Below are 115,343 nucleotides of genomic sequence, written 5' to 3' on the forward strand. Positions count from 1 at the left end.
TACAGGCCGATGCCGGTTTGGTGGATCTGTTGCAGACAGATGGCCCTTTTACCGTGTTTGCACCTACAGACGCCGCCTTTGCCGCCCTCTTGGAAACCTTGGGTGACGATTACAACAGTTTGGCCGATTTTGATACTACCGAGGAAAAGGCCCTTTTGGCACAGATCTTAAAATACCATGTGGTTGCCGGAACAGCTGCCTATTCTACGGATCTGTCCAATGAACAGATGATAGAGACCGCCCAGGGCGAATCCGTTACGGTAAGCCTTAGCGGTGGAGTTTTTATACAGGATAAAACGGATGTGGACGCAGCTGTTGCGCCTGCCGATATTGCAGCCAGTAATGGGGTTGTACACGTGATCGATAAAGTATTGTTGCCACAGGAAGCATTGGATGCCCTGATGCCTCCAACACCCAATATTGTAGAGCTGGCAGTGGATACCGCATTTCTATCTTTATTGGTAGGGGCCTTGGAACAGGCCGATGCCGGTTTGGTGGATCTGTTGCAGACAGATGGCCCTTTTACCGTGTTTGCACCTACAGACGCCGCCTTTGCCGCCCTCTTGGAAACCTTGGGTGACGATTACAACAGTTTGGCCGATTTTGATACTACCGAGGAAAAGGCCCTTTTGGCACAGATCTTAAAATACCATGTGGTTGCCGGAACAGCTGCCTATTCTACGGATCTGTCCAATGAACAGATGATAGAGACCGCCCAGGGCGAATCCGTTACGGTAAGCCTTAGCGGTGGAGTTTTTATACAGGATAAAACGGATGTGGACGCAGCTGTTGCGCCTGCCGATATCGCTGCAGGCAATGGAGTGGTACATGTGATCGATAAAGTATTGTTGCCACAGGAAGCATTGGATGCCCTATTGCATTAAGGTTAGGTTTAGTATGCTTTAGTTTGGTTACCGAAACTGACGACCATTCCATGGTCGTCGGTTTCTTTTGATAATTCACCTAATTTGTATTATATAAAATTAAAAATCAGATATTTTGAAAGCGCTCTTCGATTCTTCCAGTTTAAAGTGTAGTAAATTGGTTACCCATACCTATAGCACTTCCTTTTCCTTGGGCATTAGATTGTTCGCACCAAAAATAAGGCCGTCGATCTATGCTATATACGGTTTTGTTCGGTATGCCGATGAGATCGTTGATTCTTTTGACGACTATGAACAAGAGGAATTGCTGACCGAATTCATCCGAGAATATAAACTGTCCTTGAAAAGAAAAATTAGCTTAAACCCTATTATCAATTCTTTTCAGGCTGTGGTACATAAATTTAAACTATATGAGTATGTCGATATTTTTCTGGAGAGGATGCAATATGACCTGGACGTATGTGAATACACTACAAAGGAAGCTTACGAAAACTATATATACGGATCGGCCGATGTGGTTGGCCTTATGTGCTTAAGGGTGTTTGTGGATAATGACAATGACAAGTTCAATTCCCTACAATCGTCAGCAAGGTATTTGGGGTCCGCATTTCAAAAGGTTAATTTTTTGAGGGATATCAAACAGGACCTGGAAAGTTTGGGCAGGTCCTATTTTCCCAATGTACATCAAAGGGAATTGACCGAAGAAGTAAAAAAGGAAATCATTAGGGATATTGAGGATGATTTTGAAAAAGCTTATCAAGGATTGATTAAATTGCCCATAGAGAGTAGACTTGGGGTTTATATAGCCTATAAATACTATTCTCAACTTTTAAAAAAACTTAAACATACCAAATCCGAAAAATTACTGACAAATAGAATCCATATTTCCAATCCTATGAAAATGGTAATATTGGCCAAAGGTTATGTGAGGTATAAGTTAAATGTTATATAACTTGGACTCGATGTAAAGTAAAATTCAAATTATGGATTGTCCAATGATTAAAGTGGATGTCCCGGTCTCCTCGAGCGCAGTCGAGAGGTTTTAGGCATTTATATCTTTGAGTTGAGGTCTCGTGCCCTATACCGGACAACCTTACCTCAAAACAACTCATCAACAATTTAAAATCAATCGTTCCCACCTCATTGAAGTAATGTGTTTCTGGAGATAAGATGTGTAACTATGAAGTATAAGGTCTTTCCCCTGGATCTCCGATTGGAACATATCCCTTAAATATAATGAATGATATTAAAAGAAAGTAAATGGACATAGTATTGTACCCTGTCATAACACTGTTGACTTTTATGGTGATGGAAGTAGTTACATGGTGTACCCACAAATTCATAATGCATGGATTTTTATGGATTTTACATGCCGATCACCACGAGCCCAAATATCCACATGTGTTTGAAAAAAACGATGCTTTTTTCGTGATTTTTGCCATTCCAAGTATTGCGCTTTTTTATTTTGGAGTAGCCCCAACCCTTAACTTTTTATTCTTTATAGGTTTGGGAATCCTATTTTATGGAATAGCCTATTTTTTGGTCCATGATGTGCTTATTCACCAAAGGTTTAAGTGGTTTAGCAATGTCGGCAGTAGCTATTTACTGGCCCTGAGGAAAGCTCATAAAATTCATCATAAGAACATGGGAAAGGAAGATGGGGAATGTTTTGGAATGTTATTGGTGCCCAAAAAATACTTTAGGCCCAATTAATTTAAAAAATCAGTTTTCTTCAATAGGTTGCTTTGGCAAATTTTGAAGACAAGCCATCGCAATCGGGTCCGGTTAAAAATCCTGGGCCTAAGTGAGGCAGTTGAAAAAAGTAGTAAGACTCCCGTAATTTTATGAAATGTTCCAAAATAACTTTGTTCTTATGTCTCAATGCCAATTTTATAAGTTGTAAGGGCCCTTTCCCTGGCAAATTTATGTTCCACAATTGGGTCGGGGTATTCAAAGGAGTCGAATTCAGGAATCCACTTTCTTACGTATAGGTAATCCTTGTCAAATTTTTTTTGTTGGGATAAGGGGTTAAAAATTCTAAAATAGGGTGCTGCATCGCAACCAGTCCCGGCAGCCCATTGCCAGTTGCCATTGTTGGACGACAATTCGTAATCCAATAATTTTTGGGCGAAATAACTTTCTCCCCATCTCCAGTCGATCAATAGATGCTTACATAAAAAGCCTGCTGTAATCATCCTTACCCGGTTGTGCATAAACCCCGTACCATTAAGCTGCCTCATTCCCGCGTCTACCATTGGATAACCCGTTTTACCTTGGCACCAGAGTCTAAATTCTTCCTGGTTGTTCCTCCACTTGATGCCATCGTATTTGGATCTGAAATTTTGTGTAACAACATGAGGGAAATGAAATAGAATCTGCATAAAGAATTCCCTCCAAATGAGTTCGCTCATAAAAACAGCATGCTTCTTACCAATTTTGGAAATAACCTGTCTGACGCCTATAGTTCCAAATCTTAAATGGGGACTAAGATAGCTGGTGATGTCCGCATAAGGAAAATCCCTTTGGTCGGCATATAGTGGTAGTTGGGTAAAATCAAATTCCGGCACCTGAATATCCGATTTTTTAAACCCAATATCCTCCAAGCTTATCGCGGAGAATTCAGCTTTGAAAAGGTTGTTCAGTTTAGGGTTCTTAAGTTGAATGGAACTTGCTTCCTGAAATTTTGCAAGCCATTTGTTCTTGTAGGGCGTAAAAACGGTATAGGGTTTTTCATCGCCTTTAACAATTTCGTTTTCCTCGAATATAACTTGATCCTTAAAGCTTGAAAAGGATATATTTTGTTTGGCGAGCAATTCTGCAACTGCTTTGTCCCTGGTTATGGCATAAGGCTCGTAGTCTCGGTTCACGTAAACGGCGGCAATATTAAATTTGGATATTAAGTTTCTCCAGATCACTGTTGGCTCTCCATGCAGGCATAAAATGTCCGAGCCATGGTTTTTTAAGGATTCCTTAATGTTATGAATTGTTTGGTGGATGAAGCTGACCCGGGCATCTTCTTTGGTCAATTCATTTAATATAAGTTGATCATAGATGAATATGGGGAGCACGGGAATATCCATGTCCAAGGCTTCTGCCAGAGCTGTGTTATCTTCTATTCTAAGGTCCCGTCTAAACCAAAAAATAGCAATTGGGGCCTTGTCCTTGGATAAGGTGGATAAGTATTCATTACTCATAATTGGCACCATTGAATTGATTGGAAAATATTACTTTGATTTCTGGTATCAAGCCTTAAAACGAAACGATTTAGAGTATTGGATAAACCAGCTTTTTTTGTCCTAATTGGTAATTTTGGAGGAATCCAACTTTAAGGACAATTTAAGGATAAATTAAATGGAAATCAATGTTTTTAACCTATATGGCCTACTTCACCTCTAAACTAACAACATATCCTTCACTTCCCCTGACGTTAAAGACAGTGCTGTCTTCAAAGATTAGATATTGCCCTTTAATACCTTTTAAGGTCCCTGAATAGATTGGTGTTTTGTCTAGATTAAGGCTCTTAACTTTTTTGGGATATTGCAACACAGGAAACTGTAGATGCGTTTCTGTATTGTTTTCTATATAATATGCAGCGGCCTCTTCTGGAATATATTCTTTTAATCTATTTCTATATTTCACCAAATCCTCATCGTCAAATTCATTGGTCAACATTTTACGCCAGTTGGTCTTGTCGCCAATGTGCTCTTTTAAGGCAACCTCGGTAATCCCTGCCAAATAACGATTGGGTACTTCAACGATCTCTATGGCCTCATGGGCGCCTTGGTCAATCCATCTGGTGGGTACCTGTGATTTGCGGGTAACACCTACTTTGATATTGCTGGAATTGGCAAGGTAAACGATGTGCGGTTGTAATTGTGCTTTTTTTTCATATTCCAGATCACGGTCTTCCTTGCCCAAATGTGCCGTACTCAATTCGGGCCGCATGATCCAATCCCCGGCCGTGGGAATTTCATAAAAACAGGTCCTGCAGAAACCTTGTCTGAAAATTGGCCGGTCTTCCCCGCAATTGAGGCATTGATGATTTAAAAAGGTAAAGGTTAGTTCCTTGTTCAATACTTGGTTCATGTTTAAAAAGTCACCATCAAATATTAGGTAATATTGTATGGGATCTGCCAATTCGGTTTGCATTTTTCTTAAAACACCTTGATACTGCATATTTTTTCTGCTTAACGTAAAATCTATTTGAATATGAATTCAATTAAAGCTATTTTTAGCCGATGTAATTTAGAGCTTGTTTAGGAATTTATGTATGTAATTATTATTTGATGCTTTAAATGATGTTTAGTGCAAATTTATAATCATAGCTATGGCATGTTTAAAAAAATATTACCAGAAATTGTGTAAAAAATATGCATACAAAAGCATTAAATGAACTCTTTAACGGGCACTTTGCTCAAAACCCCCTGCTTTAAACGGCAATAAAGATACCTAAAAATGCCAATAACATTATTCAATTCCATCGCTTCTTGGCTGTTGAAAAAACGATATCATCAGATAGAGCTTTTTTTAAAGTATCCTGAGGAGGTGCAGGATGAGGTATTGCACCAATTATTATCCTTTGCAGAGGACACGGAAATAGGAAGAAAGTACGATTTTGAATCCATTGCAAGCTATGAAACCTTTGCGGAACGGATTCCCATAGTTTCCTATGAGGAGGTAGAGCCGATGATAGAGCGATCAAGGAGGGGGGAGCAGAATATCTTTTGGCCAACGACCATAAAGTGGTTCGCCAAGAGCAGTGGTACCACAAATGCCAAAAGCAAATTTATTCCTGTTAGTTCCGAGGCTTTGGAGGATTGCCATTACAAATCCAGCAAGGATTTGCTCTGTCTGTATTTAAACAACAATGAAAACTCCCAGTTGTTTACGGGCAAAAGTTTACGATTGGGCGGGAGTAAGGAGCTATATCAGGATAATGGTACCGTCTTTGGTGATCTCTCCGCCATTCTTATAGATAACATGCCCTTTTGGGCAGAACTTAGCAGTACCCCCAGTAACAAGGTATCCCTGATGAGCGAATGGGAGACTAAGTTACAGGCCATTATTAGGGAAAGTGTTCAGGAAAACGTAACCAGCTTGGCCGGAGTGCCGTCTTGGATGTTGGTCCTTTTAATTAATGTCTTGGAAGAAACTGGGAAGGACCATCTTTTTAAGGTTTGGGAAAATTTGGAGGTTTACTTTCATGGAGGGGTTAGTTTTAACCCATATAAGGACCAATATGCCAAATTATTGCCGAGGAAGAATTTCAACTATTATGAAATCTACAATGCTTCTGAAGGTTTTTTTGCCATTCAGGATAGAAATAATGCGGACGATCTATTATTGATGTTGGATTATGGGATTTTCTATGAATTCATACCCATGGAAACCTACGGTACAAGTGAGCAGGTTACCCTTCCCTTATGGAATGTTAAGGTTGATAGGAACTATGCGGTGATAATAACGACCAATGCGGGTCTTTGGCGGTATAAAATAGGGGATACGGTGAGGTTTACCTCTACCAATCCCTATAGGATCAAGATTACCGGGAGAACAAAACACCATATAAATGTATTCGGGGAGGAATTGATTATAGAAAACGCGGAAGAAGCCTTAAAGGCCATTTGTAAAAAAACCGGCTCCGAGATAAAGGACTATACAGTGGCCCCGATATTTATGGAAGGCAAGGAAAAAGGTGCCCATGAATGGATCATAGAGTTTAGAAAGGTTCCTGAGGAACTGGCTTATTTTACCGAAATTCTGGACAATGCATTAAAATCCTTGAACTCCGATTATGAGGCCAAGCGTTATAACAACATTACCTTAAAACTACCCAAAGTACATATTGCCAGGGAAAACCTTTTCTATGATTGGCTAAAATCTAAAGATAAGTTGGGAGGGCAGCACAAAATTCCAAGATTGTCCAATAAAAGGGATTATATCGAGGAATTGCTTCAGATGAACAAATAAATGTGATTAAAACGATCAATATGTTCAATTTAGAGGTATCAAATGTTTCCCTTTAACTTTTTATACTTTTTATTATGGCGAATAGATTAGTGATATTGTCCGATATGTGGGGTTCTAAAAAAGGGCTATGGATAACCTCTTATTTGGGTTACCTGCAACAGTATTATGATATTACATATTACGATTGTCAGCAATTGGCCAATATAAGTTTGGAGGTAAATTCTCCAGAGAATATCCACAGGGAATTTATTGGAGGGGGTGTGGAAACAGCCGTAGCCCATTTGTTGAAAAAAGAACAGGAGCCCAGTCATTATTTGGCCTTTGGTATAGGTGGTAGCATAGCATGGAAAGCTGCACTTAAAGGATTGCCATTAAAATCGTTATATGCCATTTCCAGTACAAGGTTGCGCTTGGAAAATGATGCGCCAACTGGGGGTATTAAACTGCTTTATGGGCAAAATGATGAATTTAGGCCATCAACCTTATGGTCCGATCAAATTGGTGTAGATGTTGAAGTGGTGAAGGGTTTTGGGCATGAACTCTATAGCGATGAGAAAATAATAAGTAAGGTATGCCAAGAATTATTGGCCAAGGTTATGCAAAAACAGTTTGTGGCTTAACATGAGGATTTCCATCTTAAATTATGGAAATCGTTAATAGTTTTATAAAAGTTAAAAGCAGTCCTAAGAGACTGCTTTTAACTTTTTAATGGTTTCAAAGGATAATTTCTCTTCGGCATAAGGTTTTGTGACCTTAAACTCCTTTTCGTTCGTACTTGGGAATTCGAACATGGCATCCGTGAAAATGGCTTCGCATAGGGAGCGTAATCCCCTTGCCCCCAATTTATATTCTATGGCCTTGTCCACAATATAATCCAACGCCTGTTCTGTAATCTTGAAGGAAATTCCATCCATCTTAAACAATTTTTCATATTGCTTTATTATAGCGTTCTTGGGCTCCGTTAATATGGCCCTTAAGGTTTCCTTGTCCAATGGATTCATGTGGGTAAGCACCGGGAGCCTACCAATAATCTCCGGGATTAATCCAAAATCCTTTAAATCTTTAGGTACAATGTACTGTAAAATATTTTCGTTGTCTACCTTTTCTTCAGCTTTGGAAGCACTATAGCCCACGGCCTGCATATTCAACCTTTTGGTAATATGCCTTTCAATTCCGTCAAAGGCCCCTCCGGCAATAAACAAAATATTCTCTGTGTTTACTTCTATAAACTTTTGATCTGGATGCTTTCTGCCTCCTTTGGGCGGTACGTTGACCACTGTTCCTTCCAATAGTTTCAGTAGCCCTTGTTGAACGCCTTCCCCGGATACGTCGCGAGTAATTGAAGGATTATCGCTTTTACGTGCAATTTTATCAATTTCATCTATAAAGACGATACCGCGTTCTGCCTTTTCCAGATTGTAATCTGCCGCCTGTAGTAAGCGGGTAAGTATGCTTTCCACATCCTCCCCAACATAACCGGCTTCCGTTAGTACGGTAGCGTCTACAATGGCCAAAGGAACATTGAGCATCTTGGCTATGGTTTTGGCCATAAGGGTCTTACCGGTCCCGGTTTGGCCCACCATGACAATATTGCTCTTTTGTATTTCTATATCGTCTTCTTTGCTTTTTGGTTGTAAAAGTCTTTTGTAATGGTTGTAAACAGCAACGGACATTACTTTTTTGGTGCGATCCTGTCCAATGATAAACGTGTCCAAAAACTCCTTTATCTCCAAAGGTTTTTTCAAGGTTAATTCGGAGGAAAGATCATTATTTTTGGTCTGCTTGGATTCTTCGGCCACTATACCGTGTGCCTGCTCTATACAACGATCACATATATGCGCATCAAGACCTGCAATCAACAAATTGGTTTCTGGTTTCTTCCTACCACAAAAAGAGCATTCTAAATTTTCTTTTGCCATATCATTTTATCACTTTCAATAATAGTAACGAAAAAGTCCATGCTTTGGTGCATCCCCATAGAATGTAACCTGGAATTTTCGATTTTTTAGTCGTCTCTAGTCTTTATCCCTGACCAAGATCTCATCGATCATGCCGTAATCCTTGGCTTCGTTTGCTTTCATCCAGTAATCCCTGTCACTGTCGTCGCTTACTTTTTCTAGGGGCTGTCCGGAATGATGTGCAATAATTTGGTACAATTCATCCTTAAGTTTTAGAATCTCCCTAGCCGTGATTTCAATATCACTGGCCTGTCCTTGTGCTCCGCCAAGAGGTTGATGGATCATTACCCTGGAATGGGTCAATCCGCTGCGCTTGCCTTTTTCACCGGCACATAGGAGAACCGCTCCCATAGAGGCGGCCATTCCTGTACATATGGTGGCTACATCTGGTTTTATGAACTGCATGGTATCATAGATTCCCAAACCGGCATAAACACTTCCGCCAGGGGAATTAATATATATCTGTATGTCCTTGGAGGCATCCGTGCTTTCCAAGAACAATAACTGTGCCTGCACAATGTTGGCAACTTGGTCATTGATCCCTGTTCCAAGAAAAATGATACGGTCCATCATTAATCTGGAAAAAACATCCATAGCTACCGCATTTAGCTGTCTTTCTTCAATAATGTTTGGAGTAAGGTTGGTGGGGTACATACTACTTAAGATAGTATCGTAATACATGCTATTTATTCCCTGATGTTTAATAGCATAATTTTTGAATTCTTTCCCGTAATCCATATTTTATATCAATAGTTTTATAAGATAAAAAAAGTGTCGAAAATAAACTCTTCGACACTGTAAATATACTTATTTTTAGTGAAACTTAATTTTATTGGCTCCTATCGTAGCGTATTTAAAATATAAGGTTCAACTAATAGGAATTACCCGTATACTTCCTTAACAAAGTCTTCGTAAGTAACTTCTTTCGTTTTTAAATTTGCTTTTTCCTTATATAGGGTCAAAAGCTTTTGGCTCATCAATTGTTCTGAAAGACGTTTTACTTCATCTTGGTTGGAAAGTACCCTTGCGGCAATATTATCCAACTCCTCCTCTTTGGGATCCAACTGACCAAATTGTGCCATTTGCTGCTTAATAAAGCCTTTTGCGAATTCTTTCAGCTCATCAAACTGAATCTGAATACCGTTTTCCTGAATAATCTTGCCTTCTATAAGCTGATAGCGCAGGCCTTTTTCCGATTTTTCAAATTCTTCGTTCGCTTCTTCTTCGGTCAATTGTTTTTCCCCGGTCATCTGAATCCACTTGGTCAAAAATTCGGTAGGAAGGTCAAATTTGATACTGTCTATAAAGTGTTCGGTTACATCATTTAACAGTTTCTGATCGGACTGTTGCTCAAATTGTTTTTCTGAATCTTCCTTGATGCGTTCTTTCAATTCCTTTACAGAGGTTACAACATCTTTCCCGAACAGCTTGTCAAAAAGCTCCTGATCTAATTTTGCAGGTTCCTTTTCGTTGATTTCCTCTATGGTGAAAGTAACTTCTATATCCAATTTTTCGGATTTTTCAGCGTCTATCCCCAAAGAACTGCCCAATAAATAATCTTCTTTGAAAAGCCCTTTTGTCTTTAAGGTAACAACATCGCCCACTTTCTTGCCCAAAAGGCTGTCTAGCGCTTTTTTACTCTTTATTTTTTCGATCTCGATAACAGTCTTGTTGTCTATTTCCTCTGCTTCGTTCTTGAAAACCCCGTTCACGTCATCTTTTTTGCCAACTTCCGTTTTGCTGATCAATTTACCGTATTGCTTTTGGATACGCTCCACCTGATCGTCGATCGTTTTTTTATCTGCAATGATTTTATAGTGGGTGATGGCTTTTTTCGACTTAAGGTCTACATTGAAATTTGGGGCAAGTCCCAATTCAAATTCAAAGGCAAATTCTTCAGAATCCCAGTTGAAGTTGTCCTGTTGTTTTGGAAGTGGATTTCCAAGCACATCCAATTTTTCTTCTGTAAGATATTTGTTGAGATTGTCTTGCAACAGCTTGTTTACCTCATCTACCAAAACGGCTTTTCCGTATTGTTTCTTGATCAATCCCATAGGCACCTGACCTTTTCTGAAACCTGGTATGTTTGCTTGTTTTCTGTAGTCCTTTAAGATTGTCTCTACCTTGTCGAAGTAATCGTCCTTGGTTACCGCAACTTTTACTACCGCATTTAATTCGTCAATCTGCTCTTTAGTGATGTTCATTTCTATATCTAATTTTACTAAAATAAAATGGGATGCAAAAGTAGTACATTTTCTAATCTCCAACAAGTTTTTAAATTACTGAATGTCAAAAAGGTACCCTATATTTTTTTGTCATCATTTAGAAATGAATAAAATATAGATTGTAGAAAGGAAAGCAAAAGGCTGAAAAGTAATGCCCACCAAATATTATTTACGGTGAAGCCTCCGATAAAGTAGTCGGCCAAAAGAATAATTATAGCGTTGATTATAAGTAGGAACAATCCTAAGGTGAGGATGGTTACCGGCAAGGTCAGGATGACCAGGATAGGTTTTACAATAAAGTTGAGCAAACTTAGAACAATGGCAACAATAATGGCGGTGGTATATGAGTCCACACCTACTCCGGGTAGTATTTTTGCCAAAATAACAACAGCTATGGCACTCAGGAGAATTCTTAAAATTAGGTTCATGATTAACTTTTTTTAGGTTGAAGGATGTTTTGTCAAAGATATTATTCCTTTAAAAGTAAACATTTATTTTGTTTGTTAAGGGGGATTTTTCTGGTTTCCAAGTAGGGGCCTAGAGTTGTCCTTAATTTTTGAACTGTAGGGAGGTAATACCTATTTGATAAATTGAATGGTTTTTTCAAAGAACTGGGAGGGATTCTCTGCGTGAAGCCAATGTCCTGCCTTGTCTATGGTTTCTACTGTGGCCAATGGAAAATGCCTTTTTATAACCGATAGGTCATCTGGGACGATATACTCCGATCTGTCTCCCCTTAAAAAAAGTGTTGGTCCTTTGTAGGTGTCTGTAGATCCTATGTTCTCCCCAATTTCCTCCATTTTTTCACTTAATACGTTAAGATTGAATCGAAATCCCAATACCCCCTTTTCCTTCCAATACAGATTTTTTAACAAAAACTGGCGTATACCCATATTTTTTATGGATTTGGACAGTTGTTCGTCTGCCTCATTTCTTGAGTTGATATTTTTGATGTCCAAGGCATTGAGGCCATTTATAATGTCTTGATGATGGGGTGGGTAAAACTTGGGGGCAATATCCGCTACAAGTAATTTTTTTGTCAATTGTGGATATTGACAGGCAAAAAGCATCGCTGTTTTTCCACCCATGGAATGGCCGAGTATAATGGCTTCTTCCAAACGATGGTGTTCCATGTATTGTTTAACATCCTCCGCCAATAAATCATAATTGAACTCTTGGGAATGAAAACTTTTTCCATGGTTTCGCAAATCCAATAGGTGTACCTGGAAGCCTTCTTCGGCATATTTTGTACCCATGGATTTCCAATTGTCGGACATGCCCAAAAAACCATGCAATATAATAATGGGTTGTCCTTCTCCTAAAATATTGGAATGCAGTACCGGCATTATTTTAATTTGTTTATGTACATATTAATTACATTTTCCAGGCCAAGGTACAAGGACTCACATATAAGGGCATGACCAATGGAAACTTCCAGCAAGTGGGGTATGTTTTCCTTGAAATACTTTATGTTTTCCAAACTTAGATCGTGCCCGGCATTTATGCCCAGCCCTAAATGGTGGGCTGTTTTTGCGGCCTCGCTAAAGGCTAAGATCCCCTTCTTGTTTCCTTTTGCATATTCATGGGCATAGCTTTCGGTATAAAGTTCAATACGGTCGGCTCCTGTTAGTGCGGCACCCTGTACCATTTCAATATTGGCGTCCACAAAAATAGAAGTTCTTATACCGTTGTCCTTGAATGTGGATATTACTTCCTTTAAGAAATCCCTGTGCTTAATGGTATCCCACCCGGCATTGGACGTTATGGCATCTACGGCATCGGGGACCAGGGTAACTTGTGTTGGTTTTACCTCCAAAACCAGATCCATAAAAGATTGTATGGGGTTTCCCTCTATGTTGAATTCGGTGCGGACCATCTTCTTTAAGTCCCTCGCATCCTGGTACCTGATATGTCTTTCGTCTGGTCGTGGGTGTATGGTTATGCCTTGTGCCCCAAAATCTTCAATGTCTTTGGCTACTTTTAGCAGGTCTGGCACGTTTCCTCCTCGTGAATTTCTTAATGTTGCAATTTTATTTACATTAACGCTAAGTTTTGTCATAGGGTTTTGGTATGTTTAAAAGCAAAAATACAAATTAGGCATACCTTTTGCTGTTTTTATTGTGAAAGAATTTGTTTTTCAAGATCGGTTGTAATCATTGCGGAGAATTCCAAGCCATTGGGTTTTGCAGTTTTTTCAGGACTTTTGTACAGGATTGATTTTGGATGCTTGTAATTTTCAGGATTGTTTTCTAAACAGCTCGCAAAAGCTGGCTCTTTTTGTAAATAATACTTTGGAAGATTCGGGTTCTTAGAAATTTTTATTAGTATTTTGCGTTATAATATGAAGTTATGAACATTCAAAACAACATAATTGCCACATTGCCGATTTTTAAAGTGGGTGATACTTTGAAAAAAGTGATCAAATTCTTTAATGAATCTACCTATTCCCATGTTGCAGTGATGGAAGGGAATGTCTTTATTGGGGTTTTGGATGAAAATGACCTTGATAATTATGAAAAGGATAAGAAGATAGAGGATTATCGATATAACCTGGAAACCTTTTTTGTCCGAAAGGAAACTTCTTGGTTGGATGTATTGGAAATATTTTCAAAGAATGAAGCCAACCTTTTGCCCGTCTTGGATGATAATGGTTTGGTGGTAGGATATTACGATCTCATAGATATTGTGGATGAATTTATTGATACGCCCTTTTTTACAGAGCCTGGGGGAATCCTTGTCTTGGCAAAGGGATTAAAGGATTATTCTTTTAGTGAGATAGCCCAGATAGTGGAAAGCAATAATGTTAGGTTGATTGGCGGGTTTATTACGGATATTCGAAATGATGTTATTCAGATCACCATTAAAATTGGTACTACACATTTAAATGAGATTATACAGTCTTTTCGAAGGTATAACTACACTATACTCTACGGCAACAATGACGATCAGTTTATCGAGGATTTAAAGCAGAGGTCTGATTATTTGGATAAATATCTAAATGTTTAATTCCTATGAAAGTTGCCATTTACGGACTTACTTGCCAGAATAACGTTTTGGATTGCATTGTGGAGTTGTTGGACGAACTTCATAAAGAGAATGCCGATATTTACTTTGAAAAAGAGTTTTACAACTTGATCGTGGCCAAGCGTAATGTAGGCGAATTCCCTGTATTCACTGATTCCAATGGTCTTGATGTCCATTTTGATATGTTTGTGAGTTTTGGTGGCGATGGTACCATTTTAAGGGCTACAACCTATGTCCGGGACTTGGGGATACCTATAGTAGGTGTTAATACAGGTAGGCTGGGATTTTTGTCCACATTTAGAAAAGAAGATGTACGCAAGGTGGTTAAGGAATTCGTTTCGGGAGCATATACCATTGTAGAGCGCAGTTTGGTGGAGGTAAGTGCCCAATCCGATATTCCCGAATTTAAAACATTAAACTTTGCTTTGAATGAGATTACCGTGAGCAGGAAAGATACTACTTCCATGATTACGGTAGAAACCCATCTGAACGATGAATACCTTACATCCTATTGGGCGGATGGATTGATCGTGGCGACGCCCACTGGATCCACAGGGTATTCGCTTAGCTGTGGAGGACCTGTGATTGCCCCCACGGCAAAATCATTGATACTTACACCTATAGCACCCCATAACCTAAATGCAAGACCTTTGGTTATTTCTGATGATACCGTTATAAGGCTCAAGGTTTCCGGGAGGGAAGAAAGTCATTTGGTATCCTTGGACTCTAGGATTGCAACCGTAGCCAGTGGCAAGGAGATTTTTATTAGAAAAGCTCCCTTTACCATAAAAATGATTGAATATACCTCCGAAAGTTTCCTAAAAACACTGCGGAATAAATTATTGTGGGGAGAGGACAAACGAAACTGATCGTTTTGGGGGCGACAATAAAAAGGGACAAAATCTGTTTATCAAGTGAGAACATGAATGTAATAATTTACTAGTGTAAACTACTGAAATTGTTATATTTGCAAACTTTTATAAATAATGAGGTTATTTTTTGCGGCAATTCTTCTTTTCATTTTTAATGAAATAAAGGGACAGACATACGAGATTGGCCTATTTGCGGGTGGTACCAATAATATTGGAGATGTTGGGAGGTCTAATTTTATTTTGCCTTCGGGTCCTGCTTTTGGAGGTTTGTTTAAATGGAACAAAAGTAAACGCTATGCTTGGAGGGCCAGTATTATTTATGGGGAGTTTACAGCGGATGATTCCAAATCGGATATTCCGTCGCGCCAACAACGGAATTTTATTATGGACAATAGTGTTCTGGAGGCATCCGCAGGTTTGGAGTTTAATTTTGTGGAATATAATTTGCACCAATTGGGGCCGGCGTTTACGCCTTATCTGTATACCGGGGTAACCTATTTTAGATATGGATACCATTATTTTGATGCGGCGCAATTACAGGATGTTGGGCAAAGGGATGGCTCTTTTGCCGTACCTATGACGGTTGGAGCTAAATTAAGGATTGGTCAGTTTTTTATTTTGGGAGCGGAAATTGGGGCCAGATACACCTTTACGGATAATTTGGATGCCAGTAATCCTGAAGGTTCCAATTATGAAGAATTTAGATTTGGTAATATTTTTAGTGATGACTGGTATGTTTTCTCCGGGATTACACTAACGTATACTTTTGGAAGAAAACCTTGTCAGGATTGCTTTCAGTAGTTTTTTAAAAAATATATAGTTTGGAAGAATTAAAGATCAAATCGTTGCCGAGACATTTAGCCATAATCATGGATGGTAACGGGCGCTGGGCAAAAGAAAGGGGTAAATTAAGGGTTTTTGGACATGAGCAAGGGGTGAAGACCGTTAGGAGAACTGTTGAGGACTGCGCTAGAATTGGGGTGGAGTTTCTTACCTTATATACTTTTTCCACCGAAAATTGGAACAGACCCAAGTTGGAAGTGGAAACTTTAATGCGGTTGTTGGTCTCTTCCCTTAAAAGGGAGTTGAAAACCTTGAATAATAATAACATTAAGTTAAATACCATTGGCAATATAGCTTCCTTGCCAAACAGTGCCCATAGGGAATTGGTGGATGTAATGGAGAAAACTAGTGCCAATACGGGTATGACATTGACCCTTGCCCTTAGTTATGGGTCTCGCGAAGAGATAAAAACTGCCGTACAACAGATATGTGTCAAAGTTAAAAATAATATAATTTCTCCTGAAAATATTGACGAAACCATTATTAATAACCATCTTTACACGCATAATTTACCAGATGTGGACTTGTTGATCCGTACAAGTGGAGAGCATAGGATCAGTAATTTCTTACTATGGCAAATTGCATATGCGGAATTATATTTTATTGATGTATTTTGGCCGGATTTTTCGGAACAGCATTTATTGGAAGCCATTAAAAATTACCAGAACAGAGAACGAAGATTTGGAAAAACTAGCGAACAACTCACCTAGCGGCATGAAAAGGTTTATGTCCCTTGAACTTTTTATTACACTTTCATTCTTAATTTTTACCAAAGTTATCTCGGCACAGGATACTTCCTATGAAGATGGTAAGAGGTATATTCTAGGAGGATTGGAAGTTACTGGATTACAAAGTTACAATGAACAGACGGTAAAGACCTATACCGGTTTGAGGATAGGGCAGGCCATTACGGTTCCAGGGGATGAAATAAGTGCCGTAATCAATAAATTATGGGGATTGGAACTCTTTACGGATATAAGTTTCTATATAACCAATATTGAAGGGGAAAATGTTTTTCTTGAATTAAATATACTTGAAAGGCCAACTCTTTCCAATGTAACCGTTTACGGGGTTAAGAAAAGAAAGATAGAGGAAATTTTAAAGGATACCGACCTAAAAAAAGGTAAAAAGATAACCGAAAGTTTAATCGCCAATTCCAAGAACTATATCCAGAACAAATACAAAAAGAAAGGATATCTTAATGCCAAGGTTTCCATTGCCACTGCAAAGGATACTGTAGATGGCAATACTCAGGCGATGGTCATCAATGTTAAAAAAGGCGATAAGGTTAAGATCAACGATATTATTTTTGAAGGAAACGAGCAGTTGTCCAGTAAAAAGCTTGCCAAGGCTTTGAAAAAGACCAAGAAAAGAAAATTCTACCGTTTCTGGAAGAAGTCGAAATATATACAGGAGGATTACAAAAATGATTTGGTTTCCCTAGTGGACAAGTATGCCGAAAAGGGTTTTAGGGATGCCCGTATTATTTCGGATACCTTTGTAAAAGTCTCCGATGATCTCATCGATTTGAAGATCAAGGTTGAGGAGGGGAACAAGTATTACTTTGGCGATATAGATTTCGTTGGAAATACCATTTATACAGACCGGCAACTAGCACAGGTCCTGGGAGTTAAAAAGGGGGATACCTATAATGGGGTATTATTGCGCAAGCGTATCGCGGACGACTCCAAGCCAGATGCGGAAGACCTTACCAATTTGTATCAAAATAACGGTTACTTATTCTCCAGTATCAACCCTGTGGAGATATCTGCAGAGAATGATACCATCAACTTTGAAATTAGAATAATTGAAGGTAAGGAGACGTTTCTGGACCATGTTACCGTAGTTGGGAATGACAAGACCAATGACCACGTTATTTTTAGGGAGTTACGTACAAGACCAGGGCAGCGCTATAATAAATCGGACATCATTAGAAGTATCAGGGAATTGGGACAATTGGGGTTCTTTGATGCGGAACAGATAAAGCCGGATATCCAAAACCCAGATCCCAATGCGGGAACTGTTGATATTGCCTATAACCTGGTGGAAGCTGGCTCTAGCCAGATCGAACTCCAAGGTGGATATGGCGGAGGTGGTTTCATTGGTACACTGGGACTGTCTTTTAGCAATTTCTCCATGAAGAATTTATTTAAAGGGGAAGCCTATAAACCGGTTCCAATGGGAGATGGGCAAACCTTTGCCCTGCGTTTGCAGGCCAGTAGAACCTACAGGGTGTATAGTTTAAATTTCTCCGAGCCGTGGTTGGGAGGTAAAAAACCGGTAAGGTTCAATATGTCCCTTTCCAGGACCCAGCAGTTTTATTATAACCCTTATGTTAGTAACAAACCTGATAAAAGCAAGCAGTTTTCCATCACCGGAATTTCGGCAGGCTTGGCTAAAAGGGTACAATGGCCAGATGATTTCTTTACCATATCCCACTCTTTGGGATATCAGTTGTACAATTTTCAGGATTACAATTTAGGGCTTTTCAATTTCGGGAATGGTAAGTCCAACTCCATTGCATATACCCTGGGGATTTCAAGGGATGCTACAGGTGGTGGACGTATTTATCCAAGATCGGGCTCTAATTTTGCCATTACGGCCAAATTTACCCCTCCTTTTTCTTTGTTCAATAATATAGACTATAAGCAGCTCAATGAAGATCAGGAGGTTGCCATTGAAGAGTTGGACAATGAAGAAATAGAGCGCATAGATCAGGAACGCTTTAGGTGGTTGGAATTCTACAAGGTCAACTTTAAAGGGGATTGGTATACTACCTTGGTAGATAAATTGGTTTTGAGGACCAATGCCGAATTTGGATTTTTGGGAAGTTATAACGAAGATGTAGGAAAGGTTCCTTTCGAAAGATTTTATGTTGGGGGAGACGGTATGGGTTCCTATACATTGGATGGTAGGGACGTTATTTCCTTGAGGGGTTATGAGAATCAATCCTTAACACCTTATAGTACAAGTCCATTAAGCGGTGGTCAAGTACAGGATGGTGGAGTTGTGTACAATAAATATTCCTTGGAGCTTAGATATCCCTTAACACTGAAACCGTCTGCTTCCATTTATGGGCAGGTATTTTTAGAGGCAGGGAACGCCTTCAACAATTTTCAAGACTTTAATCCGTTTGAGTTAAAAAGATCTGCCGGAGTGGGTCTGCGTATTTTTATGCCAGCTTTTGGACTATTGGGAATTGATTTTGGATATGGATTTGATCAGGATTATAACCCTAATTCAACTGGACCTAGCGGTTGGCAAACCCACTTCATCATTGGACAACAGTTTTAATATATAGAAATTTGCAATTGTTTTATATGTTAAATGGTTCATTCTAAAATATTTAGTTATTTTGGCACGATATTTTCTATAGTATAAAAAGAAGATAGCATGGGAATTAAATCAAAAGTACTTTTGTTTCTAACGGCAACTATGTTTGTTGCTACAATTTCGGCGCAAAGGTCAATTAGGATAGGTTACGTGGATATGGAATATATCCTGGAGAATGTAGAGGAATACAGGGAGGCCAACGAACAATTGGCGGCCAAAGTGCAGAAGTGGAAATTGGAGCTGGATAAGGAAAAGGGGATAATTGACCAGATGAAGAAGGATTTAATGGCAGAGAAAGTGCTATTAACAGAGGAATTGATTTCCGAGAGACAGGAAGAGATCCAAATCTTGGAAAAGGAGATGTTTGATTATCAGCAGGATAGGTTTGGTCCGGAAGGAGATCTGGTGCTTCAGAAAAGAAGATTGATACAACCAATTCAAGATCAGGTTTTTAATGAAGTGCAGAAAATCGGAGCAAATAAAAAATATGATTTTATTTTTGATAAATCGGCAGATGTTGTAATGTTGTATTCCGAGAAAAGACACGATATTAGCGATCTTGTTTTAAGGGGAATATCAAGGACTAGAAAGATAAGTGCTCCCAACAAAAAACAAGGGGCAAGAAGTAGTTTTGAGGAATTTGAAGGGGAGGAAACCGAAGAAAACATAAGTGATGCTATTTTAGAGCGTCAGGAAAGGGCAAAACAGGCGGAAGAGGCGAGGACCAAAACAGCGGAGGAAAATAGGGCAGAACAGCTTAGGATTCGCGAAGAACGTAAAAAGGCATACGAAGAAAGAAGGAAAAAGTTATTGGAAGAAAGAGAAGCCAAAAGAAAAAAGGAATTAGAGGAAAGAAGTGGAAAAAAGGACTCGGAAGATGCGGATAGCTCAAAGGACAATAAATAATATAAAATTAAGCTTAAACCAAAATTACATTTATATAACTAAATCTTTAAATTAACACTCAAACATTAATTAGAATCATGAAACAAATTAAGAAAATAGCAGTAGCCATCGTTTTGTTAGTAGCAGCTACAAGTTTTGTTAACGCACAGGCGAAAATTGCACATATAGATGTACAAAAATTGTTGTCTGAAATGCCGGAGATGAAAGCAGCTGATGCGGAACTAAAGAAATTACAGGAAACCTATAGGGCGGATATTGAAAGTTCAATGACCGAACTAAAGAATAAATATACCCAATATTCAAATGAGTCATCTTCAAAGTCTGAAGAGGAGAATCAGAAAAGAGCTTTGGAACTTCAAGGTTTTGAAAAGAACATTGGTGAGGCACAACAGACTGCCCAGCAAGAATTACAAAAGAAACAAGCTGAGCTTTTAGGCCCTATCACTGAAAAGGCCAAGAAAGCTATAGAAACTGTTGCAGCCGCCCAAGGAATTGATTACGTAATGGATGCTACACAAGGTGGTGGACTTATCGTAGCCAAAGGGAAGGATATTTTGCCAGATGTTAAGAAGCAATTAGGTTTCTAATCCAACAATAAACTGTTTAAAAAGCCATGCAAACGCATGGCTTTTTTCATTTATACAAGTGGTTGCCCTTATGTGTTAAGTGGGTTTATGTGCCAAAAAATGGTGGGGATGCGTTAAGCTATACCATAAGCGGTATTCTTACGGCCATCTACTGGCCATGATGAGGTATGGAAAGAGATCTATTGTCCTTCCCCCGCTACCTTTAGGGTCTCTAAATATGCCACCAGATCTACCAAGTCCTCCTCTGGCATTATATTGGCCAAGCCTTGTGTCATCAAGGATTGTTCCAAGGCCTGCTGTTCGGTGATATCCTGTAATTCCAAGGTTTTTTGGGTGCCTCCCATCATCTTTATGGTTATTTCATCCTCTGTCCTGCTTAAGATGTATCCCGTATAGGTCTTGCCTTCTTTCATCTTGAACGAGTAGCCCTCAAATCCAAAATTGATTCCGGCACTGGGATATATAATATTGGAGTATAAGAATTGTTTCGAAAGTTTATTGCCTATATCCGATAATTCCGGTCCAAATTCAATACCCGAACCTGCAGCCAAATGACAGGAACTGCAATAGGTGGCGTAAACTTCCTTGCCGTGGGTGGCATTGCCACTACGTTCTACCAATTTGGCAATGTCCAATGCTCCATCGCCTTCTGTGGACAGAAATTTAGGGGCGTTGGTTCTAATCTCATCGTTCCAACTGCCCATAAGTTTTAGTACAGCGGTAGTTTTGTACTCTTCTGCCAATGTATCGTCCTCCAGCATTTGGTACAGTTCTTCCTGCCCGGATCCGGTATTCCCCAGGGTCTCAATCATTTTCCTGGTCAGGGCATGACCTAATTTATGGGAGATAACATTTTCCTTTAGCAGTCTAATTACAGTTGAATCGGATATTCCACTTAGCCTTTCCAATACGGCAATCTTGGATGATTCCGGTTCTTGGGAAAATAGGAAGGTGTTGATCAAAGTGGCCCCGTTGTTATTGAGCAAAATGTTGGCGGCCTCCTTGCCTATATCTGTGTTGGTGCCTTTGGCCAATACCCGAAACAGGGCGTCATTCTGGTTCGTTAACCCCAGGTTCTTGATTGCCATGATCCATTCTGGTGTTCCTTCAATCTTGGGAAGTACTTCTTTGACCATTTTAATATGTTTTGGGGAGCTATTTACAAACTTGGCATCCATTTGCCCTATAGCGTATGCTTGAATTTGGTTTTTGAGGGGGTGGTTCCAAGTAAGCATCTCCATTAGGTAATGGTTTTTGCTGGGGTGATCTTTAAAATCGAGCGCCCTAAAATAGGAAGCCAATTGGTTAGGTGGCATAGCCTGGTCCTTGATAAGGGACACCAACATGGGAGCCGATTCCTTGGCCCGAACACGCCAGACTATTTCTTTTCCTGCTTCACTTAGCCAGTTTTTTCCAACCTTGTTCTTCCAGGCCTTAAAATAAGGCTCGGGGAATTTATCTGCCCCGATTCCCAAGGCTTCCAAATACCATCGATCACCTGCGGTATGTTGAACCGCCAAATTGGCCCATTGTGCGGCAGCAGCCTCAGTACCTATAAACCTCAGTGCAATGGCCATTTCCCTTCTAACTTGGGGCGATTTGTCATTTGTTAAAAGGGATAGGTATTTCTCCAGACTTTCCTTGCCTTTAAACCTGGCCATCCGGATGCCCTGCATTCTAATTTTGGGATCTTCATCTTTCAGGGCCTTTGTTATATAGTCGTTGCTTTTGGACGGAATATGCAACCCAATCCATAATGCCCGTGCCTTGGCTATATCTCCCTGGGCCATTAACTTCGCTAATAGGGGTTGGGCGGCCTCGCCCAAGGAATGCAACTTTTGCCAAGATTGATAAAAAAGGTCCATGTTTCCGGAGAGGACCCCTTTAAGAGCTCCATCTTCAGTCTTGGGGTCTATGGCAACGGTGTTATATTCCGGTGTAGTGGAAAGTCTGTAAATTCTTCCCCGTGCAATGTCCTCCGCCTTATGTCCACCTACACCACCATCATACCAGTCGGAAATAAAAAGGGAGCCATCCGGGGCAATGCTAAGGTCGTCCGGTCTAAACCAATTGTCTTTGCTTTTTACCAAATTTTCAATTTTTGCGGTATAACCTGCCTCCGATTCGTTAATAATGTAGGCCCGGACTACATTGTGGCCGGGCTCGGCATGTATGGGTCGATTTTGGAATTTTTGCGGTAACATTTTGTCTTCATAAACAAGCATGCCGCATGGAGATCCCGATCCGGTCTGTAGCAAATTGGGGACGGTTCCCGGATCGTTCAAATGCCAATGCCTTTTGGGAATATCGTTATCCCATCCAGTTCTTCTTTCCCGCCAGCTTGCACCGGTTAATAAATCCTTATATCCATAATTGCCATATTCCATAACATAGTTTATCCGTGTTCCCCGATTCCCGTCATCGTCATTATCGGATTGCCATAAACCTCCGTAAGAGTCTATAGCAATTTCATAAGGGTTTCTGAAATTATGGCCAAGGACTTCCAGGTTGGTTCCGTCCATGTTCATTCTAAATGCCATCCCTTCCCGGTATGGCTTGCCATCGGCCACTATTTTTTGGCCGTGCATGTCCATAATGGCCTCTCCGTTTCTGTCCAATAATTGTTTTCCATTGTTGCCGAAGTTGAAATAGAGTCTACCATCAGGTCCAAAAACAAAAGCATGTACCCCATGGTCATGGTCTACACCTTCAATACCTTGGAATAGGATTTCTTTGGAATCAGGGAGATCGTCACCATTGGTGTCGGTAAAAACAAAAACCTTGGGACTTACGGAGATTATGATCTTGTTTCCCAGCACGGCTATGCCCAGGGCGGCATTGATGTCCTCGCCTTGGTAGAAAACTTTGGAAGTGTCCGCTATACCATCTCCATTGGTGTCTTCTAGAATTAAGATTCGATCTCCCTTATCGTCATAGTTGTTGTCCGGGTTGGCGAACAACCTATAATTCCGAGCTTCGCACACCCATATCCTACCTTTGGCATCTATAGCCATATTGGTTGGGTTTGTGACCATGGGTTCCGAAGCAAATAACCCAAGGTTTAACCCCTCCGCTATCTCCATGGAGGCCAAGGCGTTCTCTGGATTTCTTTTTTCCTGTTCTGAAAGTGTTGGATAATTAATATTGTTTTTAAGTTTTTCCCTGCAAGAGGTAAGAGAGCCCAAGGTTATAATAATAATTAAGGTTTTGGTGGCAATTTGGTTTTTAAACATTGGAAGGTTTTTGGTTGTTGTTCCACAATTTACCAAAAAAAAAGTTTCAACAATATAAAAATACAGGAATAGGCCATAGTGGAAATAATTATATACATGGGTGGGCTAAAAATTCTTCCCCTTAACCTAGGGACATATAGAAGTTGGGGATGGCTTTAATTGAACTTGATACAAAATAGTGAAAACAATGGCGGAAAAACAGTATTTTAGTTATCGGGATAGATTGGGAAATATCCTTAACAAGAGCTTTTTTTGGTGACACGATAGGATCGGAACTCTTTCTGATAGATTGTCGGAGTGTATATAACCAATAGCAGGAACTATTAACTTTTGAAATAAATGAAAAAAATATTCAGTTTTATTGTAATTACCTTTTTTGGTTCAATGGTTTATGGTCAGGACAGTATGTTGTGTGTAGGGAAATATTGGTCCGAGGATGAGGCAAATATTGTAATGAAAAGATTTGCCTCGGAGTGGAGCGATGTGGAATCATGGGAACAAAGGGCGTTGATAATTAAGAAGGGTATAATAGAGGGGATGCAACTGGACAAAATGCCAAAAATAAAGTGCAATTTCAATCCCATTATTGGAAATAGTAGGATTATGGACGGTTATATTGTAGAAAATATTGCCATTGAGAGTTTTCCAGGTTTCTTTGTTACGGGCAACTTGTATAGGCCTTTGGAAGAAAAGGGTAGGCATGCGGCAATTCTGAGTCCGCATGGCCATATGAAGGACAAGAGATATACAGATTACATACAGTGGCGTTGTGCAACATTGGCAAGAATGGGAGCCGTGGTGTTTGCCTATGATATGGTGGGATATGCGGAAAGTACCCAGGTAAACCACAAGATGCCAATTGCCCTGTTATGGCAGACTTGGAATAGTAAACGGGTCTTGGAATATTTACTGTCAAGGCCCGATGTGGATTCGGAACGTGTAGGAATGACAGGTGCCTCTGGAGGCGGTACCCAGACATTTGTGCTAACGGCCATAGATGATCGAATAAAAGTAGCAGCCCCAGTGGTACAAGTTTCTGCCCACTTTTTTGGGGGATGCGTATGTGAGAGCGGAATGCCAATTCACAAAAGTGACGACCATCAAACCAATAATGTGGAGATCGCTGCACTTTGTGCCCCAAGACCATTATTATTGGTGTCCGATGGGGCCGACTGGACTAGAAATACACCAAGAGTTGAGTACCCTTACATACAAAAAGTATATGCGTTATATAATGCCGAACACAAAGTGGAAAATGTTCATTTGCCGTCCGAAAGGCACGATTACGGTTATAATAAAAGAACGGCCCTCTACAATTTCTTTGACCATCACCTAGATCTAAACGCTGGTAATATTCCTTATAAGGAAGGGTATAAGGAAGATTTTGTCACCATTTTACCTGCAGAGGAATTAATGGTTTTTACTAAGGAAAATCCAAGGCCGAAAAATGCGCTTCAAGGGGATGGGGCCGTTATGGCATATTTGAAAATAACGGGAGATTAAAATATATGGAAAAGAATGGAAGACTAGTATCTGCAACTTGGTTGTACCAACATTTGGAAATGCCGGAAATTATAATTTTGGATGCCCGTTTGCGCTATGACCCTACATCTGCAGAAAAAGAGATAAGGATAGCCGGTGCTCGTATTTTTGATCTTGAAAACGATTTTAGCGATAAAAATAGCCCTTTTCCCAATATGCTTCCAAGTCCGGAAGATTTTGAAAAGTCCTGTAAGAAATTGGGGATCAATAATTCTAGTAAGATAGTGGTTTACGACCATCGTGGAATTTATTTAAGCCCTAGGGTATGGTGGATGTTCAAAATTATGGGGCATAACAATATTAGTGTTTTGGACGGTGGTTTTCCGGAGTGGAGGAATATGGGCTATGGTTTTGAAGAGGTAGTTCCAATGCCTTATGATACAGGCAATTTTAAATCGGATTTTAATCCGGATATGGTAGTGAACTATGATGGTATTAGGCATAACCTGAAAAATAAAACGGCCTTGGTCATTGACGTCCGATCTTCTGATCGGTATCACAGTCTTGTTCCGGAACCGAGGAAGGAGCTGAGAAGGGGGAATATTCCTAACTCGATCAATATCCCCTACGTATCCGTTCTTGAGGACGGAAAGTATAAATCCCTGAACGAGTTGAAAGAAGTTTTTGTTGACTTGCAAATGGAGGGACGTCCACTGGTGTTTAGTTGTGGTTCCGGTGTAACGGCCTGTATCGTATTGTTGGCAAGTGAAATCTGCTTAAAAAACGAAAATAAGGTTTATGACGGCTCGTGGACAGAGTACGCCCAAATAGCGGATTGAATCGCCCTTATTTGACCTTTATGGCATAAATGGGATCTATTGCATTTATTACCGCCTTGTAGCAGCCAGTAGTATACTATAATTTTTGTATTTTGCTCCAAAATAATTCTAATGTACCAACTTTCTTATTCTTCAAGAGCAACCCAAGAAATTTGCGAAGAAGTTATTAGTGGTATACTGGAAACTTCCCGTGAGCGTAATAAAGCCATAGGTGTTACCGGTTGCCTAGTTTTTCATAAATTTTCCTTTGTTCAAATAATTGAAGGTGAAAAAAGCCATATACAGTCCTTGTTCCGGGATATAAGACGGGACAAAAGACACCGCGATGTAACATTATTGTGGGAGGGCAAGAATAGCGGTAGAAATTTTGGTGACTGGAATATGGCCTATTTTACGGATACCAAGGAAAATTCTGTGAGCGGGGAAATGAAAAATTTTGAAAGAAATTTATTGTTGTTATCAGAGCTGTCCGCGGACTCCACTGCTGCACTGGACATGTTTTGGATAGGTGTGCGTAAACTTATTTCAAGGGAGGTAAACTAGATTAATATTGACCCCTTCCAACTTTGGCAATTAAAATTTATCCAACAAAAAATGTGCAACGGCAAAAGAACAATTAAAGGTTTCATTTGTCCTTGGCTGGGGTTAATGCTGTTGGCCATCATATTTGGTGGATGTCAGGAAAATCACGCCAGGAAAATTGTAATAGCCGTTGCGGCCAATATGGAAGCTGCTATGGAGGCTTTAACAAAGGCCTATACCCTTAAAGCTGGAGTGGAATTCGAATTAATTGTTGGGTCATCGGGCAAGTTGACCGCACAGATTATGGAAGGTGCTCCTTATGATATTTTTGTTGCCGCCAATATGAAATATCCAGAAGCTGTTTATGCAGGGGGAAAAGCAAAAAACAACCCAAGAGTCTATGCCAAGGGAAAATTGGTGCTATGGTCAATGGCAGGGAATGTCCCCGTTTCAATTGACGCGCTAACCGATCCCCTCATAGAGCATATTGCTTTGGCAAATCCCAAAACTGCCCCATATGGCGTTGCCGCCAAAGAAGTGTTGCAGTATTATGGGTTAAGTGAAATCTTAGGACCTAAATTGGTTTATGGGGAAAGTATTGGGCAGACCGATCAATTCATTATTTCCCAAGCTGCACAGATTGGCTTTACAGCTATATCAACAGTGCTATCGCCAGAAATGAAAGGAAAAGGGAATTGGATTCCAATAAATCCATCGCTCTACTCCAATATTGATCAAGGAGCAGTGCTTGTAAACAGGAAGGAAGACCATAAACAAGATAGCCAGGGCTTTTATGACTTTCTTTTTTCGGATGAGGCCAAGGAGATATTAAAAGAATTTGGATATTTGGTGGATGAATAGTTTTTCGGGCCATATAACAGACGTTAAAACCAATGGAACCATGTCCGTTGTTAGTGTTCAGGTTGATGGAAATGTGGAATTTATTTCCGTGTTACTTGACACTCCTGAATCTGCCCCTTATTTGAAAAAGGACCGTAGCGTCAAGGTCCTGTTTAAGGAAATGGAGGTTGCAGTGACCACCCAAAAGGATTTGGACATAAGCATAGAAAATAGGATTGCAGGGAAAATTGTAGATGTGGAAAAGGGTGTTTTGTTGAGTAGATTGACCATCGAGACCAAAATAGGCCAAATCATCGCTATATTGAGCACTTTAAGTGCAGGTCAGATGGGATTGGCTGAAAAAATGAACGTCATGATCATGGTTAAGATGAACGAGATAATACTGGCTCCATAATGGATTGGCAACCTTTAATGCTCACTTTTAAACTTGCGGTGGTTACCACGGTAATATTATTTGTGATCTCTATTCCAATAGCCAGTTGGCTGTCGAGTACCAAATCCAAAATAAGACCCGTTTTGGAAACCTTGGTAAGTATGCCATTGGTGCTGCCTCCTACCGTATTGGGGTTCTATATGCTGTTGGCCTTTAGCCCGGAAAATGCCTTTGGTAGTTGGCTTGATGAATGGTTGGGGATCAGACTGATATTTTCCTTTGGGGGGCTGGTAGTGGCTTCGGTCATTTATAGCTTGCCGTTTATGGTCCAGCCAATTCAAGCCGGGCTTTCCTCACTGCCATCTACCTTAAAGGAGGCTTCCTTTACAATGGGAAAATCATATACAACTACACTGCTAAAAATTTTGTTGCCTAATATTAAACCATCCCTACTAACAGGTATTGTACTTTCCTTTGCCCATACGGTTGGTGAGTTTGGGGTAGTGCTGATGATTGGCGGGAACATGCCGGGAAAGACCAAAGTGGCTTCTATTGCAATATATGATGAAGTGGAAGCGCTTAATTATGCTGCTGCCAATAGCTATTCGTTGATTTTGTTTTCCGTAACTTTTATAATTCTGCTACTGGTTTATCTAACCAACGGGGGATTTTTTAAACGCTATGGCCAATGATAAATTTAAACCTTAAAAAAACGTTGGGGTCTGCTGGGGGCAAAATGGACCTGGATTTGCAATTGATAGTTGAAAAGGGACAATTTGTTACCTTATTTGGAGAATCCGGGGCTGGGAAAACCTCTACTTTAAGAATGCTAAGTGGTTTGCTAAAGCCGGATAGTGGGACTATAGAAGTGGGTGGAACAACATGGTTTGACAGTTGTAAAAATATTGACCTTAAACCCCAACAGCGTAAGGTGGGGTACGTGTTTCAGGATTATGCGCTCTTTCCCAATATGAACGTTCGTCAAAATTTGGAATATGCCCTTCGGAAAGGTCAGGATAAAACCATCATAGGGGAGTTGTTGCAATTTGCCGAACTCGGCCCATTGGAACAGCGAAAACCAGAAACCCTATCTGGAGGTCAAAAACAGCGAGTGGCTCTGGCTAGAGCTTTGGTACAACGACCTGAAATTTTAATTCTGGACGAGCCTTTGTCGGCATTGGATTTAAAAATGCGGATAAAGTTGCAGGAATATCTTTTGCAGGTTCACAAGAAATTTAAGTTGACCACTATATTGGTCAGCCATGATATAGGGGAAATAGTAAAACTATCGGATAAGGTCTTTGAACTTCAAAATGGTCGCGTAATCAAAAAAGGGGCTGCTGCCGATTTTTTTGGACTAAACAAGACCAGTGCTAAATTCAGGTTCTCAGGGGAAATATTAAAAATACACAGGGAAGATGTATTATATGTAATTTCTGTACTGATCGGAAATGATATTATTAAGGTGGTTGCAGATCGTACGGAGGCCGATGAATTTAAGATAGGGGATCAGGTCTTGGTAGCATCAAAGGCCTTTAATCCTATTATTCAAAAAATATAGGTCAAAATTGCAGGCTTATAAAGTATTTTATTTATAGGGTCAATTCACTGAACAGGCTCTCCAGGTTCTTGTTCTTTCTGCTTAATTGCAAGGTTTTTAATTGGTTGTCATGTGCGAAGTCGAACACCACAGGGCGCATATCCTTGGAGGTGTTAAAGGTGATCTCGTAAACAAAACCACCAATATTTTTAACCAAAATTACATGCGGCAATTTATTCAGAAATGCTTCTTCTACCCTAAAGTCGAATTCGACCACCAAGACTTGGTCCTGCCCGTCGCGTAATTCCGAAAGTTTTTTATCTGCCACAAGGGTGCCTTTGTTTATGATCAAGACCCTGTCACAGACAGCCTCTACCTCTTTCATAATATGGGTGGACAGTAAGATGGTCTTTTCTTTTCCAATTTCCCGGATCAATTTCCTTATTTCCAATAATTGATTGGGATCTAGCCCCGTAGTGGGCTCGTCAAGGATCAAAACCTCCGGATCGTGAAGAAGTGCGGCGGCCAGTCCAACCCTTTGTCTATAGCCTTTGGAAAGTTGCCCTATCTTTTTGTTCGCCTCGGGGGTTAGGCCCGTTTGTTCTATTACCGTATGGACCCTGTTTTTGTTTACTTTGTAGACATCCGCGTTAAACGCCAGATATTCCTTTATATACATATCCAAATACAGTGGATTGTGTTCTGGTAGGTAACCAATGCTCTTTTGGACATTTTTCTTCTCACTTTGTACATCAAATGAATTAACCATAGCTTGGCCGTCATCCGCAGTGTGGTAGGTGGTCAATATTTTCATCATAGTGGATTTCCCTGCACCGTTGGGACCTAAAAAGCCTACTATTTCCCCTTTGTCAATGGTAAAGGAAACCTTGTTCAATGCTTTTTGCTTTCCAAAAAACTTGGTAATGTTATTTGCTATGATGGACATGCGTTTACTTTTTTATCAAAAATAATGCAAATTAGTGAAACCTAATTTTAATTGTTATTAGGAAAAGGTGTCCAATTTTCAGTGTTACTAAATTGGTTTGTTAGGCATCTTATTCTTAATTCTCAAAAAATACCACTACTTAGGGGTTTAATCCGTATTATTTGTTACTTTAAACTGAATTAAATAAAAAAATGTAAGCTTAAATGCCGATTTGTAAATTTAATTATTAATTTAGCCGGAGTTTTACAAGAAAAATGACAAAGCAATATTTCTGGAATGGTTTTTATTTTTACTTCTTTTTTAAAGGAGGCAAAGGACTATTCTAGCATATTATGAAATATATATATAGATAAAAGTCCTGTGAAAACCAGGACTTTTTTTTTGGGTATAACTCTCGAAAAGGTGTAGGAGTTACAATAAAGTTTAACTGTAAATCTTTGCCGGACCCGAAGATAATTTAATAAGGGGTGAAATTAAAAATTGCAATACAAGGCATTAAAGGTTCTAACCATCATCAAGTGGCAAAGGATTATTTTGGCGATGATGTTACATTAGTGGAATGTTCATCCTTCGATATCTTGGTAGATCATTTGATCAATAAAACGGCTGATCAAGGGGTAATGGCCATAGAGAATTCCATTGCGGGATCCATCATTCCAAATTACGCTCTGGTATTCAATAAGAACCTTCATATTATAGGGGAACAATATTTGAACATACATCATAACCTGATGGCTTTAAGGGGGCAGACCATAGGTGATATTCAGGAGGTCCGCTCGCATCCGATGGCATTATTGCAGTGTAATGAATTTTTTAAGAATTACGGTCACATAAAATTGGTAGAGGATATAGATACTGCCGAAACGGCAAAGAGGATCCAGGAAAATCAGCTAAAGGGTATAGCCGCAATTGCGCCAAAAGTGGCTGCCGAATTGTACGATCTGGAAATTATACACTCGGAAATTCAGACTATAAAGGATAATTCCACCAGGTTTATAATAGTTAAGACCCAAAACACTGTCCTGCCGGAAAATGAAATAAACAAGGCCTCTGTCCGTTTTATAACAGACCATAAACGCGGAAGTCTTGCTGCTATACTAAACGTGATGAGCGATTGCAACTTGAACCTTACCAAGATCCAGTCTTTACCTGTAATAGAGATGCCTTGGAAGTATTCATTCTTTGTGGATGTAACCTTTGAAAAGTACAAACATTTTGAAAAAGCAAAGGCTCTATTGGAAATTATGGCCGAAGAATTTAAAGTTTTGGGAGAATATAAAAATGCCAGAATATTATGAAAGTTGCAAATAGATTGAATACAGTTGAAGAATACTACTTTTCTAAAAAGCTTAGGGAAGTTAGGGGGTTAATGGCTGAAGGAAGGCCTATTATAAATATGGGGATTGGAAGTCCTGATTTGCAGCCATCCACTGGGGTGCAGGATGCCATTAAAGATGCTTTGAGCCATGATGGTGCACATCAGTATCAAAGTTATCAGGGCCTGCCCGAACTAAGGGGGGCATTTGCATCTTTTTATAAGGATAAATTTGGTGTAATTGTAGACCCACAAACCGAAATACTTCCATTAATGGGGTCTAAAGAGGGGATAATGCATGTTAGTCTTGCCTTTTTGAATCCCGGGGATGAGGTGTTGATTCCCAATCCAGGGTACCCTACCTACACATCGGTAACCAATTTGGTCGGGGCAGTGCCACGCTATTATGATCTGATAGGTGAAAATGGTTGGTTTCCGGATTTGGAAGGATTGAAGAAGCAAGACCTTACAAAAGTAAAGTTAATGTGGACCAGCTATCCGCATATGCCAACAGGGGCTACAGCAAGCAGGGAACAATTGACAGCGTTGGTGGCTTTTGCCAAGGAGCACGACATTTTATTGGTTAATGATAACCCCTATAGTTTTGTGTTGAACCATGATCCGATAAGTATTTTGGGGATAAAGGGAGCCATGGAGGTGGCTTTGGAATTAAATTCGTTAAGCAAGACTTTTAATATGGCAGGTTGGCGCGTGGGAATGGTGTTGGGGAACAGTGAGCATATCAATGCCGTTTTAAAGGTAAAGAGCAATATGGATTCCGGGATGTTCTACGGTATTCAAAAGGGGGCCATCGCTGCTCTAAACAGTAGTGGATCATGGTTCAGTGAGTTAAATAAGGTGTATCATGAGCGGCGCCAACTAATGTTCGCTTTGGCCGATAAGCTGGATTGCACCTATGATAAAAATGCGGTAGGGATGTTTGTATGGGCCAAATTACCTAAGGGGGTCACGTCTTCTGAAAAGTTTATTGACGGGGTGCTTTACGATAAGAATATTTTTATCACTCCCGGAACCATTTTCGGTTCAAATGGAGAGGGGTATATTCGTTTTTCCCTGTGTGTTGAGGCAGATAAGATAAAAGAAGCCATCAATAGGTTTTGAGAAATAGTGTAAATGAAGACCAACTTATTTCCAAATATTGGTTGGGGGTCGAGGTCTTTTTATAGTTAATCGATAATAATTGAAATTCCCAGTTTTAAGTTGGAACATTGTAGATATTTCCTGTCCAGTTTGGAACTAATGATAAGATAGTATGAATGTATTTGTAATTGGTATTGGATTAATCGGTGGATCTCTGGCCAGGGATATTAAGCGCCATAGGCCGGATTCCAAAATTTATGGCATTGATGCCAATGAGGGGCATTTGGATGAAGCTTTGTCGTTGTCTATAATAGATGAAAAGGCTCATTATGGTCAATTGCACGAGGCCGATTTTGTTATAGTGGGGATCCCTGTGGATGTTATGGTGCAGGAACTGCCCAAAATCCTGGATGCCATTGATGATGATGCCGTAGTTATTGATGCGGGATCTACAAAGGCACTTATTTGTAAAGTTGTGGAAAATCATCCCAAGAGAAGAAATTTCTTGGCTTGCCATCCAATTGCCGGAACCGAGTTTTCAGGACCCTCTGCGGCCATTGAGGGTTTGTTTATGGGAAAGACCAATATTATTTGCGAAATAGAGAAAACAGCCTTTAAATTACAGGAAAGAGCGCTGGAACTTTTTCAGCAACTGGGGATGAGAATACGATATATGAATCCAGAGGCACATGATAAACACATCGCATACGTTTCACATTTGTCACATATAAGTTCCTTTATGCTGGGAAAAACAGTTATCGAAAAAGAGAGGAATGAACGTGATATCTTTGATATGGCGGGCAGTGGTTTTGAAAGTACTGTGCGATTGGCAAAGAGTTCACCGGCCATGTGGACTCCCATTTTTAAGCAGAACAAGGAAAATGTAGTTGAGACTTTGGGAGAATATATACAAAATTTGAAGGAGTTTAAGGCAATGTTGATAGCCGACGATTATGAAGGCATTTATGAGGAAATGAATAGTACCAATAAAATAAAGGAAATATTAAACGGAATACCACTTAACAAAAAATAGAGTATAGAAATGGAAAATTTAAAAGAAATGAGAACATGGTTGGACGATATGAAATTGGACCATCCGTTAGTAATTGCCGGGCCTTGTAGTGCGGAAACAGAGGAGCAAGTGCTTCGAATTGCCAATGATTTAAAAGATACCGATGTAAATTACTACCGTGCCGGAATCTGGAAACCAAGAACACGTCCTGGAATGTTTGAAGGGGTTGGAGCTTTAGGTTTAAAGTGGTTACAAAAAGTTAAGGCGGAAACAGGGATGAAAACTTGTACCGAAGTAGCTAATGCTGCCCATGTAAAGTTGGCATTGGAACATGACATTGATTTATTGTGGATTGGTGCCAGATCAACCGTGAGCCCATTTATAATGCAAGAAATTGCGGATGCCCTAGCGGGAACCGATAAAATTGTATTGGTAAAAAATCCGGTTAATCCAGATTTGGCTTTATGGCTTGGAGGAATAGAAAGATTGTATACTGCCGGAATTAAAAATTTAGGAGCTATACATAGAGGTTTCTCTACTTATGAAAAGACAAAATACAGGAACATTCCTGAATGGCAATTGGCGATTGAGTTCCAAAATAAATTTCCGGATTTGCCTTTAATCAATGATCCTTCACATATCACAGGAAATAGGGAAATGATCTTTGACGTTTCACAAACTGCCCTTGATCTTAATTTTGACGGTCTCATGATCGAAACCCATTTTGATCCGGATAACGCATGGAGCGATGCCGCACAGCAAGTAACTCCGGATAAATTGATCCAGATTATGAGGGATTTGAAAATTAGAAAAGAAACCGATTCGGAGGCCGAATACAATAGTAAACTTAGCAACTTAAGGGCGCAAATAGATGTCTTGGATAGTCAGTTGATAGAAATGCTAGGTAAAAGAATGAAGATCTCCGATGGGATAGGATTGTTGAAGAAACAAAAAAATGTGGCTGTTTTGCAATCCAATAGATGGAATCAGATTTTGGGTGCCATGATCTTGGAAGGGGAAGCAAAGGGATTAAGCGAGGAATTTGTTTTAAAGATGTTTAAGGCAATACACCAGGAATCCATAAATCACCAAGAGAAGATCATTAATACATAAACTATTTTATTGGTATACCGTTAAAACCACGCCCTTGGGCGTGGTTTTTTTATACTCAATGTTTTCCTCCCGTTTTAAGGGATAAATTGTAGCATCTTCTCTCCATGAAATTCTGGATGAGGTTGGAATTGGATGATGGATATTTTATAAAGTTAATTGTTTGTACCTTTTAGTGTAACAAATCTACTTTTGTACCATCTTTACCAAGTGTATGGAACTAATAGTTCAAAGTTTCCCAAATATTAAGGTATAAGTTTAATAAAAAATTAAGGGTAATGAAAAATGTTTTGGTAATTGGTTTTCTATTTCTATCGCTTGTAGGCGTCTCACAGCGAATAGTTGATAAATCCGTGGGTGATTTTAACGAGGTGAAGGTCTATGATCTAATAGAGGTTAACCTTATAAAATCCGATGAAAATAAGGTCTTGGTAAAAGGGGATAATGTTGATGACATCCAAATAATAAATAAGAATGGAGTCCTTAAAATAAAAATGGAACTGGACAAAAAGTTTCACGGTGAAAATACCTTTGTAGAGGTATATTTCAAAAATATAGACTTAATCGACGGAAATGAGGGAGCTAGAATTACGGTCAATGAAACCTTGAGTCAAGAAAAGATAGAACTAAAGACTCAGGAAGGGGCTAAAATAAAAGTCGGACTAGATGTGCACCATTTGGTCGTACGATGTGTTACCGGTGGCATTGTTGAGGCTTCTGGAAAGACTATAAACCAAGAGGTGGTCTTAAATACAGGAGGGGTTTTTGAAGGGAAACCGCTACGGAGTGAGAAAGCCAGCATTAAGATAACGGCTGCTGGGGAGGCGGAAATGTATGTTTCAGAAGCAGTAGATATTAATATTAAAGCTGGCGGGGATGTGTACGTTTATGGAAACCCAAGATCGGTCAATAAGAATACCTTTGCGGGCGGAAGGGTGAAGGTTATGGATTAGACGCCTCTTTACATTGGACTTTAAACACCAAACCCGGCCAAAGCGGCCGGGTTTGGTTTTCTTTGAACAGGAAGATTACTTCTTAAATATGTACCGGGTAATAAAAATTCCCTGTCCATCGTCTTTCCCACTATCACTCTCAACGGCACTGGTAACAAAGGCCAATTCCCATCCTTCCGCTACCATGGCATTTATTTTAGACGATATCAAGGCGTCATTGGCTGCAATGTTCTGGAATCTGATGCCCCCAATATTGTAAAAATTTAAAAGTTTGGTTTCTTCAAAATTTTTCACCCGGATATCACCCCGGTCAGATTTATTCCTTGTATTGTCCTCCTCCGTTTGTTCGCTGGTAAATTCCTTATAATCCCTATCCTCTGTGGCGCTAATGATCCTAGATCTTCCCAGACCACTGGGAATTATGGATTCGACACTGGTGATTACTTTGAATTGTTGTGCATTTACATCCGTAATGCCCATAATTACTAAGCAGGTAAAGAGCATAAAATTTTTCATTTTTTTCATTTTTTTGTGTTTTTTACGATTAATGATTGTTTAACAACGACGAATTTTAAAAGCTAGTATAAAACTAAAGTTGTTTCTTTGTAAACTAATATGTCAGAACATTTTAATGGAAGGAACCGTATATAAATCCACCGGAAGTTGGTACAGTGTTAGAACTGGGGAAGGCGCTTTCTACGAATGCCGGATAAAAGGGAAATTTCGGCTCAAGGGAATAAAAAGTACCAATCCTATCTCTGTTGGGGATGTGGTAGTATTTGAGGTGGATGGAGCCGATGAAAAATTACAGGGCATTATTACCGAAATCAAGGATAGGAAGAATTACATTATTAGAAAGTCGGTAAATCTATCTAAACAAACCCATATTATTGCCGCTAATTTGGATCAGGTTTTCTTAATGGTAACCTTAAATAATCCTCCTACATTCACAAGTTTTATAGATCGATTTTTGGTAACCTCGGAGGCATACCATATTCCCGCTATTTTGTTATTTAATAAAATAGACACTTATAATGAAGAGGAACTGGATGAGATAAAATATCTGGCAAACCTATACAGGGAAATTGGGTATACGTGTATTGGGATTTCGGCCAAGACCGGAAAAAATGTGGATAAGGTAAGGGAACTGATGATTGGTAAGACAAGTATGTTTTCCGGGCATTCCGGGGTAGGGAAATCTACTTTGGTCAATGCCATTGAACCGCAATTGGACCTAAAGACAAAAAAAATATCCTCCCAGCATATGCAGGGGCAACACACTACCACATTTGCGGAAATGTTCGATTTGGAATGTGGGGCCAAGATTATTGATACCCCTGGAATCAAAGGGTTTGGAATAGTGGATATGGAGAAAGAGGAAATAGGGGATTATTTTCCTGAATTCTTTAGGTTAAAGGGGGAGTGCAAGTTTAATAATTGTTTGCATTTGGATGAACCCCACTGTGCAGTAAAGAAGGCACTGGAGAATAACGAAGTGGCCTGGAGCAGGTATAAAAGTTACGTACAGATGTTGAGCGGGGAACAGGAAAATTACAGAACGGATATTTACGGGGAAAAATAATGCGTGCAACAATACAAAGGGTCACTACGGCCAGTGTAACGGTAGAGGGGAAGGAAATCTCAAAAATTTCGAACGGACTTCTTATATTCTTGGGAATAGAGGATGCGGATACAATAGAGGATATTAAGTGGCTTTCCAATAAAATTGTGAACCTCAGGATTTTTAATGATAGTAAGGGGGTCATGAATTTGTCCCTGCATCAGAAGGAAGGGGAGGCCTTGGTAATTAGTCAGTTTACATTACATGCATCCACAAAAAAGGGAAATAGGCCCAGTTATATCAAAGCGGCAAAGCCGGAGCGGGCTATTCCCTTGTATGAAAGTTTTGTGGCACAACTGGAAAAAGATCTTGGAAAAAAGGTTGGAACGGGTATTTTTGGGGCGGATATGAAAGTGGCGCTACTTAATGATGGGCCGGTTACTATTCAAATAGATACAAAGAACAGAGAATAATTAATTTCATCGAATTTTTTTGAAAGTGCTGTACGAAAAGTACTATTTTTCGACGCTATAAATATTTACTTTCATATTATTGATGCGATTTTATCTTTGCCTTTTCCTTAGTTTGACCCTCTTCTATGTAAAGGCTCAAAAAAATGAATTTCAGTCCCTTGTGTTGGATAATTTATTGGTTGACAATGCCAACGCAGTCATTAGATTGGATGCTACCAGAATTGAAATAGCAAATCCCAAAAATTTAAAACATATTCATAAACGGGTTGTAACCATTTTAAATAAGAAGGGATCCAGTCATTCGGATCTACATGTTTATTATGATGATAAGATAAATATCAGAAACCTTGGTGCTATAGTATATGATAAATTTGGAAATGAAATCAAAAAGTTTAAAAATGGTGATTTTAAGGATATTGCCGCTGTTAGTAGCTTTTCTTTGTATGAGGATAGCAGAATAAAATATTTAAATTACATCCCCACAGAGTATCCCTATACTATCGAGTTTAATTATGAAACAACTACCGCCAATTCGGCATGGATTCCTTTCTGGCGACCCTTGAACGGCTATCAAATTAGTACAGAAAAAAGTACCTACGATATTGTTTATGATAGTTCGGTTGGCGTAATTAAAAAGGAGAAATTTTTTAATGGATATAACATTAAGGACCAGAGTAAAGAGGGGAATCTTAGTTATGTAGCCGAAAATTTAAAAGCGGTTGTATCGGAAGAGCTTAGTCCTGATTTCAGGGATTTGAGTCCTGTATTAATGGTTGCCCCCAAGAATTTTTATTACGAAGGTTATACAGGGGAGACAGGGAATTGGGAAAGTTTAGGGAAATGGTTGTATGATAATTTACTGACCGGACGGAACGACCTTTCAGAAGAAACAAAGCGGGAGGTCCGGAATCTTGTCTTGGGAATAGATGACCCCATAGAAAAGGCACGTAAAATATATACATATGTGCAGGAGAATACAAGATATATTAGTGTGCAAGTCGGTATTGGCGGAATTCGGCCTATAGCGGCATCTGAAGTAGATAGGGTTAAATATGGGGATTGTAAGGGCCTGACAAATTATACAAAAGCCTTGCTTGAAGCTGTTGGTGTGCAGTCTAATTACACTGAAGTTTACGCTACATCGAGTAAACAAATCAACATGGATAAGGATTTTGCTTCTTTATTGGGGCAGGCAAATCATGTTATTTTAAATATACCTATTGAAAATAAGGGATCTGTTTGGCTGGAATGTACCAGTCAAACCATGCCATTTGGTTTCTTAGGAGATTTTACCGATAACCGAGATGTTTTTGTTATTACTCCTGAGGGTGGAAAAATCATCAGGACACCAAAATATTCTGCCTTGGAAAATAGCCAGGCAACACAAGCGGAATTGAGCGTTTTTGGGGATAGAAGTATTGAGGTAAGTGCCAAAATAGTATCTAAAGGGATTCAATACAATAATAAATTTCATATAGAAAAAGAGGAGAAGCGCGTACAGGATAAATACTATAAAAATCGTTGGGATTATGTAGGGGACATTGAGATAAAGGATATGAAGTTTGAAAATGACAGGGAAAAGTTGAATTTCACCGAATCAGTAAGTTTCAAAGCCGTTAATTTTTCTTCCCATGCAGGTGATCGAATACTATTAACCCCCAACGTATTAAATAGAAATACCTATACTCCAAATAGGTATCGAAATAGAAAATTGCCCTTACAAATTGAACGGGGATTTATAGATACCGATGAATACGAAATCAATTTACCAAAGGGCTACACAGTTGATTTTATTCCTGAAAATGTTTCCCTTGAAAATATATTTGGAAGGTATACCGTAAAAATTGAGAGGGTAACGAATGTTAAATTAAAGTATATGAGGATGTTTGAGGTTTCTGAGGGTTCGTATCCTAAGGAAGAATATGAAAACTATAGGAATTTTATACGTGAAGTTTCGAAAAATGATAATGCCAAAATTGTATTAATTAAAGAATAACCAACCACATGAAAAAATTATTGCTGATTTGCCTGTTCCTAAATATGCAAGTAATAATGGCCCAAGATTATGATTTTGGGAAGGTGTCCAAAGAAGAACTATTGGAAAAATATAACAAGTCCGATACATCCGCTGTCGCTACCTATCTTTATAAATACAGGAAGTCGTATTTTAATTATAATCAAAATGAGGGATTTCAGTTGGTTACCGAGGTTCATGAAAGGGTTAAAGTATATAACAAGGATGGTTTTGATTATGCCACAAAAAAAATAAATCTGTTCCAGGACGGTGGCGATAACGAAAAACTTACGGAATTAAAGGCCTTTACCTATAATTTGGTAGATGATAAAATTGAGGAAAGCAAACTTAAGGACGATGGTGAGTTCGATTTGGAATTGTCCAAGTTTTACAAACAAAAATCGTTCACCCTTCCCAATGTCAAGGAAGGTTCTGTAATTGAGTATAAATATAAAGTACTATCGCCCTTTATTTCGGTAGTGGATGAATTCAAATTCCAACACGATGTTCCTGTTAAAAAGTTGCTGGCCATATTTGAGGTGCCTGAGTATTTTGATTTTAGGGTCAATACCAAGGGTTTTTTAAGTGTAATACCAGTGATTGAGACCAAGAATGACAAAATTACGATTCAGTCGAAAACTAGGTCCCAAAGCGTAAAGTACTCTCCAATCAATACAAGTTTTGAGCTATCTACAATTGATTTTAAAAAGAAAATATCGGTTTATGATCTTGTAGATATTCCGGCCTTAAAACTAGAACCTTTTGTCAATAATATGGACAATTATCGGTCATCCGTCAAATATGAATTATCATATACAGATTTTCCCAACAGCCCAATTAAATATTATTCAACAACATGGGAGGATGTTGTGAACACAATTTACAAGAGTGCAAATTTTGGTAGTGAACTGAACAAAACAGGATATTTTGAAAAAGATATGGAGGCCATATTGTTGAACATAACCGACCCTTTAGAAAAAATATATAAAATTTTCGAGTTGGTTAAATCAAAAGTAAAATGGAATGGTTACTATGGTAAATATACCGATGACGGTGTTAGACAGGCCTATAAGGAGCATAATGGCAATGTTGCTGAAATCAATTTGATGCTTACCGCTATGCTAAGAAGTATTGGGTTAAATGCCAATCCGGTATTGGTAAGTACACGTGATAACGGCATACCTATATTTCCAACACGGGAGGGTTATAATTATGTGATTACAGGTGTGGAGGTTGATGATGAAATTATGTTGTTGGACGCTACGAGTATTTACGGTACCGTAAATGTGCTACCTTTAAGGGTATTGAATTGGGAAGGTAGGATGATCAAAAAAGATGGCAGCTCGGTAATGGTTAATCTATATCCCAAAGTTACTGCCTTGGAAACAGTATATCTTAATGTGAAATTAGGGGATAATGGCAATTTGGCTGGGGAATTTAGAAGTATTAAGACTGGTCATGACGCTATGAATTACAGAATCGAGTATAATGGAGGCAAAGAAGATGAATTCATTGAAACATCGGAAAATAAGTTTGGAGGTATGGAGATTTTGGATTTTAAAGTTTCAAATAATACGGATTTAACCCAATCGGTAATAGAATCTTATAAATTTAAAAAAGACAATGAGGTTGAAGTAATAGGAGATAGAATGTACTTTTCTCCATTATTTTTTTTAAGAACCAAAGAGAATCCCTTTAAATTGGAAAAGAGAGAATTCCCTGTGGATTTTGGGTATGCATCAGAAAATAAGTTTAGAATAGGAATAATCGTTCCAGAAGGATATGTCATTGAAACATTGCCCGAGTCGGCGTTGTTAATGTTGCCGGATGAATTGGGTAGCTTTGCCTATAATATTACCGCATTAAGCGATCGAATTCAACTAATAGTAAGTATTAAAATTGAGCAACCCATTATTTCTCCATTATATTATGAAACCTTAAGGGAGTATTTTAAATTGATGATAGGAAAAATGGATGAAAAGGTAGTTTTGACAAAAATTTGATAGTATGAATATAGAAAACGCACAGCAAGCCGTAGACGAATGGATCAAGGCCCATGGGGTACGCTATTTTAACGAACTTACCAATATGGCCCAGTTGACGGAAGAAGTAGGGGAGGTGGCCCGTATTATCGCTCGACGTTATGGCGAGCAAAGTGAGAAGGAGTCGGACAAGGATAAGGATTTAGGGGAAGAATTGGCAGACGTACTATTCGTAGTATTGTGTCTTGCCAATCAGACAGGAATAAACCTACAGGAATCTTTTGATAAAAAATTAAACCTAAAAACCAAACGGGATCACAATCGGCACCACAATAATAAAAAGCTGAAATAGTGCTATATTTGTAGCTTGTCTTTGTTTCTTCGTTCAGAAACAAATAATAATGTAAATACGTCTTAAAAATTCCATAAAAATTGAAGCTACATTTATCTGCCCCTCCGCAATCCCTGATAAAATCAAAAGTGAAAATCACGGGATCCAAAAGTGAATCCAATAGGTTGTTATTGCTACAGGCCTTGTTCCCCTCTATAAAAATAGATAACCTTTCCAATTCCGATGATGCGGAGGTTATGCAAAAGGGGTTGCAGATCAGCAATGGAGTAGTGGACATTCATCATGCCGGTACGGCTATGCGTTTTTTAACCGCTTATTTTGCGTCTCAGGAGAATAAGGAAGTAACACTCACCGGATCCAAAAGAATGACCGAAAGGCCTATAAAGGTATTGGTGGAGGCACTCAGGAGTCTGGGTGCGGAAATAAGTTACCTAAACGATGAAGGGTATCCGCCTATTGCCATAAAAGGTAAAAAGCTAACGAAACATAAAGTTAGTCTCCCAGCGGATATCAGTAGCCAATATATTTCGGCCTTATTGCTTATAGCACCAGGTCTCGAAAATGGAATTGAGTTGGAATTGGTAGGTAAAATTACATCGGTGCCATATATAAAAATGACCTTGGGCCTGCTTTCCCAAATTGGGGTAGCGAGTACTTTTCAGGGGAATACCATTAAGGTTTCAGCAAAATCCAACATTGAACCTACCACCCAGGTGGTGGAATCGGATTGGAGTTCCGCCTCCTACTTTTATAGTATAGTGGCACTCTGTGATATAGGTACGGAAATATCCTTATCGGCCTATAATAAGAATAGCCTTCAGGGGGATAGTGTCCTTAAGGAAATCTACCAGGATTTTGGGGTGGAAACCAGTTTTCGCGATCATGAGGTTATTTTGAAAAAAATTGCAGCACCCAACAATAGCACTTTCAATTTGGACTTGGCAAATGCCCCGGATATAGCGCAGACAATTGCTGTAACTTGTTTAGGTTTGGGCGTAGGATGTCATATGACAGGCCTACATACCCTTAAAATTAAGGAAACCGATAGGCTGGAAGCATTAAAGACAGAATTGACCAAGTTGGGAGCATCCATATCCGTCACCGACAAAACATTGACTCTGGAGCCATCCAAGGAAATAAAAAAAGAAATTGCTATAGACACCTATAACGACCACAGAATGGCCATGGCCTTTGCCCCCCTGGCCCTAAAGACTTCAATGTTCGTGAACGATGCGGAAGTGGTATCCAAATCGTATCCGGACTTTTGGGAGGACATGAAAAATCTGAAATTCAAGGTGCAAACTGCTTGATTATTATTTAAATGGGGTTTTACTTGACATCGCCCCTTGCTTCGTCGTATATTTGCAGCCGCTAAACATTAATCTAAATTTAAGGAATATACTAAATGAAATTATCGCACTTCAATTTTGAACTTCCAAACGAATTATTGGCAGAATATCCGGCAGAGAACAGAGATGAGTCCAAATTAATGGTGGTTCACAGGGATACTGGTAAAATTGAACACAAAATGTTCAAGGATCTTATAGATTATTTTGATGAAGGCGATGTTATGGTGCTTAACAACACCAAGGTTTTTCCAGCAAGATTATATGGGAACAAAGAAAAGACCGGCGCTAGAATAGAGGTTTTTTTATTGCGTGAACTAAACGAGGAACAACGTCTTTGGGATGTTTTGGTAGATCCGGCTCGTAAAATAAGAATTGGCAACAAACTTTATTTTGGTGATGATGAAACTTTGGTAGCAGAGGTTATAGATAACACTACTTCTAGAGGTAGAACCTTGAGGTTCCTTTACGATGGTTCCTATACCGATTTCAGAAGAAAATTAAAGGAACTAGGTGAAACTCCTTTGCCCAAATACATTAAACGTAAGGTAGAGGCCGAAGACGAAAAAAGATATCAAACTATCTATGCCAAGCACGAAGGTGCAGTAGCGGCACCAACGGCCGGTTTGCATTTTTCCAAACATTTGTTGAAAAGATTGGAAATAAAGGGAATCGATTTTGCCGAGGTTACCCTACATGTAGGTTTGGGTACTTTTAATCCTGTGGAAGTGGAGGATCTTTCCAAGCACAAGATGGATAGTGAGGAATTGATCATAGATGAAAAGGCAACGGAAATTGTCAATGGCGCTAAAGTTAAGAAGCGCCGTATTTGTGCTGTAGGTACTACCGCTATGCGGGCTTTGGAAAGCGCAGTATCTTCCCAACAGACCTTGAACACTTTTGATGGTTGGACGAACAAATTTGTTTTTCCTCCCTACGATTTTAGTATTGCCAATGCCATGGTGACCAACTTTCACCTGCCAAAATCCACCCTGTTAATGATGGTTTCGGCTTTCATGGGGCACGATTTGATGAAAAAAGCATATAAAGAAGCAATATTGGAAGGGTATAAATTTTATTCTTACGGGGATGCTATGTTGATCATATAAGTATCCAAATAAATACTAGGATCCCGTCAGTATCGCAGATAATTGTGGATTGACGGGATTTTTTTATAGAATCATTTATCTTTAGAAAGTGGAAGTTGCAAAAAATAAAAGGGATATAAGGGCCTTTACCAAAGATCAGCTTAGGTTGTTCTTTGAATCCAAGGGAGACAAGGCTTTTAGGGGCAACCAGGTTTATGAATGGCTGTGGCAAAAATCGGCCCATTCCTTTGAGGATATGACCAATATTTCCAAGGAAACCAGGCAGATGTTGGAGGAAAATTTTGTAATCAACCATATAAAGGTAGATCAAATGCAACGCAGTAGTGACGGAACCATAAAAAATGCGGTACGACTACACGATGATCTTATTGTGGAATCTGTTTTGATCCCCACAAAAACAAGAACCACCGCCTGTGTGTCCAGCCAAGTGGGCTGTAGTTTGGATTGCAAATTTTGCGCTACGTCCCGATTAAAAAGGATGCGAAATCTTAATCCTGACGAGATTTATGACCAAGTGGTGGCCATTGACAACGAGAGTAGGTTGTATTTTGATCGCCCTTTGAGCAATATTGTTTTTATGGGGATGGGGGAGCCTTTAATGAACTATAACAATGTACTTAAGGCCATAGATAAGATTACCTCTCCGGAAGGATTGGGGATGTCTCCCAAACGTATTACCGTATCCACTTCGGGCGTGCCCAAAATGATACGGAAGATGGCAGATGAGGAGGTGAAATTCAAATTGGCGGTTTCCCTGCATTCCGCCATCGATGAAATAAGGACTTCCATAATGCCCTTCAATGCAACCTTTACTTTGGCCGACTTAAGGGCGGCACTTGAATATTGGTTCCAAAAAACAAAAAGTAGGATCACCTATGAATATGTGGTTTGGGATGGTATTAACGATACCCAAAGGGATGTGGACGCCTTGGTGGATTTCTGTAGGTTTGCGCCCTCCAAGGTCAATCTCATTGAATATAACCCCATAGATGATGGGGAATTTCAACAAGCCGATAACGCAGCCATTGAAAAGTATGTGAATACCTTGGAGAAAAATGGTATAACGGTGACCGTAAGGCGTTCTAGAGGTAAGGATATTGATGCTGCCTGCGGACAGTTGGCCAATAAATCATAGAGTATCTTATTAAAGTAAAGCCAACTTCGTCTTTTGTCGATTCCCAATACAAATTCGCTGAAATCTATAAATTAGGGTTACATTACCACGGTTGGCTGATAATTACTATGTTTTTTTACCTAATTTTACGCAACAGAACTAGCAATCCAAAATAGCCTAAACTATCCCTTGAAAATTGTATCCCAAATAAAGGAACCGATTAATCAGGAAATGGAACTTTTTGAAAAAAAGTTTTATGAATCCATGTCTTCCAAGGTTGCCTTGTTAAACAGGATTACTTACTATATCGTTAATCGAAAGGGGAAGCAGATGCGCCCAATGTTCGTCTTTCTTACCGCTAAGTTGTTGAATAAAGGGGAGGTAAATGAACGGACCTATAGGGGGGCATCGGTCATAGAACTGATACATACCGCTACCTTGGTCCACGACGACGTGGTGGACGATAGCAATAAACGTCGCGGTTTTTTCTCTGTAAATGCTTTATGGAAAAATAAAATTGCCGTTTTGGTAGGCGACTATCTTCTCTCAAAAGGACTTCTTTTGTCCATAGATAATGGCGATTTTGATCTTCTTAGGATTATTTCTGTCGCCGTTCGTGAAATGAGTGAGGGAGAATTGTTGCAAATTGAGAAAGCAAGGCGTTTGGATATTACCGAGGAGGTGTATTACGACATTATTAGGCAGAAGACGGCAACCTTGATTGCAGCATGCTGTAGTTTGGGGGCCTGTTCCGTTAAACCGGATTCCGATGATGTGGAGAAGTTCAGAAAGTTTGGGGAGCTTATTGGGATGGCCTTTCAGATAAAGGATGACCTTTTCGATTACGGGGAAGAGAGAATCGGGAAACCTACAGGGATCGATATCAAGGAACAAAAAATGACCCTTCCACTTATATTCGTGTTGAATAAGTGTACCAAAGCCGAAAAAAAATGGTTGATCAATTCCATAAAGAACCATAATAAGGATAAAAAACGGGTCAAGGAAGTCATCGCCTTTGTAAAGGTGAACGGCGGTCTTGAATACGCCGTAAAAAAAATGCTGGCCTATAAGGAAGAAGCGTTGGCCTTATTGGATACTTACCCGGATTCAGAATATAAAAGTTCGCTGGAACTTATGGTAAATTACGTGGTAGATCGAAAGAAGTAAATTTAACCCACTGTAATTCAACACCTTACTTTTTATTTTAAATTTTCTCAGGATCCTGGGCAACTATTCTGTGTAAATAGTCGTCTATCTTTATAACAGACAAATTTTTGGAGTTGAAAATAATATCCTTTTACAATAACGAAAAGTTACTGCTCAAGAAGGCCAAATCCGGGAACGGGGAAGCGCAAAAGTGGTTGTACAACAAATACGCGCCTAGGATGCTGAGTGTTTGTAGACAATATATTAAGGATCTCCAGTTTGCGGAAGATGTAATGGTAGATGGATTTGTTAAGGTGTTCAAAAATTTGGATTCGTTTAGGAATGAAGGGAGTTTTGAGGGGTGGATCAGAAAAATAATGATACGGGAGTCCATTACCTACCTTAGAAAGAATCAACCCGTTGTTTATGATGACGAACTGTATGAGAGGAGTGCAGCTAACCAGATTTCAGCAACCTCCTATTTGGATGTGGAAGAAATTCAATTGTTGATCGACGCCTTGCCGGATGGATATAAAATGGTTTTTATTATGTATGCCGTAGAGGGGTATAGCCATAGGGAAATAGCAGATATTTTACAGGTTACGGAAAGTACGTCCAAGTCACAATTATTTAAGGCACGTAAGGTGTTACGGGATAAGTTAAGTGAGCTAGGGGTGCGAAATAAAACAAAGGGGAGCGGCAATTGAAGTTCCAGGTAAGAAAAAAAGATTAGGTAATATGGCACCATTAAAATTTGAGGAACATATTAAGGAGGAATTGGATAAAAGGGAAATAGCACCTTCGGATAGAGCTTGGGATCAGTTATCTAGCCAATTGTCTTCCAAGGGGAGAGGTAATATGAAAACAAAATTCTTCCGGTTGGGCATAGCTGCCGCCATTATTGGATTATTGATTGTGTCCATGGTTTACATAAACCGTAATAGGGTAATGAAAAAGGAGGATATTAAAACGGTAAGCGCTCCCGCCCCAGTGGTTAAGGGGGCTCCCGCGACCCTTCCCAATAATATAGGTGTTGAAGGGAACAGAGAAGTGGCTACAACCAAAAAACCTTCCGACGTGCTTGTGGAAAAAACCAATAAAACGGCCAATAAAATTGTACCCAGCATAGCCCATACCCCAATTACAGCTCAGGAAAAAAATGAGAAGCTAGTTAGGGGTGTGGAACACAGAGAGACCAAATTGGTTGAAAAAGAATGGAATGGTCAGGATTCCCTTATCAATGCTAAAATTATTGAGGTAGTTGAACAGGTAGATCTCATGGAACGGACTGATATCTCCCTTACCGATGCGGAAGTGGATTCCTTATTAAAACAAGCGCAGAAAGAGCTGTTTGCGGAAAGTAAGTATTTGGAGGGTCACTCCGTGGATGCCATGGCCCTACTTGCCGATGTTGAAGGTGAATTGGATCAAAATTCCCGTGAGCAATTGTTTGAAATCCTGAAGGCGGGATACATAAAAGTAAGGACAGCTGTAGCTACAAGAAATAAATAAAAATTCATCAATCATTAATCAATATCCTTAGCCCCGCTCCTCTAGGAGTGCGGGGCCAGGGATAACCAAATCAAAATTTATTATGAGAACATTGACGTTGTACCTAGTGGTATTGTTAGTTTTATTATGCGCTGAAAATTTACCGGCCCAGGATGTGGATGTAAGGAATTATAAAATAGAAGAACTGGAGAGGAAAAAGGAGGCGATTAAAAACTCGGAAAGGGAGGCACTGAAATTGGAAGTAGAGCAAATCAACAAACGGATGGATAATGGAGGATTAAATAGGGAGGAAGCGGATATACTCAAAAGAAAGGCTGCGGACAATCATGCTAGAAACATAGAAAACAAATTGGTTATTATAGATAACTATATTGATTTGCTGAAGCGAAACGGGGAATTGGATTTAAATATGGATATGGAGAGGATTGTGATAGGTTTTGGTGCCGAAGAAGAGGGGGGCGACAAGATTTTTGGCGTTAAGGTGAATTCTGGAAACCAACATAAGGAAAAATATGATCTCCGTACCTATTCCAGCCTTATAATTGCCGTAGGCCTGAACAATGCATTGATAGATGGTGAATCTTTACAGGACACACCCTATAAGGTTGGAGGGAGTAGGTTCTTTGAATTGGGCTATGCCTGGCGGACTAGGGTGTTTAAAAACACCAATTTAGTAAGGTTTAATTATGGAGTTTCCTTTCAGTTCAATGGGCTTAAGCCAAAGGGGAACAACTACTTCGTGTCCAGCGGCGACCAAACCATGTTGGAGGAATTTGAATATGATTTGGACAAGTCCAAATTCAGAATGGATAATTTGGTTTTTCCCGTTCATCTGGAATTTGGCCCCTCTCGTAAAAAGACGACCGATAAAACCATTCGGTATTCCCTACACAAACAATTTAGGCTTGGTTTGGGGGGGTACGCAGGATTTAATATTGGTAGTCGCCAAAAACTAAAATATAATAGGGATGGGAATCGGGTGAAGGATAAATTTAAAAGGGATTATAATACCAACGATTTTGTCTATGGGTTAAGTGCTTATACTGGGGTTGGTGAGGCATTGATTTATGTGAAGTATGATTTGAACCCTATTTTTAACAATGCCCTTGTAGAACAGCACAACATCTCTTTGGGCTTGCGATTTGATTTGTAAAACAGTGCGATTTTAGTTTTTTGGTCCTATGCTTAAGGTGGTTTGAATACTGTGTTGCATTTCTTCCGTAAATTCATCCTGGAAATAAGTTCTTTTACAATGGGAACAGCTAATGGTAGTATGGGTACCCACTTTAAAAAGGGAAATCCAAAACAGGTGGAAATAAGTTGTACTTGTTACCGCTGTTAAGGTGTCCTTGTTTTCACAATAGGGACAAGCAACGTTTTGAAGCAATGTTGAAGTTGTTTTTCCGGGTTTGGTTCCTAGAAATAATATCATTTCCTATTTGTTTATACTTCTAAATGAAAATCGCAATTTAATTAATATTTATGTTATAAGCATGGCTTTTCCTTTTTTCAACAGCCCCTAAAGTACTATCTTTAGCCTGCTTAAAAATGTAAAGATTGATTTCGAAATCCACCATAGACAAAGTATATGAAACGGCCCGTTTGGAGGAGGTGATCGGGGATTTTGTGCAATTAAAGAAATCGGGCTCCAACTTCAAGGGATTAAGTCCGTTTACGGATGAGCGCAGCCCCAGTTTCATGGTTTCGCCAGTAAAACAGATATGGAAGGATTTTAGTAGCGGCAAGGGAGGGAACGTTGTAGCCTTTCTTATGGAGCACGAACACTTTTCATATCCGGAGGCTATTAAATATTTGGCCAGAAAGTATAATATTGAAATCGAGGAGACCGAGCTGAGCAACGAGCAAAAAGAGCAGACCAATGAACGTGAAAGTATGTATTTGGTTTCCGAATATGCACAAAAATACTTTTCGGAGGTTTTGTGGGAAAGGGAACAGGGCAAGGCTATTGGTTTAAGCTATTTTAAGGAACGTGGATTTACGGATGATACCATAAGGAAGTTTGATCTGGGCTATTGTCTGGATCAATGGGACGGTTTTACCAAAGCCGCCCTTGGTAAGGGATATCAATTGGATTATTTGGAGAAAACAGGCCTTACCATTGTCAAGGAAGATGCTGCCGATAGGGATAACAAAAAGACTTTTGATCGTTTTAAAGGGCGTGTAATGTTTCCTATACACAGTATGAGCGGTAGGGTACTCGGTTTTGGAGGTAGAATATTGACCAATGATAAAAAGGCAGCCAAGTACTTAAACTCTCCTGAAAGCGACATCTACCACAAAAGCAAGGTGTTGTACGGTATCTACTTTGCAAAACAGGCCATTGCCAAGGAAGATAATTGTTACTTGGTAGAAGGATATACGGATGTTATTCAGATGTACCAACGCGGTATTCACAATGTAGTCTCTTCCAGTGGAACGGCCTTGACCTCAGATCAGATCAGATTGATCAATAGGCTCACCAAGAATATAACGGTTTTGTTCGATGGGGATGCAGCAGGGTTACGGGCATCCCTCAGGGGGATAGACCTCATCCTGGAACAGGGAATGAACGTAAAGGTGTGTACTTTTCCTGAAGGGGAAGACCCGGATAGTTTTTCCAAGAACAATGATTATGAGGATGTAGTATTATATCTTCAAGAAAATTCAAAAGACTTTATTCAATTCAAGGCATCCCTGTTGGTAGAGGAAGCGGCTAACGACCCTATTAAAAGGGCCGATACGGTAAGGGATATAGTTAACAGTATCTCTAAGATTCCGGATAGGATACAAAAGGAAATATATATACAGGAGTGTGCGCAGATTATGAATATTTCCGAGGCTGTTCTGTTCAACACCCTAGCTCAGATTGGAAAAAAAGATGTAGCGGACGCCAATAAAAAGGTGAAACAGGAGCAACAGGCTTTTGACGTGGTAAAAAACGAACCTTTACGGCAAAAGGTAGACGTACAATATGAACTGGAACGTAAAATCATAGAGATGTTGCTGCTGTATGGGGATTTGGAGCAACAATTTGAGGACCTGGTTTTAAAGGAAAATGAAAAGGGCGATTTGGAACTGGAGCCCGAGTCCTTGGATGCCAAAGTATACGAAAAGATTTACCTGGATCTCCAAGATGATGAAATTGAGCTGGCAAATGAGCAGTTCAGAAATATCTACTATAGATTGATGGAAGACCTGAATGAGAAGGAAATGTTTTCCATTACCACTTTTATAGCAAATTTGGACCAAGAGCTGGCATCGGAAATTTCCTCTATTTTAATGGAAGAGGAAAAGTACGTTCTGCATCAGTGGGAGCGAAAGGATATATATCCAAAAGATAAAAAAGTAGGCATTTCCCAGTTGGTGAGCGAAACCATTTTAACCCTGCGATGCTATTTGATCAAAAAGAGGATAGGCTCCCTTCAGGAAAATACCTTGAATAATCAGGAAGGAAATATGGAAATCATGGAAGAGATTATGAACTATATACAGCTGAATGTATTGTTGAACAAAAAACTTAACAGGGTTCTTTCTTAAGTATAAGGAATACAATAAAAAAAAGACGGAAGTCCTATAAGGTAGGCAAACCGTCTTTTTTGTTCTTGATTGGTTATATTATATCTAGTACAGTTCCAGAGCTTTGGCCTGCTGTAGTAAATCCACTAAGTTGTCAACATTTAGTTTACGCATTAAACGTGCCTTATAGGTGCTAACGGTTTTTTCATTGAGATCAAGGCCCAATGCTACTTCCTTATTTCGCTTCCCGCTTGCCAAGAGTTTAAGGACTTCAACTTCCCTAGTGGAAAGCTTTCTAAAGAACCTTCTTGGTTTTTGTGTGCCTTCATCAAAGGCAAGACGTTGCGCCAGTTCGTTGGTAATAAACATATTGCCTTCGCTAACTTTTCTTATAGCACTGATAATATAATCTATATCCGATGTTTTGGACAAGTAGCCAAAGGCTCCGGCACGGATGGTACTTAGTGCATAAACATCCTCAGACTGACCGCTGTAGATCAAAACTCGAATATTGGGATACTCCTTTTTTATTCTTCTAAGGGTTGCAATACCATTAATTTCGGGGATGTCCATTTCCAATAGAATTACGTCTGGGGTAAAAAGCTCCAGTTTTTTGAATAATTCCGTGGTTGTAGATGCATCGGCGATTACTTGAATATCGGAAACCGACTCCAAGACTTGTTTTACACCCATCCGAACTATAGGATGATTATCAGCAATTAATATTTTGATCATTTTAGGTTATTTTTCTAGATTTCAACATCAATAATCATGTCTAAAAATACTGACATGCAATGTAGGGTTAAAATATCTAATTGAATAAGCAAAGCTTGATTTTTTTAATGAATATTAAAAATTTTTGCATGTTTTTTCGATTTAATCACTTGGTTCTTAGGTGAGAGGTTCATTTTAGCGAATTTGGTATTTCGCAAACGGGAATAGGAACCATCTTATGTTTGTTTGCGCGGTTAAATCTTTTGTAAATCTGAAAAACTTCTTTTTGCCTATCGGAAAAATCCGTTTCCAGTTTTCCTTTTTCTTCCATTTGCATGGCCCATTCCAATTCTGGATAGCTAGCTCCTATTTGGTCTTCGTCGGTTCTGTCATCGCCCCACAGGCCATCTGTAGGCGCAGCCTTTATAATGTCCTCATTAATACCAAGGAACTTGGCAATTTCGTATACTTCGGTTTTAAGTAGATCGGCGATCGGACTTAAGTCTACACCGCCATCCCCGTATTTGGTGTAGAAGCCAACGCCAAAATCTTCCACTTTATTACCGGTTCCTGCCACCAATAGTTTGTTCAATGCGGCAAAGTAATATAAGGTGGTCATCCTCAACCTGGCCCTGGTATTCGCCAAGGACATAAATCGGTCTTCCTCATTTTCAACGGCAGGCAGTGCCTCCACCAAACTATTAAAAGTGGGCGTAAGGTTTACCTCCAGTCTTTCAACATTGGGATATTGCTTTTTAAGCCATTTAATATGGTTGGATGCACGGGTAACTTGGTTTTCGGCCTGATGAATGGGCATTTCCAGACATAAAAGTTGTAGGCCGGTTCTGGCACATAGGGTTGAAGTTACCGCAGAATCTATACCTCCCGAAATTCCTATTGTAAATCCTTTTATATTTGCATTATTGGCATAATCCCGTAACCAGGTCACAATATAGTCTATAACTTTTTCGGTCTGCATCTGAACAATTTATAAGGTTTAAAAACTTAACTTTGCACGGTAAAAATAAAGCCTAGAATTTAATATTTAAAACATTAACCCAATTACTTTAGCATGCGAAAGGTACTTTTACTCATTTTTCTTCCAATTTTTATTTTTAGCAGTTGTGAGGGTAGCGATAAAGTGGCCGATGAGGTTGCTAAAATAAACGTAGATGTAAAGGTTTTTCGGTTCGATAGGGAATTTGCCCAAGCGGAGCCTGGGGATATTCCGATTTTAAAAGAAAAGTACCCATATCTTTTTCCTGCGATGTATTCGGATAGTGTTTGGGTAGCCAAATTGCAGGATTCCCTGCAATTGGAAGTTATGGAGGAGGTAGGGAAGTCCTTTCCCGACTTTGTAAGTGAAAAGGAAGATGTAGAGTGGTTGTTTAGGTATATAAAATATTATTTCCCGGATTATACGGTACCAAAGGTTGTTACGGTTACCTCGGAAGTGGATTACAACAACAGGATAATTTTAACGGATAGCCTACTTCTTATTGGTCTCGATAATTATTTGGGAAGTTCCCATAAGTTTTATCAGGGTATTTCCAAATATATCGCCAACGATTTGGATAAACAATATATGACCCGGGATATGGCAAGCGCGTTTGCCAAAACAGTGGTAGTGCAACCACGTGACCGCACTTTTTTGTCACAACTTGTTTATTACGGGAAAGAGCTGTATTTAATGCAGCAGCTTATGCCTCGGAAAAATGAAGCGGTCATAATTGGTTATGCCCCGGAGGAATTGGAATGGGCGAATGTCAACGAAGAACAGATTTGGCGTTATTTCATAGAACGCGAATTGTTGTACAGTACCAATAGTAAATTGGGGCCAAAATTTTTGGACCCGGCCCCTTTTTCAAAGTTTGAACTGGAATTGGATAATGAATCTCCAGGTAAAATAGGGCGTTATATTGGCTGGCAAATAGTAAAAGCCTTCATGGGCAATAATAATATTACCTTACAGGAAATGTTGAACTTACCTGAAGAGGAATTGTTTAAAAGATCGGGATATAAGCCCAGAAAACTGTAGAAGATCAAACATATCAAAAAAAGTAATGGCAAAACTACATACATCAGAAATTACATTAAAAGTTGGATTGGATGAGAATAGGGTTCCTGAGGAATTGACATGGTCTGCCCAGGATGGTGGTATAGATAATGAAAAAGCCAAAGCAATGCTCCTGTCCGTATGGGATAGTAAAAACCAGGAATCATTAAAGATTGATCTATGGACAAAGGATATGCCGGTCGATGAAATGAAAGTGTTTTTTCATCAAACATTGGTTTCCCTGTCCGATACTTTCATGAAGGCTACCCAAGATGAAAAAATGACGGCAACGATGAAAGATTTTTGCGATTATTTTGCCGAAAAATTGGAGTTGAAAAAGTAAGTGGCATATGGGTTGTTTACCCTTCCAGGTGTTTTCAACCACTATTCCATTAAGTATTTTAGATGTTGGCCGACTAAGTTGGTAACAACAATTCTTAATTTAAAATGATGGATGGTAATCAAGCGGAGCGACTTGTGTTCGTGTATAATGCCAATTCTGGATATGGCAATGCCCTTTTGGACAGTATCCATAAAACCTTGGATCCCAATTCGTACGATTGTAAGCTGTGCGCCATAACCTATGGCTTTTTTTCCGAAAATAAGAAATGGAAGGAATTTAGGCGGCATGCCGGTGTGGATATGGAATTTCTTCACAGGGACGAGTTTAAAAAACGGTATTCGCAAGAAGAACAGAACAAAGAAGCCTTTCCGCAGGTGTTCTTTTTAAAAGCGGGTAAACTTACAGGGTTTATACGTAAAGCGGAGATCAATGCCATGGAAAGTCAGGAGGATCTTATTCTGACCGTTCAGACCAAGTTGGCACAAATAAAGACATCGGTAAACGCCAAGTAAATCTAGGTTACTGTCTTGAAGAAGTTGGTATTTAATTCATCAATAAAACCGAGCAATTCTTCTTGGCCCATGCCATTGCTGGAGGAGGTAACAAAATAATTGGGGGCCTCTTCCCAAACTCCATCCAATAATTCCTTAATATAGGCATTGACGTGATTTTCTATGGCCTTTGGTTTCAATTTATCCGCCTTGGTGAAAATCATACAAAAAGGAATCTGGTTTTCCCCCATCCATTCCAAAAATTCCATGTCCACTTTTTGGGGTTCATGTCTTATATCGATCAGAACAAATGCACATACCAATTGCTGACGCTCAATAAAGTAATCGGTGATATATTTTTGAAAGGTTTTTTTGTCTTTTTTGGATACACGGGCATAGCCATAGCCGGGTAAATCTACCAAAAACCAATTTTCGTTTATTTTAAAATGGTTTATAAGCTGTGTCTTTCCAGGTCTGCCCGAAGTTTTGGCCAAATTTTTTCTCTGGGTCAGCATGTTGATCAAGGAGGACTTGCCAACATTGGAGCGACCAATAAATGCATATTCCGGCAAATGGTCCTTAGGGCAATTTGCTACGTTGGAATTGCTCATAACAAAGTCGGCCGACTTAATTTTCATTGGTTCGCTTTTATAGGTTATTGGTATTGACTGGTTTAGAAATTTCGTTTCTGCAGCCAGGCGTCCAGGACAGTGTTGAATTCCTCAGGATGTTCCATCATTGGGGCATGCCCGCACTTCTCTATCCAGTACAAATCGGAATCAGGAAGCAGTGAATGGAATTCTTCAGCTACATTGGGAGGCGTTACACTGTCGTTTTTTCCCCATATAATACAGGTAGGGGTCAACATATGTGGCAAATCTTTGGACATGTTGTGCCTAATGGCACTTTTTGCGATGGCCAGCGTTTTTACCAGCTTAATACGATCGTTTACCGTAGCAAATACTTCGTCCACAATTTCCTTGGTAGCTACTTCAGGATCATAAAATACGTCCTGGGCTTTCTTTTTAATAAATTCATAGTCGCCACGCTTGGGATAACCATCTCCCATGGCACTTTCGTATAGTCCGGAACTACCTGTGATGACTAGTGCCTTTACTTTTTTGGGGTACAATTTTGTGTGGAGGAGACCAATATGTCCCCCTAGGGAATTCCCCAGTAGAATTACATCTTTAAGGCCTTTGTGTTCTATAAACCCTTCCAGGAATTTGGCAAAGCTCTTTACATTTGTTTTTAGCAAAGGCATGTCGTAAATAGGAAGCTCGGGCACCAATACCTTATAGCCTTTGGGTGGAAAATAATTCATGACCCCGTGAAAATTACTCAATCCCCCCATAAGACCGTGTAATATTATAATAGGCGTTCCTTCGCCCATTTCAATATATCGGTATTTCCCCTCTTTAATTATCTTTTTTTCCATTAAGGATAGCTTCTGATCTTAGTTGGCAAATATAGGCATTTCATTATTATGCAAGTATAGACAAGTTTTAGGAACGGTGATATTTAATGATAAATTTTTTGTTGAAAGTTTTGTTGCTGTGGTGGCTCGGTGGAATTTTTAAGGCGTAATTGGGTGTCATTGGTCGATAAAGTAGGTATTTTATTAACAAAGTGGTATTTTGTGGTAAATTGTGGTAATAATTTCTATATATTTGAGTTATTAAATTAAAAACCAGCTACTTTAAGTGATTAATTTCATAGGAACATATGATTGTAAGGCCGATTCTAAGGGAAGGGTGATGCTTCCTGTGGCGCTCAAAAATCAGATGTCTCCCGTAATTAATGATGGTTTTGTGGTAAAGCGTTCGGTTTTTCAACCCTGTTTGGAATTGTATCCCATGGCAGAGTGGAATTTACTGATGCAAAAAATGAACAAAAAGAACCGGTTCAAGAAAAAGAACAACGATTTCATAAGAAGGTTTTCTGCCGGGGTAAAGGTGGTGGAGATAGATGCTACCGGTAGGTTGTTGATTCCGAAAAATTTGGTGGATGTTGCTGGAATTACAAAAGAGGTGGTGTTGAGTTCGGCAATTAACATTGTTGAGATTTGGGATAAGGACAATTATGAAAAGGTATTGGAGGAAACAGCCGAGGACTTTGCAAGTTTGGCCGAGGAAGTAATGGGGGACGACGATGATGATCTATCATAATCCAGTATTGCTGACGGAGTCCGTTGAGGGGCTAAATATAAAACAGGATGGAGTTTATGTGGACGTGACCTTTGGTGGAGGCGGACACTCCAAGGAGATATTGAAAAGGCTGGGGGAGAATGGAAGACTGTTGGCATTTGATCAGGATGAGGATGCATTGCCCAATGCAATTGATGATGGGCGATTTCAGTTGATCAATGAAAATTTTAGATATATAAAACAATTTTTGAAGTTCTATGGCATAAGGAAAGTGGATGGGATTTTGGCCGATTTTGGCGTGTCGTCCCATCAATTTGATCAGGCGGAGAGAGGATTTTCTACCCGTTTTGATGCCGATCTGGATATGCGGATGAGCAAAAAGAACCAGATATCGGCCTTTGATGTGGTAAATGTTTATGGGTATGATGAGTTGAGGAGGGTGCTTTTTGAGTATGGAGACCTGCGAAATGCCAATGCAATGGCAAAAACCATTATCGGGCAGCGGGAAAATACACCGATAAGAACTACCGATCAATTGAAAGAAGTGCTTGGGCAGTATTTACCAAAGCATAGGGAGCATAAGATTTTGGCACAGATCTATCAGGCTATAAGGATAGAAGTGAACCAGGAAATACAAGTGATTAAGGAGTTTTTGGAACAGGTGCCGGAATTGTTGAACGAAGGGGGGAGGTTGAGCGTAATAAGTTACCATTCCTTGGAAGATAGACTGGTGAAAAGGTTTATTAGGGCAGGACAGTTTGAAGGGGAGCCGGAAAAGGATTTTTACGGTAACATAGAAGTTCCTTTAAAAAAGGTTGGAGGTTTGGTGGTTCCTTCCAAGGATGAAATAAAGTTGAACAATAGGGCTAGGAGTGCCAAGCTAAGAATTGCGGAGCGGGTTTGAGATCGAAATATGGCATAAATGGATTGTTCGCAATAGCATGAGCAGTAATGCAATAGTATAAGAAGGTATAAAGTTGGATAATTTTTGAGTAATGAAAAACGGGATATTGGATATTTTAAAAGGAAAGTTTTTGGTGAGCGGAGGAGCTCCCAAGAACTGGATGTTTATCATTTATGTTTCCTTTTTGGCAACGGTGATGATTGCCAGTTCCCATAGTGCCGATGGAAAGGTTCATAAAATTGCTGCCCTTGACGAACAGGTTAAGGAATTGAGAAGTGAGTTTGTGGATGTGCGGTCCGATATGCAGGAGTTAAAACTGGAGTCCACTGTATTGAGAATTTTGGAGCAAGATGGCTTATTTCCGTCTGAAACTCCCCCAAAAAAAATAAAAGTTAAAACCGAAACCGAACAATAGTGCCTGTAACGGAAAAAAACATATTGACCAGATTATATATTGTGGCGGGATTCCTTTTCCTGTTCGCAATTGCCGTTTTGGTCAAATTGGTCAGTATACAGATGGTGGAAGGGGAGAAGTATCGAAAACTGGCTATGGACCGTACGGAGAAAATGTTCACCATTGCTCCCAAAAGGGGCAATCTATACTCTGATGATGGTAGTTTGTTGGCAACCTCGGTTTCAAGATATACTATTCGGTTTGATGCGGAAACAGTTGGGAAAAGGGATTTTGAGGAGAATGTTAAGCCCTTGTCCGAGGCCTTGGCCAAATTGTTGGGCAATTCGTCTTCCCATTATCAGCAATTGTTGAGAAAAGCGAAAGCCAATAAGAATAGATACGCCTTGATCGCCAGAAATCTGGATTATTCGGAATATGTCGCCGTAAAACAATTTCCGCTTTTCAATAAAGGTCCGTATAAAGGAGGCCTTATTATAGAGCAGAAAATTGTACGTGAGCATCCCTTGGGGAAGATTGCGGAGCGGAGTGTTGGGTATGAAAGGGTAGATGAGGACGGGTACTATACCAGGGTTGGTCTGGAAGGGGCCTTTGGACAATATCTGAGAGGAGTGGAAGGTAAGAGGTTAAAGCAAAAAATAGCCAAAGGACAATGGAAGCCTATTGGTTGGGATAATATTGTAGAGCCTAAGGATGGTTATGATGTAGTTTCCACCATCGATATTAATATACAGGATATTGCTCATCATGCCCTATTGGGGCAGTTGGAAAAATATAACGCGGAACATGGCTGCGTAATCGTAATGGAAACCAGGACGGGGGAGGTCAAGGCCATTTCCAATTTGGGAAGAACAAGCCAAGGTAAATATTATGAGCGACTGAATTATGCCATTGGGGAGTCCCATGAGCCTGGATCAACTTTTAAGTTAATGTCCATGGTGGTAGCCTTGGAAGATAAGGTTATAGATACCAATACCGTCATTGATACCGAAAAGGGAACCTTTAAGGTCTATAACAGGACCGTTAGGGATTCCAAGCACGGTGGTTATGGTAAAATAACTGCTGCCAAGGCATTTGAGGTGTCTTCCAATACCGCTTTTGCAAAAATCATCAATAACAATTATAAGGACAATCCGGAAAAATTCGTCAACCGTCTAATGAATATGAACCTTCATAGGGAATTGGGATTGCCGATCAATGGGGAGGGGACCCCGGTAATCCGATATCCTGGGGATAAAGGTTGGTCCGGTGTTTCCTTGGCATGGATGTCCCATGGGTATGAAGTTTCGCTTACGCCTTTGCAGACCCTAACTTTTTACAATGCCATTGCCAATGACGGGGAAATGTTGAAGCCCAGGCTTATAAAAGCGGTGAAGGAGTGGGATAAGACTATTTTGAAATTTGAGAAAGAGGTTATCAATCCCTCTATCTGTTCCAAGGAAACAGCGCACAAGGTGCAACAACTGCTGAAAAATGTTGTGGAAAAAAAGCACGGTACCGGGCATGGGCTGTATTCGCCCAATTTTTCCATGGCAGGAAAAACAGGAACCACACAGAAGAATTATGTCTCCAAAGATCCGGAGGTCATGAAATATATTTCCACATTTGCGGGTTACTTTCCTGCGGACGATCCTAAATATTCTTGTATTGTGGTAATTCATGAGCCGGACAAAAGTGTGGGTTATTATGGAGCCGATGTCTCGGGTCCGGTGTTCAAATCGGTTGCCCAAAAGATCTATGCAAGTTCTCCTTTAGTGGATGAGGTAGATGTTAATGATGTGGAAACCGAGCACTCGGAAGAAGACTTTCAACGATACTTTGCAGCTTCCAATAAAAAATATAATGAAGTCCCCAATGTAGAAGGCATGAGTGGAATGGATGCCGTATCGATCCTTGAAAACTTGGGAATAGAGGTGGAGGTGAAGGGGAACGGAAAGGTGAAGAAACAATCAATTGCCAAGGGAACAGATCTGAAAAAGGTTAATAAAATAGTATTGGTGCTATCATGAGGACGCTAAAGGACATATTGTACGGGGTTGGTCTATCTGCGGTAAGCGGATCTACCTCCATCATGGTGAACCATATCTGTTTTGATTCCCGAAAGGTTGGAAAGGACGATGTTTTTGTGGCTATAAAAGGTCTTGTTTCCGATGGTCATCAGTTCATTGAAATGGCCATTGAATCTGGAGCAACATCAATTGTCTGTGAAGAACTGCCCAAGAAGTTGGACGATGGGGTAACCTATATAGAGGTTGATAACGGCAATAAAGCTTTGGCTATTATGGCATCCAATTTTTATGGTAATCCTTCCAAGAACTTAAGATTGGTGGGAGTTACTGGAACCAATGGGAAAACCACTGTTAGTAGCTTGCTTTATCAATTGTTCAAAAAGGCCGGTTTTAAGGTAGGATTGATATCCACCATAAAGATAATGGTAGATAATAAGGAATATGCCACCACCCATACTACTCCCGATGCCCTAGCAATCAATAAGCACCTGCAATTGATGAACGATGCAGGGGTAGAGTATTGCTTTATGGAGGTCAGTTCCCATGGAATACATCAAAAAAGAACGGAAGGCCTGGTATTTGAAGGAGCTATTTTTACCAATCTGTCCCACGATCATTTGGATTATCACAAAACTTTTGCAGAGTATAGGGATACTAAGAAGAAATTGTTCGACCAGTTGCCCAAAAAGGCGTTTGCACTTACCAACATCGATGATAAGAACGGCTTGGTAATGTTGCAGAATACCAGTGCTAAAAAGTATACCTATGCTTTAAAATCCTATGCCAATTATAGGGCCCAAATATTGGAAAATCAGTTCAATGGCCAATTGTTGAAGATCGATGACAATGAGGTTTGGTCCAAACTGATAGGGGATTTTAATGCCTATAATATGTTGGCAATTTACGCCACTGCGGATTTGTTGGGGTTGGAAAAATTGGAAATTCTTCGTCTGCTAAGCGAATTGGAAAATGTAGACGGAAGGTTTCAGCATTATATATCTAAAGAAAAAATTACAGCTATTGTTGATTATGCCCATACACCGGATGCCTTGAAAAATGTACTTGATACAATCAATACATTGAGGACTGGAAATGAAAATGTCATCACCGTCGTGGGGTGTGGTGGTGACAGAGATAAGTCTAAGCGTCCGGTTATGGGTCATATCGCAACAACATTGAGTAACAAGGTCATTTTTACTTCTGACAACCCCAGGTCGGAGTCGCCCACCATTATTATAGAGGAGATGGAAGCTGGTGTGGAAGCGCAAAATGTAAATAAAACACTGTCTATCGTCAACCGTAAGCAGGCAATTAAAACCGCCTGTCAATTGGCTGCCGCCCACGATATTATACTGGTTGCTGGCAAAGGCCACGAGACCTATCAGGAAACAAATGGGGTTAGGGAGGACTTCGATGATTATAAAATAGTGAAGGAGTTGTTGGTCAACTTAAATAAATAGAATGGAAGTCGCCAATATTAAAGAAAACAACAAAAAACAATAAACCCAAGAATGTTATACTATTTGTTCGAATATTTGGAAAAACACTATCAACTGCCAGGGGCAGGGCTTTTCCAATTTATAACGTTTAGGGCAGCAATTGCGGTTATGCTTTCGTTGTTGTTGGCAACAGTCTATGGAAAAAGAATAATTAATTATTTACGATATAAGCAAATTGGCGAAACCGTAAGGGATCTGGGCCTGGAAGGCCAAAAGCAAAAAGCGGGAACCCCTACCATGGGTGGGTTGATCATTATTATGTCCACCTTGATACCGGTACTATTGTTTGCGCGTTTCTTGGACAATATTTATGTCATCCTGTTGATAGTCACTACCATTTGGATGGGGATTATTGGATTTGTGGACGATTACATCAAAATTTTTAAAAAGGATAAGGAAGGATTAAAAGGAAGGTTCAAGGTAATGGGGCAGGTAATTTTGGGCCTTATGGTGGGTGCAACCTTATATTTCCATCCAGAGGTAACCATGAAAGAGCACGCTAGGACCGAAATTAGCCAGGACTATACGGTGCAGCAAGTACCTGGCAAGGAAATTAAATCTACCATGACCACCTTGCCATTTATTAAAAACAACGAGCTGGATTATGCCCGTTTTATTTCCTGGATGGGAGATGGCATGGAAGAATATGCCTGGCTGGTATTTATTCCCATAATCATAATTATTGTAACGGCAGTCTCCAACGGGGCAAATCTAACCGATGGTATAGACGGATTGGCTGCTGGGACTTCGGCTATTATCGTATTTACCCTGGGCATTTTTACCCTAGTTTCAGGTAACATTATCTTTTCGGATTATTTGGATATCATGTTTATTCCCAGAGTAGGGGAATTGGTGGTGTTTATCGCGGCCTTTGTAGGGGCCTTGGTAGGATTTCTTTGGTACAACGCCTATCCTGCGACCGTTTTTATGGGAGATACGGGAAGTTTGACCATTGGTGGGATAATTGCGGTTATCGCTATCATTATCCGAAAGGAATTGCTGATACCCGTTTTGTGCGGAATCTTTTTTGCAGAGTCTATTTCCGTGATGTTACAGGTGGGGTACTTCAAGTATACCAAAAAGAGATTTGGAGAGGGGAAAAGAATTTTTCTAATGGCACCACTGCATCATCATTACCAGAAAAAAGGATACCACGAAAGTAAAATCGTGACCAGGTTTTGGGTTGTTGGAATTCTGTTGGCGGTAATAACGATTGTAACCTTAAAGGTGCGTTAGAATGAAGCGTTTGGTTGTCTTGGGAGGTGGAGAAAGTGGTGTTGGAACGGCTATTTTGGGTAAAAAGGAAGGGTTTCAAGTTTTTGTCTCCGATAAGGGGATCATAAAAGAGGAATATAAAAAAGTTCTTGAACATTTTGAGATTGATTGGGAAGAACAGCAACATACTGAGGTGCAAATTTTGAATGCCGATCTGGTCATGAAAAGTCCCGGCATCCCGGATACGGTTCCCTTGGTGTTAAAGCTCAAGGAATTGGGAATTCCCATTATTTCCGAAATAGAGTTTGCCTCAAGGTATACTGGGTCAACCATTATTGGGATTACCGGTAGTAATGGAAAGACCACCACTACCATGCTGACGAACCACATTTTGAAAGAAGCTGGGTTGGCTGTGGGAATGGCAGGGAATATTGGAGATAGTTATGCAAGAATGGTTGCAGAAAGGGACCTTGATTACTATGTGTTGGAGATAAGTAGTTTTCAATTGGACGGGATAGTGGATTTTAAGCCGCATATCGCCATCCTTACCAATATAACTCCAGATCATCTGGATAGGTATGGGTACAAATTTGAAAATTATATAGCGTCCAAGTTTAGAATAGCTAAAAACCAGACCAAGGAAGATTATTTAATATACGATGCCGATGATGACGTAATAGTTCAGTGGTTGCAAAAGAACCCGATCCAATCAAGATTACTGCCCTTTTCCATTAAAAGGAAATTGGAGGAAGGGGCATATTTAGAGAATGAAAAAATAATTATTAAGATACATAATAACACTATAGAGATGAGTACAGATGCTTTGGCTTTGGAAGGAAAACATAACGTAAAGAATACCATGGCTGCCATTACCGCGGCTAAATTAATTAGCATTAGAAAGGAGACTATACGCAGAAGTATAGAAAATTTTCAAGGAGCGGAACATAGGTTGGAAAAGGTACTTAAAATTCATCATGTTCAGTATATAAACGATTCCAAAGCTACCAATGTAAATGCTACCTATTACGCTTTGGACAGTATGAAAACCCCTACAGTGTGGATTGTAGGAGGGGTGGATAAAGGAAATGAATACAAGGAGTTAATGCCTTTGGTCCGTGAAAAGGTGAAGGCTATTATCTGTTTGGGGATGGATAATTCAAAAATAAAGGATGCTTTTGGAAACGTAGTGGACCTTGTTGTGGAAACATTTGCAATGGACGAGGCTGTGAAGGTAGCCTATAAGATAGCGGAACGGGGAGATACGGTTTTGCTTTCGCCGGCATGTGCCAGTTTCGATTTGTTCCAAAATTATGAAGATAGGGGAAATCAGTTTAAAGCAGCAATTAAAAAATTATAAGAGGTGTTCGGATTCTTAAACAAAATTAATGGAGATAAAGCTATTTGGGCAGTGGTTGCCCTTTTGGCCTTATTTTCGTTTTTGCCTGTTTATAGTGCCAGCAGTAACTTGGTATATGTGGTGGGCAATGGCACTGCCATTGGTTACCTGGTAAAACATGCCATACTTCTCTTAATGGGATTTGGAATTATTTACGGGGTTCACCGTATTCCCACACACTTTTTTAAGGGATTATCCTTGATTGCAATGCCCGTGGTACTGCTTTTATTGCTTTATACGCTTGCGCAAGGACAGGTCATAGGTGGGGCCAATGCCAGTAGGTGGATACGTATTCCCATTGTTGGGTTTACATTTCAAACATCCAACTTGGCAGCGGTAGTCTTAATGATCTACGTGGCAAGGTATTTAACAAAAATAAAGGATAGGACCATAACATTTAAAGAGAGTATTCTGCCTCTTTGGTTGCCGGTTTTTTTAGTGGTAGTGCTAATATTACCTGCAAATTTTTCAACGGCCGGGATTATATTCTCCATGGTGTTATTGCTCTGTTTTATAGGAGGGTATCCCTTTAAATACCTGTTGGGTATCGTTGGGGCCGGGATATTGAGTCTTACGCTGTTTATTTTGACGGCCAAGGCAGTGCCGGATTTATTTCCGAATAGGGTGGATACTTGGATGAGCAGAATAGAAAGCTTTTCCAACCCGGAGGATACGGAGGCCGATTATCAAATAGAGAGGGCCAAAATTGCTATTGCAACGGGCGGAATAGTGGGTAATGGCGCGGGAAAGAGCGTAATGAAGAATTTTTTGCCACAAAGTTCCTCGGATTTTATCTATGCCATTATTGTAGAGGAGTACGGACTTTTGGGAGGTTTTGTGCTGATGTTCTTCTATTTGTTGTTGCTTTTTAGAATTGTGGTTGTGGCCAATGGTAATGGAACCGTATTTGGAAAGCTTTTGGTTTTGGGGGTTGGACTTCCTATAGTGTTTCAGGCGTTGATCAATATGGCAGTGGCTGTGGAACTCTTTCCGGTTACCGGCCAGACCTTGCCTTTAATCAGTAGTGGAGGAACCTCAAGTTGGATGACCTGTTTGGCTATAGGAATTATTCTGAGTGCCAGCAACAAACAGGTGCAATCCGAATCGGAGGAAATTGATGAGACCAACCCTTTAGAAGTGTTAAGTGGGCAGTTATAGGTTTATATTATCGGGAGGAGGAACGGGCGGACATATTTATCCTGCCATTGCCATTGCAAATGAGTTGAAAGTGAGGTATCCCGATGCTGAATTTTTGTTCGTAGGGGCAAAAGATAGAATGGAGATGGAAAAGGTACCCCAGGCTGGGTACAAAATTGAAGGTTTGTGGATAAGTGGGTTGCAAAGGAAGCTCACTTTGAAAAATTTATTGTTTCCTTTTAAAGTGATAAGTAGTTTGATAAAAGCAGCAAACATAGTACGGAATTTTAAACCCCATGCCGTTGTGGGTACCGGTGGTTTTGCCAGTGGTCCCCTCTTGAAGGTGGCATCGGGAAAGGGAATTCCGTGTGTGTTGCAGGAACAGAATTCGTTTGCTGGGATGACCAATAAATTATTGGCGAACAAAGTGGCCAAAATATGTGTTGCCTATGATGGCATGGAGAAATTTTTTCCAAAAGATAAAATCGTAAAGACAGGTAATCCTGTACGGGGCGATTTGGTCTCAATGGTGGAAAATAAAGTTGGGGCCTTGGATTTCTTTGGATTGCAGAAGGGTAAGACCACATTGTTGGTCTTAGGAGGTAGTCTAGGCGCAAGACGTGTAAACGTGCTTATTGAACAGAGTCTGCCTTTTTTTCAGGAACAGGGAATTCAGGTTATTTGGCAAAGCGGTAAGCTCTATTATGAGGAATATAAGAAATATGAAAGTGCGGATGTCAAGGTAGTTGCTTTCCTAAATCGGATGGATTTAGCCTATGGGGCAGCAGATATTATTATATCCAGGGCAGGGGCAGGTTCGGTTTCCGAGCTATGTATCGTGGGCAAGCCCGTGATATTTATCCCTTCCCCAAATGTGGCGGAGGACCATCAAACAAAAAATGCGAATTCCTTGGTAGAAAAGGATGCAGCCATAATGGTCAAAGAGGTAGAGTTGGATGTTGAGTTTGAAAAGGTCTTTACGGATTTGATACACAACAAGACCTTGAGCAATAAGTTGGGGGCCAATATCAAGAATTTGGCTATGCCCAATGCTACCAGGGAGATTGTAAATGAAATAGAAAAATTATTGGTGCAACAATAAGAAAATGGGTATAAAAGAAATACATAACGTCTACTTTATAGGTATTGGAGGTATTGGTATGTCTGCCCTTGCGCGATATTTTAAATTTATAGGTAAGAATGTGGCGGGTTATGACAAGACCGAAACTCCGCTTACACAGGATTTGGTGGATTTGGGTATACATGTGCATTATGTGGATCGTTTGGAATTGGTTTCCAAGGCGTACTTGGATCCCCGCAACACCTTAGTGGTGTATACCCCAGCCGTACCTAATGATCACAGGGAGTATAATTATTTCATGGACCATGGCTTTCAAGTGAAAAAGCGCTCCGAGGTTTTGGGATTGATTACCAGTGATACCTTTTGCTTTGCAGTTGCCGGCACCCATGGCAAGACAACTACTTCTTGTATTCTGGCTCATTTATTGAAAGAGACCGGGACACCCATTACGGCTTTCTTAGGAGGGATTTCGGAAGACTTTAATAGCAATTTTTTGTTGGAAGGTTCGGAATATTCGGTGGTGGAGGCGGATGAATTTGACCGCTCCTTTCTTCGGTTATCGCCAAATGTGGCCTGTATTACTTCAATGGATGCAGATCACTTGGATATATATGGCAACAGTGGGGAGCTTCAAAAGTCGTTTGCAGATTTTGTAAAACGAATAAAGCCAAATGGGAAGCTGTTTGTTCGCAATGGTTTGCCTTTAGAGGGAATCACTTACGGTATTGAGGATGGTTCCGATTATTGTATCAGAAACATTAAAATTGATCAGGGCACCTATATTTTTGATTTGGACTCTCCGGAGGCCAATCTTAAATCGGTCAGGTTTAATAAACCGGGTAGGCATAACCTGCTGAATGGTCTGGTGGCTTATGCCATGGCAATTCAGGCCGGTTCGTCGCCAATAGGTTTGGCCAGGGCGTTGGCTACTTTTAAAGGGGTGCAAAGACGTTTTTCCTACCAGATAAGGAATTCCGATTTTGTGTTCATAGATGATTATGCACATCATCCAACGGAATTGGATGCTGCATTCCAGGCAGTTTCCGAAATGCATCCCGGTAAAAATGTATTGGCCGTTTTTCAGCCGCATTTGTTTTCCCGAACAAGGGATTTTGTGGATGAATTTGCAAGAAGTCTGTCCAATTTTCCGAGTCTGTTGCTGTTGGATATTTATCCGGCCAGGGAAAAACCAATTGAAGGGGTTACCTCGCAATGGCTGTTGGATAAAATTACATGTCCAAAGAAAAAATTAATTGAAAAGTCAGAGTTGATTTCAGAAATAATGGCCCAAGCCCCCGATGTTTTAATAACCTTGGGAGCTGGAGATATTGGATTGGAAGTTCCCAAAATTAAAAGGGAATTAAATCTTGTCCATAACAAACAATAAAAATAATAGAAATGAAAATTAATTGGAATTTCATAAAATTCGGGGCTTTGCTACTTGTGGTTACGGGTCTTTATGCATTTTCCAGTACTAGGAACAAGCATAAAAAAGTAGATAATATTGAAATTGTTTTTGTCGGGGACCAGAATCTTTACATGACCCAGGAAACGGTTAATAAATTGTTAATACAAAATTCTGGAGACCTTAGAAACCTGCCCAAAGAAGATATAGTTTTGAATACTATAGAAAAAGCTATCGAGGCTAATGAAATGGTGAAAAAAGCCCAAGTTTACCTTACGGTAAACGGGGATCTAGTGGCTAAAGTCATACAGCGTAAACCAATCGGAAGAGTTGAGGGAGTTGCAAAATTTTATATAGATGAGGATGGGAAACGTATGCCATTTTCTAAATACCATTCCGCGAGGGTACCAATAATTACAGGAATAATAACCAATAAAAGTACGGAGGGAGTGTACGAGATTTTGACTTATATAAATTCTGATGAATTTTTGAGAAAGAATATAATTGGCGTTCATATTACAGAGGAGGAAAAGTATCAATTGAAGTTTAGAATGGAGGATTTTGTGGTGGATTTGGGACATGTGGAAGAATTGGAGAAAAAGTTCAGCAATTTTAAAGCTTTTTATACGAAGGCGAATAAGGATAAAACGTTGAACGATTATAACAGGGTGAGTTTAGAATTTAATAACCAAGTAGTGTGCACCAAAATTTAAGATATGGAACAAGGTAATTATTCAGTGGGGTTGGATATTGGAACCACCAAAATTGTAGCCATTATTGGTAAGGAAAATGAGTATGGCAAGATTGAAATCTTGGGTATTGGCAGATCTAAAAGTTTGGGTGTACACCGCGGGGTGGTCAATAATATTACACAGACCATTAAGTCGATCCAACAAGCTGTAGAACTGGCGGAAGGCAATTCCGGTCTCAAGATCAGTTCGGTGGTAGTGGGTATTGCAGGACAGCATATAAGAAGTTTACAACATAGCGATTATATAACTAGGGCCAAATCTGAAGAAGTCATCAATGAGGATGATGTGGAAAAGCTTTGTAACCAGGTTTATAAATTGGTGATGCTTCCTGGGGAGGAGATTATACATGTCCTACCACAGGAATTCAAGGTAGATGGACAGGCCGAGATAAAACAGCCTATGGGTATGTATGGGGGAAGGCTTGAAGCTAATTTCCATGTAGTTGTAGGCCAAGTCTCCTCTATCCGTAATGTGGGGAGATGTATAAAGAGTGCGGGACTGGACCTTGGTAATATAACCTTGGAACCATTGGCATCGGCCAATGCAGTTTTAAGTCAGGAAGAAAAAGAGGCAGGTGTAGCGCTGATAGATATAGGCGGGGGTACCACGGATTTGGCCATTTTTAAGGATGGAATTATACGTCATACCGCTGTAATTCCTTTTGGAGGCAATGTAATTACCGAAGATATCAAGGAAGGTTGCTCCATTATTGAAAAGCAGGCAGAGCTTTTAAAGATCAAGTTTGGTTCGGCTTGGCCTGGGGAAAACAAGGACAATGAAATTGTTTCCATCCCTGGATTGAGAGGACGTGAGCCAAAGGAGATTACGTTGAAAAACCTTTCCAAGATTATTCATGCCCGGGTGGTGGAAATCGTAGAACAGGTGTATGTGGAGATCAAAAATTATGGTCACGACGAACAAAAGAAAAAATTGATTGCGGGAATTGTACTTACGGGTGGTGGGAGCCAGTTGAAACATTTGAAGCAATTGGTAGAGTATATAACCGGAATGGACACTAGGATCGGTTACCCAAATGAGCATTTGGCAGGTGATTCGGATGAGGAAATAGCCAGTCCGTTATATGCCACGGCGGTGGGACTGTTGATGAATGCTGTGCAGAACAAGGCCAAAGTAAGTGAGGCGCGTCAAGAAGTCGAGGATAAGGAAGATGATCACGGAGTTTTTACGGGGGAAGAACACACCCAGACCAAAACGGCTCCAAAAAGGGAGCGTAAATCTATTTTCGATAAATGGTCCGAGAAATTGAAGGATTTCTTGGATAATGCGGAATAGATTATAAAATAGAAAAGTATAGTAAACCAGTAAAATAGAAAATATGAGCAAGAACACTGAATTTGAAAGTATTTCCTTTGATTTACCCAAAAATCAGAGTAACGTAATAAAAGTCATAGGTGTTGGCGGTGGCGGTAGCAATGCCATAAATCACATGTTCCAGGCCGGTATCAACGGTGTGGATTTTGTGATTTGTAATACCGATTCACAAGCACTTCAAAATAGTCCCGTCCCCAATAAGATACAATTGGGGGTTTCATTGACGGAAGGATTGGGCGCTGGTGCCAATCCTGAAGTAGGGGAACAGGCCGCTATTGAAAGTATGGAAGAGATCAAGCAAATGCTCGATACTACCACAAAGATGATTTTTATTACTGCCGGTATGGGCGGGGGAACAGGTACTGGTGCTGCCCCTGTCATTGCAAAAATGGCTAAGGAAATGGATGTTCTTACAGTGGGGATCGTTACCATGCCCTTTCAATTTGAAGGTAAAATGCGTTGCCAACAGGCTCAGTTGGGAATAGAAAAATTACGTGCCAATGTAGATTCCTTAATTGTCATCAATAACAATAAATTAAGGGAAGTATATGGTAATTTGGGTTTCAAAGCTGGTTTTTCCAAAGCGGATGAAGTGTTGGCTACGGCCGCTCGTGGTATTGCAGAAGTAATTACACATCACTATACACAGAACATAGATTTACGTGACGCCAAGACTGTATTGAGCAGTAGTGGAACGGCCATAATGGGATCGGCCATTTCTTCTGGTTCTTCAAGGGCGCATGAGGCCATAATGAAGGCTTTGGACTCCCCATTGCTGAACGACAACAAAATTACTGGGGCAAAGAATGTATTGTTGCTGATCGTTTCCGGAGCTCAGGAAATTACGATAGATGAAATAGGAGAGATTAATGACCATATTCAAAATGAGGCTGGTTTTGGGGCCAATATCATTATGGGGGTCGGTGAAGATGAGGGACTGGGCGAGGCAATCGCAGTTACGGTTATTGCCACGGGTTTTAATATAGATCAACAGGATGATATAGTAAATACGGAATCCAAGAAAATCATTCATACGTTAGAAGATGAACAACGTGCGGAGCACAACCTTACTCCAAAGAATGTTGTTCACCAGTTGGTCGAAGAAGAGGAAATTAAAACGACTCCGGTTAATGCCAGCCAGGTACAGGAGGAATCAAAAATGGATTTGATACCAACCACTAATTTTATTAGGAATTTTAATGTGTTCTATGAAGAAGTGGTGGCGGAAAATGTCCAGGACGATTTTATCATTATAAATGCCTCTGATGAGATCAAGGATATGGAAGTGGTGGATCCAAGGGTGGTATCCAACAAGTTGGAGGAGGAAGATCAGTTCGAATTTAGCTTTGATATGCCTTTGGCCAAAAAGCCTGTAGAAGAGGAAGAGGAGGCACAGAACATCATTACATTCGATTTGGATGAAGAGGTAAAGGATTTTGAGGTAAAGGACCACGTAGAGGTAATACCTGTGTTGGAATATAATAAGAACGGGGAGAAGCGCTATAGTTTGGACGATTATATGGAGTTGGAAAAGAAACTTACTGGTGCCCAATCCAAGGCGGAGGAGTTTGAGCCCCGAATTATCGAGGACGAGTTGATATTTGAAAAGCGTACCGTTGCAAGAGAGGAATCGAACCAACAGAGGGTGAATGTGGAGGACGAAGATCCTGTTAATACCCCCATTGAAATATTGTTAAAGGAACGCGCAGACGAACGTAGAAGAAAACTGAAGGACTTTAATTATAAATTCCAGAATAGTCTCAGCAATTTGGATGAAATATCCAAACAGCCGGCATATAAGAGACAAGGGATAAACTTAAATGAGAATCCCAAGGAAAGCAAAGTCTCAAGAACAAGCCTAAGTGAGGATAGTAATGATGATATACAATTGCGTTCCAACAACTCGTATTTGCATGACAATGTAGACTAGTACTGTTTGCAGAACTATAAATACTAAAGTTTAGACCCGAAAATAGCTTTTATTTTCGGGTTTATTTTTATCTTCGCAGGGCTAAAAAAAAGATATGGGTTTACAGCAGAGGGTAATGGAAGATATGAAGGCGGCAATGAGGGCCAAGGACAGTGTGGCATTGGAGTCGTTACGAGCTATAAAATCAGCCTTATTGTTGGCACAGACAGAAACTGGACCAGGTACGGAACTGTCTGAAGAAGAAGAAGTAAAGCTGGTCCAGAAATTGGTAAAGCAGCGCAAGGATAGTGCGGCCATCTATAAAGAGCAGGGACGCGAAGATCTGGCGGAGCCGGAATTGGCACAGGCCCTGATCATCGAAAAATTTCTTCCAGAGCAATTGACCGAGGAAGAGATAGAAAAGGTAGTGGTGCAGACCATTGATGCCATAGGGGCATCAGGGATGAAGGATATGGGCAAGGTAATGGGGATCGTATCCCAGGAATTGGCCGGACAGGCAGATGGGAAGACTATATCTACTATTGTAAAAAAGAATTTAATGTAAATGTAGGCAGTGGAAGCGAACAGTGTTTCTAAATGTAGGACTGTTTACTGTTACTTCCCACCGAGAACTAACCAATGGCCACGTAGCTCAGCTGAATAGAGCACTGGATTTCGGCTCCAGCGGTCGGGGGTTTGAATCCCTCCGTGGTCACGGATAAACCACAAAAAAGTGGTTGTGCAAGCGAGCTTCAAAAATGAAGCTCGCTTCTTTTTTGAAGTATAGCGAAGTGCAACTTTTTGTGGTTTTCAAAGCGGAGCTTTCTAGGACCTCCAGAATACTAAGGCTAATTGCTAGGTTATAGGACACATACTGTAAATTATTCCTTGTTATCCTTTTTAAAAATACTGCCAATGCCCTTGCCGATCTTCTGTATGGTTTCAATTCCTTTGTTGAGGGGATCTGGGTTGATCTGATCATAACGCTTATTCGTAATATTATATACGAACTGTTGTGGGTATATGATAAGCCGACTATTATTCGGGAAATATTTTTCCACTTTGGACGGGAGATTTTCCAATATGGCCATATAAGAGGCAGCTCCCTCACGGGCAGAAACCAAAACAAACAAGTCATTTTCAAGTACGTTGCCGGAGAGGTCCTGAAAATTATCCCAATCGTTAAAGTGACTGGCTGTTATTGCAGCCGATATTTTAGCATCCTTGACCATTTTTTGTATGGATTTTAAAGTTGGTTCATTGCAGTACAGCTGAAGGGGGATACTCAATTCCTGAGCCAATTTTGCCATTTTGCCAAACCAAAGACCAAAACCTTTCTCGTGTTCGGTTAAGGGAGGGGCCGCAATTACCATTCTTTGGTGAGTTGCCAAGGGTTTTTCAAAATGACAAATAATAGTCGTTTTATCGGTGTTGCTTATTATGCTGTCCACCTTTTCCCCAATAAGTTTGTCTATAAATCCAGTCCGTTCTGGCCACCCCAAAACAATAATATCCGCCATTATTTCTTTTGAAATACGGGAAATTCCGCTAGCTGCATTGTGATCTATGGTGGCAATGATACTTACTTTTGTTTCAGTTGCGGATGCCTGTTCCACGAATTCCTCCAGTTTTTTTCTAGCCTTTAGAATATTGTTTTCGGCTTCATTATTATTGGAAACTACTGAGAGGACCGATAAGGGATTGGCCGATTTTTTTCCTTTGATAAAAATGGAAAATTCGAGCAGTTTATCCATATTTCCAATATTGGCAATTGGCAGTAAAATATGCTCGCTATCCAAACCCTTTACCTTCAGGGGTCCTGTAGAATCGTCTTCTGTCCCGACCACGAGTTTCTTGGCGGCTTTTTCCGTGACAAAAGAGGCAACAACACAGGTAATTAAAATAAGTATTATGGTTCCGTTCAGAATGTTTTCATCTAAAATTTTGGCTTTATATCCCACTAAAATAACCGCTAGGGTAGCTGCGGCATGGGAACTGCTCAATCCAAAAATAAGTTGTCGTTGGGTTTTGGAGTACTTAAAGGCTAGTTGAGTGACCAAAGCCGCGAACCATTTGCCAAAAAGGGCAACCACCGAAAGTGTTCCCGCTACAATAAGTGCTGTGTCCCCCTTTAGTATAACACTAATGTCAACCAACATTCCTACACTTATCAGGAAAAAGGGTATAAATAGGGAATTGCCTATAAATTGTATTCTGTTCATCAGGGCCGAAGAATGGGGTATATGTTTATTTAGGGCCAATCCTGCTACAAAGGCACCAATGATGGGTTCTACTCCTGCTATTTCGGCCAGAAATGCGGCAAAAAATACAATGGAAAGGACAAAGATATAATGGGAGTGTTTTTCACTTTCCAATTTGCGAAAAAACCAATTCGCTATCCTTGGAATTATAAGGAACATAATAGCAGAAAAGATAGTTAATGAAATTCCCAATTGAATCCAAAAGGCCATGTTCAGACTCCCCTGACTGTTACCCATAATTACAGCTAGGATAATAAGTACGGCCGTGTCCGTTAAGATGGTGCCGCCCACGGTAACGGCTACGGCCTGGTTTTTTGAAACTCCCAATTTGCTCACTATTGGATATGCCACCAGGGTGTGGGTAGCAAACATGCTGGAAGTAAGAAAACTGGCATTAAAGTCATATTCCAAAAAGAAATAGCAAACGGGGAAACCAATGGCCAATGGAAAAATAAAAGTAAAGAATCCGAATACGAGACTTTTGTTTTTGTTGGATTTAAACTCGTTCATGTCCAATTCCAGACCAGCTATGAACATGATATACAATAGTCCAATAGTTGAAAAAAGGTCAATGGCCGAATTTTTTTCCAGAATATTGAGTCCAAATGGCCCTATTGCCACCCCGGAAATAATTAGACCAATAATGCCGGGGATATTTAATTTTTTCAGCAGAATGGGCGATAACAGAATAATAAACAGAATCAAAGAAAATATGAGCACCGGATTTTCCAAGGGCAATTCAAATTCATGTCTGAAGTGTTCAAAAAAATCTTTCATCGCGTTGATGTACCCTTTTTAGGTAAGCTCTAAATTCAACTATTTTTGGTAAATAATATCTGTTTAGGGCAAGAATTCTTTCAAGAATCGATTCCTTGACATGGCCAATACCCAATCTCATAATCTATCTGTATCCATAGGGACTGGAGCTCATAATGAAATCCAACATAAGGAAAGGCTTCCAAAAAAGGTCTCTACCTATTTAGTTGAATGCCATCATTGGCCCAGAATACGGTGTTCTTTGGAATGGTAAAAATTCATTTTTCAATTTTATATAAGAGCAATTCTTCCTTACCATTAGGAAGCGTTGTTGTTCCCGCCAATGCCAAACCAAGTTTTTCCAGCAATCTTTGGGAGGCCACATTGTGTTTGGAGGTTATGGCACTAAGGGAATGGAGCCCGAATTCATCAAAGGCTATATTTTTTAATTTGTCGGCGGCTTCAAAGGCAAAACCTTGACCTTCATATTGGGGTAAAAAGGCAAAACCAATATCGATGCCTTCCAATCCTTCCCTGTCATATAATCCACAACATCCAATTTTTACCTTGTCCGTTTTTCTTATGAGGGTATAATTGGAATATCCAAGTCTTTCAAGTTGAGGCTTCATCTTGCTTAGGATGTACTCTTTTGCCATTTCGGGCGAGTTGATATTTCTGTCACCTATGTTTTTAAGCCATTTGGGGGTGTTGAACAGTTCATAGATAAAAGCTGCGTCCTCTGCGGAGGTGGGTTTTAGGGTTAACCTTTCGGTCACAAAAGTCTTATAGGGTCCCATATTAAAATTAACTACATTTGTTTGTCCTTGATAGATGCTTGTCCAAGTGTCTGAAACTAAGGCTCGCGCCCGAGAGTGAATTTAATGGTTTTTCAGGTACGCGGTGTGGCATAGGCAAAATAATAAAAAAAGACATGCTTATAATCTATCCTAAAATGTCTAAAAAATAAGCTTAGTTTAGTTAATGGATGGATTAAAAGTAGAGCTGCTTTTTTAGAACACTAATGATACTAATAGATACTGCAAATGAAGATTACCGTAATTTCCGATATTCACGACCATATCTGGAACCTACAAAAGGCCTTGTCCATGCCGGAATTACAGGCTACGGAAGCGATGTTGTTCTGTGGTGACCTTTGTTCGCCCTTTGTCATACATTTATTGGGGCGTGCGTATTCCAATCCCATCCATTTGGTATTGGGCAATAACGATGGGGATGTTGAGGCTATCATTGCGAATTCAAAGAAATATCCGAATATTCATATTCACGGAGAATATTTTAGAGGCGACTTGGGTGGTAAATCCTTGGCCATGAACCACTACCCTGAAAAAGCAAGGGCAATGGCGGAGAATGGAGGGTATAACATAGTGTGCTATGGACATAATCATACCGTAGTGAACGGTGAAATGGTTGGCGACACCCTGCTGATCAATCCAGGGGCCATAATGGGGTATCATGGAGGTAAGCTAATGAATATCCCTGCAACCTATTTGGTATTGGATACCGACCTGCTGAAAGCGCAAGTTTGTCAAATTTAAACTTCCAAGCATATATGATTTAGGCTGACCCCAGCGATGAAATCCCACTGGTTCGTTCTTGATTAATATGTATCCATGTCTTCAAGTCCATGATAGTTATTTCCTGTGTTTTTAATGGTTCTTATGATTTAGGGTGAAATACTTATATGGGGGCAAAAGCGAAGGTGGGATGAAAAAAGCAGAATAGTTACTTAATTTAAATTTCTCGGAATCGTAAAGTAAAATATGCTTCCTTCATTTTGATTGGTATCTACCCAAATAACGCCTCCATGCAAATGAACTATCTTTTCACAATGGGCAAGGCCAATTCCGCTTCCTTCATAAGCATTTCGTTTATTGAGTCGTTGGAAAATTGCAAAAACATTTCGATGGTCTTTTTCAGGAATTCCTATACCATTGTCTGTTACGGAGAATTTCCAATAGTCATTATCTTCCTGTACACCTATGTGAATTTTAGGTGAACTTCCTTTTTTTTGGAATTTTATAGCATTGCTTATCAAGTTTTGAAACAGAAGTCGGACCTCTGTCTTGTAAGCCTTTATAATGGGTAACTTATCAGTGGTAATTTGGGCATTTTCCCTATCTATTATAGTAGTAAGATCAGTGGTAATTTCGCGAATGGTTTCATTACTATCAAAAGTCATCAGCTCTTTTCCTTTTCCAATTCTGGAATAGTCCAAAAGCCCCTTTATAAGTTCGCTCATTCTATCGGTTGCCTCGGTCATGAAATTTAACGACAATTGGGCATCTTCATCCAATTTATCGGAGTATTGTTCCTGTAAAATGTAGATCATGCTTTTTACGGTTCTCAGTGGTTCTTGTAGATCATGGGAGGCAATATATGTAAATTGTTCAATTTCCTTATTCTTTAATTTAAGGTTCTCATATTGCAAAGACAATTGGGTATGTTTGGTTATGTCCTGCCTAATGGTTAAAAATTGGTAAATTTCCCCAAGTTCATTTTTAAAAGGAATGATTACCGTATGTACCCAATAGAATTTACCATTCTTGGTTTTGTTTTTAATACCTCCTATCCAAATTTCCCCCTTTTTTATTTCCGACCATAAATCCGTGAAAAATTGCTTTGAATGGTGACCGGAATTAATGATTCTATGCGATTTTCCAATTAGTTCTTCCCGGTCATAATTGGAAACCTTGCAAAATTTATCATTAACCGAAATAATAACGCCATTCGCATCTGTGATATCTACAAGGGAACTATTATCCAAAGCTTCTTTATATAGTTTCGTTTCTTGCATTGAAGTACGAAAGGCTTTTTCAAACAAATTCTTGTCATATTGTGACTTGTTCAATTGGATGGCTATTACAAAAGGGTATACCCCGGCCGCAAAAACAGCAATGAGGGTATATATAATAAAACCTGTATTTACATCAATTATATTATTGTTGATTAGGTATAAATATAAAAGACCCATACCCATAATTGCAGCAAAATTATAGGGAACCACCGTTCTTATTACCTTACTGCCCGCATATTTTCCCAATATCAATTTGTTCAAACCTACAGGGGCATTCTTGTGGAATAAATAACCAGTATACAAGAATATAATTAAAGAGGTGTGAATTGGTATGGGTATCAGAAAACTGGCAGCATTTCTTGGAATATTTAATATGAAGTTAATTATGATAACAAAATTTAATAGTATAACTGCGAAATAAATGAAATTGGCAAATCTTCTTAGCCCTTCGGATTTCGAATCCATTCCCCAAGTTGAAATTCCCAATAAAAAGAAACAAACTGCAGTAGCAAGGGACATTGTACCCAGCAATTTTATAGCATTGATGTCATTCACAAACGAGATGTTATCGCCAAAGTAATTGCCAAAAAAATGTTGACCAATTGTTAGTAGGGCAAAAAGTAGAACACAAGTAATAGTGGCCCTGTTTATAATTAAAAAAGGAGTTGATTTTCTTTGTGAGGCCAATACCCCTGCACTTAATAGAAAGAAGGAAAGTGCAGTAATAAATGCCATGGGAGGAACCCCTGGTACAATATTTAGAATTGCTTGAATATTAAACAGCCATAAACCAATTACGGTTATACTTATTGCCAATACCAATAAACTAGTATTTTTAATGTTTCTGGACTTAATGGCCTTTAATGTTATGGTCATATAATTTTTTAAAAATAACTTTTTAACTTCCCATATTTTTAGTGAAGATTAAAATGAAGTTGTGATTTTCCAAGCTGTTAGGTAAGCGGAAAAATATCGAAAGCTGTATGTATGATCCTATAACTGTTGTATGTTACTATAATTATCAAATTGTAACAACTTATAAATCAATGCGGACTCTTGTATTGTAAAGGGCAACACTATTTTTATATCGAGGGCACAAAAAATTCTTCAACTATTTCTTCAATCATTTCTACAGTTAGAGGCTTGTTCCTGTAACCATTAATTGTAGTGTAGTTTTCGGCTTTCTTTATGTCATCAGGGTTTAAAGAAGTGGTTAGCATTATCAAAACAACGTCACCTTGTGTGTTCTCATTCAATTTTTCATATTCCTCTAAAAATTGCCAACCATCCATAATGGGCATGTTAATGTCTAAAAATATGATATTGGGTTTTGGCGCAGTTTCATTTTCCTTGGAATGGAGATATTCCAATGCTTCCTGACCATTTTCGGTAATAACTATGTTCTTGGCGCATTCTGTTTTTTTAAGAATGAATTTGTGCACGAAATTTGTTGCATTATCGTCATCAATTAAGAGTATGGAATCGAGTTTTGTTTTCATATTTTTCGAGGTTAGTATTTCTGCTATATTATAGCGGGCTTTATTTTCCTTTTTTAGATGAGCTTTATCCTTCGCATTTCATTTAACGGACCAATGGAAATATATAAAACCTTGTCTAGTTAGTTCTTAACTCTATTATTCTAAAAAAAGTATAATGAACAGATTAAAATGTAAGAAAATTCTGAATTTTTATCAAATCACAATCTCCAATGACTTAGAATTCGGAATATCTTTGTTTTTAGAAGTGGGAAAGCTGGGATTTTATCAAAAAAAAACCATACCCCCAAGACATTGTTATGTGCATGTAGGTATGGCTCAATATAGTGTATTTTAAATGCGAATCCCTATGGAGTTACGGTAACTTCCAAGGGGTGTTGGAGCTGTTCGGAAAAGGCGTCCAAATACTGCTCCCAATCCGCTTTGCTGTTAAATTGCCCGCTTTTCTTCCAACCGAAACCGGCGTAGTAGGTTACTTCCTTGTCTTTTACTTTCAAATGGGCATAGGCATTGCTCAGGTCAATTGTGGAAACATCATACTTTTCAAAATCGAGGAAGGTATCCGTGGGGGCAAGGATGGCGGTACCCAATTCCGAAATCCCATGTGGCTGCCAGTAGCTAACCCATCCCTTTTCCATACTCCCGCTTTCTTCCCCGTCCTTTTCATGTAGGGTGAGTCCGGCATAAATATCGTCTACACCCTCTAGGCTGATTTTGAATTTGGATAAATTTTGCCCTAGGTCCAAACTTATAACTTTGGATTCCTTAATAGTTTTTCCGTTGGCATCCCAAGCCTCGTATGCCAAATAAAAGCTGGTTCTAAATGGTCCGGTGGTAATGGTACGCCATTGCGTATAGTTTTTGGAAAAGTAGTAGGTACTGTCTACCTTGACGGCAATTCCTCCAACCCCACGACTTGCGCCTACGTGAAAATCATCCAGACCTTCGCCCGTATCCTTATGGTAACTGCCGGTTCCACTTAGTTCCTTTTTATACCACTTGTCAATTATGGGGTAGTCTACACGCTTCAACCAGGCATCCACACCACTGGATAAAGTGCCGCCCGGTATATTTTCTTCTATCATTTTCTGCGCGGTGGGGCCGTACACCCTAAAGGCAACCTTATTGTTCTCCCAGGTGTAATCATCGGTACGTTCCGGAACAAACCGGGAGTAACACAGCTCCTCCGCCGTTGGGTTTTCCCCTGGTGCTACTGTGACCACTACAAACTTGCTTTCCCCTTTCGCCTTCATTCTGGGTTGAAATAGGATCATATCCATAGTCCCATCCCCATCATTATCCACCGTTTGGATAATTTCGAGGGTATTGGTTTTCAGATTCTTAATGCCCACCGTAGTTAGGTTGTCCACTTTTAACATAGCCTTGGTGAGTTCAACGGTCTCCGTAGCCCTTTCCCGGTCAAGAACATTTTTTACCGTGATGGTAGTGGACATTTCTTTTTCGGAACAGCCAACGGGCAGCACCGCCATAACGGAAAAAAGAACTGTTTTATAAATTTCTTTCATGATTGTTTTTTAACTTTCATTGGCAGGTTTCCCAATGGTGGCCAAGATACCTCCGTCTACATAGATTATTTGTCCATTTACAAAATCACTGGCCTTGGAACTTAGGAATATGGCAGCACCTTGTAGGTCATCGGGATCTCCCCATTTACCGGCTGGCGTTCTGCCCACTATAAAATCATTGAACGGATGCCCATCAACTCTAATAGGGGCAGTCTGTGCCGTGGCAAAATAGCCCGGTCCTATTCCATTGACCTGAATATTGTGCTTGGCCCATTCCGTGGCCATATTACGGGTGAGCATTTTTAAACCGCCTTTGGCCGCGGCATAGGCACCTACCGTATTTCGGCCCAATTCGCTCATCATGGAACAAATGTTGATGATCTTGCCTTCCTTTCTGGCAATCATACCCTTTACCACGTGTTTGGAGACGATGAACGGACTCACCAAATCTACTTTTACCACTTCTTCAAAATCGGAAACCTCCATTTCCTCCAAAGGAATTCTTTTGATGATTCCGGCATTGTTAACCAGGATATCTATATTTCCTACCTCTTTTTCAATTTTTGAAATATTTTCCTTGACCTTGGTCTCATTGGTAACATCAAAGAGGTAGCCATGGGCATTTAGCCCCAAGTCCCTGTATTCGGCAACGGCCTTGTCCAATTTGGCCTGGGAGGAGGCGCCGTTAATGACCAAGGTGGCACCTGCTTTTCCCAGCCCTATGGCCATGGCTTTTCCAAGGCCATGCGTAGCTCCCGTAATCAGAGCGGTCTTAGCTGTTAAATCAAATAGATTCAATGACATAGTTAAGTTTTCTTAGGGTTATTTTAAGTCCTTTATCTTGCAGTGGTCCATATCTCCATAATCCAGGTTTTCACCGGCCATTCCCCAGATAAAAGTATAATTGCTGGTTCCTGAGCCAGCGTGTATGGACCATGGCGGGGAAATTACCGCTTCGTTATTGGCCATCCAGAGATGTCTAGTTTCTTGTGGTTGTCCCATAAAATGGCAAACGGCCTGCTCTTCGGGGACCTCAAAATAGAAATAAACCTCCATTCTCCGGTCATGTACATGTGCCGGCATGGTGTTCCAAACACTTCCAGGTTTTAATTCCGTCATTCCCATTTGCACCTGGCAGGTCTCTACCAAGCTGTTTACGATCAATTTCCTGATAGTTCTGGCATTGGAGGTTTCCATAGATCCCATTTCCACGATCTCCGCATCGGCACGACTTATTTTTTTGATAGGGAATACCTTGTGGGCAGGGGTTGAATTAAGATAGAATTTGGCAGGCTTATCCGCACTGTTACTGCTGAAGCTCACCTCTTCATTTTCTTTTCCTATATATAAGGCCTCCTTATAATCCAGATCATATTTCTGGCCATTGACGGTGACAGAACCAGCCCCGCCTACATTGATGATACCAATCTCCCTTCGTTCCAAAAAATAATCCGATTTTAATGGATCTATGGTGGGTAATTTTAATGAGGTCTTAAAGGGTACGGCCCCTCCAATTATAAATCTGTCAAAATGGGTGTAGACTAAATTGATGGTGTCTGCTTCCATTAAATTTTGGATTAAGAACTCCTTTCTAAGTCCTTCGGTGGTCAACTCTTTGGTCTCCTTTGGAGAGCAGGCATATCTAACCTCGTAATTGTTGTTCATGTTTCTAAATATCTAATTAAAAGTTTTAAATCGCAGCGAATAAAGCAGTGTTTCTATGGCCAGTTCGTAAAGGTATTAAAAATTAATCAAAATACAATCGATTGTATTAATGAATGTGTATATTTGCTTAAAAACGTCAAGATACTCATTATTTATGGAAAATAAAACAACCATACACGATATTGCCAAGGCCTTGAAGATTGATGCCTCTACAGTTTCACGGGCTTTGAACAACAGTCCAAGGGTGAGCCAGAAGACCAAAGAAAAGATTTTGGCCAAGGCTAATGAATTAGGTTATCAACGGAATGTACTGGCTTCAAATCTTCGTAAAAGCGTAACCAATACCATTGGGGTGATCGTTCCTAGAATATCCCGGCACTTCTTTTCTTCCGTTATTTCGGGTATAGAGGAAGCCGCTTATGACGCGGGCTATAATGTAATTATCTGTCAGTCTTTGGAGCAATTGAAACGGGAACGTAAGATTGTGGAAACCTTATTGGCAAACCGGGTAGCCGGGGTATTGTTGTCCGTCTCCATGGAAACGGTTGAATACGACCATTTATTGAACATGAAAAACAATGGCACCCCATTTCTGTTTTTTGATAGGCATTGTGAGATTGAAGGTATAAGTAGCGTGCTAATCGATGACTTTCAAGGCGGTTTTGATGCCACGGAGCATTTAATTCTGAACGGATGTAAAAATATTGGGCATTTTTCCGGGCCCCAGGAATTGGCTATTTATAGAAATAGGACTGCAGGGTATAGAAAGGCCTTGGAAAAACATAAAATTCCCTTTAGACCCGAATTGGTACTGCGTTCCAGCCTAATGGAAAATGACGGGGCAGAGGGTGCCAAAACTTTACTTTCCTTACCAACTAGAATAGATGGTTTGTTCTCTGCCAATGATGTTGCAGCCATTGGTGCAATGAAATATTTCAAGAAGAAAGGAGTAAAAGTTCCGGAAAAAGTGGCTATTGTAGGGTTCAGTAACGAGCCGGTTTCTGGGATAATAGATCCCTCCCTGACCACTATTGATCAGCCGGGTTTTCAAATTGGGCAAATAGCTACAAAATTATTATTGGAAGAAATAAACAATACACCCAGTACTACTGCTACTGTGGGCAAAACAACTATTCAGAAGTCGTCCTTGATTGAACGTGATTCCTCTAGAAGAAGCATTCAACATCTATGATAGCCAAAGGATCTTTAGGTTCATGAGCCATGGAGGATACAAGGGACATTGGAAAAACGTTTATAAACCCGCATTTTTTAAGCAGAGCCCATTTTTACCTTACTTACAATATGGTCCATAATCATGTTGGCATGGATCCTTGAATTTTCTATAAACCATTTGTGGGTTTCCATTCCTCCACAAATTACACCGGCCAGATAAAGATTATCAATATTGGTTTCCATGGTTTCCGGATCGTAGTGGGGAAGTCTTTTTTCGTCATCTGACAACTGGATCCCTATTTTTTCCAAGAAAGCGAAATTGGGCCTATATCCCGTGAGGGCCAGGACGTAATCGTTTTCCAAGGCAATTGTACCGCTAGGGGTATTTAGAATAATTTCGTCTTCCTTGATTTCCTTCACGGTACTATTGTAATGGACTTTTATACTGCCTTCCTCTATTCTGTTGATGATATCGGGCCTTACCCAGTATTTTACACGTTGGCCTACCTCGGGTCCTCTAATGATCAAAGATACCTCCGCGCCCTTTCTATAGCATTCCAGGGCAGCGTCTATAGCCGAATTACTGGCCCCGATGACCGCTACTTTCTGACTTGAATAGAAATGGGGATCCCTGTAATAATGGGATACCTTTTTTAAATCTTCCCCGGGTACGTTCATTCTGTTCGGAATATCGTAGAATCCTGTGGCAATAATTACGTTGGTGGAGGAATATGTATTCTTATCCGAAACGATATGGAAAAGCCCATCCATTTTTTTGATGGAATTTACTTTTTCAAAAAGTGTAATGTTCAGATGGTTGGAGGTCACTATCCGTCTATAATATTCCAGTGCCTCATTTCTTTTAGGTTTCGCCTCTATGCTTATAAAAGGAATTTCATCGATTTCCAGTTTTTCGGAAGAGGAAAAGAATTGCATGTTCAGGGGATAATTATAAAGCGAATTAACAATACACCCCTTTTCGATAATTACGTAGGACAACCCCTTTTTTTTGGCTTCCAGGCCACAGGCAATACCAATGGGTCCGCCTCCAACAATTACTACATCCCAAATCTTCATTATCCTACTATTTTTTTGAGTTCCTTAATAGTCTTGGTGGGATTATCACTCTTAAATATAAAACTACCTGCCACTAAAATATCCGCTCCTGCATCTATTAATTGCTTGGCATTTTCAGTGGTAACACCCCCATCGATCTCAATTAGGGTATGGGCACTTTTTCTATTGATAAGTTCTTTTAGCGCCTTAATTTTTTCATAGGTATTTTCAATAAAAGTTTGTCCGCCAAATCCTGGATTTACACTCATTACACAAACAAGATCTATGTCATTTATAGTATCCTCCAATAACTTAATATTGGTATGGGGGTTCAATGCCACGCCTGCTGCCATTCCCTCGGCCTTTATGGCTTGCAAGGTACGGTGTAGATGTGGGCAGGTTTCGTAGTGTACGATAAGGTTATTGGCTCCCAATTCTGCGAATGTCTTGATATAGCGATCCGGGTCCACGATCATTAGATGTACGTCCAAGGTTTTGGTAGCATGGGCCGCAATTGCTTTTAGGACGGGCATTCCCAAAGAGATATTTGGCACAAAAACACCATCCATAATATCTATATGGTGCCAATCGGCCTCACTGTGGTTTACCATTTCAATATCGCGCTGGAGATTGGCAAAATCGGCGGCCAAGAGGGAAGGGGCAATAATCTTTTTGTCCATTATTATTTACTATAAGTGTTTCTACAAAGGTAGTGAATTGATATGTTTAAAGGTGTGCTCCACAACAGGATCAACCTTGCTATGCTCCAAAAGATCCCGATCAATACCAACGTTTCTTTTTCTTTTTGGAGGCCACGGACTTCCTGCCTTTTTTATGTTTACTGCCTTGTTTCTTATGTACTTGCGGTTTGGCCTTTGGATCTAAGGGATACGGATGGTCTTCAACAACTTGGATGTGTTTTTGCATCAGTTTTTGAATAATGGATAAATATCCCTTTTCATCTGCGGAACAAAAGGCATAGGATGTTCCCGTATTTCCCGCTCTTCCCGTTCTTCCTATACGGTGTACATAGGTTTCCGGTATATTTGGCAAATCGAAATTGATAACCGCGTCCAGGTCGTCAATATCCAAGCCACGGGCGGCAACATCAGTGGCCACAAGAATGTTGGTTACCCCCTGCTTGAATTTTCCTAGTGCTGCGTGGCGCTCTTCCTGTGACTTGTCTCCATGTAGGCTATCTACCTTGAAATTGTTGTTGCGAAGCGTTTTTTCCAACTTCTCCACCCCGTATTTTGTGCGTCTAAAAATCAGGATATTGCCCTTTATAGTATTTCTAAGAAGGTAAAGACAGAGTTCTATTTTATTGGGCTTTGGCGTGTAATACAATAACTGATGTACGGTAGCCGCAGCGGAAGATGTAGGGGTGATGGCTACTTTCTTGGGGTCTTTTAATATGGTATCGGCCAACTGCACCACTTTAAAAGGCATAGTGGCCGAAAATAGGAGTGTCTGTTTGTCATTGGGGCAGAGGCGCTCTATTTTTTTTACGTCATCTATAAATCCCATATCCAACATTAGATCGGCCTCATCCAATACCAATATTTCCACATAGTCCAAATTGACCCTGTCTTGCTTGTGCAGATCCAATAATCTACCTGGGGTTGCCACAAGGATATCCACTCCCTTTTTTAAGGCAGCTATTTGGGGCTCTATTTTTGTTCCACCATATACAACGGTTGAGGTTAAATGCGTGTATTTGCTGTAATCCAAAAAACTCTCGTGAATCTGGGAAGCCAATTCTCGGGTAGGACTTATTATCAATGCTTTAATTTTTTTGCCCTTTTCCGAAGTCTCTTGCTTATCAAATAGCAGCTGCAATATGGGCAGGGCAAAAGCGGCCGTTTTTCCTGTTCCTGTTTCGGCAGAGGCTATAACGTCATTTTTCTCCAGAACTAAGGGTATGGCAATTTCCTGAATGGCAGTTGGGGCGTCATAGTTTTTTTCAGCCACTGCTCTCAGGAGATGTTTATTGAGCTTTAATTCTTTAAAATTCATATGGATACCTATTTAGGTAGTGATGCGTACAAAGGTAAGATAAATTGGCAAGGCATGTGTTGGTTGGGCCTACAAGCTTAAAAGACCATGGTCCCTTAAAGTTTGTAAGGGCTTGGAATACCAGAACAGCTCAAAATTTTCAAATTGCGATTCAAAGTCGGTCTTAAGCTGTGCAAAGGTGGTCGTTTTTCCATGGTTGCCTATCATATTGGCCAAGGTGTTACCGAGCCATTTCCCTTGTTCCTCATCAATGGTAATGGATATGGAAGTGGTTTGGTCATGAAAGACCATTTTGAGCAATTTCCAGGTATGTCCTTTTTTGGATTTGGAAATAGTCTCCACCATGGGCAGTCTTCCCAACCATAGTATTTTGGCATTGGGTTTGGTGATTAATACAGGTTCCTCTTTAAGGGCGTTTTCAATATAGTTGGGTGCAATGGAGGTTTTTGGGATTTTAAAACTGAACCATTCCTGTAAGGGAAGGTCAAAACAAATACCGTGCATATAGTTAAAGAGGGACTTTTTTAATCCATAACTAAACTTCCCGTGGTCAATTCCCGTAGTATCCGTGAACTGGATATCATTGTTGGCAAAAGTTATGGGCCGATAGTCTGGAATAATATGGTAATCTTCGGGGTTGAGACCTATCGGACTATGGGCGGTAAGGGCAAATTGATGCCAGAATCCTGATTGAAGTATTCCCACTTGGAACATTTGCCGTACCATTTCCAAACTATCTACGGTCTCTTGGACCGTTTGGGTAGGGTAGCCATACATAAGATAACAGTGTACCATAATACCCGCTTCGGTAAAATTACGGTTAACCCGTGCTACCTGCTCAACGGTAACTCCTTTTTGGATCAATGCCAGCAATCGGTCCGAGGCTACCTCCAATCCTCCGGAAACGGCAATACAGCCAGATGCCTTTAATAACTTACAGAGGTCGCGGCCAAAGCTTTTTTCAAACCTAATGTTGGTCCACCAGCTAACGGTTACATTTCGTTTTATGATTTCCAGAGCCAAAGCCCTCATTAGTGCAGGGGGTGCGGCTTCATCCACAAAATGAAAACCGGTTTCCCCGGTTTGTTCAATGAGCTCCTCCATACGGTCTACCAGCAGTTTGGCGGCAATGGGCTCATATATTTTTATGTAGTCCAGGGAGATATCGCAAAAGGTACATTTGCCCCAATAGCAACCATGTGCCATGGTAAGTTTGTTCCAGCGGCCATCGCTCCAAAGACTGTGCATGGGGTTGGCAATTTCAATGACCGAGATGTATTTGTCCAGCAATAGATCGGTGTAATCCGGGGTACCTACTTCGCTTTGTTTGTAATCTGTGTTGGGGGAGAGATTATTGTAAAAAATTGTTTCGTCCTTTATTAAAAAGGTTCTCTTTAGAAGGGCATTGCTATCGGTGCGTTGGGGGAGCAGGCAATGGGCCGTTAGCAGCTCCAAGGGAAGTTCTCCATCGTCCAGACTTATATAATCAAAGAATTCGAAAACCCGCGTATCGGAAACCGATCTCAATTCCGTATTGGGAAATCCCCCGCCCATGGATACTTTTATTTTCGGATAGTGTTGTTTTAAAAATTGGGCACATCTAAACGCACTGTACAGATTGCCGGGGAAGGGAACGGAAAAACATACCAGCTTGGGTTTGACCGTATTGATCCGCTTATCCAAAATGTCCAGCGTCAATTCGTCTATATAAGTTATTTCATTTTGTAAATACCGGTATAGTTCGTCAAAGGAATTGGCGCTTCTTCCCAATCGTTCTGCGTAACGACTAAAACCAAAGTTTTCATCGACACATTCTACCATAAAATCGGACAGGTCTTCCAGATACAGTGTGGCCAGGTGTTTTGCCCTATCCTGATGTCCCATGGTCCCAAAGGCCCATTCCAAATCGTCCAATTGATCAAATCTCCCTGCTTGTGGCAAAAAGTTGGGCGTACATATTTGTCTGGCAAAGGTGGCGTTATGTCCCTGCAAAAAGGAAACAACGGCATCTATGGTCTTTAAATAATCTTCTTGTAAGGCGTTTATTCTAAGGCAGTTGTCCGATATTATGGAATTGTTCGCCTTTGCACAATCAAAAATATTACGAAGTCCGTCTTTGGAGAAGATTTTTAATATTACCTCTATCCCCAGATCCATTTGAAATGCACTTATGTCCTTGGTGTTCAAAAATCCCTTTAAATAGGCCGTTGCCGGATAGGGAGTGTTCAGTTGGGTAAAGGGAGGGGTTATTAAAAGGAGGTCTTTCGCCATAGTGCAATAATGTAGATGATACAAAGATAGGGGTGTTTCAAATAATAGACTTGTTAATTGTTTAAGGAATGCAGTTGTCGAAAATTGAGTATTTCGGTTTAAAAAAGTGGGGGCAATTATTTGTGATTAGTTGTTAAAATATCAATGAATACAGTACTTTTAGGGTTTTTTTCTTTGGTGTAAAACAAAAAAACTCCGGTAATCAGCCGGAGTTTATTCATCAATCAAAAAACGAACAGTCATGATAACTGTTGTTACAGTCCACAATTTACAATTTTTGCAGCATCTTTCCAATGGGGAAAGACGATTGCACAAAAAATTTAATTGTTTGGATTAACCAAGATATGTTTTTAGGATTTTGCTTCTGGAGGTATGCTTTAACCTTCTAATTGCCTTTTCCTTTATTTGGCGAACCCTTTCCCTGGTAAGGTCAAAAGTTTCCCCAATTTCTTCCAAGGTCATGGAATGTTGTCCGGCCAATCCAAAGTACAGGCGAATTACATCCGCCTCCCTTGGGGTCAAGGTTTCCAAAGCTCTTTCTATTTCAGTTCTAAGCGATTCGTGCAACAATTCCCTGTCCGGATTTGGCGATTCCCCACTACGCAGTACATCGTAAAGGTTGGAATCCTCACCGTCTATCAAGGGGGCATCCATGGAGACGTGACGACCGGAATTTTTAAGTGATTGTTTTACATCCTCGACGGTCATGTCCAATTCCTTGGCGATTTCTTCCGCAGATGGTTGTCTTTCATGAGCTTGCTCCAAGAAGGCAAAGGTCTTGTTGATTTTATTGATAGACCCGATCTTGTTCAAAGGTAGTCTTACAATACGCGATTGTTCGGCCAAAGCCTGTAATATGGACTGACGAATCCACCAAACCGCGTAGGATATGAATTTAAATCCACGTGTTTCATCAAAACGTTGTGCGGCTTTAATTAAGCCAAGGTTACCTTCATTGATCAAATCAGGAAGGGTTAAACCTTGATTTTGGTATTGCTTTGCAACGGAAACCACAAATCGTAAATTGGCCTTGGTCAATTTCTCGAGTGCACGTTGATCACCTGCCTTGATCCGTTGTGCCAATTCTACTTCCTCATCTGCCGTAATCAAATCTACCTTACCAATTTCCTGTAAGTATTTATCCAAAGAAGCAGTTTCTCTATTGGTAACCTGTTTTGTAATTTTAAGCTGTCTCATCGAAATTTTATCTTTCTAAATTATGTGCATTAAGCATAAGCTGCATTAGGTTATACGTTGAAAAGTTGGAAATGTTACAATTGGTCCGTTTTATTTTGCTTTTTTAGATAAAATACATGAAAAAAGCCATGCTCTACCTTAAAAAAGGTAAAACATGGCTTTGGTATTGTGACCGTTATTTAAAAACTAGTCCCTTCTTGGCTTACGATCCCTATCTCTATTTCTATCGTTGCCCCTGTCATTTCTACCGCGATCTTCGCGTGGTGGTCTTTCCTTATAACCTTCAGGTTTTGGCAATAAAGCCTTACGTGAAACTTTTTCTTTTCTTGTTCTTGGATCTACACCAAAGTATTTAACATCAAAAACATCTCCCATGTTTACCACATCGGAAACATTTTCTGTTCTTTCCCAAGCCAATTCGGATACGTGAAGCAATACCTCGTTACCGGGGGCCTCCGTATATTCCACAACGGCACCAAAATCCAACATTTTGATGACTTTTACTTCGTATGCGCTACCTACTACTGGTTTAAACAATAATGATTCTATTTTTGCAAGAACCATATCGATTCCTTCTTGTGAAGTACCTAGTATTTCAACAATACCTTCTTCGGTAACCGGATCCTCATTGATAACGATGGTTGTTTTGGAAGTTTTTTGTAATTCTTGGATTACTTTTCCTCCAGGCCCAATTAATGCTCCAATGAATTCGCCAGGAATAACTCTGGTGACCATCTTGGGAGCATGTGGTTTAACATCTGCATTAGGTGTAGCAATAGTATCTACCAATTTACCAAGTATGTGCAAACGTCCAGCTCCTGCCTGTTTAAGGGCATTGACCAAAATTTCATAGGATAAACCTTTTACTTTAATGTCCATTTGGCAAGCAGTAATTCCGTCTGCAGTTCCTGTAACTTTAAAGTCCATATCCCCAAGATGATCCTCATCACCAAGTATATCGGACAATACAGCGTATTTTCCTGATTCGCTATCGGATATCAATCCCATGGCAATACCGGACACGGGTTTCTTTAATTGCACCCCGGCGTCCATCAATGCCATAGTTCCGGCACATACCGTAGCCATGGAAGACGAACCATTGGATTCCAATACTTCGGATACAACCCGGACCGTATAAGGACAATCCTCTGGCACCATCCCTTTTAGGGCACGTTGGGCCAAGTTACCATGTCCTACCTCCCTACGGGAAGTACCTCTAATAGGTCTGGCTTCCCCTGTTGAAAAAGGTGGGAAGTTGTAATGCAGGTAGAAAGTTTCCTCTCCTTCAAAAGAAGGCATATCTATTTGGTTGGCTTCCCTTGAAGTTCCCAAAGTAACCGTAGCCAAAGCTTGGGTTTCCCCACGTGTAAAAATAGCGGAACCATGTGTGGAAGGTAAATAATCCACTTCACACCAAATGGGTCTAATCTCATCTGTTTTTCTACCGTCCAAACGAAGTCCTTCGTTCAAGGTAAGGTCCCTAACCGCGGCTTTTTCGGCCTTGTAGTAGTATCTGGAAACCAAATCCCCGAAATCTGCCAATTCTTCTTCGGAAAAAGTAGCTTTAATCTCTTCTTTTATGGCGTCGAAGGCAGCACTTCTTTCGTGTTTTGCCGAACCGGCTTTTGCAATGGCATATACTTTGTCATACGCCATGTCGTGGATTTTCTTGGCCAATTCCTCATCTTCCCTTTCCGACTCGTACTCACGTACTTCTTTTTTGCCAAATGCTTCTGCCAGCCTAATTTGGGCGGCACATTGTACCTTAATGGCATCATGGGCAAATTTAATGGCTTCTACCATTTCCTCTTCGGAAATTTCTTTCATTTCACCTTCAACCATCATCACAGAATCTGCTGAAGCTCCAATAACCATATCGATATCGGATACCAATAATTGGGCTCTGGTTGGATTGATTATGAATTCACCATCAATACGACCTACACGCACCTCGGAAATAGCACATTCAAATGGGAAATCTGAAAGTTGAATGGCTGCAGAAGCGGCCAATCCTGCCATAGCATCGGGCATAACATCCTCATCATGGGACATTAATTGGATCATCACCTGGGTTTCAGCATGGTAATCCTTAGGAAAAAGTGGGCGTAAAACGCGATCCACCAATCTCATTGTCAATACTTCACCGTCACTCGGTCTTGCTTCCCTTTTGAAGAAACCTCCTGGGTAACGTCCCGAAGCTGCAAATTTTTCACGGTAATCTACCGTTAGTGGAAGAAAATCCACATCACTTTGTTTGTAATTGGAAACTACTGTACATAACAACATACATTTTCCTGACTGAACAACAACAGAACCATGGGCCTGTTTTGCCAATTTTCCGGTTTCGATAGAAATTTCCCTACCGTCCCCAAGGTCAATGACCTCTTTAAATACTTTTGGTATCATAAATACGAATTAAAACCTGTCTCATTACAGGTTTGTTAAACAATGGTCTTTCGTCTGTTATAGACGTGTTGTTGTGTTGTAGTTGTGTGTTGTTGACCAATGAAAAACTATGTGCAAGCTTTTTGTTTGTGCCCTAAGGTATGCCTATGGGACTTTACAATAGTATTGAAATCAATAATATTGATATTGTAAAAAAGGGGAAAGTAAAACTTTCCCCTTTTGGTAACTTATTTTCTAATTCCTAATTCTTTAATTATGGCACGATATCTAATGATATCCTTCTTAATCAAGTAATCTAAAAGAGATCTTCTCTTTCCTACCAGTTTTACCAATGAGCGTTCGGTGTTAAAATCCTTACGGTTCTTTTTCAAATGCTCGGTCAAGTGGTTGATTCTGTGGGTGAACAAGGCAATCTGCCCTTCAGCGGAACCTGTGTTTTTTTCTTCCCCGCCGTGTTTCTTAAAAATCTCGGCCTTTACTTCCTTAGTTAAATACATTCCAATATTATTTTAATGATTTTTATGTACATGATTGATTTTCAATCAGGGGGCAAAGATAGACTTTTTTTTAGAAACCTAGAGCCATCCCAATGTTTTTTGAAGTGTGGATTAAACTTTTTTTAAAATAGTTCGTCCTAATATAAAACGTTAAAGAAATGTTATTGCCCCATTGTAATGACAGATCTGAGCGCTGGCCGGCGATGGAATTGAAATTCTACTTATTGCAAACATTAAAATCAAAACAGATGAAAAAAAGTCTCAAAAAATTGAACGTAACAGGATGGCTGCTATTGGTCTTTTTGGTAATGGGTTCCTGTAACAATGAAGAGTCCAACAATCAGGAAGAGGATACGGCTTTTGAGGTGGCGGAACTTGTCGCTAGCGATGAGGCCGATTTAATTTCGGAGGAAATAGCCAGCATAGTTGAGGATATGTATGCCACCGAGGAGATCAGGGCTACCTCAAAATCGTTCTTTCTTTCCAATTATTTGCCGGAATGCGTCACTATAACAACAGTGGTTACCAATGAGACCAAGGAAGCAGCCATAGATTTTGGAGAGGGTTGCGAGCTGGCCAATGGCAATCTATTAAGTGGAATTATCCATTTAAGTTATGCCAAGGATCTGGATGTGGCAACCAAGACCATTGTTCTTTCTTTGGAGGATTTCACTTTTAACGGAGTGGCTGTGACAGGGGGAGCAACCTTGGTGAGGAAACGTTTCAATGGTAATGGTAACCCCCAGTCCGATGTAGTAGCCAGTTATAACGGGGTATGGCCGGATGGAAGTGTTGCCAGTTTTACAGGAAATAGAAGCCGGGAATGGGTAGCGGGTTATGGTTCCGGGATTTGGACCGATAATGTTTTTCTTATTTCCGGGAAGGGCAGCTATACCAATAAGACGGGCGTTGTATATTCCAGGGAAACCAAAAGCTTGCTTAGAAGGGAATTGTCCTGTAGGTTTATTGTTAGCGGGGTAATGGAAATTGCTAAAAACGATACTGCTATTAGCCTCGATTTTGGGGACGGCACTTGTGACGCTAAAGGAACGTTGACCTTTCCAAATGGAGAAACCAAGGAAATTCTTTTAAGAAGGTTCAATAAGTAGGGGATAGCACAATTAAAAAAGGCCCTGATCATAATCAGGGCCTTTTATTTTACTTTCTAACAGGGTTGTTTTCTATTAAATCTATATAAAGATTGATTTTCTTTTTAAGATCCCTGCGATGTACAATAAAATCTAAAAATCCATGTTCCTGAAGGAATTCCGCTGTCTGGAACCCTTCGGGCAGTTCTTTCCCAGTAGCCTCTTTAACCACCCTGGGACCGGCAAAACCGATCAAGGCCCCTGGTTCGGAAATATTTATATCGCCCAACATGGCATAGGAAGCTGTGGTACCTCCAGTGGTTGGATCCGTACACAATGAAATATAAGGGATGCCTGCATCGGCGAGTTGTGCCAATTTAGCCGATGTTTTGGCCAATTGCATAAGGGACAATGCGGCTTCCATCATACGTGCCCCCCCAGATTTGGAAATCATCACAAAGGGGATTTTCTTTTTGATGGAATAATCGATACCCCGTGCTATTTTCTCTCCTACCACACTGCCCATGGAACCACCGATAAAGCTGAAATCCATACAACAAATAACTACGTCCTTACCCAGTGATTTGCCCACTCCGGTCCTAACCGCATCTTTGAGGCCCGTTTTTGCTTCGGCCGCCTTTAAACGATCCGCATACTTCTTGGTGTCCTCAAATTTCAACGGATCCTTGGAAGTAAGTTTGGCGTCCAACTCGGTAAACTTGTTATTGTCGAAAAGTATTTCAAAATATTCCTTACTGCCTATTCGTACATGATAATCATCTTCTGGGCTAACATAAAAATTCTTTGCCAACTCATCGGATTCAACAATTTTTCCGGTAGGTGATTTGTACCAAAGGCCCCTAGGGGTATCCTTTTTCTGATCCGTGGCAGTTTGTATTCCTTTTTCCTTTCTTTTAAACCAAGACGACATAAGCTTTCTTTTTGGGTTGGGGGATTATAGGGTATTCACATTGTTAAGGTCCTCAAAAGCCTTTTTTAGACGAGTAACAAACGTTTTCTCTCCTTCTCTTAGCCAAACACGTGGATCATAATGTTTTTTGTTTGGTTCATCGGCCCCGTTTGGATTACCGATCTGGGATTGTAAATAATCCTTTTTATCTTGAACGTAGTCCCTGATTCCTTCCAGGAAGGCATACTGTAAATCGGTATCGATGTTCATTTTAATAACACCATATCCAATGGCCTCACGTATTTCCTCTACGGTAGAGCCCGATCCACCATGGAATACGAAATCTATATGGTTGTGTTCCACACCGTATTTCTCAGTAATAAATTCCTGTGAATTCCTAAGGATTTTTGGGGTTAGTTTTACATTTCCTGGTTTGTAAACACCGTGGACATTGCCAAATGCGGCGGCAATGGTAAACCTAGGGCTTACTTTGGATAGCTCTTCGTAGGCATAGGCAACCTCTTCTGGTTGTGTATATAGTTTTGAATCGTCCACATCAGAGTTGTCCACACCGTCTTCTTCACCTCCTGTAATTCCCAACTCTATTTCCAAAGTCATACCCATCTTGCTCATTCTGGCAAGGTATTTTTTGCATATCTCAATATTCTCTTCCAACGGCTCTTCCGACAGGTCTATCATATGGGAACTGTATAGCGGTTTCCCAGTTTCCTTAAAATGTTTTTCACTTGCATCCAACAAACCATCTATCCATGGCAATAATTTTTTGGCACAGTGATCTGTGTGCAATATAACGGTTGCCCCATAAGCCTCTGCCAATTGATGAACGTGTTTTGCTCCTGCCACGGCTCCCAAAATAGCCGCTTTCTGACCGTCATTTGATAAAGCTTTTCCTGCATTGAACTGTGCGCCCCCGTTGGAGAACTGTATAATTACGGGAGCATTTAAACTGGCAGCAGTTTCCAAAACTCCGTTAATCGTGTTCGATCCTATAACATTAACAGCAGGTAGTGCAAATCCTTTTTCCTTAGCATAATTGAAAATTTTCTGAACCTCATCTCCGGTTGCAACTCCTGGTTTAATATTGTGTGCCATAATCTTGTTTTAGTGTATATAATTAAAAAGTTGGGACAAAAGTAATAAAATAATCAGCTCTAAAAAGGATAATTTATACCTATGTTGAATACAGCGTTGGACAGATTGTAGTCCCTAAACCATCTTTTGGAAGATTCTTCGGCAGGATTATAAGTTTTGAGACCCATATCCAACCTAAACACAAAATATGTAAAATCGTATCGTATTCCCAAGCCTGTTCCCAATGCAATATCTGCCAAGGATCCAAAATTTTCAAATTTGGCCTTCTCGTCGGTAACGTTGTCCATGACGTTCCATATGTTACCTGCATCGGCAAAAAGTGCCCCTTTTATATCACCTACTATTGGAAAGCGATATTCTAGATTGAAGGCTATTTTTAAATTTGCTTCGTTAAAGTCGTTCACATCCTCTGTACTGCCCGGTCCAAGTGAATATGGCAACCAAGCACGGTTGTCATTGGACCCGCCGGCAAAATAACTTCTTACAAAGGGTATGTTGTCCGAATTGCCATAGGGTACGGCAATTCCGAAGAAACTCCTAAAAGCGAGTACGTTGGTCCTTGAGGTGCTCCAATGTTTTATGTAGTCGAATTCCGTTTTTATATATTGGGAAAATGGCACGTTAAAAACCAGGAGTTTATTATCTTCATTGGTATAGAACGGAATTAAATTGGAAATACCAGACAGGAGATTGCCGGCACTTTCCAATTTGAACCTAAACTGATAAAAATCATTATCGGTAGTACCGTTTTTATTGTTCTTGTTAAAAGTGTAATTGCTAGCGAATATTAAATTGTTTTCGGTTAGCCTTATTCTTCTTTCTTCAATACTACTTATGTTGTCATAATCCGAGGTGCTCGAGGCCACCTCCCCGTTTAGGATAGCGTTGGTAAAACCTGTAGTGCCCTCTGGGATTATTAAATATGGATCTGTACTGCCGCTTCCTGTCTCATAAAATTCGGCCAATGCGGGTTCGGTCTGATAATTGTCGGCAATTTCATCCAAATTCTCATAGGTGTTCTGGTAGACCGTAAAAAATCTATTGGGGTTTACATTGCGGACAAACTGTACATTTAATAACTCTACTGTATTCTTTTTAAAATCCGATGGTGACCAATTATAACCAAAAACAGTATTAAAGGTTTGTTTGTCCAGGCCAATATTCTGTTGAAAACTTGTTCCTATGGATAATTTGGTTTTGGGAAGCATATAGTTGGGTATAATACGGGATGTATTTACAAAGGGGAACCAAATTCTGGGTAAATTAAGGTTGATGTCCGCCCCCGTTTCCAAAATATTGAAAAAACGGTTGTCCGCAATATCCGGGTCACTGGAGGCCCCTATGCTTATCCTTCCGGAAATACTAAGGTTTTCTGCACCTTTGAACAAATTTCTGGCTTGTAGGGATGGACTAAACCCTATGCCTAAAAATTGAATATTGGAGTGGGTTACATCAAAATCGGTACCCAAGGAATATTTAGGACGGGGTGAAAGATAGATATTGGCGGTCAGTTCTGAATCTGTACTATCGGCTACAAATTCAATATTGGGATATTTAAAGGTGTTAAGGTTGGTAATTTGTCTATAGGTTCTTATTCGGTTAATTTCCCTGTAGATACTATCTTTTTTTAAGAAAACGGCATCCGTAAGTGTTTTTGGCTTATACCGTAATTTTCCCTGGTAATAGATCGTGAAATCTTTATAGTCCACCTTATTTAAGCTATCCAGCCCATTATTGAAGGTGTAGTTGGTGTAAATATTGATTTTCTTAAAGGTGTGGACCTTGTATTCCGAGGTGGAAAGAGCGTTGTCTGTCCTAGTTTTTAAATCTTCAATATTTAAAAGAATATCCAATTTTTGATTGTTTCCCAGTTTGGTCGTGTCCCCGATTAAATCGTAGGAAATGGAGCTCTCCTGAAAGTTGTGGATACCTGTGTTTCTAAAAAGATTGGTCAATCGTTCCCGCTCGCTGTTAAAGTTGTCGAGGTCTATCCGTTGCCCTGATTTTATAAACGAATCACTCTTGTAGGCCTTGTTGATGGAGTCCAAGGCGGAAGAGGTTATTTTTGTGGAAATTGAGTCTATAAGATAAGGGGAGCCCAAATCTAACTTGTAGTTGATGGTGGCCCGTTGTTTTCTGGTACTGGTATCTATTTCATAAGTCGTAGCGTTGTTAAAATACCCCTTGCTTTTGTAATAGGCATTCATCCTTTGCAAAGACCTTCTTGTTCTTGAAGTATCTAGGATGGCTGGAGGTTCCCCTATATTTTTTAACCATACGCTGGCCCCTTTGACCAAAAAGGATTCACCCAATCTTTCCACTTGTTTTTTGGAAAGGACATTGATGAGGCGCTGCTCCCTTTTTTCCTTTTTGTGCAACCATACCTGATAGGAAGAATCTGGGTTTTTCTTGGCCAAGTTGTAAAGATTTAGTCGAAGGGGGTAACCTAATAATGTGCTGTTGGGTTTTTGAAAAATAAGGCTGTGTATATCTTCATCCGTAACCTTTGTACTATCGGCATAAATAAGGTTTTTTGTCAATAGGAGTTCGTCATCGCCAACTCTTTTTGTTGCATTGCAAGAGGTAATTGCAATTACTAGCAATAATAATCCTATTTTCGTAATGTTTAAATACATACACTGCCGTGTCCTCATAGAAGTCAAAAATACATTATTTGTATGGTTGTAAAAAGCCAAATAAAATTTATAAGAAATTTACAGCAAAAAAAGTACCGTGCTCAAAACAAGTTGTTTGTTGTGGAGGGGGTAAAGACCGTCCGGGAATTACTCAATTCTTCCCTGAAGGTCTATAAAATATATGTTACGGACAACACATTGTTGGAGGGGGATGGCAATATTATAGAGGTGATAAGTGAGGGGGAATTGAAAAAAATGAGCGGATTGTCCACTCCAAACAAGGTCTTGGGCGTATTTCATATTCCGGTTCCGGGGCCATTGGATTTTTCGGATTGGGTCATTGCTTTGGACGATGTTCGGGATCCGGGAAATTTGGGTACTATTATCCGTCTTTGCGATTGGTTCGGGGTCAAGAGCCTAATTTGTTCGTCCAATTCCGTAGATTGTTATAATCCCAAGGTCCTACAGGCTACAATGGGCTCCATAAGTAGGATGAACATTGTGTATGGGAATCTACAGGGGATTATAAGTGATTCTGGGGTTCCGGTATATGGGGCTTTTATGGATGGTGCCGAGGTTTATAAGGAGAAATTTACCCAAAGGGGAATATTGGTTATGGGGAACGAGGCCAATGGGGTATCTGAAGCCATAGAAGCCTTAATAGATAAGAAAATCACAATTCCACAATTTGGCCCAAAAACTACAGAGAGTTTAAATGTGGCAACTGCCACTGCTATCCTATTAAACGAAATTAGGAGAGGTTAATTTTTACTCAAAGGTAAAGTTAATGAACAGCCCTCTAGTCATCATTGCTTCAATATTGCCTGTCCATGGGCTGTTGGGATTATTGTCACGGACCAATTCATCATTAATGGCAAAAACGCCACGGATAGAGGGTGTAAACTTGAAATATTCCAAATAGAAATCTATCCCAAAACCCATTTCATAATAATAGGTAGTCTTCTTCATTCGGAAAGTGCCACTGCTATTGTCGTCCAAACTTTGTTCATTGCTGCCCAAGTTTAAGGAGGTCGATGCCCCTCCAACAAGAAATGGTTTCCAATTCCCCAGTCTTTTGGTACTAACCTTTAGGAGTAAAGGAAAGTTTATATAGGTCGACTTTACCTCCCTAATGGCGTCCCTTTCGTTATCAAATCCCGGAAAACCTAAATTTCGCTGGTTGTAGTGCAATCCAGGTTCAAAACGAAGATCCAAAAATTTGTTAAGACGCAGTTCCCCAATGAGCCCTACATTAAAACCATAGGATTTGTCCACCAAAATGTCGGGCAGATCGTCTTTGTATTCAAATTTAAAGTCATATTGATTGAAGCCTAAAAAATATCCCCAATTTAGTAATGGCTCGTCCTCATTTTCAAGGTTCATTACGGGTTTTTCATTAAACTGGGCATTGGACGTGGTGCCCACTGCGCAAAAAACAATTAAAAGAACAAATATATTTTTCATATTTTACTTGGTAGCTACGTATATGGAAGCAACCCCAAATGTTTGGGGCTTGTTGTCTATACCTATAAACCCGATTTTGGCCAAAATATTGTTGAACTGTTGCCCGTGTGGAAAAGCAGCTGCGGATTCCGATAAATAGGCATAGGCACTGCGATCTTTGGAAAATAACTTACCAATGGCCGGGAGGATAAATCTAGTATATAATTTATATCCTTGTTTGTAGGGGGTTTTTGTGGGTATGGAGGTTTCCAGAACTACAAATGAACCTCCTGGTTTTAAGACCCTAAATATTTCCGCAAGGCCTTTTTCAAGGTTTTCAAAATTCCTAACCCCAAAGGCTACGGTGATGGCATCAAAGGAATTGGCTTCGAAGGGAAGGTTTTCACTGTCGCCAACAATCATCTTGATAGTGTCTCCCAAATTTTTGTCCGAGATTTTTCTTTTTCCAACCTCCAACATTCCTGGGGAGATATCCAAACCGATAATTTCCCCAGCACCTGTTTGAGCCATATTAATGGCCAGATCGCCCGTTCCGGTTGCAATGTCCAAAATCTTATCGGGATTGTTTTTGGAGACTATGGATACTACGCGCTTTCTCCATTTAATATCTATTCCAAAAGATATAACCCTATTAAGTCCATCGTAATTTCCGGAAATAGTATCGAACATTTTTGTTACCTGTTCCTTTTTACCTAGTGTTGAATCTTTATAAGGGGTTACCTTTTTATTCATGATCATTAAATTTTTGGTAAAGATACTATATAGGCATAAAGTTATACTTCTAATTTTTACAATATGCGCTGACCTGTATTTCTTTAACTGGGATATTTTCGAATACAACCCGATTTAATTATGTAATTTTGTCCCGCTTACATTCATATTTTAAATGGAATATGGTTTAATAGGCTTCTTTCCTGTTTTGGGAAAATTGGATTTGATCCTAATTCTATAGAAGGTGTGAATAGGAAAAGGATTTGGTTTATATTTAAACTAAGTTGACGTAAGGAGAAACATTCGTAAGGCGGTATTTACCATTAATTATTGTGCGCTTCGGTTGATGAAAAACAATTTATATAACAGATGAAAATTATTATTGCAGGGGCAGGTGAAGTAGGTTTTCATTTGGCGAAATTATTGTCCTATGAATCCCAAGATATTACTCTTATAGATACGAATAAGGATAGTTTATCTTATGCGGACAGTCATTTGGATATTAGGGTGCTTAGAGGGGATGCCACGTCCATTGCCATTTTAAAGGATGCACAAGTAGGGAAGTCCGACCTTGTTATTGGGGTGACTTCTTCGGAGACCACCAATATTACCTTGTGTATGTTGGCAAAACAATTGGGCTGTAAGCGAACAATAGCGCGTATTTCCAACGCAGAGTTTATTCATAACAAGGATGCCATCAGATTTCCGGACTTGGGTATTGATGAGCTTATTTCACCAGAGGCTTTGGCCGCAACTGAAATACAACTATTGTTGAACCAATCCGCTTTTAACAATACCTACGAATTTGAGGAGGGTCTTTTGATCATGGTGGGGGTATCTTTGCCAAGGACCGCACCTTTTGTGGGAAAGACCGTTAAGGAAGCTGCAAGGATATTTCCCGAGCTGCATTTTATGCCCATTGCCATCCAAAGAATGGGTACCCAATACACTATTGTGCCAAGGGGTGACACGGTTTTTAAGGAAAATGATCAGGTGTATTTCATTACTTCCAGGGAAGGGCTGGACGAATTGTACAAACTTACCGGTAAGGAGAAAAAGGAAATTAAAAACGTAATGATACTTGGCGGTAGTAAGGTGGGCTACAAAACCGCGAGGGATCTTTGTAGAAATAAGTTTAATGTAAAGCTTATTGAGAAGAATAAGGAAAAGGCCTTTGATCTGGCAGACGAACTGCCCAATGCATTGATCATTAATGGTGATGGTAGAAATGTAGAACTGTTGGAGGAGGAAAACCTGGAGGCTATGGATGCTTTTGTAGCAGTTACGGGAAATTCTGAAACGAATATTATGTCTTGTCTGGTGGCAAAATCCAAGAATGTTAAAAAGACGATTGCCCTAGTGGAAAACATGGATTATTTTCAATTGTCGCACTCCATAGGAATAGACACTTTGCTCAATAAAAAGTTGTTGGCAGCAAATAATATTTTTAGGCATATAAGGAAAGGCGAAATTGTGGCGATGACCCGGTTGAACAATTTAAATGCAGAGATTTTGGAATTCATCGTTAAACCAACATCCCAAGTAAACGGACAGATAATTAGGGAGCTTGAGTTCCCCAGGGAAGCTACCATTGGAGGGGTTATAAGGGATAATGAAGGGATTATTGCCCTAGGAGGGTTTAGAATTACAGAAGGTGATAGGGTAGTGGTATGTTGTTTGCCAAGTGCCATTCCAAAAATTGAAAAGCTGTTCCTATAGTATGGGCTTAAATTCTAAAATTATTTTTCACCTCATGGGATTACTATTACTTTGTAATGGTTTTTTTATGATTTTGGCTGCAGTGGTAAGTGGAATTTATGACGACGGAGCTACTTTGGATATTACATTTGCCGCCCTGGTTACGATGCTTGTAGGTGTTTTGGCCATGTTCTATACGCGGAATCACAAAAAAGTGGTTAAGCGGAAGGAGGGGTACATCATTGTTACTTTTGGTTGGTTGGTCATGTCTGCTTCAGGGATGTTGCCCTATCTTTTTTCCGGTGCCATTCCGGATATTACCAACGCATTTTTTGAGACCATATCCGGTTATACTACTACAGGGGCTTCGGTTGTGGATGATATAGAGGCATTACCGGAAGGAATACTGTTGTGGAGGAGTTTAACCCATTGGATAGGGGGAATGGGGATCATAGTTCTTGCGATCGCTATTTTGCCGCTTTTAGGAATTGGAGGAATGCAATTATTTGCGGCAGAAGCTCCAGGGCCGAGTGGGGATAAATTACATCCTAGAATTACGGATACCGCCAAGCGACTTTGGTTAATTTACTTTAGTTATACTGTGGCAGAGACCCTGCTGTTAAAATTGGCCGGAATGTCTTTTTTTGATGCCATGAATCACTCTTTGGCAACCCTTTCCACTGGCGGTTTTTCTACCAAAAATGCCAGTATGGCCTATTGGAACGATCAACCCTTGATTCAGTACATTGTTATTTTATTCATGTTTTTGGCCGGAAGTAATTTTGTTCTAAGCTATTATGCCTTTAAGGGAAAGGTGCAAAAAGTAATTATGGATGAGGAATTTAAGTTCTATTCCATATTTATTTTGTGTTTTACCATAGTGGCCAGTTTGGTGGTGTATTTTCAGGCCAATGTACCGGTGTCGGATTTTCATCCCATGATATTGGGAGAGTGGGAAAGCGCATTTAGGCATACCTTGTTTCAAGTGGTCTCGGTAATTACCACTACAGGTTTTGTTACGGCCGATTTTACTTCATGGACGCCCTTTTTGACCATATTCTTTTTTGGACTGTTTTTCCTTGGAGGTTCTGCCGGTTCAACGGCAGGAGGTATCAAGGTAATGAGGCACTTGCTTATTATTAAGAACGGGCTATTGGAATTTAAGCGCACCCTGCATACCAATGCCATTATTCCTGTTAGGTATAATAATAAGACAGTGCCCGAAAATATCGTATACAATATAATTGCATTCTTTGTGCTCTATATGTTGTTGTTTATAATTGGATCCTTGGTACTTGGTGCACTGGGGTTGGACTTTGAAAGTGCAGTGGGAGGGGCCGCATCCTCTTTGGGGAATGTTGGTCCGGCATTGGGTACTTTGAATCCGTTGGTCAATTTTAATAGCCTTCCTGCCCTGGGGAAGTGGTGGTGCGGATTTCTAATGCTTTTGGGTAGGTTGGAGTTATTTACAGTATTGATACTGCTTTCACCATATTTTTGGAAACGTACTTAGTGTATATAAAAAAAGAATTAAAAAAAAAATGGGCGTCGATGAAGATGCCCATTTTTTTAGGTATAAAGTCCGTATTATAAAACTGCCTTTATTCTCGCCATGGCTTCCCTTAGTTCCTTCTCTGAAGCAGCATACGAAATACGTATGCAATTATCATTTCCGAAGGCCTCCCCGGTTACAGTGGCCACATTGGCTTTTTCCAATAGGTACAGGGCAAAATCCGAAGCATTATTGATCAATGTTCCATTAATCGTTTTTCCAAAAAAGCTGGAAATATCAGGAAATACATAAAATGCGCCCTCGGGGACATTAAGATTGAATCCTTTTATCTCTCCCAATAGTTCCAGAACAAGATCGCGTCTCTTGTGGAATTCGTCTATCATAAATTGGATGGAGGATATTGGCGCGTTAAGCGCAGCTATGGTTGCCCGTTGGGCAATGGCATTGGCGCCACTGGTGATCTGGCCCTGAAATTTGTTACAGGCCCTGGCAACCCATTCCGGCCCTCCTATGTAACCAATTCGCCATCCGGTCATGGCAAAAGCCTTGGAGACGCCGTTTACCGTAATGGTACGGTCGTACATGCCTTCAATATTGGCGATACTTACATGGCCACCCCTAAAATTGATATGCTCATAAATTTCATCGGATACTATAAAAATGTTGGGATGCTTTTTCAATACTTCGGCCAAACCTTCCAATTCTTCCTTACTGTATACCGACCCACTTGGATTACAAGGGGAGCTGAACCACATCATTTTGGTTTTCGGTGTAATGGCTTTCTCCAGCTGTTCCGGTGTCATCTTAAAATCGGTATCGATGCTGGTAGGGACCTCTACTGGTACACCTTGGGCCAATTTAACAATATCACTATAGCTTACCCAATAAGGAGCTGGGAGAATAACCTCATCGCCATCGTTGAGCATTACCATGGCAATATTGGCCAAGGATTGTTTTGCTCCTGTTGAGACTACAATTTGGTTAAGACCATAAGTAAGTCCATTGTCCCTTTTAAATTTATTGGCAATGGCCTGTTTTAAATCGGCATAGCCATCCACAGGGGAATAGCTACTGTAATTCTGGTCTATAGCCTCTTTGGCCGCTTCCTTGATAAAATCAGGGATGTTGAAGTCGGGTTCCCCAAGACTTAAGCCAATGATATCTTTACCTTCATTTTTTAATTCCCTGGCTTTGGCAGCCATAGCCAATGTGGCCGAGGTGGACATGGAATTGATCCTATCGGATAAATGGTTCTTCATTTTCTGTTATAATTTACTGATATTGTAATTCGGGTTTTTTGCCCAGTTCCTTTAGATGTTTGAAGTGCGAAATTATGGCTTTTCTTGTAGTTTTATATTCGTTGTACGGTAAATTAAACTCATTTGCAGTCTCTTTAACAATTTTGGCAATTTTTGTGTAATGTATATGACTGATGTTCGGGAAGATATGGTGTTCCACCTGATGGTTTAAGCCGCCCGTAAACCAGTTTACTATGCGGTTTTTGGTGCCAAAGTTCACTGTGGTGAACAACTGGTGAATGGCCCAAGTATTTTTCATGGTACCGTCCTTTTCCGGCAGTGGGGTTTCCGCTTCATCCACAACATGTGCCAATTGAAAAACTACGCTTAGTATTACTCCGGCAACATAATGCATGATAAAAAAGCCGATCAGGATTTTCCACCACGCAATGTCCAGAAATACCATAGGTACTATAATCCAAATGGTTATGTATATTAGCTTGGTTACTACCAGCATACTCCAGTTTATAAAAGGATTAGGAAACTTGCCATAGGCCAGTTTCCTTTTGGTATAGCGGTACATTTGTTGAAAATCCGTGGTTATGGCCCAGTTAAATGTAAGAAGGCCATAAAGGAAAATGGAGTAAAAATGCTGAAATTTATGGAATTTGTGCCATTTGGCGTGCTTTGAAAACCTAAGTATCCTTCCAGCTTCCAAATCTTCATCGTGTTCATGGATATTGGTATAGGTATGGTGAAGTACATTGTGTTGTACCTGCCAGTTATATACATTTCCAGCAAGGATATAGATACTGCCTCCCATTAGTTTGTTTACCCATTTTTTATTGGAATAGGAGCCGTGGTTTCCGTCGTGCATTACGTTCATTCCAACGCCTGCCATACCAATGCCCATGGTTATGGTGAGTAATAAATTGGCCCAATTTGGGAGCCCTAGGGTTAGAATTAGAAAATAGGGTGCCAAAAATAAGGCAAACATTACGGCAGTCTTTAAGTGCAATTTCCAGTTCCCTGTCTTTTTAAGATCGTTTTCCTTGAAATAATCGTTAACGCGCTTGTTAAGGGTTTTGAAAAATTGCGCAGAGTCTTTTCTTGAAAATCTTATGGGTCTGTTATCCATGATTTAATTTTTTGTAAATATACGGCAAAACGAGCCCAAATTAATTATAACTGCTTTGTTAAAACTTAGGCCATGCCTATTAATGTACTATTTTTGCAATAATTTAACTAAACATAATGGACTGTACAATCATTTATAAATATTTTCCAGATTTAACCGATTTGCAAAAACAGCAAATTGAGAAATTACAACATTTGTACCAGGACTGGAACTTAAAGATAAATGTGGTTTCCAGAAAGGATATAGATGAGTTGTATCTTAGACATGTGCTACATTCTTTGGCCATAGCAAAATTTCAAAAATTTAATACCGGGGCGAAAATATTGGATGTGGGAACCGGTGGCGGATTTCCGGGGATACCCTTGGCTATTTTATATCCCGAGGCCCATTTTACATTGGTCGATGCCATTGGTAAAAAAATCAAAGTGGTGCAGGAAGTGGTGGCTGGACTGGAAATTGAAAATGTCACTGCGGTTAATTCAAGAGTGGAGGAAATTACGGAACAGTTCGATTTTATTGTAAGTAGGGCAGTGGCAGCCATGCCAACTTTTACACATTGGGTGAAAGGTAGGATAAAAAAGAAATCTGTACACGAACGCAAAAACGGGATCCTTTATTTAAAAGGAGGGGATCTGGCCGAAGAATTGAAGGAATACCGTACGGTGGAAATCTATAATCTTTCCGGAATTTTTGAAGAGGAATTCTTCGAAACCAAAAAGTTGGTGTACTTACCGGTAAAATTTAAGGGCTAATTCTATAAGCTTAACATGTGGTAATAGGACTCCCTACAAGTTTTGGCGTAAGCCTTTATGTAATTGGGTATATTTCTTAATGAAAAGCTTTTCAACTTTTCCTGTGTTTTGTTTTGAATATTATTTTTCATGATCTTGGGCTTTTAAACTGACTATAAATTTACAATAACTTAACGTTAAATTTACATTATAATTGTCTGAAGATTGGTTTAAATTATGTTAAATCTGTCTTTTGGCCTAGGTTTTTAGGGGTTTTGATGGTTTTAGGCGGCCCATTTTATGACTTTTACAGAGCAAACCCTGGATGGTATATATTAACCAATAGGGTAGCCATAAGAACCCTATAACAGTAAGGCCCGTATCTGCAAAGAGCAAATACGGGCCTTGGAAATTTGGTTTTATACCTTTATCCCAAGAAAGGGTATCTGTAATCTACAGGGGTTACAAAGGTTTCCTTTATCAACCTTGGGGATACCCAACGCAAAAGGTTTTGGGCAGAACCGGCCTTGTCGTTCGTACCAGATGCCCGTGCTCCACCAAATGGTTGTTGACCTACAACGGCACCGGTGGGTTTGTCGTTGATGTAAAAGTTGCCGGCACAGTTTTGCAATGCTTTGGTGGCTTCGGCAATTGAATAACGATCTCCTGAGAGTACGGCACCGGTAAGTGCATATTCAGAGGTGCTGTCAATCAATTTTAGCGTTGTGGACCAATCCTTGTCCTCATAGATGTAAATCGTGACCACAGGACCGAAAAGTTCGGTTTCCATGGTGGTGTATTTTGGATCTGTGGTTACAATTACGGTAGGTTCTATAAAGTAACCTTTCGATTTGTCATAATTTCCTCCTACATAAATTTCGGCATTCTTGTCCTTTTTGGCTTGGTCAATATACTTGGCCAATTTATTAAATGAACCTTCGTGGATTACGGCCGTTATAAAGTTGCCCATATCCTCTGGAGAACCTGGTTTGTTGAACGATTCCACATCTGTTTTTACATAATCCAATATTTCCTTGGATATGGATTTCGGAAGGTAAACCCTAGAGGCTGCACTACATTTCTGGCCTTGGAATTCAAAAGCCCCCCTTACAATTGCAGTTGCAACTTGTTTTGGGTTGGCGGTAGGGTGTGCAAGAATAAAATCCTTACCTCCGGTTTCGCCAACAATCCTAGGGTAGGTTTTGTATTTGTGGATATTGTTCCCGATCTGTTTCCACAATTCCTTAAATACATGGGTGGATCCAGTGTAATGAATTCCAGCAAAATCCGGACTGTCCAATGCTACTTTTGTAATCATTACCGGATCACCGTAAACCACATTGATAACGCCGTCGGGTAATCCTGCTTCCTTAAGGATATCCACGATTACCTTGGCAGAAAACACCTGACTGTCACTAGGTTTCCATAAAACCACATTGCCCATCATTGCGGCACTTGCGGGAAGGTTCCCTGCAATTGCAGTGAAATTAAAGGGGGTTATGGCGTAGATGAAACCTTCCAATGGACGGTATTCCACCCTGTTCCATATACCTTCCGCAGAATCTGGTTGTTCCTCGTAGATCTGGGACATGTATTCTACGTTGAAACGGAGGAAATCTATAAGTTCACAGGCGGCATCGATCTCGGCCTGATGTATATTTTTGGATTGCGCAATCATAGTTGCGGCATTGATTTTTGCCCTATAGGGACCTGATATCAATTCAGCGGCTTTTAGAAATATAGCAGCACGTTGTTCCCATTCCAGGTCTGCCCATTGATTCCTTGCTTCCAAAGCATTGGATATGGCGTTGGACACGTCTTCCTTGTTGGCAGTATGGTACTGGCCAACGATATGCTGATGATCGTGCGGGGGGGAAATGGTTAATGTGTTTTCAGTTCTTACCTCTTTTCCGCCTATGTACATTGGAATGTCTGCATTGCCATTGAAATAGATACGGTATTGTTTTAGTACTTCTTCCCGCTCTGGAGTTCCGGGGGCATAACTTTTAATTGGTTCGTTATATGCCGTGGGGACTTGAAAAAACCCTTTGCCCATGATATTATTTTTTTTAGGTTCAAATTAATGGCAAAGGTACTAAATGCACCAGCGAAAATAAAGCTAAGTGCTAAGTGAATTTTGGGATATGGCGAAAACATTCCATTTATTAGGTTATGGGGATCAGTAAGATTGGCACTTTTCCAATCCCAATCACTTCCCATAAATCAAAATCATGGAAATATTAAGTAAAAAGTAGAGTTGTGATTTTAATTTAGGGCAAATGGAGCACTAAATTTAAAGGTGGGGATGTATACCCTGAATTTCTCGGAATTGGTTATGCCTACCATATTGTAATGGCCTTTCATAGCCCCAATGGTGGAAGCCAATAGACAACCGGAACTATATGTGTGGGACTCCCCAGGTTTAATGACCGGCTTCTTCCCAATTACCCCTTCCCCGTCCAATACCTCCAATTCATTTAAGGAATCATAAATCTGCCAATGACGTGATGTCAATTGAACCGAGTCCTTGCTTTGGTTCTCTATGGTTATGGTATAGCCGAAAGCAAAATGCATTTTGTAGTTTTTGAAGAAAGTTCCTTCAAAACTGGTGTTTACCGAAATTTTAATGCCTTTTGTTACCTGTGTTATCATAAGATCGGATTCTATTATGTAAACAAACTTCCCGTTGTATGCATACAATTATAATGCCATTATATATAAAATACTGTATTTAAAAAATACGTATTTAACTACGGTAATCAATCTACCTTCCTCAAAGGAATTACACATTGTTTTACAAAGATAAAGCGCAAATACTACAATTTATCTTAAAATTATCATTCTTTTAATAATGAATGTGTGCCCTCCAATACGCAATTATTCAGCAAGATAAATAACAACTACTAATTCTAAAAGTTAATGTTTATATAATCGTTGTAATCATATTTATTTCTGATGTAAATCATTACGGTTGGTCTCTGCACCAAAACCGGAACCATTGTTGGGAAATAGTGCGGGTATCCTGTTTATTCTATCTTTTTCTGTAATTAAATTACTAATGAATTTGTAACTACTGGGGGTATTGAATGTAACTTTGGGTAAACCCGCTAAAATTTATTTAAGATGAAAATGGCAGCAGTTAATGAATATTGAATTATTTTTATTAGTGAAACTCAATTTTGAGAAGTCAGTATGACGCATTTAAAATTGCAAGTTGAACTAATCCCGCCTTTTTCGGCGGGATCTAGGTTCAATACCTCGACCCAAGGGTCGATTCCTATTATTGGGTTTGGGCCCTACCTTTGTCGGCAGACAGGCCTGTCTGCCGACAAAGGCAGGCTTGCGCTGAGGTTTAATACCTTTTATTTTGCAATGGAATTTTAATTGTGGAAACTTGTAGAAGCATAATATGGTGTATGAAGGTGTAATGAATTTTTTAGGGCAAACCTGGGCCGGTTTTCTTAGGTTAATGTCCTATGTTCGGCAACATCCTTTTAAATCATTTTTATATGTGGTTATTACAGGCTTTTGTACACTGTGTTTACTTTTTGTGCTTATTTACCTAGGGGCTTTTGGAAAATTACCCACCAAAACTTATTTAAAGAGCTTAAAAAATCCGGTCACTTCAACCATCTATGCTTCCAATAAGGAGCCCATCGGGTATTATTACCTTCAAAACAGATCAAATGCCGATAGTTCACAAATAAAACCTGCCCTAATACAGGCACTGGTAGCCACCGAAGATTCACGCTTCTATGAGCATCGGGGGATAGACTACAGGAGTTATGCACGGGTATTGATAAAATCCATCATTTTGCAGCAAAATGCCGGTGGTGGGAGTACCATTACCCAGCAGGTGGCCAAAAATTTGTTTGGTAGGGAGAAACAGTTTTTTCTTTCTACGCCGATCAATAAAATTAGGGAGATATTTATTGCCCGAAGATTGGAAAGTATTTATGACAAGGAGGATATTATATTGCTGTATTTTAATACAGTTTCCTTTGGGGAAAATATCTATGGCATAGAAAAGGCGGCATTTCGTTTCTTTAATAGGGCACCAGAGAAATTGACTTTGCCGGAAAGTGCCACTTTGGTGGGCCTCCTAAAGGCTCCGTCCTACTATAATCCGAGAAATTTTCCGGAAAGGGCCGAACAGAGACGTAATGTGGTTCTTTCCCAAATGCTAAAACACAAATATATTTCGGAGGAAACCTTTCAGGAGGCCCGAACGCCAATGAAGGTAGACTATCAGACCCCTAAAAAAGTATCTTCTTTCTCTGCTTACTTCAAAGATTATGTGGCAACGGAATTTGCTGAGTGGGCTGAGGATAATCCTTCTCCCGATGGACATACTTACGATCTTGAGGCGGATGGCTTAAATATTTATACCACTTTAAATTTCAACATTCAGCAATATGCGGAAACTGCCTTGCATAGACAGGCGGACAATCTCCAGAAACTCATGGACAGGTATTGGGCGGCAGCGACCACGGAGGGTGGTAGGGAGGTGTTGCTACAACAATTAGTCGATCAAAATAGGGAGGTAAGGCAGATGCGACAAAGGGGTAGGACCGAGGAGGAAATTGCGGCCTTTGTCGGTGAAAAACATAAAAGAAAATATTGGGTGATCGGTAAGGGGTATGAAGAGCAAATGCTGTCGTTGGAAGATTCAATCGCCAAAAGTATCAATAGGTTACATGCCGGCGTTATAGCGGTTAGTAGCAATTCTGGTAGGATAATGGGCTATGTAGGGGGTATCGATTATGGATTTAGCCAAACAGATAATATTGTTACACCAAGGCAGGTAGGATCTACCTTTAAGCCTATTACCTATTTGGCAGCTTTGGAGGCAGGGGAGGATCCTTGTAATTATTACGATAATACCCTAATTACATATTCCCAATACGGGGATTGGAGACCGCGAAATTCGAATAATAAGTATGGCGGTAGTTATTCGATGCACGGCGCTTTGGCAAATTCCATTAATACGGTTTCGGTGACCCTACAACTTAAGATCGGAACGGAGAAGGTTTTGGGGCAGGCAAAGAAAATGGGTATTGCATCAAAACTTCCCAATGTACCGTCCATAGTATTGGGCACGGCCGATATCAGTTTATTGGAAATGGTAGCCGCATATGCCAGTATTTCCAATGGTGGTAACAAAATAAGCCCCTATGCCATTGATCGCATAGAAGATGAACAGGGCAATGTTTTGTTCCAAGCAAAACCACAATACAAAGGAAGGGTGGCGAGCACAGAAAATATAAAGGCCTTGCAAAAAATGATGGAAGGTGTTGTTAGGGATGGCACTGGCTCCCGTTTAATGGGCTATGAAATTCCTTTTAATATTATTGGAAAGACCGGAACTACCCAAAATAATGGGGATGGTTGGTTTATTGGTTGCTCCCCGGAACTGGTTGTGGGTTCTTGGGTAGGCACCTTTGACAAACGAGTACAGTTTGCATCTACTAGTATGGGATCTGGTGCCAATACAGCCCTGCCAATCGTAGCTTCCATTTTTAAAAATTTGAGTTATTGGAAAAGACCTTTGCTTAGCAATTTTGAGTACGATTTTGACTATTTTCCTTGTAGGCCTTTCGTAGCATCCGATGCCAAGGAGGCTTATGAACTGGCCCAAACAGATTCTACTTATTTACAGGAATTGCGAATTAAGGACACCCTTGCCATCTTACAGGATAAGCCTATAGAAATAGATAGTATTCAAGGAATTGTACCCGGCGGGATGCCCTTGGATTCTATAGTAAAGGATAGTGTCACAACCAACATCGATATATCCAATACAGAGGTTGAGTAGGGAAACAGGAACTATTCTCGCTGTGCTTTTGGGAAAGGTTAAGGTTCATAAGAGTGGATTTTTTTTAAAAACTTACTATCCTTTGGGTGATTATGTTTATATTCCTATAGAAGGAGCTCTATGCCCTAAGAAATATCGGGGGGTAGGCCAAGTGGTGTAAACTTTCATGGAAATATAACTTTAGCCATTGAAATGTAAGTGGTTGAAAAAAAATACATGGTTTTGGCTTATAATTTTTTCTTACATTTGCTGAAACCCACGTATAGGAAAAATAGTACTTTATAAAAATATAGACTTACCCAACCAAGAAGCGAGAAATCCTCGTCATCATTTCTGTGATTGTTGTATATTGATAAAACACACTTTAAGCTTTCGGAGAGAACGATGCCCAGCGATTTGAATATGCTATTATACACTTTTTAAGGTTATGATGATAGAGACAGTTTGCATTATTGATGACGATCCCATTTTTGTTTATGGGACCAAAGTTCTATTAAATTACAACAGTAGTTTTTGTTCTTCGGTTATTGTACATGAAGATGGAATGGAGGCTTTGGAAAACCTTACCGCAATGGTCAAAGGTGGGGAGCAATTGCCCGATTTGATTTTTTTGGATTTGAATATGCCCATTATGGACGGTTGGGAATTCTTGGATGAATTTGTAAAATTGCCCATTAAGAGAAAACCTAGGGTGTATATAGTGAGCTCTTCAATTGATAAACAAGATATTGAAAAGGCCAATACGTATGATATTGTAAAAGATTTTATAGTGAAGCCACTGTCAGAATCCATTCTCTCAGATCTGTTCAAGACCATAGAAACAGAGGGTGCTGCTTAAAACCTTGTTGTGAAAATATTGGCTTTGTTTGTTTTGTAGTTTTTTGTGGTGATCTGTCTTTCCCTGCTGGTGGATGAAGTCCACACAATTTGAATTGTGGTAATATGCATCAACATTTTACAATATAGTTGAGAGCCCTCGAATATTATATAGGTTTTTACCGTTGTTTACAATATAATTGGAACAATGTAGACTGGTATGATAAATATGATTTTCACATATTTCTGATTAATATTTTAAGTAACAAAAATGGATGTTCCTAATAATAAAGACCATCCATTTTTGTTATACCCATGCATTATGCATGGTAGATTGAACGTACAACGAACAAATTTTTTCTTAATATCCGGTTATGATTCAATTAAACGCAAGACTTTTAAACGCCATTCTGCAAGTTGGAAGAGGCCGTCACCATTATTCTCCGTAATAAGCAATTTGTAAAAAGTATAGGCCGTTTCGTTTCCAAAGGAGAATTCAACAGTTTGTCCTCTAGAGGCAA

103 protein-coding genes and 1 tRNA gene (1 of these 104 only partly in view) are annotated in these 115,343 nt (G+C 40.0%); 64 read left to right on the forward strand and 40 right to left on the reverse strand.

Annotated features, from left to right (window positions below; genetic code table 11):
• The 3 genes from C7972_RS07345 to C7972_RS07355 form a co-directional block, all read left to right on the forward strand.
• Positions 1 to 884, forward strand: an 884-nt coding sequence (locus C7972_RS07345; protein ID WP_146216289.1) for a fasciclin domain-containing protein, incomplete at its 5' end; no start/stop codon positions are given.
• A gap of 115 nt (positions 885 to 999) precedes the next feature.
• Positions 1,000 to 1,836 (forward strand): phytoene/squalene synthase family protein, encoded by an 837-nt coding sequence (locus tag C7972_RS07350; protein ID WP_110355576.1) that lies wholly within the window; start codon positions 1,000 to 1,002, stop codon positions 1,834 to 1,836.
• A gap of 308 nt (positions 1,837 to 2,144) precedes the next feature.
• Positions 2,145 to 2,597, forward strand: coding sequence for a sterol desaturase family protein (locus C7972_RS07355; protein WP_110355577.1), 453 nt, complete (start codon positions 2,145 to 2,147; stop codon positions 2,595 to 2,597).
• Positions 2,598 to 2,755: 158 nt separating this feature from the next.
• On the opposite strand, the gene C7972_RS07360 is transcribed toward C7972_RS07355, so the two are convergent.
• A complete protein-coding gene (locus C7972_RS07360) occupies positions 2,756 to 4,078 on the reverse strand; it encodes a deoxyribodipyrimidine photo-lyase (protein WP_110355578.1) in 1,323 nt (440 codons plus the stop codon).
• A 187-nt stretch (positions 4,079 to 4,265) separates the two neighbouring features.
• Positions 4,266 to 5,060 (reverse strand): DUF2797 domain-containing protein, encoded by a 795-nt coding sequence (locus C7972_RS07365; protein WP_110355579.1) that lies wholly within the window; start codon positions 5,058 to 5,060, stop codon positions 4,266 to 4,268.
• A 279-nt stretch (positions 5,061 to 5,339) separates the two neighbouring features.
• On the opposite strand from C7972_RS07365, the gene C7972_RS07370 reads away from it, so the two are divergent.
• Both C7972_RS07370 and C7972_RS07375 read left to right on the forward strand, forming a co-directional pair.
• Positions 5,340 to 6,854 (forward strand): GH3 auxin-responsive promoter family protein, encoded by a 1,515-nt coding sequence (locus tag C7972_RS07370; RefSeq protein ID WP_110355580.1) that lies wholly within the window; start codon positions 5,340 to 5,342, stop codon positions 6,852 to 6,854.
• A gap of 74 nt (positions 6,855 to 6,928) precedes the next feature.
• The gene (locus C7972_RS07375) at positions 6,929 to 7,474 is read left to right on the forward strand and encodes a hypothetical protein (protein ID WP_110355581.1); all 546 of its coding nucleotides are present in this window, start codon (positions 6,929 to 6,931) and stop codon (positions 7,472 to 7,474) included.
• A gap of 63 nt (positions 7,475 to 7,537) precedes the next feature.
• Here C7972_RS07375 and clpX read toward each other — a convergent pair whose 3' ends face one another.
• The 6 genes from clpX to C7972_RS07405 all read right to left on the reverse strand — a co-directional run bounded on the left by clpX (position 7,538) and on the right by C7972_RS07405 (position 13,096).
• Positions 7,538 to 8,773, reverse strand: coding sequence for an ATP-dependent Clp protease ATP-binding subunit ClpX (gene clpX, locus C7972_RS07380; RefSeq protein ID WP_110355582.1), 1,236 nt, complete (start codon positions 8,771 to 8,773; stop codon positions 7,538 to 7,540).
• 96 nt (positions 8,774 to 8,869) lie between these two features.
• Positions 8,870 to 9,550 (reverse strand): ATP-dependent Clp endopeptidase proteolytic subunit ClpP, encoded by a 681-nt coding sequence (gene clpP / locus C7972_RS07385; RefSeq protein ID WP_110355583.1) that lies wholly within the window; start codon positions 9,548 to 9,550, stop codon positions 8,870 to 8,872.
• Positions 9,551 to 9,693: 143 nt separating this feature from the next.
• Positions 9,694 to 11,016 carry a trigger factor gene (gene tig / locus C7972_RS07390; protein ID WP_110355826.1) on the reverse strand — a complete coding sequence of 441 codons (1,323 nt, stop codon included), beginning with the start codon at positions 11,014 to 11,016 and terminating at the stop codon, positions 9,694 to 9,696.
• A 98-nt stretch (positions 11,017 to 11,114) separates the two neighbouring features.
• Positions 11,115 to 11,465 carry a phage holin family protein gene (locus tag C7972_RS07395; protein WP_110355584.1) on the reverse strand — a complete coding sequence of 117 codons (351 nt, stop codon included), beginning with the start codon at positions 11,463 to 11,465 and terminating at the stop codon, positions 11,115 to 11,117.
• Positions 11,466 to 11,615: 150 nt separating this feature from the next.
• A complete protein-coding gene (locus C7972_RS07400; protein ID WP_110355585.1) occupies positions 11,616 to 12,383 on the reverse strand; it encodes an alpha/beta fold hydrolase in 768 nt (255 codons plus the stop codon).
• Positions 12,383 to 13,096: a pyridoxine 5'-phosphate synthase gene (locus tag C7972_RS07405; protein ID WP_110355586.1), complete on the reverse strand. Its 714-nt coding sequence runs from the start codon at positions 13,094 to 13,096 to the stop codon at positions 12,383 to 12,385. The genes C7972_RS07400 and C7972_RS07405 overlap by 1 nt, the downstream gene beginning before the upstream one ends.
• Positions 13,097 to 13,386: 290 nt before the next feature.
• On the opposite strand from C7972_RS07405, the gene C7972_RS07410 reads away from it, so the two are divergent.
• From C7972_RS07410 to C7972_RS07440, 7 genes are all read left to right on the forward strand, one after another.
• Complete coding sequence (locus C7972_RS07410; RefSeq protein ID WP_110355587.1) at positions 13,387 to 14,043, forward strand: CBS domain-containing protein; 657 nt, start codon at positions 13,387 to 13,389, stop codon at positions 14,041 to 14,043.
• A gap of 5 nt (positions 14,044 to 14,048) precedes the next feature.
• A complete protein-coding gene (locus C7972_RS07415; protein WP_110355588.1) occupies positions 14,049 to 14,930 on the forward strand; it encodes an NAD kinase in 882 nt (293 codons plus the stop codon).
• Between the two features lie 117 nt (positions 14,931 to 15,047).
• Positions 15,048 to 15,734, forward strand: coding sequence for a DUF6089 family protein (locus tag C7972_RS07420; RefSeq protein ID WP_110355589.1), 687 nt, complete (start codon positions 15,048 to 15,050; stop codon positions 15,732 to 15,734).
• A 68-nt stretch (positions 15,735 to 15,802) separates the two neighbouring features.
• The gene (locus C7972_RS07425; protein WP_375334782.1) at positions 15,803 to 16,486 is read left to right on the forward strand and encodes an isoprenyl transferase; all 684 of its coding nucleotides are present in this window, start codon (positions 15,803 to 15,805) and stop codon (positions 16,484 to 16,486) included.
• A gap of 4 nt (positions 16,487 to 16,490) precedes the next feature.
• Positions 16,491 to 19,070, forward strand: a complete 2,580-nt coding sequence (locus C7972_RS07430) for an outer membrane protein assembly factor (RefSeq protein WP_110355591.1) — start codon at positions 16,491 to 16,493, stop codon at positions 19,068 to 19,070.
• A 105-nt stretch (positions 19,071 to 19,175) separates the two neighbouring features.
• Positions 19,176 to 20,015, forward strand: coding sequence for an OmpH family outer membrane protein (locus C7972_RS07435; protein WP_375334783.1), 840 nt, complete (start codon positions 19,176 to 19,178; stop codon positions 20,013 to 20,015).
• 77 nt (positions 20,016 to 20,092) lie between these two features.
• Entirely contained in the window at positions 20,093 to 20,602 is a 510-nt protein-coding gene (locus C7972_RS07440; protein ID WP_110355593.1) for an OmpH family outer membrane protein, read from the forward strand.
• 179 nt (positions 20,603 to 20,781) lie between these two features.
• On the opposite strand, the gene C7972_RS07445 is transcribed toward C7972_RS07440, so the two are convergent.
• Positions 20,782 to 23,835 (reverse strand): PVC-type heme-binding CxxCH protein, encoded by a 3,054-nt coding sequence (locus C7972_RS07445; RefSeq protein ID WP_110355594.1) that lies wholly within the window; start codon positions 23,833 to 23,835, stop codon positions 20,782 to 20,784.
• Between the two features lie 339 nt (positions 23,836 to 24,174).
• Between C7972_RS07445 and C7972_RS07450 the strand changes: the two genes are divergently transcribed.
• The 7 genes from C7972_RS07450 to C7972_RS07480 all read left to right on the forward strand — a co-directional run bounded on the left by C7972_RS07450 (position 24,175) and on the right by C7972_RS07480 (position 29,473).
• Positions 24,175 to 25,338: a S9 family peptidase gene (locus tag C7972_RS07450; protein WP_110355595.1), complete on the forward strand. Its 1,164-nt coding sequence runs from the start codon at positions 24,175 to 24,177 to the stop codon at positions 25,336 to 25,338.
• 5 nt (positions 25,339 to 25,343) lie between these two features.
• Positions 25,344 to 26,156, forward strand: coding sequence for a sulfurtransferase (locus tag C7972_RS07455; RefSeq protein WP_110355596.1), 813 nt, complete (start codon positions 25,344 to 25,346; stop codon positions 26,154 to 26,156).
• A gap of 111 nt (positions 26,157 to 26,267) precedes the next feature.
• Positions 26,268 to 26,699 carry a BLUF domain-containing protein gene (locus C7972_RS07460; protein ID WP_110355597.1) on the forward strand — a complete coding sequence of 144 codons (432 nt, stop codon included), beginning with the start codon at positions 26,268 to 26,270 and terminating at the stop codon, positions 26,697 to 26,699.
• 51 nt (positions 26,700 to 26,750) lie between these two features.
• On the forward strand, positions 26,751 to 27,539 hold the full coding sequence (modA, locus tag C7972_RS07465; protein WP_110355598.1) for a molybdate ABC transporter substrate-binding protein: 789 nt from the start codon (positions 26,751 to 26,753) through the stop codon (positions 27,537 to 27,539).
• A complete protein-coding gene (locus C7972_RS07470) occupies positions 27,532 to 27,933 on the forward strand; it encodes a molybdopterin-binding protein (RefSeq protein ID WP_110355599.1) in 402 nt (133 codons plus the stop codon). The genes modA and C7972_RS07470 overlap by 8 nt, the downstream gene beginning before the upstream one ends.
• Positions 27,933 to 28,604, forward strand: a complete 672-nt coding sequence (gene modB, locus C7972_RS07475; RefSeq protein WP_110355600.1) for a molybdate ABC transporter permease subunit — start codon at positions 27,933 to 27,935, stop codon at positions 28,602 to 28,604. Before C7972_RS07470 ends, modB begins: the two co-directional genes overlap by 1 nt.
• Positions 28,601 to 29,473, forward strand: a complete 873-nt coding sequence (locus C7972_RS07480; protein WP_110355601.1) for an ABC transporter ATP-binding protein — start codon at positions 28,601 to 28,603, stop codon at positions 29,471 to 29,473. Before modB ends, C7972_RS07480 begins: the two co-directional genes overlap by 4 nt.
• Positions 29,474 to 29,504: 31 nt before the next feature.
• Here C7972_RS07480 and gldA read toward each other — a convergent pair whose 3' ends face one another.
• Entirely contained in the window at positions 29,505 to 30,398 is an 894-nt protein-coding gene (gldA, locus tag C7972_RS07485) for a gliding motility-associated ABC transporter ATP-binding subunit GldA (RefSeq protein ID WP_110355602.1), read from the reverse strand.
• 467 nt (positions 30,399 to 30,865) lie between these two features.
• Here gldA and C7972_RS07490 point away from each other — a divergent pair, with 467 nt between their 5' ends.
• The 5 genes from C7972_RS07490 to C7972_RS07510 all read left to right on the forward strand — a co-directional run bounded on the left by C7972_RS07490 (position 30,866) and on the right by C7972_RS07510 (position 35,889).
• Positions 30,866 to 31,696 (forward strand): prephenate dehydratase, encoded by an 831-nt coding sequence (locus tag C7972_RS07490; RefSeq protein ID WP_110355603.1) that lies wholly within the window; start codon positions 30,866 to 30,868, stop codon positions 31,694 to 31,696.
• Positions 31,690 to 32,835: a pyridoxal phosphate-dependent aminotransferase gene (locus tag C7972_RS07495; RefSeq protein WP_110355604.1), complete on the forward strand. Its 1,146-nt coding sequence runs from the start codon at positions 31,690 to 31,692 to the stop codon at positions 32,833 to 32,835. Before C7972_RS07490 ends, C7972_RS07495 begins: the two co-directional genes overlap by 7 nt.
• 151 nt (positions 32,836 to 32,986) lie before the next feature.
• Positions 32,987 to 33,847: a prephenate dehydrogenase gene (locus C7972_RS07500; protein WP_110355605.1), complete on the forward strand. Its 861-nt coding sequence runs from the start codon at positions 32,987 to 32,989 to the stop codon at positions 33,845 to 33,847.
• Positions 33,848 to 33,856: 9 nt separating this feature from the next.
• Positions 33,857 to 34,939, forward strand: coding sequence for a bifunctional 3-deoxy-7-phosphoheptulonate synthase/chorismate mutase type II (locus C7972_RS07505; RefSeq protein ID WP_110355606.1), 1,083 nt, complete (start codon positions 33,857 to 33,859; stop codon positions 34,937 to 34,939).
• Between the two features lie 275 nt (positions 34,940 to 35,214).
• On the forward strand, positions 35,215 to 35,889 hold the full coding sequence (locus C7972_RS07510; RefSeq protein ID WP_110355607.1) for a head GIN domain-containing protein: 675 nt from the start codon (positions 35,215 to 35,217) through the stop codon (positions 35,887 to 35,889).
• A gap of 75 nt (positions 35,890 to 35,964) precedes the next feature.
• On the opposite strand, the gene C7972_RS07515 is transcribed toward C7972_RS07510, so the two are convergent.
• Complete coding sequence (locus C7972_RS07515; protein WP_110355827.1) at positions 35,965 to 36,405, reverse strand: hypothetical protein; 441 nt, start codon at positions 36,403 to 36,405, stop codon at positions 35,965 to 35,967.
• 115 nt (positions 36,406 to 36,520) lie between these two features.
• Here C7972_RS07515 and rsgA point away from each other — a divergent pair, with 115 nt between their 5' ends.
• The 12 genes from rsgA to C7972_RS07575 all read left to right on the forward strand — a co-directional run bounded on the left by rsgA (position 36,521) and on the right by C7972_RS07575 (position 49,651).
• Entirely contained in the window at positions 36,521 to 37,471 is a 951-nt protein-coding gene (rsgA, locus tag C7972_RS07520; RefSeq protein ID WP_110355608.1) for a ribosome small subunit-dependent GTPase A, read from the forward strand.
• Entirely contained in the window at positions 37,471 to 37,923 is a 453-nt protein-coding gene (gene dtd, locus C7972_RS07525; protein ID WP_110355609.1) for a D-aminoacyl-tRNA deacylase, read from the forward strand. The genes rsgA and dtd overlap by 1 nt, the downstream gene beginning before the upstream one ends.
• A gap of 82 nt (positions 37,924 to 38,005) precedes the next feature.
• Positions 38,006 to 39,919, forward strand: coding sequence for a DUF3857 and transglutaminase domain-containing protein (locus C7972_RS07530; RefSeq protein WP_110355610.1), 1,914 nt, complete (start codon positions 38,006 to 38,008; stop codon positions 39,917 to 39,919).
• An 8-nt stretch (positions 39,920 to 39,927) separates the two neighbouring features.
• Positions 39,928 to 41,940: a DUF3857 domain-containing protein gene (locus C7972_RS07535; protein WP_110355611.1), complete on the forward strand. Its 2,013-nt coding sequence runs from the start codon at positions 39,928 to 39,930 to the stop codon at positions 41,938 to 41,940.
• Between the two features lie 4 nt (positions 41,941 to 41,944).
• Positions 41,945 to 42,271, forward strand: a complete 327-nt coding sequence (locus C7972_RS07540) for a nucleotide pyrophosphohydrolase (protein WP_110355612.1) — start codon at positions 41,945 to 41,947, stop codon at positions 42,269 to 42,271.
• A gap of 80 nt (positions 42,272 to 42,351) precedes the next feature.
• On the forward strand, positions 42,352 to 43,581 hold the full coding sequence (locus C7972_RS07545) for a 3-phosphoshikimate 1-carboxyvinyltransferase (protein WP_110355613.1): 1,230 nt from the start codon (positions 42,352 to 42,354) through the stop codon (positions 43,579 to 43,581).
• A 95-nt stretch (positions 43,582 to 43,676) separates the two neighbouring features.
• The gene (gene queA, locus C7972_RS07550; RefSeq protein WP_110355614.1) at positions 43,677 to 44,726 is read left to right on the forward strand and encodes a tRNA preQ1(34) S-adenosylmethionine ribosyltransferase-isomerase QueA; all 1,050 of its coding nucleotides are present in this window, start codon (positions 43,677 to 43,679) and stop codon (positions 44,724 to 44,726) included.
• Between the two features lie 88 nt (positions 44,727 to 44,814).
• Positions 44,815 to 45,861 carry a 23S rRNA (adenine(2503)-C(2))-methyltransferase RlmN gene (rlmN, locus tag C7972_RS07555; RefSeq protein ID WP_110355615.1) on the forward strand — a complete coding sequence of 349 codons (1,047 nt, stop codon included), beginning with the start codon at positions 44,815 to 44,817 and terminating at the stop codon, positions 45,859 to 45,861.
• 168 nt (positions 45,862 to 46,029) lie between these two features.
• Entirely contained in the window at positions 46,030 to 47,007 is a 978-nt protein-coding gene (locus tag C7972_RS07560) for a polyprenyl synthetase family protein (RefSeq protein WP_110355616.1), read from the forward strand.
• Between the two features lie 113 nt (positions 47,008 to 47,120).
• On the forward strand, positions 47,121 to 47,693 hold the full coding sequence (locus C7972_RS07565; protein WP_110355828.1) for an RNA polymerase sigma factor: 573 nt from the start codon (positions 47,121 to 47,123) through the stop codon (positions 47,691 to 47,693).
• A gap of 31 nt (positions 47,694 to 47,724) precedes the next feature.
• Positions 47,725 to 48,498: a hypothetical protein gene (locus C7972_RS07570; protein ID WP_110355617.1), complete on the forward strand. Its 774-nt coding sequence runs from the start codon at positions 47,725 to 47,727 to the stop codon at positions 48,496 to 48,498.
• Positions 48,499 to 48,580: 82 nt separating this feature from the next.
• On the forward strand, positions 48,581 to 49,651 hold the full coding sequence (locus C7972_RS07575; protein ID WP_110355618.1) for a hypothetical protein: 1,071 nt from the start codon (positions 48,581 to 48,583) through the stop codon (positions 49,649 to 49,651).
• A gap of 12 nt (positions 49,652 to 49,663) precedes the next feature.
• On the opposite strand, the gene C7972_RS07580 is transcribed toward C7972_RS07575, so the two are convergent.
• Positions 49,664 to 49,930 (reverse strand): zinc-ribbon domain-containing protein, encoded by a 267-nt coding sequence (locus tag C7972_RS07580; protein ID WP_110355619.1) that lies wholly within the window; start codon positions 49,928 to 49,930, stop codon positions 49,664 to 49,666.
• A 125-nt stretch (positions 49,931 to 50,055) separates the two neighbouring features.
• Here C7972_RS07580 and dnaG point away from each other — a divergent pair, with 125 nt between their 5' ends.
• Positions 50,056 to 52,035, forward strand: a complete 1,980-nt coding sequence (gene dnaG / locus C7972_RS07585) for a DNA primase (protein ID WP_110355620.1) — start codon at positions 50,056 to 50,058, stop codon at positions 52,033 to 52,035.
• Between the two features lie 84 nt (positions 52,036 to 52,119).
• Here dnaG and C7972_RS07590 read toward each other — a convergent pair whose 3' ends face one another.
• On the reverse strand, positions 52,120 to 52,749 hold the full coding sequence (locus C7972_RS07590; protein ID WP_110355621.1) for a response regulator transcription factor: 630 nt from the start codon (positions 52,747 to 52,749) through the stop codon (positions 52,120 to 52,122).
• Positions 52,750 to 52,918: 169 nt separating this feature from the next.
• A complete protein-coding gene (nadE, locus tag C7972_RS07595; protein ID WP_110355622.1) occupies positions 52,919 to 53,707 on the reverse strand; it encodes an NAD(+) synthase in 789 nt (262 codons plus the stop codon).
• 93 nt (positions 53,708 to 53,800) lie between these two features.
• Between nadE and gldB the strand changes: the two genes are divergently transcribed.
• From gldB to C7972_RS07610, 3 genes are all read left to right on the forward strand, one after another.
• Positions 53,801 to 54,766: a gliding motility lipoprotein GldB gene (gene gldB, locus C7972_RS07600; protein ID WP_110355623.1), complete on the forward strand. Its 966-nt coding sequence runs from the start codon at positions 53,801 to 53,803 to the stop codon at positions 54,764 to 54,766.
• 25 nt (positions 54,767 to 54,791) lie between these two features.
• On the forward strand, positions 54,792 to 55,127 hold the full coding sequence (gldC, locus tag C7972_RS07605) for a gliding motility protein GldC (RefSeq protein WP_110355624.1): 336 nt from the start codon (positions 54,792 to 54,794) through the stop codon (positions 55,125 to 55,127).
• A gap of 104 nt (positions 55,128 to 55,231) precedes the next feature.
• The gene (locus C7972_RS07610) at positions 55,232 to 55,639 is read left to right on the forward strand and encodes a GTPase (protein ID WP_110355625.1); all 408 of its coding nucleotides are present in this window, start codon (positions 55,232 to 55,234) and stop codon (positions 55,637 to 55,639) included.
• A 2-nt stretch (positions 55,640 to 55,641) separates the two neighbouring features.
• Here the strand turns inward: C7972_RS07610 and yihA are convergent, their stop codons facing one another.
• On the reverse strand, positions 55,642 to 56,256 hold the full coding sequence (gene yihA / locus C7972_RS07615; protein ID WP_110355626.1) for a ribosome biogenesis GTP-binding protein YihA/YsxC: 615 nt from the start codon (positions 56,254 to 56,256) through the stop codon (positions 55,642 to 55,644).
• A gap of 35 nt (positions 56,257 to 56,291) precedes the next feature.
• The gene (locus C7972_RS07620; RefSeq protein ID WP_110355627.1) at positions 56,292 to 57,056 is read right to left on the reverse strand and encodes an alpha/beta fold hydrolase; all 765 of its coding nucleotides are present in this window, start codon (positions 57,054 to 57,056) and stop codon (positions 56,292 to 56,294) included.
• A gap of 265 nt (positions 57,057 to 57,321) precedes the next feature.
• On the opposite strand from C7972_RS07620, the gene mraZ reads away from it, so the two are divergent.
• The 15 genes from mraZ (at position 57,322) to C7972_RS07695 (ending at position 73,531) form a co-directional block, all read left to right on the forward strand.
• Complete coding sequence (gene mraZ, locus C7972_RS07625) at positions 57,322 to 57,786, forward strand: division/cell wall cluster transcriptional repressor MraZ (RefSeq protein ID WP_031442632.1); 465 nt, start codon at positions 57,322 to 57,324, stop codon at positions 57,784 to 57,786.
• A complete protein-coding gene (rsmH, locus tag C7972_RS07630) occupies positions 57,773 to 58,669 on the forward strand; it encodes a 16S rRNA (cytosine(1402)-N(4))-methyltransferase RsmH (protein WP_110355829.1) in 897 nt (298 codons plus the stop codon). The genes mraZ and rsmH overlap by 14 nt, the downstream gene beginning before the upstream one ends.
• Positions 58,670 to 58,760: 91 nt before the next feature.
• Positions 58,761 to 59,084 carry an FtsL-like putative cell division protein gene (locus C7972_RS07635; RefSeq protein ID WP_110355628.1) on the forward strand — a complete coding sequence of 108 codons (324 nt, stop codon included), beginning with the start codon at positions 58,761 to 58,763 and terminating at the stop codon, positions 59,082 to 59,084.
• The gene (locus tag C7972_RS07640) at positions 59,084 to 61,090 is read left to right on the forward strand and encodes a penicillin-binding protein (protein ID WP_110355629.1); all 2,007 of its coding nucleotides are present in this window, start codon (positions 59,084 to 59,086) and stop codon (positions 61,088 to 61,090) included. Before C7972_RS07635 ends, C7972_RS07640 begins: the two co-directional genes overlap by 1 nt.
• The gene (locus tag C7972_RS07645) at positions 61,087 to 62,550 is read left to right on the forward strand and encodes a UDP-N-acetylmuramoyl-L-alanyl-D-glutamate--2,6-diaminopimelate ligase (protein ID WP_110355630.1); all 1,464 of its coding nucleotides are present in this window, start codon (positions 61,087 to 61,089) and stop codon (positions 62,548 to 62,550) included. The genes C7972_RS07640 and C7972_RS07645 overlap by 4 nt, the downstream gene beginning before the upstream one ends.
• A gap of 51 nt (positions 62,551 to 62,601) precedes the next feature.
• On the forward strand, positions 62,602 to 63,825 hold the full coding sequence (mraY, locus tag C7972_RS07650) for a phospho-N-acetylmuramoyl-pentapeptide-transferase (RefSeq protein ID WP_110355631.1): 1,224 nt from the start codon (positions 62,602 to 62,604) through the stop codon (positions 63,823 to 63,825).
• A gap of 1 nt (position 63,826) precedes the next feature.
• Positions 63,827 to 65,161: a UDP-N-acetylmuramoyl-L-alanine--D-glutamate ligase gene (gene murD / locus C7972_RS07655; protein ID WP_110355632.1), complete on the forward strand. Its 1,335-nt coding sequence runs from the start codon at positions 63,827 to 63,829 to the stop codon at positions 65,159 to 65,161.
• A gap of 3 nt (positions 65,162 to 65,164) precedes the next feature.
• Complete coding sequence (locus C7972_RS07660; protein ID WP_110355633.1) at positions 65,165 to 66,358, forward strand: FtsW/RodA/SpoVE family cell cycle protein; 1,194 nt, start codon at positions 65,165 to 65,167, stop codon at positions 66,356 to 66,358.
• Positions 66,345 to 67,439 (forward strand): undecaprenyldiphospho-muramoylpentapeptide beta-N-acetylglucosaminyltransferase, encoded by a 1,095-nt coding sequence (murG, locus tag C7972_RS07665; RefSeq protein ID WP_110355634.1) that lies wholly within the window; start codon positions 66,345 to 66,347, stop codon positions 67,437 to 67,439. Before C7972_RS07660 ends, murG begins: the two co-directional genes overlap by 14 nt.
• Before the next feature lie 4 nt (positions 67,440 to 67,443).
• On the forward strand, positions 67,444 to 68,805 hold the full coding sequence (murC, locus tag C7972_RS07670; RefSeq protein WP_110355635.1) for a UDP-N-acetylmuramate--L-alanine ligase: 1,362 nt from the start codon (positions 67,444 to 67,446) through the stop codon (positions 68,803 to 68,805).
• An 11-nt stretch (positions 68,806 to 68,816) separates the two neighbouring features.
• Entirely contained in the window at positions 68,817 to 69,536 is a 720-nt protein-coding gene (locus tag C7972_RS07675; protein ID WP_110355636.1) for a cell division protein FtsQ/DivIB, read from the forward strand.
• A 3-nt stretch (positions 69,537 to 69,539) separates the two neighbouring features.
• Positions 69,540 to 70,868, forward strand: coding sequence for a cell division protein FtsA (gene ftsA, locus C7972_RS07680; RefSeq protein WP_110355637.1), 1,329 nt, complete (start codon positions 69,540 to 69,542; stop codon positions 70,866 to 70,868).
• A gap of 43 nt (positions 70,869 to 70,911) precedes the next feature.
• Positions 70,912 to 72,837: a cell division protein FtsZ gene (ftsZ, locus tag C7972_RS07685; protein WP_110355638.1), complete on the forward strand. Its 1,926-nt coding sequence runs from the start codon at positions 70,912 to 70,914 to the stop codon at positions 72,835 to 72,837.
• 94 nt (positions 72,838 to 72,931) lie between these two features.
• Complete coding sequence (locus C7972_RS07690) at positions 72,932 to 73,381, forward strand: GatB/YqeY domain-containing protein (protein ID WP_110355639.1); 450 nt, start codon at positions 72,932 to 72,934, stop codon at positions 73,379 to 73,381.
• Between the two features lie 76 nt (positions 73,382 to 73,457).
• Positions 73,458 to 73,531, forward strand: a tRNA-Arg gene (locus C7972_RS07695).
• A 166-nt stretch (positions 73,532 to 73,697) separates the two neighbouring features.
• On the opposite strand, the gene C7972_RS07700 is transcribed toward C7972_RS07695, so the two are convergent.
• Positions 73,698 to 75,854, reverse strand: a complete 2,157-nt coding sequence (locus C7972_RS07700) for a cation:proton antiporter (protein WP_110355640.1) — start codon at positions 75,852 to 75,854, stop codon at positions 73,698 to 73,700.
• A 257-nt stretch (positions 75,855 to 76,111) separates the two neighbouring features.
• Positions 76,112 to 76,630, reverse strand: a complete 519-nt coding sequence (locus tag C7972_RS07705; protein WP_110355641.1) for a GNAT family N-acetyltransferase — start codon at positions 76,628 to 76,630, stop codon at positions 76,112 to 76,114.
• 246 nt (positions 76,631 to 76,876) lie between these two features.
• On the opposite strand from C7972_RS07705, the gene C7972_RS07710 reads away from it, so the two are divergent.
• Positions 76,877 to 77,389 carry a YfcE family phosphodiesterase gene (locus C7972_RS07710; RefSeq protein ID WP_110355642.1) on the forward strand — a complete coding sequence of 171 codons (513 nt, stop codon included), beginning with the start codon at positions 76,877 to 76,879 and terminating at the stop codon, positions 77,387 to 77,389.
• Between the two features lie 191 nt (positions 77,390 to 77,580).
• Here C7972_RS07710 and C7972_RS07715 read toward each other — a convergent pair whose 3' ends face one another.
• The 5 genes from C7972_RS07715 to kduI form a co-directional block, all read right to left on the reverse strand.
• Positions 77,581 to 79,524, reverse strand: a complete 1,944-nt coding sequence (locus C7972_RS07715; RefSeq protein WP_110355643.1) for an ATP-binding protein — start codon at positions 79,522 to 79,524, stop codon at positions 77,581 to 77,583.
• 206 nt (positions 79,525 to 79,730) lie between these two features.
• Positions 79,731 to 80,147, reverse strand: coding sequence for a response regulator (locus tag C7972_RS07720; RefSeq protein WP_110355644.1), 417 nt, complete (start codon positions 80,145 to 80,147; stop codon positions 79,731 to 79,733).
• A 344-nt stretch (positions 80,148 to 80,491) separates the two neighbouring features.
• Complete coding sequence (locus C7972_RS07730) at positions 80,492 to 81,670, reverse strand: DUF4861 family protein (RefSeq protein ID WP_181422842.1); 1,179 nt, start codon at positions 81,668 to 81,670, stop codon at positions 80,492 to 80,494.
• A 9-nt stretch (positions 81,671 to 81,679) separates the two neighbouring features.
• Positions 81,680 to 82,474, reverse strand: coding sequence for a gluconate 5-dehydrogenase (locus C7972_RS07735; RefSeq protein WP_110355646.1), 795 nt, complete (start codon positions 82,472 to 82,474; stop codon positions 81,680 to 81,682).
• An 18-nt stretch (positions 82,475 to 82,492) separates the two neighbouring features.
• Positions 82,493 to 83,335 (reverse strand): 5-dehydro-4-deoxy-D-glucuronate isomerase, encoded by an 843-nt coding sequence (gene kduI / locus C7972_RS07740; RefSeq protein WP_110355647.1) that lies wholly within the window; start codon positions 83,333 to 83,335, stop codon positions 82,493 to 82,495.
• Positions 83,336 to 83,489: 154 nt separating this feature from the next.
• Here kduI and C7972_RS07745 point away from each other — a divergent pair, with 154 nt between their 5' ends.
• Positions 83,490 to 84,527 carry a LacI family DNA-binding transcriptional regulator gene (locus C7972_RS07745; RefSeq protein WP_110355648.1) on the forward strand — a complete coding sequence of 346 codons (1,038 nt, stop codon included), beginning with the start codon at positions 83,490 to 83,492 and terminating at the stop codon, positions 84,525 to 84,527.
• 77 nt (positions 84,528 to 84,604) lie between these two features.
• Here C7972_RS07745 and C7972_RS07750 read toward each other — a convergent pair whose 3' ends face one another.
• The 7 genes from C7972_RS07750 to rpsO form a co-directional block, all read right to left on the reverse strand.
• Entirely contained in the window at positions 84,605 to 85,585 is a 981-nt protein-coding gene (locus C7972_RS07750) for a YpdA family putative bacillithiol disulfide reductase (RefSeq protein ID WP_110355649.1), read from the reverse strand.
• Positions 85,585 to 86,244: a ribulose-phosphate 3-epimerase gene (gene rpe, locus C7972_RS07755; RefSeq protein WP_110355650.1), complete on the reverse strand. Its 660-nt coding sequence runs from the start codon at positions 86,242 to 86,244 to the stop codon at positions 85,585 to 85,587. The genes C7972_RS07750 and rpe overlap by 1 nt, the downstream gene beginning before the upstream one ends.
• 100 nt (positions 86,245 to 86,344) lie before the next feature.
• Complete coding sequence (locus tag C7972_RS07760; protein WP_110355651.1) at positions 86,345 to 87,580, reverse strand: DEAD/DEAH box helicase; 1,236 nt, start codon at positions 87,578 to 87,580, stop codon at positions 86,345 to 86,347.
• 69 nt (positions 87,581 to 87,649) lie between these two features.
• On the reverse strand, positions 87,650 to 89,851 hold the full coding sequence (locus C7972_RS07765) for a radical SAM protein (protein WP_110355652.1): 2,202 nt from the start codon (positions 89,849 to 89,851) through the stop codon (positions 87,650 to 87,652).
• 333 nt (positions 89,852 to 90,184) lie between these two features.
• Positions 90,185 to 91,048, reverse strand: coding sequence for an RNA polymerase sigma factor RpoD/SigA (locus C7972_RS07770; protein ID WP_031442671.1), 864 nt, complete (start codon positions 91,046 to 91,048; stop codon positions 90,185 to 90,187).
• 186 nt (positions 91,049 to 91,234) lie between these two features.
• Positions 91,235 to 93,454 (reverse strand): polyribonucleotide nucleotidyltransferase, encoded by a 2,220-nt coding sequence (locus C7972_RS07775; protein ID WP_110355653.1) that lies wholly within the window; start codon positions 93,452 to 93,454, stop codon positions 91,235 to 91,237.
• 227 nt (positions 93,455 to 93,681) lie between these two features.
• Entirely contained in the window at positions 93,682 to 93,951 is a 270-nt protein-coding gene (gene rpsO / locus C7972_RS07780; RefSeq protein ID WP_031442673.1) for a 30S ribosomal protein S15, read from the reverse strand.
• Between the two features lie 248 nt (positions 93,952 to 94,199).
• Between rpsO and C7972_RS07785 the strand changes: the two genes are divergently transcribed.
• Entirely contained in the window at positions 94,200 to 95,060 is an 861-nt protein-coding gene (locus tag C7972_RS07785) for a hypothetical protein (protein WP_110355831.1), read from the forward strand.
• 49 nt (positions 95,061 to 95,109) lie between these two features.
• Here C7972_RS07785 and accD read toward each other — a convergent pair whose 3' ends face one another.
• The 3 genes from accD to C7972_RS07800 are packed head-to-tail and all read right to left on the reverse strand — an operon-like array spanning position 95,110 to position 99,665.
• Positions 95,110 to 95,970, reverse strand: a complete 861-nt coding sequence (gene accD, locus C7972_RS07790) for an acetyl-CoA carboxylase, carboxyltransferase subunit beta (protein ID WP_110355654.1) — start codon at positions 95,968 to 95,970, stop codon at positions 95,110 to 95,112.
• A 24-nt stretch (positions 95,971 to 95,994) separates the two neighbouring features.
• Positions 95,995 to 97,062, reverse strand: a complete 1,068-nt coding sequence (gene fbaA, locus C7972_RS07795; RefSeq protein ID WP_110355655.1) for a class II fructose-bisphosphate aldolase — start codon at positions 97,060 to 97,062, stop codon at positions 95,995 to 95,997.
• 59 nt (positions 97,063 to 97,121) lie between these two features.
• The gene (locus C7972_RS07800; RefSeq protein ID WP_309148917.1) at positions 97,122 to 99,665 is read right to left on the reverse strand and encodes a BamA/TamA family outer membrane protein; all 2,544 of its coding nucleotides are present in this window, start codon (positions 99,663 to 99,665) and stop codon (positions 97,122 to 97,124) included.
• A gap of 75 nt (positions 99,666 to 99,740) precedes the next feature.
• On the opposite strand from C7972_RS07800, the gene C7972_RS07805 reads away from it, so the two are divergent.
• Entirely contained in the window at positions 99,741 to 100,463 is a 723-nt protein-coding gene (locus tag C7972_RS07805) for an RNA methyltransferase (RefSeq protein WP_110355657.1), read from the forward strand.
• A 3-nt stretch (positions 100,464 to 100,466) separates the two neighbouring features.
• Here the strand turns inward: C7972_RS07805 and C7972_RS07810 are convergent, their stop codons facing one another.
• Complete coding sequence (locus C7972_RS07810) at positions 100,467 to 101,162, reverse strand: porin family protein (RefSeq protein WP_110355658.1); 696 nt, start codon at positions 101,160 to 101,162, stop codon at positions 100,467 to 100,469.
• Positions 101,163 to 101,165: 3 nt separating this feature from the next.
• Positions 101,166 to 101,894 (reverse strand): bifunctional demethylmenaquinone methyltransferase/2-methoxy-6-polyprenyl-1,4-benzoquinol methylase UbiE, encoded by a 729-nt coding sequence (ubiE, locus tag C7972_RS07815; protein WP_110355659.1) that lies wholly within the window; start codon positions 101,892 to 101,894, stop codon positions 101,166 to 101,168.
• Between the two features lie 348 nt (positions 101,895 to 102,242).
• Between ubiE and trkA the strand changes: the two genes are divergently transcribed.
• Positions 102,243 to 103,592, forward strand: a complete 1,350-nt coding sequence (gene trkA, locus C7972_RS07820; RefSeq protein WP_110355660.1) for a Trk system potassium transporter TrkA — start codon at positions 102,243 to 102,245, stop codon at positions 103,590 to 103,592.
• A 1-nt stretch (position 103,593) separates the two neighbouring features.
• A complete protein-coding gene (locus C7972_RS07825; RefSeq protein ID WP_110355661.1) occupies positions 103,594 to 105,084 on the forward strand; it encodes a TrkH family potassium uptake protein in 1,491 nt (496 codons plus the stop codon).
• A gap of 74 nt (positions 105,085 to 105,158) precedes the next feature.
• Here the strand turns inward: C7972_RS07825 and C7972_RS07830 are convergent, their stop codons facing one another.
• Entirely contained in the window at positions 105,159 to 106,343 is a 1,185-nt protein-coding gene (locus C7972_RS07830) for a pyridoxal phosphate-dependent aminotransferase (protein WP_110355662.1), read from the reverse strand.
• 13 nt (positions 106,344 to 106,356) lie between these two features.
• Positions 106,357 to 107,460 carry an acyl-CoA desaturase gene (locus tag C7972_RS07835; RefSeq protein ID WP_110355663.1) on the reverse strand — a complete coding sequence of 368 codons (1,104 nt, stop codon included), beginning with the start codon at positions 107,458 to 107,460 and terminating at the stop codon, positions 106,357 to 106,359.
• Between the two features lie 116 nt (positions 107,461 to 107,576).
• Here C7972_RS07835 and rsmG point away from each other — a divergent pair, with 116 nt between their 5' ends.
• Complete coding sequence (gene rsmG / locus C7972_RS07840) at positions 107,577 to 108,212, forward strand: 16S rRNA (guanine(527)-N(7))-methyltransferase RsmG (RefSeq protein WP_110355664.1); 636 nt, start codon at positions 107,577 to 107,579, stop codon at positions 108,210 to 108,212.
• Positions 108,213 to 108,618: 406 nt separating this feature from the next.
• Here the strand turns inward: rsmG and pruA are convergent, their stop codons facing one another.
• Together pruA and apaG are read right to left on the reverse strand one after the other, a co-directional pair.
• Positions 108,619 to 110,247, reverse strand: a complete 1,629-nt coding sequence (gene pruA, locus C7972_RS07845) for an L-glutamate gamma-semialdehyde dehydrogenase (protein WP_110355665.1) — start codon at positions 110,245 to 110,247, stop codon at positions 108,619 to 108,621.
• 209 nt (positions 110,248 to 110,456) lie between these two features.
• Positions 110,457 to 110,843, reverse strand: coding sequence for a Co2+/Mg2+ efflux protein ApaG (apaG, locus tag C7972_RS07850; protein ID WP_110355832.1), 387 nt, complete (start codon positions 110,841 to 110,843; stop codon positions 110,457 to 110,459).
• A gap of 775 nt (positions 110,844 to 111,618) precedes the next feature.
• Here apaG and C7972_RS07860 point away from each other — a divergent pair.
• On the forward strand, positions 111,619 to 114,006 hold the full coding sequence (locus C7972_RS07860; protein ID WP_110355833.1) for a transglycosylase domain-containing protein: 2,388 nt from the start codon (positions 111,619 to 111,621) through the stop codon (positions 114,004 to 114,006).
• A gap of 427 nt (positions 114,007 to 114,433) precedes the next feature.
• A complete protein-coding gene (locus tag C7972_RS07865) occupies positions 114,434 to 114,844 on the forward strand; it encodes a two-component system response regulator (RefSeq protein WP_110355667.1) in 411 nt (136 codons plus the stop codon).
• 350 nt (positions 114,845 to 115,194) lie between these two features.
• On the opposite strand, the gene C7972_RS07870 is transcribed toward C7972_RS07865, so the two are convergent.
• Positions 115,195 to 115,343: the final stretch of a discoidin domain-containing protein gene (locus C7972_RS07870; protein WP_110355668.1), read on the reverse strand. It continues 1,240 nt past the right edge of the window; only the last 149 of its 1,389 coding nucleotides appear in the window; its start codon lies off the right edge, out of view; the stop codon is at positions 115,195 to 115,197.

It is taken from the genome of Arenibacter sp. ARW7G5Y1, from assembly GCF_003201775.1.
Taxonomy (GTDB): Bacteria; Bacteroidota; Bacteroidia; order Flavobacteriales; family Flavobacteriaceae; genus Arenibacter.

What these genes read in the sequence shown, in the direction of transcription:
- C7972_RS07355 (WP_110355577.1), top strand. Translation starts at nt 2,145, where the DNA reads ATGGACATAGTATTGTACCCTGTCATAACACTGTTGACTTTTATGGTG.
- C7972_RS07360 (WP_110355578.1), bottom strand. Translation starts at nt 4,078, where the DNA reads ATGAGTAATGAATACTTATCCACCTTATCCAAGGACAAGGCCCCAATT.
- C7972_RS07365 (WP_110355579.1), bottom strand. Translation starts at nt 5,060, where the DNA reads ATGCAGTATCAAGGTGTTTTAAGAAAAATGCAAACCGAATTGGCAGAT.
- C7972_RS07370 (WP_110355580.1), top strand. Translation starts at nt 5,340, where the DNA reads ATGCCAATAACATTATTCAATTCCATCGCTTCTTGGCTGTTGAAAAAA.
- C7972_RS07375 (WP_110355581.1), top strand. Translation starts at nt 6,929, where the DNA reads ATGGCGAATAGATTAGTGATATTGTCCGATATGTGGGGTTCTAAAAAA.
- clpX (WP_110355582.1), bottom strand. Translation starts at nt 8,773, where the DNA reads ATGGCAAAAGAAAATTTAGAATGCTCTTTTTGTGGTAGGAAGAAACCA.
- clpP (WP_110355583.1), bottom strand. Translation starts at nt 9,550, where the DNA reads ATGGATTACGGGAAAGAATTCAAAAATTATGCTATTAAACATCAGGGA.
- tig (WP_110355826.1), bottom strand. Translation starts at nt 11,016, where the DNA reads ATGAACATCACTAAAGAGCAGATTGACGAATTAAATGCGGTAGTAAAA.
- C7972_RS07395 (WP_110355584.1), bottom strand. Translation starts at nt 11,465, where the DNA reads ATGAACCTAATTTTAAGAATTCTCCTGAGTGCCATAGCTGTTGTTATT.
- C7972_RS07400 (WP_110355585.1), bottom strand. Translation starts at nt 12,383, where the DNA reads ATGCCGGTACTGCATTCCAATATTTTAGGAGAAGGACAACCCATTATT.
- C7972_RS07405 (WP_110355586.1), bottom strand. Translation starts at nt 13,096, where the DNA reads ATGACAAAACTTAGCGTTAATGTAAATAAAATTGCAACATTAAGAAAT.
- C7972_RS07410 (WP_110355587.1), top strand. Translation starts at nt 13,387, where the DNA reads ATGAACATTCAAAACAACATAATTGCCACATTGCCGATTTTTAAAGTG.
- C7972_RS07415 (WP_110355588.1), top strand. Translation starts at nt 14,049, where the DNA reads ATGAAAGTTGCCATTTACGGACTTACTTGCCAGAATAACGTTTTGGAT.
- C7972_RS07420 (WP_110355589.1), top strand. Translation starts at nt 15,048, where the DNA reads ATGAGGTTATTTTTTGCGGCAATTCTTCTTTTCATTTTTAATGAAATA.
- C7972_RS07425 (WP_375334782.1), top strand. Translation starts at nt 15,803, where the DNA reads ATGGATGGTAACGGGCGCTGGGCAAAAGAAAGGGGTAAATTAAGGGTT.
- C7972_RS07430 (WP_110355591.1), top strand. Translation starts at nt 16,491, where the DNA reads ATGAAAAGGTTTATGTCCCTTGAACTTTTTATTACACTTTCATTCTTA.
- C7972_RS07440 (WP_110355593.1), top strand. Translation starts at nt 20,093, where the DNA reads ATGAAACAAATTAAGAAAATAGCAGTAGCCATCGTTTTGTTAGTAGCA.
- C7972_RS07445 (WP_110355594.1), bottom strand. Translation starts at nt 23,835, where the DNA reads ATGTTTAAAAACCAAATTGCCACCAAAACCTTAATTATTATTATAACC.
- C7972_RS07450 (WP_110355595.1), top strand. Translation starts at nt 24,175, where the DNA reads ATGAAAAAAATATTCAGTTTTATTGTAATTACCTTTTTTGGTTCAATG.
- C7972_RS07455 (WP_110355596.1), top strand. Translation starts at nt 25,344, where the DNA reads ATGGAAAAGAATGGAAGACTAGTATCTGCAACTTGGTTGTACCAACAT.
- C7972_RS07460 (WP_110355597.1), top strand. Translation starts at nt 26,268, where the DNA reads ATGTACCAACTTTCTTATTCTTCAAGAGCAACCCAAGAAATTTGCGAA.
- modA (WP_110355598.1), top strand. Translation starts at nt 26,751, where the DNA reads ATGTGCAACGGCAAAAGAACAATTAAAGGTTTCATTTGTCCTTGGCTG.
- C7972_RS07470 (WP_110355599.1), top strand. Translation starts at nt 27,532, where the DNA reads ATGAATAGTTTTTCGGGCCATATAACAGACGTTAAAACCAATGGAACC.
- modB (WP_110355600.1), top strand. Translation starts at nt 27,933, where the DNA reads ATGGATTGGCAACCTTTAATGCTCACTTTTAAACTTGCGGTGGTTACC.
- C7972_RS07480 (WP_110355601.1), top strand. Translation starts at nt 28,601, where the DNA reads ATGATAAATTTAAACCTTAAAAAAACGTTGGGGTCTGCTGGGGGCAAA.
- gldA (WP_110355602.1), bottom strand. Translation starts at nt 30,398, where the DNA reads ATGTCCATCATAGCAAATAACATTACCAAGTTTTTTGGAAAGCAAAAA.
- C7972_RS07500 (WP_110355605.1), top strand. Translation starts at nt 32,987, where the DNA reads ATGAATGTATTTGTAATTGGTATTGGATTAATCGGTGGATCTCTGGCC.
- C7972_RS07505 (WP_110355606.1), top strand. Translation starts at nt 33,857, where the DNA reads ATGGAAAATTTAAAAGAAATGAGAACATGGTTGGACGATATGAAATTG.
- C7972_RS07510 (WP_110355607.1), top strand. Translation starts at nt 35,215, where the DNA reads ATGAAAAATGTTTTGGTAATTGGTTTTCTATTTCTATCGCTTGTAGGC.
- C7972_RS07515 (WP_110355827.1), bottom strand. Translation starts at nt 36,405, where the DNA reads ATGAAAAATTTTATGCTCTTTACCTGCTTAGTAATTATGGGCATTACG.
- rsgA (WP_110355608.1), top strand. Translation starts at nt 36,521, where the DNA reads ATGGAAGGAACCGTATATAAATCCACCGGAAGTTGGTACAGTGTTAGA.
- dtd (WP_110355609.1), top strand. Translation starts at nt 37,471, where the DNA reads ATGCGTGCAACAATACAAAGGGTCACTACGGCCAGTGTAACGGTAGAG.
- C7972_RS07530 (WP_110355610.1), top strand. Translation starts at nt 38,006, where the DNA reads ATGCGATTTTATCTTTGCCTTTTCCTTAGTTTGACCCTCTTCTATGTA.
- C7972_RS07535 (WP_110355611.1), top strand. Translation starts at nt 39,928, where the DNA reads ATGAAAAAATTATTGCTGATTTGCCTGTTCCTAAATATGCAAGTAATA.
- C7972_RS07540 (WP_110355612.1), top strand. Translation starts at nt 41,945, where the DNA reads ATGAATATAGAAAACGCACAGCAAGCCGTAGACGAATGGATCAAGGCC.
- queA (WP_110355614.1), top strand. Translation starts at nt 43,677, where the DNA reads ATGAAATTATCGCACTTCAATTTTGAACTTCCAAACGAATTATTGGCA.
- C7972_RS07570 (WP_110355617.1), top strand. Translation starts at nt 47,725, where the DNA reads ATGGCACCATTAAAATTTGAGGAACATATTAAGGAGGAATTGGATAAA.
- C7972_RS07575 (WP_110355618.1), top strand. Translation starts at nt 48,581, where the DNA reads ATGAGAACATTGACGTTGTACCTAGTGGTATTGTTAGTTTTATTATGC.
- C7972_RS07580 (WP_110355619.1), bottom strand. Translation starts at nt 49,930, where the DNA reads ATGATATTATTTCTAGGAACCAAACCCGGAAAAACAACTTCAACATTG.
- C7972_RS07590 (WP_110355621.1), bottom strand. Translation starts at nt 52,749, where the DNA reads ATGATCAAAATATTAATTGCTGATAATCATCCTATAGTTCGGATGGGT.
- nadE (WP_110355622.1), bottom strand. Translation starts at nt 53,707, where the DNA reads ATGCAGACCGAAAAAGTTATAGACTATATTGTGACCTGGTTACGGGAT.
- gldB (WP_110355623.1), top strand. Translation starts at nt 53,801, where the DNA reads ATGCGAAAGGTACTTTTACTCATTTTTCTTCCAATTTTTATTTTTAGC.
- gldC (WP_110355624.1), top strand. Translation starts at nt 54,792, where the DNA reads ATGGCAAAACTACATACATCAGAAATTACATTAAAAGTTGGATTGGAT.
- C7972_RS07610 (WP_110355625.1), top strand. Translation starts at nt 55,232, where the DNA reads ATGATGGATGGTAATCAAGCGGAGCGACTTGTGTTCGTGTATAATGCC.
- yihA (WP_110355626.1), bottom strand. Translation starts at nt 56,256, where the DNA reads ATGAAAATTAAGTCGGCCGACTTTGTTATGAGCAATTCCAACGTAGCA.
- C7972_RS07620 (WP_110355627.1), bottom strand. Translation starts at nt 57,056, where the DNA reads ATGGAAAAAAAGATAATTAAAGAGGGGAAATACCGATATATTGAAATG.
- rsmH (WP_110355829.1), top strand. Translation starts at nt 57,773, where the DNA reads ATGATCTATCATAATCCAGTATTGCTGACGGAGTCCGTTGAGGGGCTA.
- C7972_RS07635 (WP_110355628.1), top strand. Translation starts at nt 58,761, where the DNA reads ATGAAAAACGGGATATTGGATATTTTAAAAGGAAAGTTTTTGGTGAGC.
- C7972_RS07645 (WP_110355630.1), top strand. Translation starts at nt 61,087, where the DNA reads ATGAGGACGCTAAAGGACATATTGTACGGGGTTGGTCTATCTGCGGTA.
- mraY (WP_110355631.1), top strand. Translation starts at nt 62,602, where the DNA reads ATGTTATACTATTTGTTCGAATATTTGGAAAAACACTATCAACTGCCA.
- murD (WP_110355632.1), top strand. Translation starts at nt 63,827, where the DNA reads ATGAAGCGTTTGGTTGTCTTGGGAGGTGGAGAAAGTGGTGTTGGAACG.
- murC (WP_110355635.1), top strand. Translation starts at nt 67,444, where the DNA reads ATGGGTATAAAAGAAATACATAACGTCTACTTTATAGGTATTGGAGGT.
- C7972_RS07675 (WP_110355636.1), top strand. Translation starts at nt 68,817, where the DNA reads ATGAAAATTAATTGGAATTTCATAAAATTCGGGGCTTTGCTACTTGTG.
- ftsA (WP_110355637.1), top strand. Translation starts at nt 69,540, where the DNA reads ATGGAACAAGGTAATTATTCAGTGGGGTTGGATATTGGAACCACCAAA.
- ftsZ (WP_110355638.1), top strand. Translation starts at nt 70,912, where the DNA reads ATGAGCAAGAACACTGAATTTGAAAGTATTTCCTTTGATTTACCCAAA.
- C7972_RS07690 (WP_110355639.1), top strand. Translation starts at nt 72,932, where the DNA reads ATGGGTTTACAGCAGAGGGTAATGGAAGATATGAAGGCGGCAATGAGG.
- C7972_RS07700 (WP_110355640.1), bottom strand. Translation starts at nt 75,854, where the DNA reads ATGAAAGATTTTTTTGAACACTTCAGACATGAATTTGAATTGCCCTTG.
- C7972_RS07705 (WP_110355641.1), bottom strand. Translation starts at nt 76,630, where the DNA reads ATGGGACCCTATAAGACTTTTGTGACCGAAAGGTTAACCCTAAAACCC.
- C7972_RS07710 (WP_110355642.1), top strand. Translation starts at nt 76,877, where the DNA reads ATGAAGATTACCGTAATTTCCGATATTCACGACCATATCTGGAACCTA.
- C7972_RS07715 (WP_110355643.1), bottom strand. Translation starts at nt 79,524, where the DNA reads ATGACCATAACATTAAAGGCCATTAAGTCCAGAAACATTAAAAATACT.
- C7972_RS07720 (WP_110355644.1), bottom strand. Translation starts at nt 80,147, where the DNA reads ATGAAAACAAAACTCGATTCCATACTCTTAATTGATGACGATAATGCA.
- C7972_RS07730 (WP_181422842.1), bottom strand. Translation starts at nt 81,670, where the DNA reads ATGAAAGAAATTTATAAAACAGTTCTTTTTTCCGTTATGGCGGTGCTG.
- C7972_RS07735 (WP_110355646.1), bottom strand. Translation starts at nt 82,474, where the DNA reads ATGTCATTGAATCTATTTGATTTAACAGCTAAGACCGCTCTGATTACG.
- kduI (WP_110355647.1), bottom strand. Translation starts at nt 83,335, where the DNA reads ATGAACAACAATTACGAGGTTAGATATGCCTGCTCTCCAAAGGAGACC.
- C7972_RS07745 (WP_110355648.1), top strand. Translation starts at nt 83,490, where the DNA reads ATGGAAAATAAAACAACCATACACGATATTGCCAAGGCCTTGAAGATT.
- C7972_RS07750 (WP_110355649.1), bottom strand. Translation starts at nt 85,585, where the DNA reads ATGAAGATTTGGGATGTAGTAATTGTTGGAGGCGGACCCATTGGTATT.
- rpe (WP_110355650.1), bottom strand. Translation starts at nt 86,244, where the DNA reads ATGGACAAAAAGATTATTGCCCCTTCCCTCTTGGCCGCCGATTTTGCC.
- C7972_RS07760 (WP_110355651.1), bottom strand. Translation starts at nt 87,580, where the DNA reads ATGAATTTTAAAGAATTAAAGCTCAATAAACATCTCCTGAGAGCAGTG.
- C7972_RS07765 (WP_110355652.1), bottom strand. Translation starts at nt 89,851, where the DNA reads ATGGCGAAAGACCTCCTTTTAATAACCCCTCCCTTTACCCAACTGAAC.
- C7972_RS07770 (WP_031442671.1), bottom strand. Translation starts at nt 91,048, where the DNA reads ATGAGACAGCTTAAAATTACAAAACAGGTTACCAATAGAGAAACTGCT.
- C7972_RS07775 (WP_110355653.1), bottom strand. Translation starts at nt 93,454, where the DNA reads ATGATACCAAAAGTATTTAAAGAGGTCATTGACCTTGGGGACGGTAGG.
- rpsO (WP_031442673.1), bottom strand. Translation starts at nt 93,951, where the DNA reads ATGTATTTAACTAAGGAAGTAAAGGCCGAGATTTTTAAGAAACACGGC.
- C7972_RS07785 (WP_110355831.1), top strand. Translation starts at nt 94,200, where the DNA reads ATGAAAAAAAGTCTCAAAAAATTGAACGTAACAGGATGGCTGCTATTG.
- accD (WP_110355654.1), bottom strand. Translation starts at nt 95,970, where the DNA reads ATGTCGTCTTGGTTTAAAAGAAAGGAAAAAGGAATACAAACTGCCACG.
- fbaA (WP_110355655.1), bottom strand. Translation starts at nt 97,062, where the DNA reads ATGGCACACAATATTAAACCAGGAGTTGCAACCGGAGATGAGGTTCAG.
- C7972_RS07805 (WP_110355657.1), top strand. Translation starts at nt 99,741, where the DNA reads ATGGTTGTAAAAAGCCAAATAAAATTTATAAGAAATTTACAGCAAAAA.
- C7972_RS07810 (WP_110355658.1), bottom strand. Translation starts at nt 101,162, where the DNA reads ATGAAAAATATATTTGTTCTTTTAATTGTTTTTTGCGCAGTGGGCACC.
- ubiE (WP_110355659.1), bottom strand. Translation starts at nt 101,894, where the DNA reads ATGAATAAAAAGGTAACCCCTTATAAAGATTCAACACTAGGTAAAAAG.
- trkA (WP_110355660.1), top strand. Translation starts at nt 102,243, where the DNA reads ATGAAAATTATTATTGCAGGGGCAGGTGAAGTAGGTTTTCATTTGGCG.
- C7972_RS07825 (WP_110355661.1), top strand. Translation starts at nt 103,594, where the DNA reads ATGGGCTTAAATTCTAAAATTATTTTTCACCTCATGGGATTACTATTA.
- C7972_RS07830 (WP_110355662.1), bottom strand. Translation starts at nt 106,343, where the DNA reads ATGAAGAACCATTTATCCGATAGGATCAATTCCATGTCCACCTCGGCC.
- C7972_RS07835 (WP_110355663.1), bottom strand. Translation starts at nt 107,460, where the DNA reads ATGGATAACAGACCCATAAGATTTTCAAGAAAAGACTCTGCGCAATTT.
- rsmG (WP_110355664.1), top strand. Translation starts at nt 107,577, where the DNA reads ATGGACTGTACAATCATTTATAAATATTTTCCAGATTTAACCGATTTG.
- pruA (WP_110355665.1), bottom strand. Translation starts at nt 110,247, where the DNA reads ATGGGCAAAGGGTTTTTTCAAGTCCCCACGGCATATAACGAACCAATT.
- apaG (WP_110355832.1), bottom strand. Translation starts at nt 110,843, where the DNA reads ATGATAACACAGGTAACAAAAGGCATTAAAATTTCGGTAAACACCAGT.
- C7972_RS07860 (WP_110355833.1), top strand. Translation starts at nt 111,619, where the DNA reads ATGAATTTTTTAGGGCAAACCTGGGCCGGTTTTCTTAGGTTAATGTCC.
- C7972_RS07865 (WP_110355667.1), top strand. Translation starts at nt 114,434, where the DNA reads ATGATGATAGAGACAGTTTGCATTATTGATGACGATCCCATTTTTGTT.